Raw genomic sequence first — 114,203 nt, 5'->3', positions numbered from 1 at the left:
CGCTCTTTGGTAATGATCAGCCCGTTGTGCTGGAGATCGGCTTCGGCAATGGCGAGGCATTGCTGCACATGGCGGCCCGCTATCCCGAGCGCAACTATCTGGGACTCGAGGTTCATCGCCCCGGCATTGGGCACCTGTTGCTTGCGTTGGAAAGCGCGGGCCTGAACAATGTCCGCCTGTTGCGCGAGGATGCCTGCGCCCTGCTGGCGCGCGGACTGGCGCCGGCCAGCCTGGCCGGAGTGTGCCTGTTTTTCCCTGATCCCTGGCCAAAAAAGCGCCATCACAAGCGCCGCATCGTGCAGCCGGGCTTTATCGACGATCTGGCGCGGGTACTGGTCGGAGGCGGCTTTTTCCATGCCGCGACCGACTGGGCGCCTTATGCCGACTGGATGCTCGAGCATCTGCGCGCGGCCTCGGATCGGTTCGAGAATCTCTCCACCAGCGGAGATTTCGTGCCGCGCCCGCCGGATCGTCCCCAGACCCGTTTCGAACGCCGTGGCGAGCGCTTGGGGCAGCCGGCGCGCGATCTGCTGTTTCGGCGGCGGCAGGGGCGTTGAAGAGTGAGCAAAGACAAAGACAAAGACAAAGACAAAGACAAAGACAAAGACAAAGGCATTCCATCGACTGAAACGCATCGATTAAAAACCATCCAGGAGCCGCTTGCCGCGGAACAATAAGGGGGCAACAATGACATTGATCGAAGCCACCATGGTGCGCGTGTATCTGTCGGAATCGGATCGCGAACTCAAACCCCTGCTTAAATGCCTGCACGATGAGTTGCATGTCTGCGGAGCGACCGTGATGCGGGGGGTGGCCGGTTTTGGCGCCTCGGGCGTGGTCCACAGCGCCAGCCTGCTCGATTTGTCCGCTGATCTGCCCTTGGTGCTGGAGTTCTTCGACCGGCCCGAGCGCGCGCGCGCGGCCATCGAGCGGATTCGCGATTTTGTCGATACAGGGCACCTGGTATCCTGGAACGTGCTGGTGGAGCCAGCCCAATTGGACCAACAGGCTTAAAGACTCATGCTAGACCCCCGATTGTTACGCGCGGAACTCGACCAAGTCGCCGCCCTCCTGGCGCGCCGTGGCTTCGCGCTCGACACCCAGGCCATCCGGGCGCTCGAAGACCGGCGCAAACAGCTGCAGGTGCGGGTGCAGGAGCTGCAAAACCTGCGCAACACCCGCTCCAAGGCCATCGGCAAGGCGCGCGCGGCGGGTGAGGATATCGAACCGCTCAAGGTCGAGGTCAGCGCCTTTGGCGAGGAACTCAAGCAACTCGATGCCGAGCTTGGTGATATTCAGAACCAACAGCGCGCCATCGCGCTCGGACTGCCCAATCTCCCCGCTGCCAGCGTCCCCGATGGCAAGGACGAAAGCGCCAACCGCGAGGAGCGCCGCTGGGGCGAGCCGCCGGTGTTTGATTTTGAACCGCGCGACCACGTAGACCTGGGCGCCGCCGGGGGGTGGATCGACTTCGAGCGCGCCGCCGACATCGCCGCCGCCCGCTTCGTGGTGCTCCATGGTCCCATGGCCCGGCTGCAACGCGCGCTGGTGCAGTTCATGCTCGATGTTCACACCCAGGAGCATGGCTATCAGGAGGTCTATGTGCCCTACCTGGTCAACGCCACCAGCCTGGAAGGCACCGGACAGTTGCCCAAGTTCGAGCAGGATTTGTTCAAAATCCCCGGCGAGCGGGACTTTTATCTCATCCCCACCGCCGAGGTGCCGGTGACCAACCTGCTGCGCGACAGCATTCAGGAGGTCGACAGCCTGCCGCGCCGCTTCGTCGCCCACACCCCTTGTTTTCGCAGCGAGGCCGGTTCCCATGGCAAGGACACCCGCGGCATGATCCGCCAGCACCAGTTCGAGAAGGTCGAGCTGGTTCAGGCGGTGCGCCCCGAGGATTCCATGGCCGCGCTCGAACAACTCACCGGCCATGCCGAGGCCATTTTGCAGAAGCTGGAACTGCCCTATCGGGTGGTGACACTCTGCGCCGGCGATCTCGGTTTCTCCGCCACCAAGACCTACGATCTCGAAGTCTGGCTGCCCGGCCAGCAGTGCTATCGCGAGATTTCCTCCTGCAGCAACTTCGCCGACTTCCAGGCCCGCCGTCTACTTGCCCGCTACCGCAACCCCGAGACCGGCAAGCCCGAACTGCTGCACACCTTGAATGGCTCCGGCCTCGCCGTTGGGCGCACCTTGGTCGCGCTGATCGAAAACGGCCAGCAGGCTGATGGCGGGATTCGTATTCCCCAAGCCCTCCAACCCTATCTGGCTGGGCAAGAACGCCTGCATTGAGGCCCTGGTTCCGAGAATTGCTCTCTCTGTCTTTGTGCGAATCGGACACGAGAGCAGTTTTCGCGCATCTGTGCCTGCTTGGTCACTGAGAGTTTTACTCTAACCTCTATAGTGAAAATCCCTTGCGAAATAGCGATGTATCGCTTATTCTTGGCGTAATGCCTAAGCCGTGCCGTGGGCTCAAGACAAAATGCGCCGGAGCGCATCGCCGTCGCCACGCAAAGCGCTGAATCCGTCGATGCAAGGAGGTGCTCTTGGGAATGCTTCTTCACGGAGCCCGTCTGCTCGGGCATCCACATCCGCTCGGGCGTCCAATGGCAGGGTACCAAGGGGCCTGGGTGGCGCGAGTGGTCTTGTTGGTGCTTCTTGTCGCCCTGCTTGCGGGCTGCGCCATTAAACGGCCGCGCTACGACACGCCGGATATCCCGCTCTCCGATGGCTACACCAACCCGCTGTTCAGCGCGGGCACCGCCTGGGATCCAAAGCCCAAGACAGCCGCGCTGGCGTTCTGGTGGCGGCTGTTCGACAACGAGGATCTCAACCGTCTCATCGACCGCGCCATCGCCAACGATCCTGACCTGCGCATCGCATCCCAGCGCGTGATGCAGGCTCTGGCGCGATCCTCCCAGGCCAAGGGCGGGCGCCTGCCCGAGGTCTCCCTGCCCGCGCGTTATGAATATGAATCCCCCGATGGCGGGGCGGGCTCGCGCGCTCGCGGAGAGGATCTGGTCACCCGCGAGACCTATCAAATCGGACTGCGCGGCGACTGGCGCGTGGATCTTTGGGGTGAGCTGGAATCTCTGGCCGACTCCGCTGACTACGCCCTATGGCGCGCGGTCTTCGATTACGACGAACGCCTGCGCCAGCTGAGCAGCGACGTGGTCAGGGCCTTTGTCGACTATCTGGTGCTCAATGACCGCATGCGGGTCGCCGCCGAGACCGAGAAGGTGCTCGACAACATGCTGGCTGGCATGCTCAAGCGCCTGGAATCGGGCGATGCGACAGTCATTGATGTCGACCAGCAGCGCACGGCGGTGAAAGGTGTGCAAACCGACATGCCAGCCATCGCCCTGGAGCAGGTCCGGGTCAAGAACCGGCTGGTGGCCCTGGTGGGCGCGCTGCCGGCGAGCGTCAGTCTGCCGAGCTACGGGCTATCACTGCTCGACAAGCCGCGCGTGAAGCCGGGCATTCCGGCCGCCCTGTTGTTGCAGAGGCCCGATGTTCGCGCGGTCGAGGCGGGCCTGCTGGCGGCGGACGCGGATATCGACGTGGCGCGCGCGCGCGTGCTCCCGCCCCTGGACCTGACGGCCGAGGCCGGTTTCGGCAGCGAATTCATCGAAGAAGTCTTTATGCCGCATACGGTGTTTTATCGCTTCATCGGCAACCTTTCAGCGACCGTGTTTGACGCGGGGCGGCGCAAGCGCGAGGTCGATTACTCCCGCGCCGTCTACGAGGAACTCCTCGAGACCTATGTGAAAGTCATCTATGGCGCCGGTATCGAGGTGGAGAACGCCCTGGCCACCATCGAGCAGACGCGGCAGCGCTTCAAACTCCAGCAGGAGGCCACCAACGCGGCACGCCGGGCTTGGACCAACAGCCAGGAAGCCTATCTTGGCGGGGCCATCGATTACCTGACCTGGTTGGACACGGCGCGCACCTATCACCGCAACCTCGACAATCTGCACATCTTCAGCGGCGATAATTATCGCGGCTATGCCGATCTGTTCTCCTCCCTGGGTGGTGGTGCTCCGCTGCGCGCGCCCCTGCCGGGCGACGGGCGCCGCCCGACGCTCGAGCTGGCCAGTATCCTAAGCGGCGACACGCCACCCTTGACCACGACGATTCTCTGGCCACCCAGCGACGGCTGGTATGAAAACAAACCCTCGCGCGCGCAAGCCGGCACCGGACGCACGGCTGGACGCACAGAGGTGCGGGAATGGCTGGTGCACCTGTCGGGCATTCACACCCGCGAGGGACTCGAGGCCACCTGGCGCGACCTGCTCACCCGCTTCCCCGAACTGGTCGATGGCAAGGCGCTGCTGGCGCTGAACCCCATCCCAACGCTCAAGCCCGAGGGACGCGCCGCGACCTGGTATCGGCTCGCGGTCGAGGTCTTCCCTGCCCAACAACAGGCGGAATCCTGGTGTCTTAGGTTGCGCGGGGAGCAGACGCGTTGCGATGTACGGGCCTATGACCAGAGCGATGTCGTGGTCGGACGCTTCCCCTGGCCCGATCCTCTTCTGCTCCCAAGCGCGGACGATCAAAACACGAAATAGCCGATCAGGGGTTGATCAACGGATGACTGGATGAACGGATGAACGGATCACCGGCTCCAAAAGGGGCGAAGGGGGCGCCACGCCAGCTTGAGCTAACGCCGCGGCAGCGGCAAATCCTGAGTCTGATCTGCAAGGGCAAGGCGAACAAGGAAATTGCCCGCGACCTGGATATCAGTCTAGGCACCGTCAAACAGCACATTGCCGCGCTTTTTAAGCGCATGAATGTGCAAAACCGCAGCATGGCCGTCGCTCAAGGCAAGGGGTTGTTCGACCAGCCGTCATCCGGCCCCGGCGCCGTCACCCCGCCAAGGATTGTCGGGGGGGATGCAACAGACGAGGTGCTGCTGATCCGCCGCCCCTGCATTGTGCTGGCTCTGACAGTTGCGTCCTCTTTCGACGCGGCCAGTTGTCAAGCCTTCCAGGCCCGGCTTGCGACCTTGGGGCCCGCGATGGGCGCGGTGCATTTGTCCCGAGGAGCGGCCGGGGCGGTCCTGCTGTTTGGTGTGCGCAAAGCCTCGGTCTGGGATTCGATCAAGGCACTGCTGCTGCTGCGGCAACTGCGCGATTGGGTTGCCGAGCGCGGCGCGAGCAAGGATCAGCCCCTGAGCGCCGCGCTCGATGCCGGTATCGCGGTGATCAGCATTAATCCCCAAGGCAGCTGGTCTGGAGACACGGTGGCGACCCCGGTGATTTCCGTCACCCGTCGGCTGCTGGCGACCTTGTCCGCCGGCACCCTGGGTATTGGTAAGCAGGCCCTGCATCTGCTCGCGGCCTTTCACGCCGGTGAGGCCTTATCCTCGCGCAACCTCTCCGGTGACCATGGGCTGGCGCTGCGCGATCTCGAACGGTTGTTCAAGCTCGACTTTGAACGCAACACCAGCGATCAGTCCGCCCGGTCGCACTGGCAAGGGCTCGGCGCTATCCTGGACGCCCGGCGCGGGCAACGCCTGCAGCTGCTCGGGCCTCAGGGAAGCGGCAAAACGCATCTGTGCCGCGCGCTTCTCGCGCGGGCGCGCGCCCTGGGCCGGGAGGCGCGCTATCTGCGGGTGCTGCCAGAGACGCCCGCGGCGCCCATGCTCGCCGATGCCGATAGCGGCACCAGGGTGACGGACGAAGCCCTGGCCGCCCTGGTCGCCACAGTCGCCGCGGCCGAGGGCGGGCTCTTGATCATCGACGATTTCGATCTGCTGGCGCCGAGCGCGCGCTCGGCCTTGGCGCTGCAACTGCAGCCGGTGCCAGCCGCCACAGGACTGCTGGTGCTCACCGCTCGGGAGCAGGCCATCGCCGGAGGCGACACCCTGATGCTCGCGGGGCTGGATGCGCCCGAACTGGAGCGGCTCCTGGCGGGCAAGGGGGGGGCAGGGGCCGATGACCGGAATCTGGATCCCTCGGCCTTGCTTGCCTGGATCCAGGGTCGACCGCTCTTTGCCCTGGAGCTGGCGGCCCAGGAATGGATCGCCGATGCGCCGCGGGGCCTGCCCCTGCCGGTGCTGCTTGCCATGGCCAGTGAGTTTGACCAGCATCGGCTCGATTGGCGACTCTTGCGCGCCCTGAATGAAGGGATGCTTGAACCCACCGCGGAGCGCATCCATGCATTGACCGCCATGCCCATCGCGGAGATCGAGGCAGGCATCACCGCGGCGGTCGCGGCTGGTTTGCTGATGAGGGCGGGGCCGAATGGGCATCCGCGGTTCACGAGCGCGCTGATGCAGCGGGCGGTGGAGGCAATCCTGGTATGAACGCCGAGGTCCAGACATGCAAGCTGTCGGCAGAGCAAAACAACACGAAAAGGACTTATTGAAAACGGATATGGCAACCAGGAAGCATCGACTCGCGGCGATTGGGCGTCTGTTCGGCAACGCTGAACTGCGTACTGTCTTGCCTGGCCTCATGGTCAGCGCCTTTCTCTCCAATCTGCTCGCGCTTGCCCTCCCTCTGGCGATTTTGCAGATTCTTGATCGTGTCGTGGTCAATCAGGCCCTGTCGACTCTCGCTTTCCTGGCACTGGGGTTGATGGTCGCCATCCTGCTCGAGCAGACGCTGCGCCTGACCAATAGCATCATCACCGGCTGGCTAACGGCGCGCCAGGAGCATCGCCTGACGGTGGCCATTGCCGAGCATCTGTTTCAGGTGCCGCTGCGGCGCTATCAGCGCGAGGAACCCAGCGCCTATTCGGAGAAGTTGCGCAACGCCAATCGCATCGCTCGCTTCCATTCGGGCGAGGCTGTCCTGGGGCTGCTCGACATGCCCTTTGTGATTTTGTTTTTGCTGCTCATTGGCTTCATCGGCGGCTATCTGGTGATTTATCCGCTGCTGCTGATCCTCATCTTTCTGCTCATCATGGCCGGCTATGCGCGCCATGGCGGTCAGGTGCATGCTGGGCAAATCGGGCAGCAGGAGCGTCGCTTTGGCTTTTTGTTCGAGGTGTTCGCCGGCATCCACTCGGTCAAGGCCATGATGATGGAGAGCCTGATGCTGCGCCGCTACGAGCGCTTGCAGCGCGCCAGTTCCGAAGCCGGCGAGCAAGCCGCCGATCTCAACAATCGGCTTGATCGCATTGGGCATTATTTTTCCCAACTCATGGTGGTGGGGGTGATTTTCCTTGGCTCCTGGTTCGTCATCCAAGGGGAGATGACCCCGGGTGGACTGGCCGCCAGCCTGATTCTGTCGGTGCGGCTGATGCGCCCGCTGCGCCGCGTGCTGAGCGTGCGCAACCAGATCGATGACTTCGAGCGCGCCGATGCGCGCTTGCAATCCTTGCTCGATCTGCCCGTGATCGAGGACGCCGGCAAACCACCGCTGCCGCCCATCGGCCAGGGAATCGAGCTGCGCGATCTCAGCCTGCGCTATCGCGAGGAGCCGCTGTTCAGCGGCCTTTCGCTCAGTTTGCCCAAGGGCGCCTGCATTGCCATTCAAAGCGAGAGCGGCACTGGCAAAACGGCCCTGCTCAATGTGCTCAGCGGGGCCGAGCAGCCCGATGGCGGCGAGGTGCTGGTGGACGGCCATCCGCTCTCGGATTTCGCGGTCAGCTCGCTGCCGGGCCGAATCGGACTGCTGCCACAGTCCGGCACCCTGATCGCGGGGACCATCCTCGAAAATCTGACCATGTTCGATGACAGCCTCAATGACCGTGCGCTGGCCGTCGCGCGCGACCTGGGGCTGGATCATTTTGTCGCCGGGATGAAATTCGGCTACGAGACCCGCTTGGGTGAGAACGCCATTGAGATGCTCGCCGGTGGCACCCGCCAGCTCATCGGCATCGTGCGCGCGCTGGCGCGCGAGCCGGACGTGATTTTGTTCGACGAGGCCAATCTCTCGCTCGACATGGACAGCGACCAAACCGTGCGCCGCTATCTGGAGCGGCAACGCGGCCAGCGCACCATCGTTCTGGTCACCCATCGCCCGTCCTACCAGGCGCTGGCCGATCAGCTTTACCACCTCGCCGACGGCACCCTGGTCGCGGGGCCGGCACCGGAGAACCCGCTGCCCGAAGGCCCGGCGGAGCAGGCACCGCGCCCGGCGCCGGCCGAGGATCCCGCCGTCATCGTGAACCAGCGCTTTAGCGAACAAAACGATCTGTCGCGCTCCCTGCTGCCTCTGCTCGGCGCCCTCGGTTGGCATGGGCGCCAGCGCGAATTGGCCGAGGCGCTGCCACATTTCGACAATCACATCGATTTGTCCGGCTTTTTCTCCGTCCTGGTGGAGTTGGGCTACCGACCGGCGGCGCTGGGGCCATCGCGGCAGGCGCCGGATGATCGGCTGCTGCCCTGTTTGTTTCTGCCTGAAAAAGGGCCCGCTTGCGTGCTGCTGGGGCGCGAGGCCGACGGACGCCCGCGGATTTTCCACGGCGAGAGCGGCACCGAGACCAGTACCAAAACTGGGACCAAAACTGGCGAGGACGTGTTGCAAGGCGACGGCGAGTATTACGCCTTCCTGGCGGAAGCAGGGGAGGCGGGCGAGAGCGGCGCGCGGCCATGGATTACCAAGATTGCCGATCGCTTCAAGCGTCATCGGCGGATTATTCTGGTGGTGACCCTGCTCACCACGGTGCTCAGCCTGTCGCCGCCGCTCTTTGTGCGCGCCACCTGGGACGCCGTGATTCCGACGCGGGATTTTTCTGTCGCCATCAGCCTACTCATCGGCGTGCTCATCGCCATCGCGCTTGGCTGGATGCTCAGCCTGACGCGCGGGCGGCTGCTGGCCTACATCGGTGGCCGGGCCGACTATATCCTGGGTGTGAACCTCGCCCAGCAGCTCATGCGGCTGCCCTCCGCCGCGCTCGACAAGGTGCCGGTGACGCGCCAGGTGCGGCGCATTCGCGGTCTGAGTCGGCTGCGGGACTATTTTGTCGGCCCCTTGGCGCGGCTGATGTTCGACCTGCCCGCCACCGGGATTTTGGTGCTCGCGCTGGTGCTCATCAACCCTTGGATGAGTATCGTCTTGCTGGTCTCGGTGCTGAGCTTCGCGCTGGCGGCCTGGGTGGTCGTTGGCCAGAGTCGCTCCCTGCTGGGCAACACCTCTAAACGGGTGGCGGCGCGCGCGGAGTTTCTCGATGAAATGCTCACGGCCATGCGGGTGATTCGCCAAACCGGCGCGCAAGACATTTGGCTCCGACGCTTGCGCAAGCTGAGCGCCGGCGCCGCCTTTGCCGGCAGTCAGGAAAGCCGCTTCAACCAATACGTGCGGATCACCGGGCAGGTGATCGCGAATTTAACCGGTCTGGCCGCCCTGATTGTCTCGGCGTTGCTCGCCATCCGTGGCGAGATTACTAACGGCACCCTGATTGCCACCCAGATTTTGACCTGGCGCATTACCGGTCCGCTGCAAAATATCTTCGTCTCCGCCACCGCCGCGACCCGCATCCGGGAAAATGTCAAACAGCTCGACAGCCTGATGCGCCTGCCCACCGAGGCCGATCGCGGCGTGCACCAGACCCTGCGTCCGGAAAGCCCCGGTGCCTTGGATGTCTCGCGGGTGTCCTTTCGCTATTCCAATGACGCCGACCCGTCCCTGCTCGGGGTGAATTTCCAGATCAAGCCCAAGCAATTTGTCGCCATCAGCGGCGCCAGCGGGTCGGGCAAATCAACCCTGCTGAAACTGTTTCTCGGCATGTACTCACCGCAGGCCGGAAGTATTTTTCTCGATGGCGTGGATATTCGCCAGTTGACCGTCGCCGACCTGCGCGGGCGCATCAGCTACATGCCGCAGTTTTGCGACATCTTCTACGGCACAGTGGCGCAGAATCTGATGCTGTCGCATCCCACGGCCACCCGTGAGGAGGTCACCTGGGCCGCGGACATGGGCGGTATTCTGGCCGATTTGGAGGCCTTCCCCGAGGGCCTGGATACGCGCATTTCCGGCAGCCGCCTGAACGAGCTGCCCGGCGGTTTCCGCCAACGGCTGTCGCTCGCGCGCGCCATGCTCAAACCCGCGCCCATCGTGCTGATGGACGAGCCGGGCAATGGCATGGACACCGAGGGCGAGCAGGCGCTACTTCGCTGTCTGCAATGGCTGCGCGGGCGCGTGACCCTGGTGGTGGTCACGCCCAGGCCCGGTCATTTGCGCCTGGCCGATGTGGTGGTGTCCATGCGCAACGCGCGCGTCGAGGCCATCGGACCCTATGAAACCCTGCAAAAAGGCGACAAGCGAGGAGCGCGCTGATGACAAAGGGGCTGAAGAACGGATCAATCGCCGAACCCAAACACGGCCTGAAACAGCTCAACGCCGAGCCGGCCCGGGCGAAAAACCGCCTCAGCAGCCGCCAGCGTCGGCTGCTCTCGGAGACCGTTCGGCTGGAGGAAGAGCTGGTCCCGGCCTTTTTCCGCCCGGTGCTCTATCTCATCTCGGCGGTGGTCATCGCCTTTTTGGTCTGGGCTGGCACCACGGAACTGAGCGAAGTGGCCATCGCTCCGGGACGCGTCATCCCGGCTGGCAAAATCAAGGTTGTCCAGCATCTCGATGGCGGTGTCGTTGAAAGCATCCATGTCGAGGAGCGCGAACTGGTGGCCGCGGGCGATGTGCTTTTGCAAATCGACGGCTCCCAGGCCGAGGCCGATCAACTGCAAATGCGCGCGCGGCTGGCGGCGCTGCGGCTCAAGGGCGACCGCCTGCAAGCCTTCATGAACGGACGCGAGCCGGATTTTTCCGCCTACGAGGACAGTTATCCCAGCCTGGTTGCCGATCAACGGGCCATTTTCCTCAATCAAACCGCCACGCGCGACTCCACCCTCGAGATCCTCAGCCGCCAGATCGAACAGCGTGAGCGCCGCATCGATCAGCTCAAGGACGCACTCGCCACCGCCAAGGAGCACCAGGAACTCACCGGCGAACTCATCGCCATGCGCGAGCAACTCGGCCAACGCAAACTGGTGGATCGCTCCACCGTGCTCGAAACCCGCCGCGCCCAGGTCACCGCCATCGGCGAGGTTGCGCGCCTGAGCGAGGAAATCGACCTGGTCATGCAGGAGCTGGCGGAAAGCGAAACCCGCCTGCTCGACACCGCCAATCAGCTCAAACGCGACGCCGCCAGTGAGCTGGGCAATGTTCGCGCCGAAATTGCCGAGGTGCAGGAAACTCTCCAGCGGCTGGACGCGCGGGTCCGGCGCCTGGACGTGATCGCGCCCATCAGCGGCTATGTGCTCGATCTTAAGGTGCAGACCATCGGCCAGGTGGTTCAGCCCGGCGAAGTCCTTATGCAAATCGTCCCCGACAACACTCCGCTCGAAGCCGAAGTGCGCATCCAGCCACGCGACATCGGCTACGTCGAGCCCGGGCAGCCGGTCAACCTGCGGGTCAGCGCCTACGACTATTCCCGCTACGGTTTCGCCAAGGGCGCCCTGAGACGCATCTCCGCCTCCAGTGTCGTCGCCGACGACGGCGGCGCCTACTTCCTCGGCTGGGTCGCCTTGGATACGCCCTACGTAGGCGACGACGCCGATGTCAATCCGCTGCGGGTCGGCATGGCCGTGGACGCGGAAATCATCACCGGCAAGAAAACCCTGCTCGGCTACCTCGCTCAACCCGTGGTGGACGGCATGTCGCGCGCCTTCAGGGAGCGATAGGCCAGGAGAAGCAACCCGTCAGCCGTCCCGACTATTTTCCAGTCACAAGCAAAATAGTCTTGACTATCTTCCAGAGCATGGAAAGATAGTCAGATGAAACGACTGCTTCAGCCCATGGTGCAGCGCGATCTGGCGCGGAAAATGGTCTTTCTCACCGGTCCGCGCCAGGCTGGCAAGACCACCCTGGCACAGATGATTGCCCGCCAGATTCCCAATGCACAAGTCTTTAACTGGGATGTGCTGGCTGACCGTCGCGTCATGCTGGCGCAAAGCTGGGTGCCCACCGCGCCCTTGCTGGTGTTTGATGAACTGCACAAGATGAAAGACTGGCGCGCCTGGCTCAAAGGTGTGTACGATGGTCGCGTCGCTGGCCAATCCATTCTGGTCACAGGTAGCGCGCGACTGGACGCCTTCCGCCAAGCCGGCGAGTCGCTGGCCGGACGTTATTTTTCCTGGCATCTGCTGCCCGTGACGGTGCGCGAGTTTGTGACAGCGACTGACATCACGCCTGAGAACGCGCTCGACAGGCTGCTGGTGCGCGGCGGATTTCCCGAACCCCTACTGGCCGAAACCGATGCCGATGCGCGGCGCTGGCGCCAGCTGTATCTGGAAGGCCTGATCCGTGATGACATCCTTGAATTCTCTCGCATCGGCGAGGTACGAGCCATGCGGCTGTTTGTGGAAATGCTGCGCGAACGTGTCGGTTCACCTGTCTCCTTGGCCTCCATGGCGCGCGATCTTCAAATCTCTCCCACCACCCTGGGCCGCTATCTGGACATCCTAGAAACCTTGCATATTGTGTTCATCATTCGACCCTTTCACCGCAATATCGCGCGCGCCCTGCTCAAGGAACCCAAGGTGTATTTTTACGACACGGGCCTGGTCAAGGGCGATGACGGCGCCCGGTTCGAGAATGCCTGTGCCAACATGTTGCAGGCCGAGGTGCAGTGGCAGCGTGACGCCGAGGGGCGCGAGACGCGTCTTGGCTACATTCGTGACAAGGAGGGTCGAGAAATCGACTTTGTCCTCTGCGACTCCGGCCAGCCAACCCACCTGATCGAATGCAAATGGTCGAATCCCGCCGTGCCCGGCTATCTAACAGCCACCGCCGCGTGCTTTCCCCAGGCTCAAGCAACCCTGCTGGTGCGACACCCGCGCCAGCGCGAGCAGCGTGGATCGGTATCAGTCGCACCCGCCGCCGAGTGGCTGGCCAGTCTCGGCAGCTCGAAACCCTTCTGACGCTCAGTCTCAGCCGTGAGAGCATCCGCAACCGCCAGAGCGAGCAACGCGAGAGCCGCATCGGCCAACTTCAGGACAGACTCGCCCGCGCCTTCAGGAACCACGAGGCAAAGCCTTCGACTTCGCCGAGAGACCCTATAACCTATGGCCAGCTAGTCGCGAGCGCCCGGCGGACTTACCCTTAACCCTAAGAAAGACTCTTTCACTCGAGTCTCCGTCTCTGAAAGGTTTCCCTGAAGGTTAAGCACAGCCATGGCCGAGAACACCACATCCTCCTCCGATCCGGCACCGGAAAACACTCCGGACAACGCACCGGCGAACGAACAGCAAGTCGTCTTCGACGAGATGACCGCGCTGCGGGATGTTGGTGACTACGACCCTGACAACCCCGAGGAACTGGCGGCCCTCCCCGACCGCGCCATGGGCGAGGGGAACGAAAACGTCCTCGTCGGCACCCGAGAAGGCGAAGACCCCAGCGACGAAGAACTTGGCGGCCTAGGAACAGCCACCGAGGTTCCAAGCTCCCCAGCTCCAAGCGCCGAGCCACCGGCAGATGCGCCCACCACCTCCACCGGCACCCAAGACCCCGTTCCCCCAGTCGACGAGCCCCTCCCAGCTGGCGGCGTCAGCTTCGCATCAACCGAGCCCACCCCGGAACCCGAACCCGAACCACGCGACTTCCCCGTCGTCGAACCGCTAGGCGGCACCGCAGAGGATCCCGCCGAGCCGACGGATGTTGGCGATTCCGATACCGACACCGATACCGACACGGATACGGATACGGACACCGATACCGACACGGATACGGATACCGACACGGACACCGATACGGACACCGACACCGACACGGATACCGATACCGACACCGACACCGATACCGACACCGATACCGATACCGACACCGATACCGACACCGACACCGACACCGACACCGATACCGATACCGATACCGATACCGATACCGATACCGATACGGACACTGATACCGACACCGATACCGACACGGATACGGATACGGATACGGATACGGATACCGACACCGACACCGACACGGATACCGATACCGATACTGACACGGATACCGATACGGACACCGATACCGACACCGATACCGATACCGATACCGACACCGATACGGATACCGACACCGATACGGATACGGACACCGATACCGATACCGACACCGATACGGATACCGACACCGATACGGATACCGACACCGATACGGATACCGACACCGATACGGATACCGACACCGATACGGATAACGACACGGATACCGACACGGATACCGACACGGATACCGACACCGATACGGATACCGATACGGATACCGATACGGATACCGACACCGATACCGACACCGACACCGACACCGATACCGATACCGATACCGATACCGATACCGATACGGATACGGATACGGATACGGATACGGATACGGACACCGATACCGACACCGACACCGATACGGATACCGACACTGATACCGACACGGACACCGATACCGACACGGATACCGATACCGACACCGATACCGATACCGATACCGATACCGATACCGATACCGATACGGACACTGATACCGATACGGACACCGACACCGACACCGATACCGATACCGACACGGACACCGATACCGACACCGACACGGATACCGATACGGATACGGACACCGACACGGATACCGATACGGATACCGATACCGATACCGATACCGATACCGACACAGACACAGACACGGATACCGACACGGATACCGACACGGATACGGATACGGACACCGACACCGACACCGACACCGACACCGATACCGACACCGACACCGATACCGATACCGATACCGATACTGATACCGATACCGATACCGACACCGATACGGATACCGACACGGATACGGATACGGATACCGATACCGACACGGATACAGATACGGACACCGATACCGATACCGACACGGATACAGATACGGACACCGATACCGATACCGATACCGATACCGATACCGATACCGATACCGATACCGATACCGATACCGACACGGATACCGATACCGATACCGACACGGATACCGATACCGACACGGATACCGATACCGATACCGATACCGACACGGATACGGATACGGATACCGACGCCGATACCGATACGGATACCGATACCGACACCGATACGGATACCGACACGGATACGGATACGGATACCGATACCGACACGGATACAGATACGGACACCGATACGGATACGGATACGGATACGGATACCGATACCGATACCGATACCGACACGGATACGGATACGGATACCGACACCGATACGGATACGGATACGGATACGGATACGGATACCGACACGGATACGGATACCGACACGGATACGGATACGGATACGGATACGGATACGGATACGGATACGGATACGGATACGGATACCGACACGGATACCGATACCGATACCGATACCGATACCGATACGGATACCGATACCGATACGGATACCGATACCGATACGGATACCGATACGGATACCGATACGGATACCGATACGGATACCGATACCGACACGGATACGGATACGGATACGGATACCGATACCGATACCGATACCGATACCGATACGGATACGGATACCGATACGGATACCGATACGGATACCGATACCGATACCGATACCGACACGGATACCGATACGGATACCGATACCGATACCGATACCGACACGGATACCGATACCGACACCGACACGGATACGGATACTGACACGGATACCGATACCGACACGGATACCGACACGGATACCGACACGGATACCGACACGGATACCGACACGGATACGGATACGGATACGGATACCGATACGGATACCGATACGGATACCGATACGGATACCGATACGGATACCGATACGGACACCGATACCGACACCGATACCGACACCGATACCGATACCGACACCGATACCGACACCGATACCGATACCGATACGGACACCGATACCGACACCGATACCGACACCGATACCGATACCGATACCGATACGGATACCGACACGGATACCGATACCGACACGGATACCGACACGGATACGGATACGGACACCGATACCGATACGGACACCGACACCGACACGGATACCGATACCGACACCGACACGGATACCGATACCGACACCGACACCGATACCGACACCGATACCGACACCGATACCGACACCGATACCGACACCGATACCGACACCGATACCGACACCGATACGGATACCGACACGGATACCGACACGGATACCGACACGGATACCGACACCGACACCGACACCGACACCGACACCGACACCGATACCGATACCGATACGGACACTGATACCGATACGGACACCGACACGGATACGGATACTGACACGGATACGGATACGGATACCGATACCGACACGGATACCGATACCGACACGGATACCGACACGGATACCGACACGGATACCGATACCGACACGGATACGGATACGGATACCGACACCGATACGGACACTGATACCGACACCGACACCGATACCGACACCGATACCGATACCGATACCGATACCGATACGGACACTGATACCGATACGGACACCGATACCGACACGGACACCGACACCGACACGGATACCGATACGGATACGGACACCGACACGGATACCGATACCGATACCGATACGGATACCGATACGGATACCGATACGGATACCGATACGGATACGGATACCGATACGGATACGGATACCGATACGGATACCGATACGGATACCGATACCGATACCGACACGGATACCGATACCGACACGGATACCGATACGGACACCGATACCGATACCGATACCGATACCGATACCGATACTGATACCGATACCGACACGGATACGGATACCGATACCGATACCGATACCGACACGGATACAGATACCGACACCGACACCGACACCGACACCGACACCGACACCGACACCGACACCGATACGGATACGGATACGGATACCGATACGGATACGGATACCGATACGGACACTGACACCGATACGGATACCGATACCGATACCGATACGGACACCGATACCGACACGGATACGGATACGGACACCGATACCGACACCGATACGGACACCGACACCGACACGGATACCGACACCGACACGGATACCGACACCGACACGGACACGGACACCGACACCGATACCGACACGGATACCGACACCGACACCGACACGGATACCGATACGGACACCGATACGGATACCGACACCGATACCGACACCGATACCGACACGGATACGGACACCGACACCGATACCGACACGGATACGGACACCGATACCGATACGGACACTGATACGGATACCGATACGGACACCGATACCGACACGGATACGGATACCGACACGGATACCGATACGGATACCGATACCGATACGGACACCGATACGGACACCGATACGGATACCGATACGGATACCGATACGGATACCGACACGGATACCGATACCGATACCGATACCGATACCGACACGGATACCGACACGGATACCGACACGGATACCGATACGGATACCGATACGGATACCGACACGGATACCGATACGGATACCGATACGGATACCGATACCGACACGGATACCGATACGGACACCGACACGGATACGGATACGGATACCGACACCGACACGGATACCGATACCGACACGGATACCGATACCGATACCGACATGGACACCGATACCGATACCGACACCGACACGGATACCGACACCGACACGGATACCGATACCGACACGGATACCGATACGGATACCGATACCGACACGGACACCGATACCGATACCGATACCGACACCGATACCGATACGGACACTGATACCGATACCGATACCGACACGGATACGGATACCGATACCGATACCGATACGGATACCGACACGGATACCGACACGGATACCGATGGCGACGACGATGCAGACGGTGATATTGATTCCGACACGGACGTCGACACCGACACCGACTCGGATTCCGATGATGACTCAAGCTACCCGGCGATCTCTTATATCGCTATTGCGCTGAATAACAGGATGGTCGTCAAACTAGAGTTTGCGAGCGGTGAAGAACATACAATCGACGACCAAGCCTACGTTGAAGCACTGGCTACCGCTTTCGCAGCCTCATCCGGGGGCTGGACAGCGATTTACGTCAAGGGTGGGAGCGCCAATTCTTCGCACGATGGTTCTGTAATGGAATACGGAGCGCAGGTAGTATGGCCGACCAATCCGGGCGGGCAGATCATTAACGGCGAATGGACTTTAATAGACTCCGGCACGGAGACTGATACAGAGAACGCTGGAGATACCGAAACCGAGACCGAAACCGAGACCGAAGCCGAGACCGACAAAGAGACAGAGACAGAGACAGAGACAAAGTCAGAGACAGAGTCAGAGTCAGAGTCAGAGTCAGAGTCAGGGTCAGGGTCAGAGTCAGAGTCAGAGTCAGAGTCAGAGTCAGAGTCAGAGTCAGAGACAGAGTCAGAGTCAGGGTCAGGGTCAGGGTCAGAGTCAGAGTCAGAGTCAGAGACAGAGTCAGAGACAGAGACAGAGACAGAGACAGAGACAGAGACAGAGACAGAGACAGAGACAGAGACAGAGACAGAGACAGAGTCAGAGACAGAGACCGAGACCGAGACCGAAGCCGAAGCCGAAGCCGAGACCGACAAAGAGACAGAGTCAGAGACCGAAGAGGAGGGAGAGGGAGATGGACCAGGCCAGGGGCAAGGACAAGGCCAGGGCCAAGCAGCTCGTTCAGTCGTGAAGCAATCCGATCCTGATAAGCAAGAATCCTTGCAGGACGACGGCTATGATGATGCAGCACAGTTAGCGGATATTACCAACTCCTATGATCCTGACTCGGAAACGACGGACCCTTTCAATCAGGACCCAGAATTTTCTGACATGGAGGCACTTGACCTGTCCGATTACTCGGATGATGGTCCGGATGAAGTCTAAGGTGGCAGCAGGGTTGCCAGATATCGGATTCTGGTTTGGGCGCCGTCTAATTCCAGCAACATGGCTGGAATTAGGTTGCGGGGCGTCGGCCAGATGTTGGTTCGCTGACAGCCCGGCCTGACAGACAGGCTGACAAAAAACGCCATAACGGGCGTCTGGCAGCCATGGTGCGGAAATGATCCCTTGCAGGGACAGCGCTTGGCTTTCGATTATGCGTATTGGCCTTTTTTTTGCATGAAACGGCAAGTACGGCAGATCGCTGCCGCCTCATATCCGCGCCACCCCGAGCGATTACACGAAGGAGAGATAGACGAGGCCTTATCAATGATGAGTCATTCCAATATTAGAAACAAAAACGCCCTCGGAGGACGGAATCTCTGCCTGGCTTTGATTTTTCTCTCGCTCACCACGGCGGGCTCTGCGGCGCTAGCTGGTCCGGTTTCCAACTGGAATTATGTGATGAACGCGGCCTTCACAAGCGCGGTTTTCACCGGCAGCGCGTCCGACCCCGGACTCGAGATATTCGATCCGGACGGAGATGGCAAGGGGTATGAGATCTCTTGGGGAGCAGAATACGACGACGTCTCGTCTTTTTCGATTCAGAATACGGTCTATCTTTCCTGTAGCAGCCCTAACTGCGACCAGAGACAGGAAGGTGAGTTTCTGACGGTGTCAAATGACTGGCTCGATAATCGCAGCGCGCTAACAATCGGTAGCGGGACAGATCAAAGAGACGAGAACCGCATCGGCGGTGGAGAATCGAGTGGCGATTTAGCGCTCGACGGAGCCTATGGCCAGGGAAGCAACATCACTCATTGGAACAATCCGATATGGCGACAATATCGCGACTTGATGCGCGGCTCCATCCTGATCGACCTGTCACTGACCCCTGATGGGAGCAATCAGAGCTTTGACTTTGATTTGAGCTTCAGTTTCGACTTTGTCGAGTCAGCCAACGCTGGCATCAAAGGCGTTTGCTACGATGGAAGTCCCGGTGGCGCATGTCCGGATTTATTCCAGATTGCTGAAAGCGATGCTCTGAGCCTGCTTAATAACTCATTTGTGTATGACAATAATCGCTATTACGTTAGCATTCTGGTGACCGATGGCAATGGCGGTGCCTCGCCAATCGGTCACCTGGCGGATGGGGAATGCGGTTTGCGCGCCAGTGGACCACAAGATGGCTGCCGGGGCTGGAGAACGGCGGAAGAAGAAGCCACCACCGTTCAATTCGCGGTTAGCATCACCACAACTCCAGTACCGTCCCCCGCGCCAATCGCACTGCTTGCACTCGGTTTTGTGGCCATGGGTTTCGCGCGACAAGCGAGCGTTCGTATCTAGCGCGGTCTCTTTATGTCGAAGCTACGCAATCAAGATGGCAGCACGGTCGCTTTCCGATGTTTGGCCCGCGATGCGTAGATAGTTGCGCCATGACGATACCTGATTCGTGTCTAGCAGGATAAGCAAAGATGGAGGCGAAAATGACGGGGTTGCTGATATAGCTTTCGCATTGGAATCTGTGTTGGCGGCTTGGAACTCTTCCGGGGCGCAAGAAAGTACATTGTTACGCGACGCGCTGTTTTTTCTTCGGCGGACAGTTTCAACAACATCCGGTGCACGCTTACTGGTCGGTAAATTTTACTCCCAAGCGAAACGGGAAACGGCTTTTCACCGGGCGCTTCTCCGCGCCCTAGCTGACGTCGAATGGGGGCATGGAGATCCAGTCGGGTCACCTGCCAGCAGTCATTCCGAACCGGCAATCGCCGATCCCGCCACTCGGTGGGAAAATTTGGGCTTCGCTCTGGTGGCCGAGGATCGCCTCGATGACGCGCTTTGGGCCCTGCGGCAAAGCTTCGACCATGGTGCGGACGGCCCGCGCCTTTGGCGGGTGTTCGGAAATGTTCTCAGGCTCAAGGGCGAGATTGATGCCGCGATTTCGGCTTACCGCGAGGCGCTGAGGCGGCAGCCCGACCGGCTAACCCATAGTCGGCTTTTGTTGGCAGTGAATTCTTCTTGCACTCTGACCCCGGCGGAGGTCGCCCAAGAGCATCGCCATTGGGCGAGTCTGTACGCGGCGCCGGCTTGCGTTCCCGTTAGCGCCCCGCGCGCCGTGCATGGTCATAAGACGCCCTTGGTCGTTGGCTATGTGTCGCCGGATTTCAGGTCGCACCCTGTTGCCTATTTTTTTCTTCCCTTGGTTGAAGGACATCATCGGGAGAATGTACAGGTCGTCTGCTACGCGAGCACGTCCGCCAACGACGGGGTGCGGCGAAGAATTGCCGCGGCCGCTGACCTGTGGCGCGAGGTGGCCGGTTGGTCGACGCAACGGGTTGTCGAGCAAATCCGCGCCGATGGCGTTGATCTCTTGGTTGACCTGGCCGGTCATACCACGGGAAATCGCCTGGATGTTTTTGCCTGCCGCGCTGCTCCCGTGCAGCTGACCTACCTGGGTTATCCGAATACCACCGGCTTGGACAGCATCGACTATCGCTTGGTTGATGCCGTGACTGATCCTCCCGGACCTGCCGATGAGTTGGCAAGCGAGACGCTGATCCGCTTGGAACCGGGTTTTTTGGTGTTTGATCCGCCCGCCGACGCCCCGCCGGTTGCGCAGAGTCCTATGCTGTCGAACGGATATGTGACCTTCGGTTCGTTCAACAAGGTCGCAAAGCTTTCGCCCGAGACCCTGGAAACCTGGTCCGCCTTGCTGAACAAGCTACCCACAGCGCGCTTGTTGTTGAAAAGTGGCGGCCTGACCACCGATGAGAGCCGTAATCAGCTATGCGAGGCTTTCGCGAAAGCGGGTTTGTCGGACGTGAGCCGGCTCGAACTCAGGGATCTCGAACCAAGTCGCCGCGCCCATTTGGCCATGTATGGCGAGATTGACATCGCCCTGGACCCCTTTCCGTACAATGGCACAACAACCACTTGCCAGGCGTTGTGGATGGGAGTGCCCATGATCACGCTTGCGGGGCGCAGTCATGCGGGACGGGTGGGTGCGAGCTTGTTCAGCCAGATGCAGCTGCAGGCGTTGGTGGCACCGGATCGCGAATCCTACCTGCGCATCGCTGTCGGGCTTGCCGCGAGTCCTGAAAAACTGGCCGATCTGCGCCGGGGTCTGAGAGACCGCATGGCCGCGTCGCCATTGCTCGATCACGTCGGCTTTGTCGCGCGGCTTGAAGCCCTGTATCGGCGCCTTTGGCAGCGTGCTTGTCAGGCGGGTGCTTGATGAGCGCGAGTTTCGATTACCGTCAGGTGCTATCGCCAAGTTTCGTGGAAACGGGAAGTTACCGAGGCGACGGCATCGCCCAAGCGCTAGGCGCGGGATTCGAGACGGTTCACAGCATTGAGATTGCCGATCATTGGATCAACCATTGCCGCCAGCGCTTCGCCAGGGAAATCGCCGACGGCCGCTTGGTGCTGTGGCAGGGAGATACGCTGGATGTCTTGCCTCGGGTGATCGCGCATTTGTCTCGTCCAGCCACTTTTTGGCTCGACGCGCACAGTCATCCCCATAACACCGGCACCGAGAAGAGCGCCGTGAACTGCCCGCTGTATCATGAGCTTGGAGCAATTGCCGCAAGCCCAATCCGCAGTCACAGGGTTTTGATTGATGACTTGCGTCTGATCACCGATCCGAGAAGCTGGGGCGGCCATGATGTCACTTTCAGTGGCATGCTGGAGCGGCTGCGTGCTATCAATTCCAATTACGCTTTTGCTTTTTTGGATGGGCTGATCGAAAAGGATGTCTTAGTCGCGCGCGTTGAGACAGGGATGCGGACGGATCAGGCAACACTGGACGCCTTCCTGTCCGATCCATTAAGCCAGAGTATTCGGTCAGCGAGAAGCGCCTTGGCCTGTGAGGTGGACCCCATGTCAAGGACAGTTTTCCCCCGAATTTAAGTTAGCGCGCCCAGTTCAGTCGCAGCGGATTGGCGCTGCCCCAGTTCTTCGCCAGCGGAGTCGTCGGCGGAGCGTAGCGGAGCCGACGACTCCGCTGGCGGGCGATCGCCAAAGTGATCAGCAACCACGACACCACCTCCTTTGCCGCTCACATGCACATCGTCCGGCGTTCGGTAGCCAAGCCCCTGGTGAGGGCGTTCACCGTTGTAGAAGGGGAAATACGCCGAGAGGCCCATGAACAGCTCTGTGAGCGTCTCATAGCCCTTGGGGTAAATGTCCTCCCATTTGACGCTGCGCCACAGACGCTCGACGAAGACGTTGTCCAGGGCTCTGCCGCGCCCATCCATGCTGATGGCCACCTCGGCGTCACGCAACACCTGGGTGAAGGCGAGGCTGGTAAACTGCGCGCCCTGGTCGGTGTTGAAGATCTCCGGGCGCCCATAGTGGCGCAGCGCATCCTCCAAGCAATCGATGCAAAAGCCCGTGTCCATTGTGTTCGACAATCTCCAAGAAAGGACTCGTCGTGAGTACCAGTCGATGATGGCCACCAGGTAGGCAAATCCATGCGCGAGTCGCACATAGGTGATGTCACTGCTCCAGACGTGGTTGGGCCGTACAATGGCCAGCCCACGCAACAAGTAGGGGTAGATTTTGTGCTCAGGATGCGGCTTGCTTGTATGAGGCCCAGGCAACATGCCGGCTAAACCTAAAACGCCCATGAGACGCTGAACGCGTTTGCGACTGACCGCATAGCCTTGTGCGCGCAGCATCACAACCATGCGTCGACTCCCATAAAATGGTCTCTTGGTGTATTCCGCATCAATCAGCCGCAACAACTTTTGATCCAGTTCGCTCGGCTCGGCAATACGATCATGGCGGTGTGCATACACTCCAGAGCGATGTACGCCAAGCAGCGCACATTGGCGACTGACCGCTAACCCGCCATCATCAAGGCCGCCCATGTCGATCCACCCGCGACGCACGCTCACAGGCTCACCCCGGACTTTTTTTTCAGCCAGTCCAGCTCCATTTTCAACCGCCCGATCTCGCTGTAGAGTCGCTCTTCGTCGCCACTGTCGTCCACTTTCTTGCGCCCGCGCCGGCCTTCGAACAGCTTGCCGGCGTCCGCCACGATGGCTTTCTTCCACTGGCCTACTTGGACCGGATGAACCCCGTGATCCTGCGCAATCTCGTTAGTCGTCTTCACTCCGCGTACCGCTTCCAAGCCTACTTTGGCCTTGAAAGCGGCACTGAAGGTCTTGCGTTGTCTCTCACTCATCTGCTCTCTCCAAGTCTTTACAAGTCTCTTCAGATGAGGCAAAACTAACTTAATTTAGTGTCCTAAAATTGGGGTCCACTATACTGGGAGCCAGCGCGGTTCATGCGCTACCGTTTTTTGGTGACGCGGCTGCTGTACCGTGCGAATCCAGCCAGCACGGATTTCGCGGAGGCGTTCGCGGTGGCGCGTGAGGCAACCGAGCACTTTCCTCAGCATGCCCCGGCTTGGGATTTGGTTGCCCGAGCCGGGCTAGCCTTGGCCCGACAAGCGCTTACAGAGGGGCGTCACGCGGCCGAAGCCGCGCGCCGGCTGGAACCAAATGACCGGAAAATCAGTCAGCGGTTAATGCAGTTCCGGGAGTCGTTTGATCCTAAGCGCTCCTGAGCATGCTATCTCTGTGGCCCGTTGAGTCTCCGACCAAAATTCCCAAGTAATAGTAGACCGCCTAGTAGCAACGGAAGGGTTGCGGGCGCCGGTACATCGACCGGATCCGCAATCAGGTCTTGTCCGTCTGAGCTATGAAATAACAGAACTTTATCGTTGGCCAGCGCGACATTGTTGCTGTCATCCATTCGATTAAACACACTGTCAAGCAGAGTTTGGTTATCATTCAAACCATCTACATTAGCTAAATGCGTGACTTTGAAATTGCCACCCGCGATGTCCATACCAGAGCTAGAATCGTATAGACTCTCCCAGATTCCCACTTGGATTGCGGCACTCATGTTTCCACTTGACGGATTGAGCCAGTTTTGATCCTCAAATTTAAATCCGTATTGGTCTCGACTCAGAACCCAGTTGAGGGCTCCAAGAAAGCTGAGCAGGTTGCCGAAATCACGGCTGACCGCTTTGCCGTTCACATTAGTATCGAGCGGAGCGCCATCTTCTATCGGGAGGACAGTATAGGTGCTTTTATGCGTCTTCAAATTTGCGAAGAGATCAACGCAATAAAAGATAACGTCATCATCACTTCGATAAAGGTCTTTCGGATCGAAAGGATCGGTGTCGCCCGGAGTGACCGCACCACCGAAGGCACCAGCTTTTACCCAAGCTTCCTTGTCGGTATCCCCGTCATTAAAAATAATCTTAAGCGTGTCAGATCCATTCGAAAAAATCCCGTCGACAATGTCGATATCGACAGTGCCAAGTGATTCGTCTTCAACATAATTGACGGTATCAGACGTATCAGGATCATAGATGGGGCTAGCGAGTGTCACCGTCGCGTTTAATAAAAGCGCAAGTGTAGCAGCGCTAGCTGTTGATATCGGCGAATACCAAGGTGTTGAGCCGTTTTTGTCAGCTTTTTTGATGGCGATGTCTTTGAAAGCAGTCATCTGAGTGTTTCCCTGAAAGTTGAAAATACCGAGAAATAGAAGCTTTTTTCTTTGACCCTGGGCGCGGCTCTTCCGGATCCTATAGGGAGTCTTGCATCCTCGCCTAGACCGGAAGCCAACTTCGGAGTGTTTGAAATTTCCCATCTAGTAAGCAAAAGGCATGCCGAATTCGAGTTGGTGGTGTCAGAGCGGAGATTGGCTTGTGACTGCCATCATAAAATGACTTCATCCGGCACCGGATAGCGGCTCAAATGGCAGGATCTGTCACTTGATCCTGACGCATACTGCCAAACTAAAGTTGCGTGTCGTCGATTCTATGGCGCTGTTCAGAATTCTAGGGCTGACAGGGCTAGGTGTGTAAAACCACCAGCGATATGATGCGATGTTTAAGGCTCCCTTGCCCGGCCAGCAGCGCCGCCGTTCTGTCGCGAGTTTATAGGGGTAGGGTAAAATTGTTTCCAGGCATCCTTAGTTCTACTTTGTTAACTTTATCTTCTTGATTTATTTAGGGTTACACTATGTGACTTAGTCTTTTGCCGGCCATCAATGCCGTCATGGCTTTTCCAACCCTCAACCGACTGGACACGATTCTAATACGGGTTTCTAAATCAATAGCATCCGAGAACTCGAATTTAACAAAGTAGAATTAGGCAATGCAGAGATCGACTCCGTTTTGATCAAGGGATATGACCACCACCCCCACGCCGCATGATTGCTTTTTCCGCGAGAACTTCGTGCGACCGGTCATCGCGCGTGACTTCCTTGGGCAGACGCTGCCGCCGGCCTTGCTCGTCGATCTCGACCTGGAGCGGTTGGTCATCTCACCTGACACCTTTGTGACCGAGGCACTGCGCAAGATCTACTCGGACCTGATCTACCAGATTCCCTATCGCGGTAGTACCACCTTGTCGGTGTATCTGCTGTTTGAGCACAAAAGTCAGCCAGAGCATTGGGTACTGCTGCAACTGCTGCGCTACATGGTCGCCAGCGGCGAGCTGTATCGCGACCAGAACCCCAAGGCCAAACGCCTGCCGCCCATTTATCCCTTGGTGCTGTATCACGGCCAAAAACAATGGCGTGCCCCGGCGCATTTCCACGACCTAATCGACCCGTTACCCGAGTCCATCAAACCCTATGTGCCGCAATTTGGCTATGCGCTGCACGACATCTCAGCCAGAAGCGCCACCGATATCAAGGGCGGGGTGTTGTCCCGGCTGGTTCAACTCGCGCTGCGCCATATTTACAATGACCAGCCCGAAGAACGCTTGCGGGAACTGCTCGGGCTGATCGCCAAAGTCAGGCGCGACGCCACCGCGCTGGACATCCTCGAATCCTTGCTGCGTTACTATGTCCAAGGCACCGGCCGCCTTGATGAGCGCCAGGCGCGCACCCTGATTGAACAGACTTTCCCCGGAGAGCCGTTGATGGAAACCTTTATTGATCGATACATTGCCCAAGGTGAACAGCGCGGTGAGAAGCGCGGTGAGAAGCGTGGTGAGAAGCGTGGTGAGAAGCGCGGCGAACAGCGCGGGCAAGCGCGGTCGCTGCTGCGTCTGATCGAGCGCAAATTCGGCCCGCCCAGCGAGCCCATCCTGACCCGAATCACCGAAGCCGATTCAAACACCCTGCTCATCTGGTTTGATCGAGCCATTGATGCGCGCAGTCTCGACGAGGTGTTGCATTGATGTACCAGAGCTATGTCGAGGATCGGCTCAAGTGGCTGGTCCCCGGGGATCGGCTCGGCTCAAATGGCTTGATCTCAAGGAGGTGCTCGGGAGTAATAATCTCGCGACTATTGAAGCCTGGCGCTGGCTAAACAGTTGCGCAGGCCTGGGTGGACTGCGCTTCGCTTGTCCACCCATGCTACCGCCACGATGCCCCGCTCTTTCTTTCAGGATGGCCCGGGTTATGATCAAGCCCAAATTGTTTCCAGGCATCCTTAGGCAATGCAGAGATCGACTCCGTTTTGATCAAGGGATATGACCACCACCCCCACGCCGCATGATTGCTTTTTCCGCGAGAACTTCGTGCGACCGGTCATCGCGCGTGACTTCCTTGGGCAGACGCTGCCGCCGGCCTTGCTCGCCGATCTCGACCTGGAGCGGTTGGTCATCTCCCCTGACACCTTTGTGACCGAGGCACTGCGCAAGATCTACTCGGACCTGATCTACCAGATTCCCTATCGCGGTAGTACCACCTTGTCGGTGTATCTGCTGTTTGAGCACAAAAGTCAGCCAGAGCATTGGGTACTGCTGCAACTGCTGCGCTACATGGTCGCCAGCGGCGAGCTGTATCGCGACCAGAACCCCAAGGCCAAGCGCCTGCCGCCCATTTATCCCTTGGTGCTGTATCACGGCCAAAAACAATGGCGTGCCCCGGCGCATTTCCACGACCTAATCGACCCGTTACCCGAGTCCATCAAACCCTATGTGCCGCAATTTGGCTACGCGCTGCACGACATCTCAGCCAGAAGCGCCACCGATATCAAGGGCGGGGTGTTGTCCCGGCTGGTTCAACTCGCGCTGCGCCATATTTACAATGACCAGCCCGAAGAGCGCTTGCGGGAACTGCTCGGGCTGATCGCCAAAGTCAGGCGCGACGCCACCGCGCTAGACATCCTCGAATCCTTGCTGCGTTACTATGTCCAAGGAACCGGTCGCCTTGATGAGCGCCAAGCGCGCACCCTGATTGAACAGACTTTTCCTGGAGAGCCGCTGATGGAAACCTTTATTGATCGATACATTGCCCAAGGTGAACAGCGCGGAGAGAAGCGCGGTGAGAAGCGTGGTGAGAAGCGCGGCGAGAAGCGCGGTGAGAAGCGCGGCGAACAGCGCGGGCAAGCGCGGTCGCTGCTGCGTCTGATCGAGCGCAAATTCGGCCCGCCCAGCGAGCCCATCCTGACCCGAATCACCGAAGCCGATTCAAACACCCTGCTCATTTGGTTTGATCGAGCCATTGATGCGCGCAGTCTCGACGAGGTGTTGCATTGATGTACCAGAGCTATGTCGAGGATCGGCTCAAGTGGCTGGTCCCCGGGGATCGGCTCGGCTCAAATGGCTTGATCTCAAGGAGCTGCTCGGGAGTAATAACCTCGCGACTATCGAAGCCTGGCGCTGGCTAAACAGTTGCGCAGGCCTGGGTGGACTGCGCTTCGCTTGTCCACCCTACCGCCACGATGCCCCGCTCTTTCTTTCAGGATGGCCCGGGTTATGATCAAGCCCAAATTGTTTCCAGGCATCCTTAGGCAATGCAGAGATCGACTCCGTTTTGATCAAGGGATATGACCACCACCCCCACGCCGCATGATTGCTTTTTCCGCGAGAACTTCGTGCGACCGGTCATCGCGCGTGACTTCCTTGGGCAGACGCTGCCGCCGGCCTTGCTCGCCGATCTCGACCTGGAGCGATTGGTCATCTCCCCTGACACCTTTGTGACCGAGGCACTGCGCAAGATCTACTCGGACCTGATCTACCAGATTCCCTATCGCGGTAGTACCACCTTGTCGGTGTATCTGCTGTTTGAGCACAAAAGTCAGCCAGAGCATTGGGTACTGCTGCAACTGCTGCGCTACATGGTCGCCAGCGGCGAGCTGTATCGCGACCAGAACCCCAAGGCCAAGCGCCTGCCGCCCATTTATCCCTTGGTGCTGTATCACGGCCAGCAACAATGGCGTGCCCCGGCGCATTTCCACGACCTAATCGACCCGTTACCCGAGTCCATCAAGCCCTATGTGCCGCAATTTGGCTATGCGCTGCACGACATCTCAGCCAGAAGCGCCACCGATATCAAGGGCGGGGTGTTGTCCCGGCTGGTTCAACTCGCGCTGCGCCATATCTACTCTGACCAGCCCGAGGAGCGCTTGCGGGAACTGCTTGGGCTGATCGCCAAAGTTGGGCGCGACGCCACCGCGCTAGACATCCTCGAATCCTTGCTGCGTTACTATGTCCAAGGAACCGGTCGCCTTGATGAGCGCCAAGCGCGCACCCTGATTGAACAGACTTTTCCTGGAGAGCCGCTGATGGAAACCTTTATTGATCGCTACATTGCCCAAGGTGAACAGCGCGGAGAGGAGCGCGGGCAAGCGCGGTCGCTGCTGCGTCTGATCGAGCGCAAATTCGGCCCGCCCAGCGAGCCCATCCTGACCCGAATCACCGAAGCCGATTCAAACACCCTGCTCATTTGGTTTGATCGAGCCATTGATGCGCGCAGTCTCGACGAGGTTTTGCATTGATGTAACAAAGCTATTTCGCGAGCTTGATGATGATGCGGCACTGGTTATTGTTATTGGGTCGATAGGTTGTCAATATTTCGGATCGAGCCCGGCTTGCTTGCACAGCTCGTTTGCCGTGATTCGATCGAGTTGCCGATGTCTCTTCACCGGGATTACTCTGACGCCATCTGAATAGATGGAATGATTGGCACCTTCACGCAAAAGATAGAAACCCTTGGACTCTAAATACCGAACAAGGTCACGCCGCTTCACCGACATCAACGATCTCCACGGGAACTTGTTCCAGTAAGCTGTTGCTGCTGGGCGTCTCCTTGCCGAGTGCTTGATAAGCCAAAACCATCTCGTTTAGCGCATCTCGAAGCAATTGACGGCACTCCTCCAAGCTGGCGCCTTCGGTCAGAACCTCGGGCCACTCGATGAGTTGGCCAAGGTATCCAGAAGCGATTTTGGTGTATCTCGCCGTGTAGCTTTGAGTCATATCGAGCCTCTGCGTTCTGTCAGGCAAGGGTTTGAGTTTTTTGAAAGGCTAGCATGATTTTGTGATAAGCGGTGGGGACATGCTGGGGGATTTTGCATATTTTGGCCGATCTCGACCTGGAGCGGATGGTCATCTCCCCCGACACCTTTGTGACCGAAGCACTGCGCAAGATCTACTCGGACCTTATCTATGGCGGTCAGGAGGCCATGGAAGGTCTGGGGGTGCGTATTCGCGGTTGGAATCGATTGCCTGCGCTTTTCTAGGTGATTTTTGGCCAAGTCAGCATCTAATCGAGTTTGGCTCGGCCGGCCAATGTCGCAGCATCTTGGCGTAAAAGCAGGCTACGTGCTGGATGGTGTCGATGCGGAACCATTGTCTGGTGTATTTAAAGCGGATACCGCCAAGGGCTAGCTTTGGGTTGGGGGCGGCGTAGATGGCGTCCTTGGTGTTGACCAGGTGCATGACCGACCAGGCGGCGAGTTGGATGGCGCTCCAGAGGTCGCTGGCGAGTGTGTCCTCGCCCATTTTGACGGCGAGTTCGTAAGCGCCAAGCAGCCCTTCGCAGCGGGCGCCATCGGCATAGGGATAATCGCCGAATCTGTAGTAAAAGGCGCCGGCGTAGTCGGGGTAGGGCGCATCTTTGACAGTGTAGAGCTGACCTATCATTTTGCGTGCGTCGGCAAAGACAAAGTCGGCATAGGCGGCATTGCGCAGTTGCGGGAAATCCCACAGCTCCATAATGCCCATCATCAGCCAGGAATCAGATGGGACGAGGGTGTATTCCTTGGCGCGCTCGTGCGGGCGGACCATCAGCAGGTAGTGCAAGGCCTTGCGTAGCCCGTTAAAAAACGATTCGCGCTGATCCGGCGCGGCTAGGTGCAGATACTTGGCCAGACCACAGACGGCCTCGCCCGGATAATAGAAGGAAAAGTACTTGTGGTTTTCCTCGGGCGTGATGGGGCGGTCGAGATAGATGTTGTAGTAAATGAACTCGCCAGTCTCAGTGATTTGGTGCAGCAGGTGCCAGGCGAGTTGATGGCACCAGTGTTCATAACGAGTATCGCCGGTGAGCAGTTGGTATTCGCTGGCAAGATAGAGCGCGACGCCGGTACCGCCGAGCTTGGCCTTTTTTTCGCTATAGATAAAAGCGCCGGTTTGGCCTTTGTACTCGGCAAACTTTGTGCTGGCGACCAGGAAGTCGAGCGCGCGCGCAATGTTGGGCAGGGTGTCGCCGGTTTTGTTGTACTTCTCGTGATAAATGCAGGTGAGTCCGCCGCCGGCGTGTCTGAGGATATTGTAGAAAGGGTTTTTATCCGGGTCGCGTTTGGGGTGTTCATGATCGCGGCGGGAATCACGTGCCGCGTCGTAATAATAAAGAAAACGTCCGTCGGGCTGTTGCGTGTGTTTGATGTGATCAATGGCCAGGCTCAGCGCGTGCGCGACCTTGTCTTTGGTGAGGGGGCCGACCAGAGGGTATCCGCGATAGAGTCGCAGCCAGCGCTCGCCCGAGGCCAGATAGCTTTGGGTTTGAAAGCACGCGAACTGGGTGCCGCGCAGATGTTCCTCGCTGTGCGTCAGGCGCAGATAATCGCGTAGTTGGCCCATGCCCATGATGGAGCGAACGTAAGCGTCTCCGGGCAGGAAGATCTGCGCCTTACCCTGACTGTCTTTGAACAGCAAGCCGTCCAGGCCAATCTCGAAATGACGCTCGCCTTGTTGGGCCATGCCGACGCGGTAGATGTCGACAGGGCGCGACGCCGAGGTTGTGAAGTCGATTTGCAGCCGAAAATCCAGGGCCGCCAGCGCCGGGACTCGGGGATGTCGCAGGAGTCGCCCAAAGGCTTCGGCAAAGGACGGTGCCCCGTTTTTGCTGGGACCACGGCTGACAATAATGCGGCTGTGACCGGGCGCGTAGAGCACCAGGGTGAGCCGGCCATGGCCTTTGGGAAAGCTTGAGTTGGCAAAGAGCGCATCCAGCTCATCTGGGGGGGCGACTGCTTTAGGTGCTGGGTCCGGCGAGCCTGTCGTCTGGCGGATGGAACTCATGAGCGCTCGCAGCAGTGCCGCGTCGTCCGCGGTGGGGTCGAATCGCGGCATCCGTTGCTCGGGAGCCAGAAACCGCGAGGCGTTGAGTGTCATCTGTCTCCCGTCAGGCCGATGGCGGGCGCGGCTCAGTGCTCGTGCGGCGCGGCGGGTGGCAGGGTCTTACCAGCGGCTAGCGCATTGAGTGCTTTATCGATCTCGGGCTCGCTGGTCTGTATGACCTCAATCCCCCGGGCGGCCATGCGCTCGATGAAGCGTTCGCCGGCGCCGCCGGTGAGTAGGTGGGTGAGGCCGCGCTCGAACAGCGGGTGATCTGGCCCCTGGGTGTCGTGCAGGCTTTGGCCTTTGGGCAGATCTAGGCGCTCACGCTCGGTGATGCCGCTGTCGGGGCCGATGTCGAACAGCATAAAGCGGCGGCTTTTGCCGGCGTGGCTGGTGATGGTGCGGAAGTTCTGGCTGCTGACGGCGATGCGCATCAGGCGGCCTGCTGGCTGTTGGCGCTGCTGTTGTCGGACTGGGTATGGCGCAGTCCTTCTGCCCAGTCTTCCATGGCGGTGTTGGCGATGGGCATGGGGGTTTCCATGAAGCTGATCATAAAGCCGCGCGAGGTTTCGGCCACGCCGATGGAGCGCGGGCGCACGGCCAGGGCCTCGGGGCAGGGGAGGGCGATGCCAAAGCAAAAGATCACGTTCTTGGCGGCCCTGATGTCGTCATCGACATGGCCTTCCGGCAGGGCGCAAGTGTGGGCGTAGTGATCGAACACAGCGATGAATTGGGCGCAGCGGTGTGCGTCGATGCGCTCGCGCAGGTGGTCGCAGATGGCGTCGACCGAGTCGAAGTCAGTCTCATCGCGGCCGATTTCCATGACGAACAGCGGATATTTCTCGAATAATAGCTGATGTTTCATCGCATGTATGCGTCCTGCTGCCGGCAGAAGGTCGCGGCAGCCCGTGGCTATTTGAGTGGTTGTAAGTTGAAAGCCGTTACAGGGGTGTTCAGACGTGCGGCATGCAGATCTGCTTGGCGCCAATGGCCTGCGCGGTGCGAAATAGCAAAAAAAGCACCACCAGTGTGACAGCCGCGAGCAAAATCCAGCCAATGATGGCAAAGGCCCGCAGTCCGGTGAGTTCGTACATCATTAAGGTGGCAATGGTGATGGCCGCGAGTGGGAAGGAGTAGGCCCACCAGGACAGGTAGAACTGAATGCGCAGGAAGCGCCCGATTTGGGTCGCCAGCAGCAGAGTGAGGAAGAGCCCGCTGTAGTAGAGGATGCGCGCGAAGGCATCCGGGCCGGCCATGTCCGTGACCATTGTTGGGCCCATTGCCATGAGGCCGCTCAGGCGCGCGTAGGCGATGAAGCCGACCGCCGGTGGCGCGATCAGGATGAAGAAGGTCGGCATCAGGCGTTCTGGCAGCGGGTGATGAAAGAGCATGCGGTAGATGATGATGGTCAGCATCACCAGCCAGAACAGCAGGCCGATGCTGAAAAAGAACCAGGACAGCTCGCCATACCCCAGAGGGACGCCAGCGATGGGGACCAGCACATTGCCGACAATGGGAATAAACCAGGCCGGGTTGATGTGATGAATCTCGAAATGGTCGTGGTGCATCCACACGCTCATCACATAAATGGTGAGCAGCAGATGCAGGGCCGTGCCGAGCATCCACAGCACTTCGGCCACCGCGGGAGCCGTGGTCAGCAAGGCGATGCCGAGCAGCAGCAGGCTGATGGAGATGGTCGGGAAAAAATTGAGCTGCACCGGATTGCCGATTTCCTTGATCACGGCCTGGGGGAAGCGCGCCAGCTTGGTCAGATACAGCGCCACTGCCAGGGCGAAGACGCCGATGGCGACCCACAGCAGGCCGCCGGCCATGTCGATGGTGATGCCAAAGGTGCTCTGCGCCTTGTGCCAGGCAATGGAGACGCCGGTCAGGCCCATGACGATGGCGAAGAAGGCGACCGGGAAGTGTTTGAGGCGGGGTTCGGGCGCGGCGGTTGTAGCGGCAGGCGTGGTCATGGAATCATCGACGCTGGATGCGGAGGGAGCTGGGATGCGCGAGCATCAAGGTTGGCGGCAGGGTAATCTCCGAATCCGGTGGTCGCATTGAAAAGGCGCAATACTTCAGGTGGTGATTCAATCCTCGGCAATGCGGCGCAGATTGGCGATGTCGAGCAGGAAGTTGTTGGGACGCGACTCGACGATCAGGCTTTCGCGCTTGAAGCCGGCAATGGTGCGGCTGGCGGTCTCGGTGGTGATGCCGAGCATGGCGCCCATGTCCTCCCGGCTAAAGAGCTGGCACTCGCTCGATTCGCGATCACGCACCAGACGTAGCAGCAGGCGGGCGACGCGCTGCCGCGCGGAGCCGGTGGAGAGTTCTGTCAGCCAGGCGTCGGCTTCATTCAGGGCATGCTGCCAGCGCGCCATGAGTTCACGATGCAGGCTGGGGTTGTCCTGTGCGAGTTGCTGCACCGTGCGGGTCGGGAAGCGGCAGAGTTCGGTCGGCTGCAAGGCGATGGCGTCGTGCTGGTAGCCCTCGCCGAGCAGTGCCTCCAGCCCAAGGACATCGGTGGCGCGCACGATGCGCACAATGCGCTGGCTGCCGTCGGGCAGATACTGGACCAGCTTGAGCGCACCCGAGCGCACGGTGAACATGAATTCGCCCTGGTCATTGGTCTGGTAGAGGGTGGTGCCGGGTTTGAGGCTGGACTGCTCAATCGGCTCGTGAATGGTCTCGAAATCTTTTTCCTGCAGGCCGGCGAAGAGGACCGACTGGCGCAGGGCGCAGTTGCGGCAGTCGGCCTCGCCGGTCCAGGCTTCGTGAAAGGTGATGGGCTTGCTCATGCGGATCACGGCCCCTGTGGTGATAGTGAATGCGGGTGTTTGGATGCTGATGCTGGATCAGGTGCCAGGGCGAGACTGGCAATGCGTCCTGTCATTGCAATTTGGCGATGGCTGTCTGGCCTGCCGGGCGCTTGTGCGGAAGTGTACCGGATTTTCGCCCCCGCTGTAGTCGGGCATGGGCGTCATCCTGCGCTATCATGACGGATTGTCCCGAATGCGCGGAAGCCGCCGCCCAAGACTGCTCTGACCGACGCTTATGCCCATTTTATCCCTGCGTGCCCTGTCCCTGGCCTATGGCGCCGAGCCGTTGCTCGCTGGTGTCGATCTCGATATCGACAAGGCTGAGCGCGTTTGCTTGCTCGGACGCAATGGCGCGGGCAAATCCACCCTCATGCGTATTATCGCCGGCGACATCCAGCCCGATGGCGGCGAGATGCGCCTGGCACCCGGGCAGCGGGTCGCGCGCCTGGCGCAGGAGGCACCGCCCGGCGGGGCTGAAACCGTGCTGGAGTTAGTCGCCGCCGGCTTGGGCGATTTGGGTACTCTGGCCGGGGAATACCATCGCCTCAGCCAGCGGGTTGGCCATGGCGCGAGCAGTGGCGAGATGGAACGCCTGGCGGCCATTCAACAGCGGCTGGAGGCCGAAGGTGGCTGGGAGCTGGAGCAGCGCGCCGAGCGGGTCATCACCCGTCTGGGGCTGGATGCCGAGGCGCGCTACGGCGACCTCTCCGGAGGTTGGCGGCGGCGGGTGCTGCTGGCCCAGGCGCTGGTGCGCGAGCCGGACCTGCTGTTGCTCGACGAGCCCACCAATCATCTGGATATCGAGGCCATCGAATGGCTGGAAGACTTCCTGCTGAGCTATCGCGGCGCGCTTTTGTTCATCACCCATGACCGGCGTTTTCTCAGGCGACTGGCCACGCGCATTCTGGAACTCGACCGTGGTCGACTGACCGATTGGCCGGGCGATTACGCCAACTATCTGCGCCGACGCGAGGAGCGCTGGCACGCCGAGGATCTGGAACGCGCGCGTTTTGATAAAAAGCTTGCCGCCGAGGAAGTCTGGATTCGCCAGGGCGTGCAAGCGCGACGCACCCGTAACGAAGGCCGGGTTCGGGCGCTGGAAGCCCTGCGTCAGGAGCGCCAGCAAAGACGCGAGCGCGGCGGCCAGGCGCGCCTGCGCATCGACAGCGGCGAGCGCAGTGGGCGTCTGGTGGTCGAGACCCAGGATCTATGCTTCGCCTTTGGGGACCGGCCCATCGTCACCGGGCTGGATACCACCATTTTGCGCGGCGACCGCGTTGGTCTGATCGGCCCCAATGGCGTCGGCAAGACCACCTTGCTGAAATTGCTGCTTGGCGAGCTGGAACCCGACAGCGGGACCATTCGTCGCGGCACGCGGCTGCAGGTAGCTTATTTCGACCAACTGCGCGCCCAGCTCGATCCGAATTTAAGCGTCTGCGACAACCTTGCCGGCGGGCGCGAGCGCATCGAGATTGCCGGCGGCAGCCAGCATGTGCTCGGTTACCTCAAGGATTTTTTGTTCGAGCCCGAGCGCGCCCGTCAGCCGGTGTCAGCCTTGTCCGGCGGCGAGCGCAACCGCCTACTGCTGGCCAAGCTCTTTACCTTGCCGGCCAATCTGCTGGTGCTCGACGAGCCAACCAACGATCTGGACGCCGAAACCCTGGAGCTGCTTGAGGAACGTCTGTATGCCTTCGACGGCACCCTGCTGATCGTCAGTCACGACCGCGAGCTGCTCGACAATCTGGTCACCTCCAGCCTGGTGTTCGAGGCCCCAGGGCGGGTGGTCGAGTACGTCGGCGGCTATCAGGACTGGCTGCGCCAACGTCCGGCGCCGCCCGCGGCGGCCACGGGGCAATCGGCGGACAAGCCCGCGGCCGCGTCCAAGGCCCCGGGCAAGGAACCGGCCAAGCGCGCGCCAACCAAACTGGGCTATAAGGATCAGCGTGAACTTGACGCCCTGCCAGCCCAAATCGAGGCACTGGAGCAGGAGCAGCAGGCGCTGGAACAAGCGCTCGCCGATCCGGCGCTCTATCAGCGCGGTGATGCCCAGACCCTCGCCGCCGAAGCCAGCGCGCGCCTGGATGCCGTCGCCCAGGAGCTAACCCGATGCTACGAACGCTGGGCGCTGCTGGAAGAAAAACAGACCGCCCGCAACCCGGACTGACCCCTGACCCCTGACCCCTGACCCCTGACCCCTGACCCCTGACCCCTGACCACTCTCTTCCACCGAGACTCTCGACGTGAAATTTACCCCGGAATCCTTCCGCCAATGGCCCAACCGGCGGGTGACCCTGCTCGGCATGTCCGGCGTTGGCAAGACCTATCTCTCCGCCCTGCTGCGCCGCAATGACTGGTTTCACTACTCGGGCGACTACCGCATCGGCACGCGCTATCTCGACGAGCCCATTCTGGATCTGATCAAAAGCCAGGCCATGCAGGTGCCCTTTTTGCGCGATCTGCTGCGGCGCGACTGGATCGCGATCAAGAACAACATCAAGATCACCGATCTGGGGCCGGTGCTAAGCTTCGTTGGCCAGCTAGGCGATCCAGAAAAAGGCGGCATGGGGCTGAAGGAATTCACCCGTCGTCAGGCGCTTTATCGCGCGGCCGAAATCCAAGCCATGCAGGATGTGCCTAGCTTTATCGACAAGGCGCGGGAAATCTACGGCTATCAGCACTTCGTCAACGATGTCGGCGGCAGCCTGTGTGAACTCGACGAGCCCGAGATCATTGAGTTGCTGGCGCGTCATACGCTGATTCTCTACATTCAGGTGCCACGGGAAGACGAGATCAAGCTGATCGAACGCGCCCAGGCCGATCCCAAGCCGCTGTATTTTCGCCCGGATTTCCTACTCTCGGCGGTCAAGGACTATCTCGCCGAGCATGGCCTCGAGTATGTCGCCGATATCGACCCCAATGACTTCACCCGCTGGGTCTTCCCGCGGCTGTTCCACTCGCGGGTGCCGCGCTACGAGGCCATCGCCCGGCCGCATGGCTATAGCGTGAGTTCCAAGGAGGTCGCTCAGGTGCGCGATGAGCCCGACTTTATCGAGCTGCTCGCCACCGCCATTGCCCGCAAGCCGGTCCAGCCGCCGGTCCAGCCGGATACCGACCCCGAACCACTCGACAACTGAGGTGCCCGCCCATGCCCCTGGTTGCCCACAACGATCTGCCGGCCTTCGAGCGCCTGCGCGAAGAAGGCCAGAACATCCTGCCAGCCGAACATGCTGTCGTGCAGGATATTCGCGAGCTGCACATCGGCCTGCTCAACATGATGCCGGACGCCGCCCTGCGCGCGACCGAACGCCAGTTTCTGCGCCTGATTGGCCAGAGCAATCAGATCGCGCAGTTCTATGTCCACCCCTTCACGCTCGACGGACTCAAGCGCTCCAGCGAGGCGGCGGCCTACATTGAACGCTACTACGAGCCCTTCAGTCAGCTGAAAACAGAGGGCCTTGATGCCCTGATTGTCACCGGCGCCAATGTCACCGGGCCCAACCTGGCCGACGAGCCCTTCTGGGGGCCCCTGATCGAGGTGATGGACTGGGCGGGCGCGCATGTGACCTCCAGCCTCTGCTCCTGCCTGGCGACCCATGCGGTGATGCAATTCCGCCACGGTCAGCGCCGTCAGCGTCTGCCGGAGAAATGCTGGGGTGTCTATGCGCACCGGGTGGTCGAGCGCGCCCACCCGCTGGTCAGCTCGGTCAATACGCTGTTTGACGTGCCGCATTCCCGCTTTAATGAGATCAGCCGCGCGCAGTTCGAGGCCGCCGGCTGCCGGGTGTTGGTCGAAAGTCCGGAGGCCGGCGTGCATCTGGCTGTGAGCGAGGATGGCTTCCGGCTGGTGATGTTCCAGGGCCACCCGGAATACGATCTTATCTCCCTGCTCAAGGAATACAAACGCGAGGTGGGGCGTTACATCAGTGGCGCGCGCAAGGACTATCCGCCTTTCCCCGAGCATTTTTTCAACCTCAAGGCCAAGGCTATCCTGCGCGAGCAGCGCGATCTGGTTGATCGTTATCTGGATCGTGGCCGCTCGCCACCTGAGTTTCCAGAGGCGCGCATCGCGGCCGGACTTGACAACACTTGGCACGACAGCGCCGAGGGCGTGGTCGGCAACTGGATGGGACTGATCTACCGGGTGACACACAACGACAGACGTATCCCGTTCATGGAAGGCGTGGACCCCGGTGATCCGCTCAAGCTGGTCCGCTGATCATCGCCGCGTATGCGGCGGGTCGGAGGCATTGACTGGAGTGGTGGCGCCCGTGCCAGCTGACTGTCGCTTTTTAGCAAAAAGCTGTCACTTTTTTCCCGCGGCTGTCAGTTTTTGTCTGAGCTGGTCATCGGCTAGCGTCCTGACTGAGATTTTCTTCGCAGTTCGATCTTTTTCCCGGTTGTCAAGCTTGCTGATCCGGTCTAAACTGAAGGCATGAGATCGAGATGTTACCTCGATGCAACATTGTCGGTTTCGCCACTTGGGGCTTGCCCGAATCGGGTTTTCCCTAGATCGCCAAATGACTTTGATGGAAACAATCTGACGCTAATGCTGCTTGTGTTCGATTGGGTCTGTGTATTAGGCGCGTCAAACTGCATCATTTAGAGCGCGGGTTTTCGCGACTGACCTCAGGCAGTCCATTCGGGAGCCGTTCGGGAAAAAAGTACAAGGCAATCCTCAAGTGCCCACCAAGCATCACGCCACTGACCGAATTCAAGAGATCAACATGTACGACGAACAAAACGAAGTGATCCGCTACAAGTGGAACCAACCCGCGGGCTCCGGATTCCGCCTGCGTTACGACGCCGTCGATCCCGAGCACTGCTATCACGTCGAGGATTGCGACAATCATGTCGTCATGGACGACTGGGGCTGCTCCGACCTTGACGAGGCGTTGGATGTTCTCAACCAGCATTTCGACATTGATGTGAGCGAAGAGCGCGCTCGCGTTTCAGCCTGGCTGCCGGCTGACATGCGCTAACGCATTCTCACCACACTCCCGCACAAAAAAGGGCCGCAAGGCCCTTTTTTGTGCGCCCCATTTTTTGTGCGCCCATGACACGGTTGTATCGACCATAAGGAGATCGATCAATCGCGGATTCATTGATCTAGTCGCGGCGTCTTTCAGATGCAGACGGCTTGGCTGAATGACCTCGGGCCGAAGCCCCAATCAAAAAACCCTAGGAGATTGCGGTTTGTAACCAGTCGCCTGGGCCGAGTAGAATGTCAGGCTTTGCTAATTTACCCGGCAGCCGCCTTCAGGGGTTCCCTCCATGCACGATCCCGCCTCTCGTTCCGATCAGTCCATCGGCCACCACGAAGTCAAGGAAACCACCTGCTACATGTGTGCCTGCCGTTGTGGTATTCGCGTTCATCTGCGCGATGGCGAGGTGCGCTACATTGAGGGCAATCCGGATCATCCGCTGAACCAAGGCATTCTCTGTGCCAAGGGCTCCTCGGGCATCATGAAGCAGGTCTCCCCGGCGCGTCTGACCAAGCCGCTGCGGCGCAAGGCCAATGCCAAGCGTGGCGAGTCCCAGTTCGAGGAAATCTCCTGGGACCAGGCCATGAGCATGCTGACCGAGCGCCTCGGGCGACTGCGCGCGGAAGACCCCAAGCAGTTCGCGCTTTTCACCGGGCGCGATCAGATGCAGGCGCTCACCGGCATGTTCGCCAAGCAGTTTGGCACGCCGAATTATGCCGCCCACGGCGGCTTCTGCTCGGTCAACATGGCCACCGGCATGATCTACTCCATCGGCGGCTCCTTCTGGGAGTTCGGCGGGCCGGATCTTGATCACGCCAAGCTGTTTGTCATGATCGGCACGGCCGAGGATCATCACTCCAACCCGCTCAAAAAGGAGCTGTCCAAGTTCAAACGCCAGGGCGGGCGCTTTATCGCCATCAACCCGGTGCGCTCCGGCTACGCGGCCATCGCCGACGAGTGGGTGCCAATCAAACCCGGCACCGACGGCGCGCTCTTTCTGGCGCTGATCAACGAGATTCTCAAGACCGGCCTGTTCGACCGGGATTTCCTCATCCAATACACCAACGCCGCCGAGCTGGTGATTGATGATCCCGAGCGTGACGATCACGCCATGTTCTACCGCGATACCTCCATTGATGTCACCCGCGGCTGTACCGATCCGCAGGACAAGTTCTGGTGGGATCGCAACAGCGGCGAGGTGCTCTCTCACACCAAGGGCGCCGACCCGCGCCTGCTCGGTGCCTTCACCATGAAGGACGGCACTCCAGTCAAGACCTCCTTTCAGTTGCTCAAGGAGCGGGTTGAGCCGCACACGGTGGAATGGGCCTCTGGCATTACCGGCATCCCGGCCGAGACCATTCGTCGCCTGTCCCATGAAATGGGCATCATGGCGCGCGACCACAAAATCGAGCTGCCGATCAGCTGGACCGATGCCTGGGACAACGAGCATGCCTCGGTCACCGGCAACCCTGTGGCCTTCCACGCCATGCGCGGCCTGGCGGCGCACTCGAATGGCTTCCAGACCATCCGCGCGCTGAGCATTCTCATGACGGTGCTGGGCACCATCGACCGCCCGGGCGGCTTTCGCCACAAGGCGCCTTTTCCCAAACCGATTCCGCCCTGCCCCAAGCCACCGAACAGCCCGGACGCCGTGCAGCCGAATACCCCGCTCGACGGCCTGCCGCTCGGCTGGCCAGCCAAGCCGGAGGATTTGTTCGTCGATGCCGAGGGCGAGCCGGTGCGACTCGACAAAGCCTTCTCCTGGGAATACCCGCTGGCGGCGCATGGCTTGATGCACAATGTCATCACCAACGCCTGGCGCGGCGACCCCTATCCCATCGACACCCTCTTCCTCTTCATGGCCAACATGGCGTGGAACTCGTCGATGAACACGGTCGAAGCGCGCAAGATGCTGGTCGACCGGCATGAGAACGGCGAGTACAAAATCCCCTTCCTGGTGGTGTGCGACACCTATTCATCCGAGACGGTCGCCTTTGCCGATCTGGTGCTGCCCGATACTACCTATCTGGAGCGCCACGATGTGCTCTCTATGCTCGACCGGCCGATCTCCGAGTTTGACGGCCCGGTCGATGCCGTGCGCCTGCCCGTGCTGCCGCCCAAGGGCGAGTGCCGGCCCTTCCAGGATGTGCTCATTGAACTGGGCGCGCGCCTTGGCTTGCCGGCCTTCACCAACGACGACGGGACGCCCAAGTTCCGCAACTACCCGGATTTCGTGGTCAATTATGAGACCTCGCCGGGTTCCGGCATTGGGTTTCTGGCTGGTTTCCGTGGCAAGTTTGGCGACAAGGCGATGAAAGGCGAGCCCAATCCCAACCAGTGGGAGCAGTATGCCGCCAATCACTGCTTTTTCCACTACGAGTTACCGCGCAGTTACCAGTACATGCGCAACTGGAACAAGGGCTATCTGCACTGGGCGCGTGCTCATGGCATGACCAAGTGGGCCGAGCCGATTCTGATTCATATCCATTCCGAGGTTCTGCAACGTTTCCGCGCCGCGGCTCAGGGGAAATGGCCCGGACGCCGCCCGCCAGAGCGCTATCGCGAGCGCATCGAGACCTTTTTTGACCCCTTGCCCTTCTACTATGAGCCCTTGGAGGCGCAGCGAGTGGATAAAAACCGCTATCCGCTCACGGCCCTGACCCAGCGACCGATGGCCATGTATCACAGTTGGGACAGCCAGAACGCCTGGTTGCGGCAAATTCACAGCCACAATTATCTGTTCGTGAATCCCAAGGTGGCCATTGCCCAGGGCATCAAGGACGGCGACTGGATCTGGGTCGAGTCCCATCTCAACCGCGTCAAGTGCATGTGCCGCTATTCCGAGGCCGTCGAGCCGGGCACCGTCTGGACCTGGAACGCCATCGGCAAGGGTGCCGGGGCCTGGGGGCTGAGCGCCAATGCCGATGAGTCCAAGAAGGGGTTCCTGCTCAATCATGTCATTGGCGAGGAGCTGCCGGTGGTGTCCCAGGATGGCGGTCAGGTGCTGTCAAACTCCGATCCGCTCACCGGGCAAGCGGCCTGGTTCGACACCCGGGTGCGTATCTACCCGGCGGAACCGACCAGCAAAAAGATCACCGAGCCGCAGTTCACGCCGATGAAAGCCCTGCCCGGGCAGTTGACCCGCCCGCGCGGGCGCTGGCAGGCCTATGTGGCTGGCGTCTTCGGCAAGAAATAGCCACACGCGCTCGCGATGCCGATCCATCATGATTTGGCGCCAAGGGGGTGTTGGCCCCCGGGGTGCTTCCGTGTCAGGTACGCCGCTTTAGGCGTGCTGCATCTTAGGGTACAGCGATGACTCAACTCGCCCTGGTAATCGATCTGAATGTCTGTGTGGGCTGTCATGCCTGCGTGACCTCGTGCAAGCAGTGGAACACCTCGGGCTGGGCCGGGCCCATGGTGGATGAGAATCCCTATGACGCCGATCCCACCGGCACCTTTTTCAACCGGGTGCAGACCTTCGAGGTGGGCAGCTATCCCAATACCGAGACTGTCCATTTTCCCAAGAGCTGCCTGCATTGCGAGGATCCGCCCTGCGTGCCGGTGTGCCCAACAGGTGCGTCCTACAAGCGCGAGGACAACGGCGTGGTGCTGGTCGATTACGACAAATGCATCGGCTGTAAATACTGCTCCTGGGCCTGTCCTTATGGCGTGCGAGAACTCGATGCCCAGCAGAAGGTGATGAAAAAATGCACTCTGTGCATTGATCGCATCACCGACCAATCCCTGCCAGAAGCCGAGCGCAAGCCCGCTTGCGTGCTGGCTTGTCCGACCAGCGCGCGCCTCTATGGCGATGTGCATGATCCGGATTCCGAGGTGTCAATCGCCATTCGCGAGCGCGGCGGCTATGCGCTGATGCCGGAGTGGGGGACGCAGCCGGCGAACCACTATCTGCCGCGACAGAAGAACCGCATGCACATCACCGAGGATGACCTCCAGCGCGTCGATAATCCGCTGAAGAAGGAAGACCTAACCGTTTACCACGGCGAGGAAACCCTCGAGGATGTGACCTGGTAGCGCGTATGCGCCAGGCCACCGATCACCGCTCACCGACCACCGATTACAAGAGTTCGTGAAAGACCATGCATCCTGCCTTTTCCGTGATTTTTCTCACTACCCTGCTCGGTGCCGGTCAGGGGTTGTTTTTGGCGCTCGTCACCGGACAGGTGTATTCGCGCATTCATCTGATCGAGGCACAGAGTTCCGACTATTATCTCTTTGGTAGCCTGATTGCTTTCGCCCTGTTGCTGACTGGGCTTGTTTCCTCCTTCTTCCACCTCGGGCGACCGGAGCGGGCCTGGCGCACGGCGACTAAATGGCGCACCTCCTGGTTGTCGCGCGAGGTCATAGTGCTGCCCTTGCTCATGGTGCTGGTGGCGACCTTTGGTCTGATCCACTGGATGGGCTGGACCCAACCCTTTGTGGTGGCCGGCGAGGATGCGCTGCCGGTCGATGCCAGCCTGCTGGTTGGTGTCTTCGGTGCCTTGGTGGCCTTCGCGCTTTTTGTCGCTACCGCCATGATTTACGCCAGCGTGAAATTCCTGCAGGAATGGGCCTCGCCGCTGACGGTGTTTAACTTTACCTTCTTTGGCCTGGCCTCTGGCTTCATGCTGGCGGCGGCTTACTCGGCCTTCCTTGGCAATGACCTGGTCACCTTCTTTGGCACCTGGGCGGTGATTTTCACCGCCATTGCCTTCCTGTCGCGCGGCGCCTCCCTGCTGCGCAATCGTCGGATTAAATACCGCAGCAACCTCAAAACCGCCATCGGCGTGCGTCATCAAGGTATTGCCCAGACATCCCAGGGCTTCTCAGCTGGCTCTTTCAACACGCGGGAGTTCTTTCATCACAGGGGGCCGCGAACCCTGACAATGGTCCGGTCGCTGTTCATGGTGCTGGTCTTTCCCGTGCCTGTGTTGCTGATTGGTCTGGCCTATGTCACCAAATCGCCCAACCTGCCTATTCTGGCGTTCCTGATTCAATATCTCGGCCTGGTTGCCGAGCGCTGGTACTTCTTCGCCGAGGCTCAGCACCCGCAAAATCTCTACTATCAGAGGGTTTCCTGATAACGCCTGGGCGCGCCTAATGTATCAGGCGTTTTAACCAGCTTGGGTATTGCCAGGTGCTGGATTAGAAAAAGTCCACGCCTCCACCGTTGGCGCGCGTTTTGGTGTCAATGAGTCCTGAGTTGATCAGGTCCGAGTAAAAGCGCACCTGGTCGCGGCCGTGTTCCTTGGCGTAGTAGAGCGCTTTGTCGGCTTCGTCGATGACCATGGAAACACCGTCCTGATCGCGGATTTCGGTGGCCCCGATGCTGACAGTGACCGAGCCGACGGTAGGAAAGATGTGCTCCGCGATGGTCTTGCGCGCGCGTTCGCAGATGCTCTGGGCAATGTCCGGCCCAGGCGCCTGGAAGAGGACGACGAACTCCTCGCCGCCATAGCGGAAGAGCAGATCCTCTTGGCGGAAGATTTTCTCGAGCAGGCGCGCGAGCAGGATCAAGACCTCGTCGCCGTAGAGATGGCCCCAGCCGTCGTTGATGCGCTTGAAGTAATCGATGTCCACCAGGGTCAGCCAGGCGCGGGTCTTGTCCGCGTTGCGGCGCTTGGCGTGCTCGGGCCCCCTGCTGCCGGCATGGGCAATAATGCGTTTGGTGATTTCGGTGTCGAGCGTCTCGCGATTGAGCAGATTGGTCAGGCGGTCGCGGTGGCTGTCGTCGAGCAGGGCAAGATAGTTTGAGTAGATGCGCAACAGCCCGTAAGTCAGGCGTTGGTTGTTGAAGCCGGGCTCGGGGGTGAGCTGGAGCAAGACACCGTAGACATCGTCGCGTTTGTCGTACAGCGGGTAAACAATCTGGGTGATGCCGGCACGCTGGTCGGGTAGCTCAACCACTGTGCGGCTGTCGATGGCCTCGGCAACGGCTTCCAGCAGGGGCTCGGAGAGCTGGCACTGATCCTGATTCAACTCGGAGACGATGACGCCATCTCGGGCATAGGCGACCAGGGCGGCCTTGATTCTGTCCTCGACCATGACGATCTGGAACAGCCGAAAGGTCTCCGACGGGAACAGCTCCGAGAGGGTGATGGCCAGGCTGCGTTCGAGCAGTTCCCTGTCCTGGTAGCGGGTGATCTCGGCGAGTGAATCGACAATGGTGATGGTTGAAAGGGCGCGGGTGCCTTTCGGATTCGTCGGTCGTTTGGGTAGATCCACGATTGATCCTGGTGATGTTGCCGCGGCAAGACTGACTGGTATTGAATGACGAAACTGGTTTTTTCTAACTAATAGGAATCCCGGATGCGCTCAGTCGGGATTCGGCGAAGCTTTGTCAGAAGCGCAATGACCTGATGGGTGTTTGTCCGCTGTTAGCCGGGTTGATTTGGGCTTCGAGCTGATAATGGCTTAAACTCACAGCCGGCTGATGCGCTCACGTTGGTCGCTGAGTTGTTCCAACGCGGCTTGCTGCTCGTCATGGCGCTTGCGCTCCTTTTCCACCACGGCGGCCGGGGCCTTGTCGCGAAAGCTGGGATTGTCCAATTTGGCGCCGACGCGCTTGAGATCGGCCTCCAAACGTGCAATGTCCTTCTCCAATCTTGCCAGCTCGGCGTCCTTGTCGATGAGTCCGGCCATGGGGATGAGGATTTTCATCTCACCGACCAGCGCCATGGCAGCCTCGGGCGCCTGGCGTTCATCATCGAGTAGGGTAATGGACTCAGTCCTGGCAAGAAAGTCCAGATAGGCCCGGGTGGAGTCAATGCGCGCGCGATCCTGGGCGCTGGCATTGGCAATGAGAACCGGCAGTGGCTTGCCCGGTGGAATATTCATCTCGCCCTTGATGCGGCGCATGCCGAGGATGAAGGCCTGTAACCAGTCGACCTCGGAATCGGCGTCCGCGTCGGCCAGGCTGGAGTCCGCGACGGGGCAGGGCGCAAGCATGATGGTGTCGCCTGGCTGGCCAGCGGACTCATGGACCTTCTGCCAGATTTCCTCGGTGATGAAGGGCATGATGGGGTGCATCAGCCGCAGTAGCGCCTCCAGGGTGCGCACCAGCGTCTGACGGGTGCCGCGCAGGCTCTCCGGGCTTGCCTCGGGGTTGTTCAACACCGGCTTGCAGAGTTCCAGATACCAGTCGCAGAAATGATTCCAGGTAAACTCATAAAGCGCCTGGGCGGCTAGATCGAGCCGATAATGGTCCAGCGCCTCGCGCACCTGTCCGATGGTGGTATTGAGCCGCGCGCGAATCCAGCGGTCGGCGGCGCTCAGTTCGACGGCTTCGTTGGCGGTGCCGCAGTCCTGCCCGTCAGTGTTCATCAGAATGAAGCGCGCGGCATTCCATAGCTTGTTGCAGAAGTTGCGATAGCCCTCGATGCGCCCGAGGTCGAACTTAATATCCCGCCCGGTCGAGGCCAGCACGGCGAAGGTGAAGCGCAGCGCATCGGTGCCGAAGCTGGGAATGCCCTGGGGATAGTCCTTGCGGGTTTGCTTGGCGATCTTCTCGGCGATGTGGGTCTGCATCAGCCCACGGGTGCGTTTCGCGACTAGGGGCTCAAGCTCAATGCCGTCAATCAGGTCAATGGGGTCCAGTACATTGCCTTTGGACTTGGACATCTTGTGGCCATGGGCGTCGCGCACCAGGCCATGGATATAAACATCGCGGAAGGGCACGGCGTCCATGAATTTCAGCCCCATCATGATCATCCGCGCCACCCAGAAGAAAATGATGTCGAAGCCGGTGATCAGCACCGCCGTGGGGTAGAAGGTGCGCAGTCGCTCGGTTTGCTCCGGCCAACCCAGGGTCGAGAAGGGCCAGAGCGCGGAGCTGAACCAGGTATCGAGCACGTCCGGATCCTGGGTCAGTTGCAAATCGGCGGGGAGTTGGTGGCGCGCGCGCACCTCGGCCTCATCGCGGCCGACGTAAATATTGCCCTCGGCGTCGTACCAGGCCGGGATGCGGTGACCCCACCAGATCTGGCGGCTGATACACCAGTCCTGGATGTTGCGCATCCAGTCAAAATAGGTGTTCTTCCAGTTGTCTGGATAAAAACGGATGTCTCCAACCTCGACCGCGCGAATGGCTGGCTCGGCCAGCGGAGCAACGCGCACATACCATTGGTCAGTCAGGAAGGGTTCGATCACCGCGCTTGAGCGATCACCGCGTGGAACCATGAGCTTGTGCTCATGGGTGGCGGCGAGCAGACCGGCCGCCTCGAGATCGGCGAGAATCCGCTTGCGCGCCGCGTAGCGATCAAGGCCGACGTAGGCGTCTGGAATCAGCGCGCCTTCCTCGGGCGTGTTGGCGCGAATGGCGGCGCTGGCGGTCAGCACATTGATCAGGCCGCCGTGAGGTTGGTCAGCGATGGCGCTCTCGTCGCGATGGCGCAGCCAGACCTCGTGGTCGTTGAAGTCGTGTGCCGGGGTAATCTTGACACATCCTGTACCCATTTCCGGATCGGCGTGCGGATCGGCGATGACTGGAATGCGCCGCCCGGTCAGCGGCAGCTCGACGAACTCGCCGATCAGATGCCGGTAGCGCTCGTCCTCGGGATTAACCGCCACCGCGCAGTCACCCAGCAGCGTCTCCGGACGGGTGGTGGACACCGTCAGACTGCCGGTGCCATTGGTCATTGGGTAGCGGATATCCCATAGATGCCCGGATTCCTCCTCCGACAGCACCTCCAAGTCGGACACCGCCGTGTGCAGGATGGGATCCCAGTTGACCAGCCGCTTGCCGCGATAAATCAGGCCTTCCTCGAACAGACGCACGAACACCTCGCGCACGGCTGTCGACAGGCCCTCGTCCATGGTGAAGCGCTCATGCGCCCAATCAAGCGAGGAACCGAGCCGGCGCAGTTGCCGTGTAATCTGCCCGCCGGACTCAGCCTTCCAGTCCCACACCCGCTGAATGAAGGCCTCGCGCCCCAGGTGATGCCGCGTCTTGCCCTCGGCCTCGAGCTGGCGCTCGACCACCATCTGGGTCGCGATACCCGCGTGATCCGTGCCTGGCTGCCACAGGGTTTGTTCACCTGTCATGCGCCGATAGCGAATCAAGGTGTCCATCACGGTGTTATTGAACCCATGTCCCATGTGCAAACTGCCGGTGACATTGGGCGGCGGGATCATGATGCAGTAGGGCGCATTAGTTGCGGTCTCGCGTGCCGCGCCCGCTGCGGAATGAGGTTTGCGGCGAGGGGCGAAATAGCCGGCGGTCTCCCAGCGCTGATACCAAGATTGTTCGATCTGCAGGGGATTGTAGTTTTTCTCGAGCATGCTGAATGGGAAAGGGATCCGGAGATGAAGGGTGACTGATGGGGCAGAGTATAACCGACCCGTCCCAGGCTTGAGATGGGTGGGGGAGCCCTTGCTGGTCCTGGCTGATAGGACAGCATGGATAAAGATCGCTAGGGGAGCTGGATTGGCTTCATGCCGGAAGCCGCTGGAGTATTGTTTTGCGAGCCACCCTAGGTTGGCTTAGACTGCAGCAATGTTTTTTACTGTTACGCCAGAAACATGACTATCAATATTAAGGTTGCTTGCCAGCAACAGGACTTGGATCACATCCTCTGGCTACGGGAAAAGGTCTATGTCGAGGAGGAAGGGCGCTATCGGGGGCATTTGTTACCGGGTGAACGCATTATGGACCGCTACGACTGGATTCCCAAGGTCGCGCATATTCTTGTCCAGGATGATGCCGAGCCCGTGGGCTGTATCCGCGTGAATGCCGACACTGGTTTTGGTCTGCCGCTTGATCAGCATTTTGTCTATCAGCCGTATCTGGAAGGCTTGCTCTTGCCGTCTTCCGTCGCACTTGGACAAGCGCCGATTGTAGGGGCGGCGGGCATGTTGGCGGTGCGGAGAGAATGGCGTCATAAGCGGCAGGTGACGCGCGAGTTGTACCGAGCCACGGCTGCGGTGTTGCGATCATGGGGGGTCAGTCACATCACGGCCCTGGTGAGTTTGCAGACCCTATCCCTTTATGGCCGAATGGGATTTCTCCCCATTGCCGGTCGCATCTGGCTGCCGGAGGTGCGGGATTATGTGATCCCGGTCATGGCCTATGCAAGGGACTGTTATCGCTGGGCCTTTGGCAAAAATGCCAGGTTGGCGTCCATGCCGGTTTCCGCGCCGCGCCGACATTGCGTTGCGAGCCCGCGGCCAGCGGGCTCGAAAGCGCCAAAGGTGGGGGTGGGTTGAGGAATACGATTGATTTAAACGGCCGGGCAGTCAGCACGGCCGTGTCATCCTGATCCTGTTTTTGGCCTGTCCAGACTAGGGCTCAGGCTCTGGCTTGCTCGCGTTCAGGTAGGATCTGGCTCTGGTGTTTTCAGCGTCACCAATTCTTCAGCGCTGACCGGGTGGATGGCCACTGTGTTGTCGAAGTCGGCCTTGGTCGCGCCCATTTTGAGTGCCACGGCGAAGCCCTGGAGCATTTCATCGACGCCGTCGCCAACCATGTGGATGCCGAGGATGCGTTCATCCTTGCCGGCGCAGACCAGTTTCATCGCCGTGCGGGGGCCTGCTTTGTTCAGGGCGTAGCGCATGGGGGTGAATTCAGTCTTGTAAATGGTGATTTTCTCGTCCGTGCTCTCGCGGGCGGCGGCCTCGGTCAGGCCGACGCTGCCGACCGGGGGATGGGCGAAGACGACCGTGGGGATATTGCTGTAGTCGAGATGCCGATCCGGCATGCCGCCAAACAGTCGATCAGCCAGACGACGGCCGGCGGCGATGGCGACCGGCGTGAGTGGCGCGCGACCGGTGATGTCGCCGAGCGCGTAAATGCCATCGATTTTGGTGTTCTGGTAGATGTCGGTGGCGATGATGCCGCCTTTTTCCAGTTCGATGCCCACGGCTTCGAGGTTCAAGTCGCGGGTGTTGGGGGTGCGCCCGATGGCCCAGATGATGGTGTCGAAGCCCGCGAGCACTTGATCATCGCGATTGCGGATGGCCAGGCTGTCGCCTTGTTGCTCGAGCGACGCGACGGCGAAGGGCAAATGCGTCTTGATGCCAGAGAGTGCCATGTTATGCGCCAGCGTCTCGCTGATCATGGGGTCGAAGACTTCCAGCACGCGGCTTTCGAGTGCGACCACTGTCACGTCCGAACCCATGGCGCTCAGCATGCCGGCGAATTCGATGCCAATGTAGCCGGCGCCGATGATGCAGACCTTTTTCGGCTGTTCTTTCAGCTTGAAGAAGCCATCGGAGGTGATGCCCAACTCCTTGCCTGGCACCGGTGGCACCATCGGCTGGCTGCCGGTGGCGATGGCGATATGATCGGCGCTGTAGGTGGTGTCACCCACGCGGATGTGACGGCTGTCGACAAAGGTCGCAAAGCCGTCGATGACAGTGATGCCCTGCTCTTTGGCATAACCGTCCCAGTAATTGTTGATGCCGGAAATCACCCGGTCGCGACCGCCGGTCAGGGTGGTCCAGTCAATCTTGCCGCTGCTGCCTTCGACACCCATTTCCGTTGCGTGCCTCACCTCCTCGGCCAGATTGGCGGCGTACCACATGAGCTTTTTCGGTACACAACCCTGGTTGACGCAGGTGCCGCCGAGCTTGGCTGGTTCGACCAGGGCGACTTTTTTGCCATGCTGCGCGGCACGCTCGGCCACGGCCAGGCCGCCGCTGCCGCCACCAATGGCGATGAGATCGAAATGCTGTTCCATGGCTGACTCCTTCAGATCGAAAGCAGGGGAGAATGGAAAGGGAGAATCGACTCGTGACCTATTTCAGGCCGATGGTCGGCTGTGTGAGGGGGGAGGTCACAATCGCGAACGGCCAGGTCATGAGCATCTTGCCCGATTCCTGGCCGGTTGTGCATTGACGGATGCGGCGACCCGGAAGGAGGCAGCCCCCGGATCGCGCGTCACCTGGTCAGTGGCGTTTAGCGCTTGGCCAGCCAGGCTTCAAGATCGTCGGAGCCGCCGATTTTCTGCCCGTCGATAAACACCTGGGGCACCATGGTGCCGTTGGTCACTGCGCGCAAGGTTTGCTCGGTGTAGTCGCGGTTTAGCACCAGCTCTTCATAGGGCAGGCCTTCCTCGGTCAGGGCCTCTTTGGCCTTGGCGCAGAAGGGGCAGCCGGGGCGGGTGAAGACGGTGATATTCAGCGGCTTGGGCTCGCTTGGGGCCATGTAGGCCAGCATGGTGTCGGCATCGGAGACCTCGAAGGGGTCGCCAGGCTTTTCTGGCTCAATGAACATCTTCTCGACCACGCCGTTCTTCACTAGCATGGAATAACGCCAGGAACGCTTGCCGAAGCCCAGGTCGTCCTTGTCGACCAACAGACCCATTTTCTCGGTAAACTCGCCGTTACCATCGGGAACGAAGGTCAGATTGTGTGCCTGCTCGTCTTCCTTCCAGGCATTCATGACGAATCCGTCGTTGACCGACATGCAGATGATGTCATCCACACCTAGCTTCTTGAAGGTTGGCGCGAGCTGGTTAAAGCGCGGCACATGGGTGGAGGAGCAGGTCGGGGTGAAGGCGCCGGGCAGGGAGAAGACAATGACCGTCTTGTTGGCAAAGAGATCATCGGTAGTGACATCGGCCCAGTCGTGATCGGTACGGGTGCGGAAGGTGACTTTCGGGACTGGTTTGCCAGTGTGATCTGCAAACATGATGTTCTCCTGAGTTGGGGTGAAAGACAGAGATGTAAAACGGGTTCGGGAAACGCTTGGCGTGAGTAATACCCCACGCCTGGCGGCTATATTGGGCCAAATGCGCGAATCGCAAAAATCGGTTGTTCGGATGATGGCGATTGCCTGCGCCGATGATAGGAGTCTGGCAGGTCGGGGGGCTGACCATGAATCAGCAGTTTATTGGTCTGAGGTGGTGCCGCGGGATGAGCTTTAGCTTTCAACAGGCATCAGACCGCGCCAGCTTCCGCGCGAGGTCTTCCGGGAAGTCAACCTCGCGACAGTGCAAATCGCCGACATCGACCAGGCGGATGCGCAATCTTCCAATTTCTCATGTTTTAGCAAAGGGATCCCGCCGGGGCGCTGCCATCGACTGACTCCTATCAGCTGGTCACGATTACGCGATCACCCAGCTGCATGCGGTCGAAAACAAACTTGGCATCCTCATAGCGCAGCCGCACACAACCGTGCGATGCCGGCTTGTCTGGCAGGTAGCCCTCGTGAATGAAATAGGGCCCATGAAATTGGAGCGAGTAGGGCATGGGTGTGGGGCGGTTGAAAGAATTGGTATAGCTGCCCGAGCGTTTGTCGATGTCCTTGCTCTGTACCCGAAAGCGACCCTTGGGCGTGGGGTGTTGGCGGGTACCGGATGAAATCGGTCCTGACCAGACCAGTTGGTCGTCCTCGAAATAAAGAAAGCGCTGGTCCTTGAGTTGAATTTCGATGCGGCGCTGCTTGGCCGGCGGCAGGCTGGCCGGATCGGGCGGGTCTGGCAATTTGGCTTTGGGTCTGACGTGCTCGCCATCCTCGGCAGCCAAGGGTGGCTCCGAGGTGGGGACAGCATGGGTTTCAGCAGGGCTTGTGCTGCCTGACAATGCCTGACGCGAATGCTCCCACGAGCCCACGGATATCTGATCTTCCCTCCGCGGCAAATCTTGCGCCAAGGGATCCGGTGCATTGAGATCCGGGTACCTTTGGGAGGCGCAGCCGCTAGCGAGCAGAGCAGCGACCAACCCCAAGCTCAAAGCCGAGGGTATTTGAGTGAGCTTCTGTCGGCGGGAACCGCTCGGCGCTGGTCCAAAGAATGGCGTCTGGCGAGAAGCTTCGCTGGCGCGCATAATCGGTCTATGAAGACGCAGAGCCACAGGCAACAAATCGGCGAGCAGCCTGGACAGTCCGGTCGGGCTGATCAATCGGGCGGAAATCAGCCCGATGGCGGCCGCGCCCACCTGGCCAAGTTGTCTCAGCGCGGCAAGGGGCGTCATCGACCAAAAAACCAGGGCCCGCGCATCGGTCGTGAGAAGCGCGCCATTGCGGCGATGACCGCGCTTTACTGTCGCGATCATCACCAGGGCAGGATGCCTGGCAATGGTCTCTGTGCCGAGTGTTCGGATTTTCTCGGCGATGTCCAGAGTCGCCTCGATCACTGCCCCTTTGGCGAGTCGAAATACGCCTGTATCGACTGCCGCATTGGCTGCTACAGCGAGACACTGGCAAGGGCGACGCGCGAAGTGACCCGCTATGCCGAGCCGCGCCTGTGGTGGCGGCATCCGATGCTGGCTCTGCTTCATTTTCTCGATGGACATCTCTTGCACCGCGCTCCTGGTCGTTCGGCGGCGGCAACGCGCCCACGTCGTGGCAAAAACGCCGGTCAAGGGCGAAAGGCCTGAGTCTGCAGCTGGCCGGCAAGCCCTTTGTCACAATGGTGGCGGCGCTTTATCAGAAGGGCGGATCACCAAAACCGTCATCAGCAAAGGGCGGTGGCTCTTCGATGCCGAGTGGTGGTGGGCCATCCTCTGTCTGTTGTAAGGGCGAAACCCGCCAAGCTTTCACATCCGTGTACCAGCGGCCATTGTACTCGCGGCTTTCGAGGTCCACCTCGACGCGCAACTGCTGGCCCTGGCGGATGGCGAACTCGTCGATCTTATCGCCCCACAGCATGAAGCAGATTTTCTTCGGGAACTCGGCCTGGGTCTCGAGCACATATTCCTGCTTGCGCCAGGGGCCGCGCGCCGAGGTGCCGGACTTTTCCGGAATGACTTGAATAATTGTTCCGCTAATCTCCATCGCATGATCCTGTCGCATGATTTCTTGATCCGTGGTGCCAAGCCTATAGTGCCCTGTCGCGCTTTTTGAGTCCAGAGAGCGGTGTGCTTGATAACCGGCAATGTGAGTCGGCGCCCCTTTCGGCTTTAATGTCGGCAGCCTTTGCGAACCTGGGCCAGCAGGCCAGCCTTGGCGCTGCGTTCTATTTCACAATACCTGAGGATAAGCTGAATGAAGACCATTGCCGTGACGGCGAACGACGACCGCGGGCTAGCTGGAGAAATGTCGATGCACTTTGGCCATTGCAGCCATTTTGTGTTGGCCACCCTGGACGAAAAAAGCCAGGTCAAGTCAACGGACATCTGCGTCAACCCCTATGCCGAGCAGCATCAGCCGGGGCAGATTCCAGATTTTATCAAGTCTCTTGGGGCCAACGTGGTGCTGTCCGGCGGCATGGGTGGACGGGCCATCGAGTTCTTCGAACAACTCGGTATCGAGGTCGCCACCGGGCATCATCCAAGCGTGGGCGAGGCCATTGACGCCTATGTTGCTGGCGAGCTGAGCGGCGCGGCCGAATGCGCGCATGATCATCACTGAGCCGTCTCATCACTGAGCAAGAGGGCCGAGCGATGCAATTGCCGGGTGTCGAAACCCAAGTTTTGGCCGATGCCGATGCGGTGGCCGCCGCGGCGGCTGACTGGATTCTGGAGCAGGGCAGGGCGGCGGTGGCCGAGCGCGGTCGGTTTCATTTGGTGCTAGCCGGCGGCACCACGCCGGAGGCGGCCTATCGGCGATTGGCCGAGAGGCCGGAGGACTGGACCGGCTGGCGTTTTTTCATCGGCGACGAGCGTTGTCTGCCAGTGGAGGCTGTCGAGCGCAATAGCCGCATGGCGCTTAGCTTGTGGTTGCAGCCAGCCGGCATCGCGCCAGACCAGCTTGCCGCCATGCCGGCCGAACTCGGGCCGGACGCGGCAGCGCTGGCTTATACCCCGGTGGTGGCCGAGGCGGTGCCTTTCGATCTGGTGCTGCTTGGCATGGGCGAGGACGGGCATACCGCCAGCCTTTTCCCAGGAAAGAGCCTACCCGACAATGTACTGGTCATGCCGGTGCATGGGGCGCCCAAGCCACCGCCCGAGCGCGTCTCACTGACGCCGCTGGCATTGGCGTCCTGCCGGCGGATGCTACTGTTGGTAACAGGCGCCGGCAAGCACCAGGCGCTGCGCCAATGGCAGCAGGGAGAGGATCTGCCCGTGGCCCAGGTCGCCGCGGCCGGGCGGGCACTGGTCTTGCTGGATCGGGCCGCGGCTGGTGCTGACTGAGTGAAGTTCTTTGGCGTGCCGAACCTGGCCCATTGCTTCAGGCCCGGCTTCAGCGCGAGCGCCGCGCGACATACTGCTGATGATAGTCTTCGGCATAATAGAATGGCGGTGCGGCGCGGACCTCCGTGGTGATGGTGCCACCGCCCCGGGCAGCGAGCCTTTGTTGTTCGGCGGCTAGGCTCTCCTGGGCCAGAGCGAGATGATCATCCCCATCGGTGAAGATGACCGAGCGGTACTGAGTGCCAATATCCACCCCCTGGCGCATGCCAGAGGTGGGATCATGGCTGCTCCAGAAGGCATCCAGGCAGGCGGTGAAGGGCAAACGAACGGGGTCGAACACCAGCAGCACGACCTCGGCGTGGCCAGTCTGGCCGCTGCAGACGTCCTCGTAACTCGGGTTGGGCGTGAGTCCGCCGGCATAGCCGACCGCCGTGGTATGGACGCCATCGAGTTGCCATAGGCGCTGTTCGGCACCCCAGAAGCAGCCCATTCCAAACATGGCCTGGCGCATGCCATCCGGGAAGGGCGGGCGCATCGCCGTTCCCAGCACCAGATGCTGGCCGCCGATCACCATGGGCTGGCTGCGCCCCGGCAGGGCATCGCCCGGGCCTGGGAGTGTGAGTTTCTTGCCGAATGGAAACATGATGGCCGCCTCCGTGAAGGGTTGTCGCGAGCTTGACGATGGCCCCCTCAGCGGGCGCCTGATGGCTAAAGATCAGGCCGGCCGTGGCGATTGGCAAGTCGGGTCAAATGGCTGTGTTCAGGAATCCGCTCTCGGGTTTGTGAGGTTCTCTTTAATAGGTCGAGGGATCGGGAGGAAGGAGTTTGACATCAACCTATCGCCTGCTGACACTGGATCTCGACGATACCCTCTGGCCCTGTCAGCCGACCATCGACCGTGCCGAGGCGCGGTTTCACGCCTGGCTCGATGAGCGAGTCCCCAGGTTGGCCGCCGCGCACGATCTCGCCAGTCTGCGCCGGCATCGGCGCGAACTCTATGTCGCCCGCCCGGAGATTGCCCACGATATGACTGCGCTGCGGCAAGTCTCCCTGGAGTTGTTGCTGACGGAATTCGACTACGCCCCGAGCCTGGCCGCCGAGGCCGTGGCCCTGTTTTGCGCGCATCGCAATCTGGTCGCGCCTTATGCCGAGGTGCCCGGGGTGCTGGCCGTGCTTGGGCGGGACTACCGGCTGGTCTCGGTGACCAATGGCAATGCCGATGTTGCCCTGACGCCGCTCAAGGATTGCTTTCATCACTCCCTGACCGCCGCTGGCGTGGGTGCCGCCAAGCCGGACCCAGCCATCTTCGAGGCCGCGATGCGCTGGGCCGGGGTGAGTCCGGCGGAGACTCTGCATGTCGGCGATGATCCCCTGCGTGATATCCAGGCCGCGCGCCACTGCGGGCTCGATGCCATCTGGGTCAACCGTCATGATTTGTCCTGGCCCGAAGACCTGGAGCCGCCCATGGCGGAAGTGGCTGATTTGCATGGACTCAGTGCCTGGCTCGAGGAGGCCGGTCAGAGGAGTGGACGCGATGAAGTTTGAGGTCCTGCATCGCGATGGCCTTGCGCGACGTGGCCAGCTCAGGCTGCCGCGCGCGAGCATCGATACCCCGGCCTTCATGCCCGTGGGTACCTATGGCACCGTCAAGGGCCTGACGCCAGAAGAAGTCCAGGCGTTGGGTGCCCAGATCATTCTCGGCAACAGTTTTCATCTCATGGTGCGCCCCGGCACTGAGATTATCGCGGCCCATGGTGACTTGCATGATTTCATGCACTGGGACGGTCCCATTCTGACCGACTCCGGCGGTTTTCAAGTATTCAGCCTGGGCGATCTGCGCAAGATCACCGAGCAGGGGGTGCATTTTCGCTCCCCGGTCGACGGCGCCAAGCTTTTCATGGGGCCGGAGGAATCCATGGCGGTGCAGCGCGCGCTCGGTGCCGACATTGTGATGATTTTCGATGACTGCACCCCCTATCCGGCGACCCGCGAGCAGGCGCGCACCTCCATGGAGCTTTCGCTGCGCTGGGCCGCGCGCAGCCAGGCCGCGCATGCGGACAATCCGGCGGCCCTGTTCGGCATCGTGCAGGGGGGCATGTTCACCGATCTGCGCGGCGCCTCGCTTGAGGGCTTGCGGGAGATCGGCTTCGACGGTTACGCCGTCGGCGGCCTGTCCGTCGGTGAACCAGCGGATGAGCGCGAACAGGTGCTCGATCATCTCGCCTCGCGCCTGCCGGACGACAAACCCCATTATCTAATGGGAGTTGGCACGCCTTTGGACATGATCGCCGCCGTGCAGCGCGGCATTGACCTATTTGACTGCGTGATGCCCACGCGCAATGCCCGCAACGGCCATCTGTTCACCAGTCAGGGTGTGGTGCGCATTCGCAATGCCGTGCATAAAACCGACACCGGCCCATTGGACCCGGACTGCGACTGCGCCACCTGTCGCCACTACAGCCGCGCCTATCTGCATCATCTGGATAAATGCAACGAAATGCTCGGCGCCCGGCTCAACACCCTGCATAATCTGACCTACTATCAGCGTCTGATGCGCGAGTTGCGCGCGGCGATCGAGCAGGGGCGGCTGGCGGCGCTGGCGCAATCCATCGCCGATGCTTATTCGGACGCGCGAGGTTGAAGCTTTTCGCGCCGACTGACTTTTACATAACGATCTCCTGATCCACGCCGGTCTTCGCGATGCGGCTTGAGTAACGCCCATGGCCATTGAAATCGAACGCAAATTCCTGATCAAGGATGACAGTTGGCGCGCGCGGGTGGAGTCCGAGTCGCACATTCGCCAGGGCTATCTGAGCGGCGATGCGCGTCTGACGCTGCGCGTGCGGGTGCGCGATGATCAGGCCTTCTTGACGCTGAAGGGCGCTACCAAAGGGATTGCGCGCTCGGAATTTGAGTACGGAATACCACCTGCCGATGCCGAGGCCATGCTCGCGGAGTTCGCCCAGGGGCCGCTGATCGACAAGCGCCGTTATCTGGTGCGCGAGGGCGGCTGGCTGTGGGAGGTCGATGAGTTCGCGGGCGAAAACCAGGGTTTGGTGCTGGCCGAGATCGAACTGCCCAGCGCCGAACAGAGCTTTCCGCGCCCCGACTGGCTGGGCGCCGAGGTGTCGGATGATCCGCGCTACTTCAATGCCAGCCTGGCGCGCCATCCGTTCCGCCGCTGGTAATTGGGCGCGCCCCGGGCGACGGCTTCGCACTCGGACTCCAATCGGTGTCTAACAGCCAGCGACCACTTAAGACCCGCCTGCTTGGCCTTGGCGCCTGTCTGCTGCTTGCCGCCTGCGGCGCGCCAAATGAGTCCGAGGGCGTGATCAGATTTTGCATCGCTAATTCCGCGCGCAATCTCGATCCGCGCCATGCAACGGATGCCACCTCGGAGCGCGTCAATCATTTGCTCTATCGTGGACTGGTCGATTTTGATGACAGCGGCCGGGTGGTACCTGGCCTGGCGAACTGGGAGCAAGTCTCCCCCCAGCGCTACCGCTTTGTGCTGGGGCAGCACGGGCGCCGTTTCTCCGATGGCAGTTGGTTGACAGCAGCGGATGTCGCGGCGACCTACCAATCCCTGCTTGATCCGGTCACGGGTTCCCCTCATGGCTCCCAGCTGGATCTGATCGACCAGATTCGGGTGCTGGATGATGATCGCCTGGAGTTTGTTCTGAGCCGCGCGGACCCGCTGTTTCCGTCCTACCTTGGTCTGGGAATCTTGCCAGCGGCCGCAATCATGGCCGGTCGGGATTTCGCGCGCGCGCCTCTGGGGAGCGGTCCTTTCGTGGTTCGTGACTGGCCTGAATCCGGCCGCCTGCTGCTGGAGCGCCGTCGCGATGGTCAGCGCATTGAGCTGGTCACGGTCAAGGATCCGAACGTGCGTGTGATGAAACTTCTGCGCGGCGAGGTCCAGTTGCTGCAGAACGATCTTGCCCCTGAGCTGGTGGATTATCTGCGCGCGCAGCCCGCGGTGGTGGTGGAAACCCGCCCGGGGGTGAATTTCTCCTATCTGGGCTTTAATCTTGAAGACCCGCTGCTTGGCCAACGCGAGCTGCGCCTGGCCATTGCTCACGCTATTGATCGCGAGGCCATTCTCAAGTACCTCTTTCATGGCCTGGGGCGCCCGGCGCAGGCGTTGCTGCCGCCAGAGCACTGGGCCGGCGCGCCCGAACTCGAGCCTCATGCCCATGACCGGCAGCGCGCGCGGGAACTCCTTGCCGGGCTCGGCTACGGACCCGAGCGCCCGCTGCGGCTGAGTTACAAGACCTCAAGCGATCCCTTTCGGCTGCGCGTGGCCAGTGTGATCCAAGCCCAGCTCCAAGAGGTGGGCATTGAGCTTCGCATCCGCAGCTATGATTGGGGCACCTTTTTTGGTGACATCAAGGCCGGGCGCTTCCAAGTCTACAGCCTGACTTGGGTCGGGGTGCAGGGACCGGATATTTTTCGCTATGTGTTTCATAGCGCGTCGGCGCCACCTCATGGTGCCAATCGCGGGCGCTTTCGCGATGCCCGGGTCGATGACTTGATTGAACGCGCGGGAGTCACCGAGGCTGTGGCGGAACAGGCCGCGCTGTATCGCGAGCTGCAGACGCGACTGCTGAGCGAACTGCCTTATGTGCCCCTGTGGTATGAGAACCAGATTCTTGCCAGAAGCAGGCACCTGAGCGGTTATCGGCTTGCTCCCGACGGTGATTACGATGGTCTTGAACGGGTGGTCTTCAACAGCCAGCCGGAGGACCGCGATGGCGCCAGTCCCCGCCTTTTCAGAGGTGCCGCAGCCAGTCGGCAATGACCGCTCGGACCAGGTCCGGACATTCTTCGTGCGGCACATGCCCGCACTCGGGCAAGACCGCGAACTCGGCGTTGGGCAGGGCATTGGCGGCGCGGGCGCTGTCGGCCATCTCGACGATCCGGTCGCGCGCGCCCGCGATGACCAGGGTCGGTTGGGTAATGTCCGCCAATGACTCGCTAACGGTCACGGCATCGATGAGGGAGCGATTCATCAACGCGCCCCAGGCCAGATCCCAACCGGGCGTCCAGCTGTGGCTGGCGGCGAGTTCCCGCCGGGTATCGCTGATGCGCTCAGGGTCGGCATAGGAGAGATCGAGCAGTGGCATGCCCTCGCCCAGATAGCGCCCGAGCAGCAGGCTGATGCGTTTCATTTGTGGTGTGCTGACCAGCCAGGCGGGGAAGGTCGGGCGGGTGGCGTAAACCCAGGGGCTGATGAGCACCAGGGCGCTGACGCGATCAGGCGCGCTTCGGGCCACTTCAAGCGCCAGGGTGCCGCCGGCGGAGTTACCCACCAATACTGCCTCCGGTATCTCGAGCGCATCCATCAGAGCGAGGAGTTGTTCGACGGCGGATGCCTTGGCGTAGGGGTTGTCGCCCTTGAGTCCCGCCGGCAAGGGTTTTTCGCTCAGGCCATAGGGAAGTTGGTCATAGGCGATGGTGCGTCCTTCCCGGGCGAAGAAGGGGAACATTGGATCCCAGGTGGACAGGTTGAAGGTAAAGCCATGCAGCAGCAGAAAAATCCGCTGCCCGAGCGGGTCGAAATCATCGCGCCGCGGATCGGTGGAGTCGCGATAATGCGCGCGCAGGCCCGGAGTGCCGCTGACGGGGATTGTGACGAAAGCGTAAGTGGCCGCGGAGGGTTCGATCCGCGCCGGCGACTGCTCCTTGGCCGGATTGGGGTCAATGAGCAAGGGGCCGACAAGGGCTAGGAGAATCAGCGCGAACACCAGGACCAGGAGCGCGCGTAGCAAAAAACGCCACATAACCAAGATTGCCTTCGTTGAGATGCGCGCATTCTAGCGCGTTTGCGCAGAGGATTTCTGCTCGGGTAGCATTTTTTGGTGGCGGTGTCGATCCCGGGCGAGAATGCGGGAGCGATGAGAAGTGTGACTGCTCAGGCGGTCAGCCGTCGCTCGGCCTCGGCATACTTGGCGGCGGTCTGGGTGATGATCTCCGCCGGTAGTTCAGGCGCGGGCGGACGTTTGTCCCAGTGAATGGATTCTAGGTAATCGCGCACGAATTGCTTGTCAAAGCTCGGCGGGCTGCCCCCGGGTTGGTAGGCATCGGCAGGCCAGAAGCGCGATGAATCCGGCGTGAGCACCTCGTCGATGAGATGCAGGCGGTCCTGATCATCAAGGCCGAATTCAAACTTGGTATCGGCGATGATGATTCCGCGCGTCGCGGCATAGGCGGCAGCCTCCTGATAAAGCCGCAGGCTGATGTCGCGCACTTTGGCGGCCAGCTCGCGCCCGAGCAGCTCTTGGGTCTGCTCGAAGCTGATATTCTCATCATGTGCGCCGGCCTCGGCCTTGGTGGCCGGGGTATAAATCGGCTCCGGTAGTCGCGCCGCCTGCACCAGGCCTGGCGGCAGCGCGATGCCGCAGACCGCGCCCTGTTGTTGATAATCCTTCCAACCGGAGCCAATCAGGTAGCCGCGCACCACGGCCTCAACCGGCAGCGGGCGCAGGCGCCGCACCAGCATGGCCCGCTCGCCAATGCGCGCCCGCTGCTCGGGCTCGGGAAGCAGCGCTTCCAGTGTCGGGGCCTGGTCGTCCGGTCGCGGCAACTGGTTGGGAATCAAATGCGCGGTGCGTGCGAGCCAAAAGCGCGTGACCCGGGTCAGCACCTCGCCCTTGCCGGGAATGGGCTGGGGCAGCACCAGGTCGAAGGCCGACAGTCGGTCGCTGGTCAGGATCAGCAGCCACTGATCATCGACAGCGTAAATGTCGCGTACCTTGCCTTGACCGAGGAGGGGGAGATGGTCAATCTTTGCAGCATACAGGCCCATCATGACGGCATGATCCTCAAGCATCTGTGCGGAACAACGACCTGTCCTGAACAGCAATCAGTGCCGAGCAGCAAGGTCTTTAGGACAGGCGTGGCAGACTATCACAGCAGCGCGGAACGCGAATGACCACCGAAACGCCAAGCGATGATCCCTATCTGGCCGCATTTCGCGGCAGCTTTACCTCGGCCTTGCGCTGGCCGCGGCTTGACGCACTCTGGCAGGTGCTGCGCGAGCGCGCCGACCAGGGCTGGTATCTCTACGCCCTTGGCGAGCCGCCCCCAGTGGCACCCCGTGGAGCGGAGCAGATCAGACACTTTATCGATGAAATCGATCTGCTGCTCAAACGCGAGCACGACGAGGATTTTTGTGGCATCGTTTATGCCGATTCCCTCAGCGAGCCGCGCTTCGTGAAGATTTACGATCCGAACAATCTCGGTGTTGTCTGTGGTTTCAGCGACAATCCGCCGCTGCCGGGCTGGACCCTGTCCTTGCTGGCCCCGGTGGATTTGCCCAAGGCGACTGCGCCGACACGGGGGCGGCGGCGCTGGTGGCAGCGGTTGTTCACGCCACACTGAAGGTGACGCGGGCGGGACGCGCGAATTTGGTGTCCACCAAAGATGTCTTAAGCACAAGGGACATCTCAAGCATAAGCGGAATTTCAAGCATGACCAGAACCCCGATTCACACCGACCAGGCACCGCGGGCCATTGGTACCTACTCCCAGGCAGTGCGGGCCGGCAATACTGTCTATCTCTCGGGCCAGATTCCGCTCGATCCCGCGACCATGGAACTGGTTGGTGGCGACATGGAAGCGCAGATTCGTCGCGTGTTTGATAACCTGCTCGCGGTCGCCCAAGCGGCCGGTGGCGGGTTTCAGGATTTGGTCAAGTTGCATGTCTTTTTGACCGACCTCAGCCATTTTCCGCTGGTGAATCAAGTCATGGCGGACTATTTCCAGGAGCCCTACCCGGCGCGCGCGGCCATTGGCGTTGCCGCCTTACCTAAAGGCGCGGGGGTGGAGATGGATGCCATCCTGGTCCTGGACGAATGATTGGCCCAGGCAAAATCGGCGCAATCAATCCCAACAGCCGATGGCGAAGGATGAAGTGTCAATCGTCCGGTGCCCGGCGCGACGACATCGAGGACATCTAGGGTATGATCAAGCTGCAAGTGCGATTCCTACTGCCACTGGCCTGCGCGGCCGTGGCGCTCGGTGGTTGCTCAACCCAGCAGACCAGGGCCTCCGATACAGCGGATGGCGCCCCGCTCTGGTTCGCCGAAGCGCCACGAGGCAGCGCGGCCGGTACTTCGCTCGCGCGGCCCGCGGCTGGCAGCGTGGGCGGAGACTATGCCGGTTATCCGGGGCTTGAGCGGTTCATGGCTCGCATGGAGGCAGAGGGCTTCGATACCGCCGAACTCGCGCGGCTATTCTCCCAGGTCAAGCGTCAGCAGTGGATCATTGAGCAAATGGACCGAGCCGGACCGCGCGCCAGCAAGCCGACCCAGCCAACCGGGGCCTGGTTGCGCTATCGCGCCAAGTTCCTGCAAGAATCCAACATCGCTGCCGGAACCGACTTTTGGCGCCGTCACGCAGCGACCCTGGCGCGGGCCGAGCAGCAGTATGGAGTGCCGGCTGAGTATCTGGTCGCCATCATCGGCGTGGAAACCCGCTGGGGCGGTTATCTGGGATCGCACCGCATCATCGATGCCCTGGCGACTCTGGCGTTCGATTATCCGCGGCGCTCGGAGTTCTTCACCGGCGAGTTGGCGCATTACCTGATCATGGCGCGTGATGAGAAGTTCGACCCCTTGCTCCCGGTTGGCTCCTTCGCCGGTGCCATGGGGCTGGGGCAGTTCATGCCCTCAAGCTTCCGTCGCTATGCTGTCGACTTCGACGGCGACGGTCGGCGCGACCTGTGGAATTCCGAGGATGCCATCGGCAGTGTCGCCAATTATTTCATCGGGCATGGTTGGCGTACCGGTCAGCCGGTGGCCGAGCGGGTGCGTGTTGCCAAGGCCGTGCCAGCGAGTCTCGAGACCGGGTTTCCGAGCAACTACCGCACGCAGGAGCTGGCCGCGCTCGGGATCGAGGTGGCGCGGCTGCCTGCTGGTCAGCAGCGGCTGAGCCTGCTGCGGCTTGATATCGGCAGTGGTTACGAGTATTGGGTGGGCTTTGATAATTTTTACGTCATTACCCGCTATAACCACAGCTCTTACTACGCCATGGCCGTGCATCAGCTTGCCCAGGCGCTAAAAGCCCGCCGGGGCGGAGCCTCGCGAACCCTGATGACCGAAGAGAAGCCCACTTCCGCCGCCCGCGGTTGACATGGGCCGCAATGGGCGAGCGAGGCGTCATTGTCCGGCCTGCCCGTGATCACCAACCCCGGGAGCATGAACCCCGGACACATCAAACCCGTTATCCTGACACTTGTTCGGCGGCGCCTTGCCTGCTTGTGGGGCCAGGGCAAGCATGAAAACACCAGCATTGCCAAGCGCGTCTTTGGCCGGTCTGGCAGCCTTGCCGGTGGAACAGCTGCGTGGCGCGGGCCCGCGAATGACCGAACGCCTCGCGCACCTGGGTATTCGCAGTGTCGCCGATCTGCTGCTGCATTTGCCGCTGCGCTATCAGGATCGTACCCGCGCCTGCCTGATTACCCAGTTGCGGCCCAGGCAGGAAGCCCTGGTGCGGGGGCGAATTCTAACGGCTGACATTCATCAGGGTCGGCGGCGCGCACTCTTGGTCCAGCTCGCCGATAGTGCCCAGAAGACCGGTGGGCGCCTGTGGCTGAGGTTTTTCCACTTTGGTCAGCCGCTAATGCGCCGGTTTCAGCCGGGCGCGGTGGTGTGCGTGTTCGGTGAGGTGCGCGAAGGGCCAAAAGGCCTCGAGATGATTCACCCGGAGCTGGAATTTCTCGCCGAGGAGCCGGCTGATGGCGAATCCAGCACGGGCTCCAACCCAGACTCCAGCTGGGACTCCAGCTGGGACTCTGGCGCTGGACCGCCACCAACAACGCCATCAACAACAGCGCAGGCCGGGAATGGGCAGGATGCCTCGGTGCCCGCGCTGACCCCGGTCTACCCCACGACCGAGGGGCTGAGTCAGACCCTTTGGCGTTCCCTGACCGAGCAGAGCCTGGCGCTGCTGCGGGAGCGATCCGAACAGCTGCCGGCGCTGCTGCCAGAATCCCTGCTGCACCCGCTCAAGTTGCCCAGGTTCAACGATGCGCTGCGCATCCTCCATCGACCGCCGCCGGACACCGCCATCGAGGCACTGCTGGAGCGCCGCCATCCGGCTTTTCAGCGCCTGGCACTGGAGGAGCTGGTCGCGCAGCAGCTGGCGCTGCGGGTGTTTCGCGAGCAGCTGCGAGCCTCGGGCGCGCCGGCTTTGCCGGGAACGGGTCAGTTGGTTGCGGCTCTGCGCGGACTAATTGGCTTTGAACTCACGGGCGCGCAAACCCGAGTGCTGGCCGAGCTGACCGCCGATCTCGCTGATGCGCGCCCCATGCTGCGCCTGTTGCAAGGCGATGTGGGTTCGGGCAAAACCATTGTCGCCGCTCTGGCGGCCGCCCAGGCGTTGGAGTCCGACGCTCAGGTCGCGCTCATGGCGCCGACTGAGCTGCTGGCCGAGCAGCATCTGCGCAGCTTCAGACGCTGGTTCGCGCCGCTCGGCATTGAGCCGCTGTGGTTGGCTGGTCGTCACAAGGGCGCCGAGCGCGCAAGCATTGTGCATGCGCTCGCAACTGGTGCGGCGCCGCTGGTCATCGGCACCCATGCGCTCTTCCAAGAGGATGTGCGCTTCGACCGGCTGGGCCTGGTCATCATCGACGAGCAGCATCGCTTCGGCGTGCATCAGCGCCTTCGATTGCGCGACAAGGGCCAAAGAGACGGGCGCCTGCCGCACCAACTCATCATGACAGCGACCCCCATTCCGCGTTCGCTCGCCATGACCGCCTATGCCGATCTGGATCTTTCCGTGATCGACGAACTGCCGCCAGGACGCCAGCCGATACAGACTATCGCCGTGCCCGATACCCGTCGTGGCGAGGTCATGGCGCGCTTGCGCGCGGCCTGCGAGAGCGGTCGCCAGGCCTACTGGGTCTGCACCCTGGTCGAGGAATCCGAGGCACTGCAATGCCAGGCCGCCGAGGATGCCGCGGCCGAACTGGCCCAGGAGTTGCCCGGCCAGGGCATCGGGCTGGTGCATGGGCGCATGAAACCCACTGAGCGCGAGCCGGTCATGCGCGCCTTTGCCGCCGGGGAACTCCAGGTGCTGGTGGCCACCACGGTGATTGAGGTTGGCGTTGACGTGCCCAACGCCAGTTTGATGATTATCGAAAATCCCGAGCGCCTGGGGCTCGCGCAACTGCACCAGCTGCGCGGCCGGGTCGGGCGCGGATCAGTCGCGAGCGTGTGTCTGTTGCTCTACCATCCACCGCTCACCGGTCAGGCCTTCGAGCGACTGAAAATGCTGCGCGAGGAATCCAGCGGCTTCAACATCGCCGATGCTGACTTGCGCCTGCGCGGCGCGGGTGAAGTGCTCGGCACCCGTCAGTCCGGCCACGCCCGCCTGCGCCTGGCCGACCCACTGCGCGACCAGGAGTTGGTCCAGCGCGCACGGGAACTCGCTGCCGTGCTTTATCGCCAATATCCAGAGCTGATTGAACCGCTGATCAATCGCTGGGTGTTTTCACCGTCGGTGATCTGAGCATCCGATGTCTGGCTTTCTAGTCCATCAAAGCGACCGCCTTGACTTGCGCGAATACTGGCTGGCCCTGATGCAATCGCAGGCGGTCACGCGAGTGGCGGGTGATGCGCGCCAGCAGCGGGGTTTGCTCGCCGGCGCCGGTGCAAAGCTTGACCAGCACCTGTGCTTGTTCAATCTCACGCAGTTCCAGAATATGGGCTGGCAGGATATTCACGATGCTGGAGGTGCCGGGTTCATCCAGCGCCAGGCTGACATCGCGGGCATGGACGCGCACCCGAACCTGGTCGTGAATCTTGCGCTCTAACCGCGCGACGGTCAGATGACCACCAGGAATCTCCAGGCGGGTCAGGGCATAGCGATCATCGTGACTGAGCACTCGGCCCTGAATAATGGCGCTGGCGTCTTGATCCTGGGCAATGGGCAGATCCAGGCGACTGAAGACCTCGCTGACGCGGCCGCTGGCGCGCACCCGACCCTGCTCCAGCAGTACCACCGTATCAGCCAGGCGCGCGACCTCATCGGGTGAATGGGTCACATAGAGCACTGGAATCTCCAGCGTATCGTGCAGCCGCTCCAGATAGGGCAGAATCTCCTGCTTGCGCTTGAGATCCAGCGCCGCCAGTGGTTCATCCATCAGTAGCAATCGCGGCTGTACCGCCAGGGCGCGGGCGATAGCGATGCGCTGGCGCTCGCCGCCGGAGAGCTGCGGCGGACGGCGCTCCAGCAAATGGCCGATGCCGAGCAACGCGACGGCCTGATCGAGCGCCTCCTGCCCCATGGCCGCCGCGCCGGCGCGCTTCATCCCATAGGCGAGATTGGCGCGCGCGCTCAGATGCGGAAACAGGCTGGCCTCCTGGAAGACATAGCCGAGCGGACGGCGATGGGTGGGCAGGAACTGCCGCCCATCCTGCCAGACCGCGCCATTAACCTGGAGATACCCTTCGCGCACCCGGTTCAGCCCGGCGATCAGTCGCAACAGGGTGGTTTTGCCGGAGCCGGAATGGCCAAACAGCGCGGTGACGCCGCGCCCCGGCAGGTCGAGATCCACATCAAGCGAAAAATCGGGATAGTCGAGATGGAAACGCGCTTGAATCTTGGTTTGTGACATAGTGGCGTGTTAGAAGCGACGGGCTTGGGGATTGAGGGTATAGAGCGCGAGCAGGATCAGGAAGGAAAAGATCACCATGCTGCCGGCCAGCCAAAAGGCTTGGTCGTAGTCCATCACCTCGACATAGTCGTAAATCTGCACTGAGACCACCCGGGTGGCGCCGGGAATGTTGCCGCCGATCATCAGCACCACGCCGAATTCGCCCACGGTATGGGCAAAGCTCAGAATGGCAGCCGTCAGAAAGCCAGGCTTGGCCAGCGGCACCACCACGGTGAAAAAGCGATCCCAGGGCCCGGCGCCCAGGGTGGCAGCCACTTCCAGTGGCCGTTCGCCGAGCGCCTCAATGGCGTTCTGGATCGGCTGCACCACAAAGGGCATGGAGGAGAGCACCGAAGCCACCAGCAGTCCCCAAAAGGTGAAGGGCAGCAAGCCGATGCCGAGCGCTTGGGTGAACTGGCCAACGGGGCCGTGCGGCCCCATTGCCAGCAGCAGATAAAAGCCTAGCACCGTGGGTGGCAACACTAAAGGCAGGGCGACCACGGCGCCGACCGGGCCTTGCAAGCGTGAACGGGTGCGCGCCAGCCACCAGGCGATCGGGGTGCCGATGATCAGCAGCAGCACGGTGGATGAGCTGGCCAGACGCACGGTCAGCCAGATGGCTTGCAGGTCGGCATCGCTGAAACCCATGCTCGTCGTGCCTCAGTGCGCCAGGTCGTAGCCATAGGCGCGGATGATCACCCGCGCCCGCTCGCCCTGGAGATAGTCGATCAGCGCCTGGGCGGCGGGGTTGTCCGCACCGCGTTTCAGGATCACGGCATCCTGGCGGATGGGTTCATGCAGGTCGCCCGGCACCAACCAGCCCGAGCCTGAACCGATCTCGCCATCCTGGACCACCTGCGACAGGGCGACAAAGCCAAGCTCGGCATTGCCGGTGCTGATGAATTGATAGGTCTGGGCGATGTTCTCGCCCTGAACGAACTTGGGCGTAATGGCGTCCTCAACACCGAGCGCCCGCATGGTCGCCATGGCCGCCGCGCCATAGGGCGCGGTCTTGGGGTTGGCAATGGCCAGCTTGCGGAACTTCCCGTTTTGCAGCACGGCGGCGCCCTCGCCAGCGGGGATGAAATCGGCATCGGCACTCCAGAGTACTAGGGTGCCCAAGGCGTAGGTAAAGTCGCTACCGGGCACGGTCAGGCCGTCCTGGGCGAGTCGTGCCGGAGTGGCCGCGTCGGCGGACAGAAACACATCGAAAGGCGCGCCGTTGCTGATCTGGGCGTAGAACTTGCCAGACGAACCAAAGGCGGTCTTGGCCTGGTGGCCGGTGTCCTCGGCAAAGGCGGCGGTGATCTCTTTCATCGGCCCGGTGAAGTTAGCCGCGACCGCGACACTAACCTCCTCGGCCTGGGCGATGTTGGTCAGGCCGAGCGTGATGGCGAGCAGGGTAGTGGTAGGGAATGAACGCATGGAATGGCTCCCTTTGGGTGTGAAGGTAGAAAGAATCACGATTCGGTTTCGTTATATCGAAAATCAATAACGATAAACATTAAGCAAACGGTGTGCCAGCGCTTTGGTCAAGTCCATTCAGTCAGTTAGCCCAGTGGTTGGTTCCTTGGCTGAGGTAAAGCCGACGAAGGCGAGCGCGTTGTCGCAATCCTGATCCTGTCTGGAGGGACGCAAATCCGTAATCCCGTTGCAATGAGGCTGCCCGCGTTTCAGTCCCGCACGGCGAGAATCACATGCGGTGCCTTGATCAAGGCGCAGGCGCGGGCGCCATCGGCCAGCTCCAGCTCGCGCGCGCTTTCGTTGGTGATCATGGCGGTGAGACGGCTGCCGCCGTCCATGGCCAGCACCACCTCGGTGTTGACCGCGCCGGTGGTGAGGCGCTCAATGGCGCCGCACAGCCGGTTGCGCGCCGAGGTGCGCAGACCGCCATCCTCGGTGGCAAGCATGACGAAGGAGGCCTTGATCAGCGCAAAGGCCTCACGGCCCACCGCCAAACCCAGGGTGGTCACACTTTCGTTGGTGATGATGGCAACCAGCGGGGTGCCCTTGATATCCAGGGTGACTTCACTGTTGACCGCGCCCGATTTGATCTCCGAGACGATACCGCGCAGATTATTGCGTGCACTGACTTTCATGTTCATGGCTCCTAGCAGGTTGTGGAAGTGATCAAAATCCTGAACGCTCTGGCTCAGGCGTTCGAGAAAGCGGCGGTGTTCGCGCTCAGCGGCCTCAAAGACCTGGATCAAGCGTCGGCCCGCGTCCGTCAGTTCGGTGCCGCCGCCGTGCCGCCCGCCGGCCTGGCGTCGCACCAAGGGATGTTCGGCCAGATTATTCATGGCATCGACCGCGTCCCAGGCTTGTTTGTAGGACATACCCATGGCTTTCGCGGCACGCGAGATGGATCCCGTCTCACCGATGCGGCGCAGCAGATCAATGCGGCCATGGCCGGCAAAGCGGCGCTGACCGATCTCCAACCGCAGGGGGCCGCTGGTGTTCAGGCTGGTTTCGATTTGGCCGGATGGGCTGGTGTTCGCATCCTTTGGGGCGGCTTGTTTACTGTCACTCAAGGTATTTGTGCTGCGACTTGCTATGGATGGCGTTATGTTCTTGATGATATTGCGCTTTTTGGATGAGAGCAACGAGGATTCGCCGCGGCGCGCGCTTGCGGGCGGTGGTCGCTGGGTCTTAGTATCGCGGTGGTCAGGGTTGTTCGGGTCAAGGGGCTTGGCCAACAGCTTGCTCGCTTGTCATCGAATTGGTTCTGGTCAAATTGGTTCTGTTCGTATTGGTTTCGAGAGGTTGTCTCATGGTCGCTGTGCTGGCGCTGCCGCAGTCCTTGGTCACAAAAGTCTGGCTGGTCGCTGGGCTGTTAATTGGGCTCGCACTGGCCGCTTGTACCGAGCCGCCGCGGCCGACGATCAATCTCTATCGCGCGGTGCACTCAGGCGATCTCGATCAGATCAAGCGGCACTTGTATTGGGGGACCGATGTCAATCAGCCTGGGCCCGATGGGCGCTACCCCTTGCAGGTCGCAGTGGCAGACGGGCAGGTGGTGATTGCGCGTGAATTGCTCGATCATGGGGCGAGCATGGAAGTACGCGACCCACTGGGGCACACACCGCTCTATGTCGCCCTGGCCAGCGGTCGGGTGCCCGCGGCGGAATTGCTCATTGAGAAGGGCGCCGGGGATGATCCGCAAGTGCTGCTGAGACAGCTGGTGAGCGGGGACCAACTCGACCGCGATAGCCTGGAGCTGCTGCTGCGTCGTGGGGTAGATCTCAACGCTCTCGGGCCCGAGGGAAGGGCGCCACTGCATCAGGCAGTGGTCAATGATAATCTGAAGATCACCAAATGGCTGCTACAGGCAGAGGCCGATGTGAATCTGGTGACGAATTCCGGGGCCACCGCGCTCGATTTGGCCCACGCCGCCGGTGCCGACCCCAATCTGATCCAAATCCTCGAACAATACGGTGCCCAGCCCTGACCTTCACCTGTGAAATTGAGCGGCATAATCCACCAGTGAACTCCACCAGTGAACTCCACCAGTGAAATCACAAAAATCCACGATAAGGACAAGAAGAAATGGCTGAAACGGTCGACGAACTCACTGTGACCTATGTCGAGGACGGCATTGAAACCACCAAGGAACTCGATAAGGTCATTCTGTCCAAGGGCAGCTGGGCGACCCTGCTGTTCCGCTACCAAGACTGGGATAAGGCGAAAGGCGAGTACGGGCCGGAGAAATATACGATTCGGCGCTACCAGAAGCGCGGCGGCGAGTATCGTCAGCAGTCCAAGTTTAATATTTCCAGTGCTGCCCAGGCCAAGGCCCTGATCGACGCCCTGCAAGGCTGGCTCAAGGCCGGTGGCTGACGTGCTCCCGCGCAGAGGCGAATGCATTCGCCTAGTCCCATCGCGTCGCGCGCGACTGGCGGCCAGTCTGCTGTTACTGACGACTGGGGCGCTGGCCGCCTCTCCGCCAAGTAGCCCGGAGCACCCCAGCACCAAGGTCCAGGAGGCCAGCGGCTGGCGGCTCGAGACTGTTGCCGAGGGGCTTGAGCATCCCTGGTCTATCGCCTGGCTGCCAAATGGGCAGGCAGTAATCAGTGAGCGGCCGGGGCGGCTGCGACTCCTTGCCGAGGGGCGCCTGCAAGAGCGGCCAATCAGCGGCCTGCCCAGGATCCTGGCCCTGGGGCAGGGCGGTTTGCTGGATCTTGCCCCGCATCCAAACTTTGCCGAGAACCGCTGGCTGTATCTCAGCTATTCCGTGGGCAGCGAGGATGCCAATCGCGTCCGCATCGGGCGCGGGCGTTTTGAAGACGGCCAACTGCACGATTTCGAAGTCATCTATCAGAACCCAGAGACCAAGTCGGGCGGTCAGCATTTCGGCTCGCGCCTGTTGTGGCTCCCCGATGGCAGCCTGCTGGTCAGCCTTGGCGACGGCGGCAATCCGCCCATCAGCTTCAACGGTGAGCCTATCCGCAATCAGGCCCAGGCGTTGGGCACCGTCTTCGGCAAGGTGCTGCGGCTGAACGCCGATGGTAGTCCCCATCCGGAAAATCCTTTTGTCGATGAGCCTGACGCGCGGGCCGAGATTTTCACCTTTGGCCACCGCAACATTCAGGGGCTGGCACTCAATCCGGCCGATGCCAGCCTTTGGGCCAGCGAGCACGGTGCTCGCGGCGGCGATGAAATCAACCGTTTGAGCGCCGGTGGTGATTATGGTTGGCCACGGGTTACCTACAGTCGCGAATACTGGGGGCCGCGTATCTCCGAGAGCGAAAGCAGCCCGGGTGTGATCGCCCCGCTGGTGGTCTGGACGCCATCTATCGCGCCGAGCGGACTGACCTTCTATACCGGTCAGGAATTCCCTGACTGGCAGGGCGATCTGTTCGCCGGTGCGCTCAAATTCCGCGAGTTGCGGCGGATCGACCTTGAAGACGGCCGCCCGGTGGCCGAGGAAAAATTCACTATCGGCAGGCGGGTGCGCGATGTGCGCCAGGGTCCGGATGCTGGGCTCTATCTGCTGACGGACGAAAACCCGGGGCAACTGCTGCGTTTGCGCCCGACTGGCGACTGACGGCATAGCCTAGTGCGGCTTGGTATAGTTAACGCCTTCCTTGCCGCGCGATCCACAAGTTCCAGCAATTCCAAATTTGGGTCTTCCATCTGGTGTAGAAGCGGCTTCCAGCCGCTTCATGACGCGCCAAGATGGCGTGTCTACTGATCACCGGGCCAACAACCGGGCGCTGGAAAACGACATTTGGAATTGCTGCCGAGGTTCATCCTCAATTGACGCGGGAGCCGGAGTATGCTCTTCATCTTCTGCGCCTTACCACAAGGCTGAGTAACGACATGAAAGAATGGGTGTCGCTTCGGTTGGCGTCAGAAACCCTGAATCGTCTGCAGCTGCTCGCCCAAGCGGCTTTAGTTTGTTGCATGAATCGGAACATGGTGATGAATCTATCGCTTTTTAATCAATCCCGATATCCATCCATGTCTATCGGCTGTTGTTGCGCCGCCCCAGCCCTGGCTGCGGCGGCCTTGCTTACAATGCTGCTCGGCGCCTGCGCCAGCCCGGTGCATCTGTCCCAGCAGGTTAGCCCGGCGGCGGTGGGGCAGGCAGAGCGGGAAATTCGTGCCATGCCGCCGCCGCGCCCCAAGCGCGTCGGCGACCGCGCGGCCGAGGCCAGGGTGCGCGCCATTTTTCATCGGCTGGAACCCGGCGCGCGTCGCATCTGCCATCAGCTTGGCGAGCACAGCTGCCAGTGGGATCTGCGTTATTCAAACAACCCTGAGTTGAATGCTTTTGCCGCCGGCACCGGCACCATCGTCATCCAGAAAGGGGTGCTCAGTTATGCCGAGAACGATGAGGAAATCGCCATGGTGATCGCCCATGAGATGGCCCACCATGCGGCCAACCATATCGCCGAGACCAAAGCCAATGCCATGAGCGGTGCTTTGGTCGGTGGTCTGGTGATGGGCGCCCTGGGCGCGGCGGCCACCTCCGGTGGCGGCTATGACAGCGGACAGCGCTCCGCGCGCATCACCGATTCCGCCCTGCTCGGCGCTGGCGTGGGCGCCCTGGTCGGGCAACTCAGATACTCCAAGGATCAGGAAAACGAGGCGGACTACCTCGCTGCCTACATCCTCGAAAGTGGCGGCTATGATCCGCGCAAGGCGCGCACCATGTGGGCCAAGCTTGGCCGTGCCGGGCGCACCGAGCACGGCGAGCGCCATTCCTTCGACACTCATCCGGACCCGGCCGAGCGCCTGGCGCGCTGGGATGTGACAGTGCGTGAGATGCAAGTCCATGGGGGCAACCTCATGATTGGCGAGCCACAAGGGGACTGAGGGGACCGAGGGAGTTCTGGACAAGATTGCAAATTCAATACTGGAAGACCCCTCTGTTGCGGCAGAGCTTGAAACTGCATAAAGTGCTCTTGGCGGCGAGGTTGAAGTGGCAGGTTAACTCCCTGATCGTGTGTTTCGATGAACTCGAACCCTTGCCAGTGCTCGACGGCTTGGCGCGCTCGGGGGAAACTGGCTGAATGAATCCGCGTCTGCTCCTGTTGATTGGCCTGCTTGCGGTCGTCCTGCCCGGTCTGCCGGACTTCACCCGCGCACAAACGTCGGAGATTCCAAACACGGCAGAGCCGTCGCCCGGTGCCGTCGATCATCCCACGCCCGTGCAAAAAAGCCTCAGGCTCGGGGTTTTTGCCTTTCGCAAACCGGAGATCATGCGCGCGCGCTTTGAGCCGCTGGCGGACTACTTAAGCCGGTCCCTGGGTGATACCGAGGTCAAGCTGAAAATTCTGGGTTTGGATGCGCTACAAGATGCGCTCAGCCAGGGTGAGGTCGATTTTGTCCTGACCAATCCCATCCATTATCAGTTGCTGCGCAGCCGCGGTGCCCTAAGCGGTGCCATCGCGACTTTGATCAGCCGTCAGGACGGACAATCGACAGCGGCGCTCGGTGGCGTGATCTTCACCCGGGCTGACCGCGATGACATCAATTCGTTGGGTGATCTGGCCAAGCGTCGTGTGGCCACGCCTGGCCAGCGGTTTCTCGGCGGCTATCAGACTCAGGCCTACGAACTGCGTCAAGCCGGCGTTCGCTTCCCCGAGGTGGCGGCCGAGGTGATAGAAACCGGCAGTCATGCCGATACCCTCTGGGCCGTGCTCAAAGGTGAGGCGGATGTTGGTTTTGTGCGCACCGGCATCCTCGAGAGCCTGGCCCAAGACCCGAACCCGAACCAAGATCCAAACCATGACCAGCGGCTGGATCTCGGCGAGATCAAGCTTCTCAACCCTCGGCAGCCGCCCGGTTTTCCCTATCTGGTCTCGACCCGACTTTATCCGGAATGGCCTTTCCTGGCGCTGCCCCGGGTCGACGGCCGGCAGGTGCGACGGGTGGCCAGTGCTCTTTTCGCGCTCGAGCCGGATGATCCCGCGGCCCAGGCCGCGCGCATCGAGGGCTTTGCTCCACCGGCGGATTATCTGCCGGTCGAGCAACTCGCGCGCGAACTGCGCTTGCCGCCCTATGACGCCAGTCCCAATTTCACCTGGCAGGACGTCTGGTCGCGCTACTGGATTCTGCTCAGTGGGGCGCTGCTGGCAGGTGCTCTCCTGGCGCTGCTTGCCTCGCGCCTGGCCGTCTCGCGCGCCGCGCTGCGTGAGAGCGAATCGCGTTTTCGCAATTTGTTCGATTACGGCCCCGTGGCCTATCAGTCACTTGATCAGGACGGACGCTACATCGATCTGAACGACCGTCTGTGCGCCCTGCTTGGCTATCAGGCCGACGAACTGCTTGGCCACGGTTTTGGCGATTATTGGACTCCAGCCACTCGTGAGAAATTTCCGCGAAAGTTTTGCGATTTTAAAGAAGCCGGCACGGTGCAGGCCGAGCTGGAATTGCGCTGCAAGGACGGACAGAGGGTCACTGTGCTGCTGGTCGGTCAGATCCAATTTGACCACAAAGGCGGGTTTCTTCGTACACATTGTATTTTGCATGATGTGAGCGCGCGCAAGGCGGCCGAGGATGCTCTGCGCGAGAGCAACCGCCAGTTGGCCGAAGCCAACGCCCAAGCGCGGCGTCTGGCCGAGGAGGCGCAGGCCGCCAGTCGCGCCAAGAGCGAGTTTCTGGCCAACATGAGCCACGAAATCCGCACCCCCATGAACGGCGTCATTGGCATGACCTGCCTGTTGCTCGAGACCGACTTAAACGAACAGCAGCGCCACTTCGCCGAGACCGCGCGCGTTAGCGGCGAAGCGCTGCTAGGGCTGATCAATGACATTCTCGACTTCTCCAAGATCGAAGCCGGCAAGCTGCGGCTCGAACAGCTGTCTTTCGACCTCAATGAGCTGCTTGATGATTTGTCGCTCAGTCTGGCCCACCAGGCGCAGCAAAAAGGCCTGGAGCTGGTGTGCGCCGCCGATCCCCAGTTGCCCACGCGCCTGATTGGCGACCCCGGGCGGCTGCGCCAGATTCTGATCAATCTTGCCGGAAACGCAATCAAATTCACCGCCGCCGGCTGGGTCGAGATCCTGGTGAGCATGGAGTCAGACCAAGGCGAAGCGCGCGGTCAATGTGGCAGCGAGTTCGCTGTGTATCTGCGCTTTGATGTGGTGGATACCGGCATTGGCATTCCGGCGGACAAGCTCAAGCTGCTGTTTCACAAGTTCAGTCAGGTGGATGGTTCCACCACGCGCGAGTTCGGCGGGACCGGCCTGGGACTTGCCATCGCCCGCCAGCTCAGTGAACTCATGGGTGGGCGCATCGGTGTGGAGAGTCATTTTGGCCAAGGCTCACGGTTTTTCTTTACCGCCTGTTTGGAGTGCCAGCCGCCAGCCGATCTGCCGGTGGCGGCGGACCGGTCCGCCTTGCCAGCGGCCGCGCTGGGGAGTCGGGTACTGGTGATCGATGACAACCGCGCGGCACGCGAGACACTGTGCGCGCGCTTGCTCCACTGGGGTCTGGACGTTCGGGCGGCAAGCGATGGACCAGGCGGTCTTGCGGTGCTGCATGCGGCTAGCGCGGCAGGGAGACCCGTGACGCTGGCGCTGATCGACCAACAAATGCCGAGCCTCGACGGCCAGCAGCTCGGGCGCATGATTCGCGCCGATGACAAACTCGGCGACACCCGGCTGGTTCTACTGACCAGTGCCAGTTCGCCCGCAATTGGCGCCCAAGGGTTGGATTCGGCCTTTGACGCCGAGCTGCCCAAGCCGGTGCGGCTCAAGCTGCTTCATAAGCTGCTTGCGCGGCTGTTGAACGCGGAGGTCGCGACCCAGGTACCAGGCCAGATCCCAAGTCAGATCCCAAGTCAGATCCCAAGTCAGATCGAAGTCCAGGCCGGAGCTGGGCAGCCGAGCGCGCCCCCGCGGTTCGCGCCCGGCATCGCGCCCCTGTTGCTGGTGGAAGACAACCGCACCAACCAGCAAGTGGCCTGCGCGCTGCTCGAGCGCCTTGGACTCGGGATCGAGCTTGCCAATGATGGCCAGCAGGCCATTGAGCGGCTCAAGCACAGCCACTACGCATTGGTGGTGATGGATGTGCAAATGCCGGTGATGGATGGGCTCGAGGCCACCCGGCGCATCCGCGATCCCGCCACCGGAGTGCTGGATCCGCAAGTGCCAATTGTTGCCATGACCGCCCATGCCATGCAGGGCGACCGCGACAAATGCTTGGCCGCCGGCATGAACGACTATGTCTCCAAGCCGCTGATCCCGGGTGCCGTCGCCGAGACCCTGGCGCGCTGGCTGCCGGTGTGCATCGGAACATCAGCCCCCGACAGTACAGCTGCGCTCGCAACCGAGGCACAGCCGCCGACGGCGTCGTCTGTGAGCGCCGAACGAGATGAAGAAAGCATCGACTGGGCAGCTTTGCTCGAACGACTGGGTGGCGACAAGGCCTTTGCTCAAGACATTCTCAAGGAGTTTATTCTTGGTCTGCCCGCTGAAGTCGAAAAGCTGACGGCCGCGGTCAGCGCCGCGGACCCCGACGCCATCCGCGCCGAAGCCCATGGTCTGCGCGGCGCGGCAATCAACATGGGCGCGAATCGACTTGCCGCCGTCGCGGACCAGATCGAGACGCAAGCACTCTCTGGACCGACTGGCGGACCAGGTTTGGCTGTGTTGCTCGAGACGCTGGTTGCGGAGACCCTGGTGCTGCGAGACAAGTGTGAGGATTTCTGCCCGCTGGGGTGATACTGAACGACAAGCCTTTGGACAGCGCCCCTTGTCGCGGCGGAATACTGGATCCCAGTGCGGTATCCTCCAATGCTGTATCCTAAATGTCGAATGAGCGATTGACGTTATTCACCCAAATCTCTGCGCGACCCCTGATGACTCAGACCAATTACGGCTCGACTGTTGAAAGCAACCGCGCGGCTGGCACCCGCCTGGAGCTGTTGCTATTTCGGCTTGACCATCCGCAGCTCTATGGTATTAATGTGTTCAAGGTGCAGGAGGTAGTGCCCTGGCAACCGCTGACTAAAATGGCCGGTTCCCACCCCTTGGTGCTGGGTGTGGCAACTCTGCGCGGGCGCACCATGCCGGTGCTTGACCTGTCGCTGGCGATGAAGCTTCCTCCGCTGCAAGAGCCGCGAAAAGGCCACATCATTATCACGGAATACAATCGCTCGGTGCATGGGTTTCTGATTCGCCGGGTTGAGCGCATCATTCATACCAAGTGGGATCAGGTCCAGCAAATGCCGAGCAAACTCGGGCGCGAAACCTATGCCACGGCTGTGACGCTGGTTGAGAAAGAGCTCATTCAGATTCTCGATGTGGAAAAGGTCCTCGACCAGGTTGTGCATGCAAGCACCGATGTTTCGGCGCGGCTGACGGCGGATAAAGCTGCCCAAGGTCGGCGGGTGCTGGTGATTGACGACTCATCCGTGGCGCGCCATCAGATCCAGCGCGCGCTTGAGCAGCTTGGTATCGAGTGTACGCTGGTGAACGACGGTCGTCAGGCGTTGGAGCTGATCGAGCAACTGGTGGCTGATGGAGTTGATATTGCAAGCCATTTCTTGATGGTGATTTCCGATATTGAAATGCCGGAGATGGACGGCTACGAACTCACCACCAGAATTCGCGCCAATCCCGGCACCAACAATATTTATATTCTGCTGCACTCATCCATCAGCGGGGTGTTCAATATCGACATGGTCAAACGTACCGGGGCGAATAAATTCATCCAGAAATACCATCCCGACGACCTAGCCCGCGCGGTGCTCGATCATCTGGAGGCAAGGGAAGGAGGCCATTCGCGTTAAACATCCCCTTTGTTCTTGGGGGCGTGATGGACCATTGGAGCCTCAGCTCGCCGCCGCCGAGACAGTCGGCTGTGCTTTGGGGGGCGTGGGCGGCGCCGAGGGTGAACTGGGAGAATCCCGGCGCAGTGTTTCGAGTAAGTCGGTATAGGCCGTGACCGCGCGTGAACGCGGATCATAAAAGGCTGGTGGCACCCCGGCGCGGCTGGCGTCGCGCAGACGGGTATCGACCGGCACATAGCCGTGCCAGAGGTGCTCGGCGTAATCCCGGCGCAGTTGTGCCAGACTCTCGATCGACGCACGGGTGCGTGGGTCGAAGTAGGTCGGCACAATGGTGTAGGCCAGTGGTCGCTGGCGAACCCGCAATACCATGTTCATGGTGCGTAGCATGCGCTCAAGCCCCTTCATCGCGAGAAATTCCGTTTGCACGGGAATAACGAGCTTGTCGCACACCGCGAGTGCGTTGATCAGCAGAATGCCCAAGACTGGCGGGCAATCAATCAGAATGTAATCATATTTGGCTGCTAGCGGCGGCAGTGCTCGCTTGAGCACCAGGCCAAGCCCATCAAGGCGCCCGGATTGCCGGTCCAGTCCCGCCAGCGCCGTGGTGGCCGGAATGAGATCCAAACGCTGGTTATCGGTTGAGAAAATGAGTTGGCGGATGTCAATGGTTCGACGCTCGGCAGTCGCCAAGAATAGATCATAGCTGCTGAACTCGAGTTCATCCGGATCATAGCCAAAGTACGCCGATAGCGACGCATGTGCATCGATATCGATCAGCAAAGTGCGAAATCCCCAGGCCGCCAGCAGTCCGCCGAGGGATACCGCTGTTGTGGTTTTGCCAACGCCCCCTTTGAGGTTGGCAATAGTCCAGATCTCCATGAAACCTCCAGAGATGTTGGCGTCTTGAGCAAAACGGGCAGCCAAGATGCGAGAACGCGGCGCGCGCGCCTCGCGCACGCTTGCCCAGGTCTCCAAACCCGCCCATCAAGTCTAGTCGAAAGCCCAGCGAGTGCTGGCAAGGAAGCGCTTTGTCATGGTTGGCGCGGAATTGGTCGGCGCGGAATCCACACTGTCAAAATATCGGCGCTTTTTGGCAGCCTCGGGGTAACTTATTCAAATTATGTGCCATGAGGCAGGACTGTAGATGTGCGCGTGACAGTGACGGCAGCAGCGACAGGGGCAGCCTAGATGCTATCCCTGTTGGGGCGGCGTGGCGCGACTGCAACAGGAGTCCAAGCGAGGCGCGATTCATGACTCGTATTCCGGGCCCACATTCCGGGCTCACCTTCCGTGGCAAGATGCCGGAGATGGATTAGTCACTGGCCGGGAAGATATCCCGATAGGCTGCGTACATGGAGGCGATCAGCATGGGGGATAAGATTAGCAGGCCCAGCCCAAAGGGGATGAGCGCAAGGAGCATCAGCACAGTGCAGACGAGGCCATAGACCAGAAAGGGCAGAAGATTTTTCAGACAGCCGAGGAAGCTCATTTTCATCGCGGCAAGGGCACCCAGGCCGTTGAGCATGACCAGGGCGGGAGCGAACCAGTACGCCATCACCAGCGGGATCACCAGGGCCAGGATGAGCAGAAACAGCAGGAGGAAATTTGTTCCGAGTGCTTCCACCAGCAGTTCTGGATTGTTTTCCAACGCTTGGGGGTCCATACCCCCGGCCAGGATGGGTCCAATCAGGATGACCACCACCAGAATGCCGAGGATGAAGGACCCCAGCATGTAGAGCCCGCCCACGCCAATGAGCGAGGCGGTGTGTTTGCTAAAGCCCGAGAACAGATGGTTGACGCGAAACTGACCACCGCTCGCCTGTTCATGGGCGCCGGCCATGAAGCCCGCCATCAGGACGGGGCCGATGAGGACCGAGACGATGCTGCCAATGATCGGCACCAAGGCGAGTGCGATATTGATGAGCAAAAGCAGTAGCAAGGCGCCGATCCAGGCAAGGGGAGCTTGCTTGAACAATCCCCAGCCAGTGCCGATCCAGCCGAGGCCCTGGCCCATGGGGACAGACTGGGGAGCGGGTGGCTGGCCCGGGAGTACCCCGGCCCTGTAAGCCGGCGGTAGCGTGGCCGCGCCCGGCCCGCCGTTTGGATAGGTTGGCGGTGCGGATGGACCCGAGCTTGGGGAGGCCGTCGAGTGGGTCGCCTGTGCCTTGCGCTCGGCAATCTGGTTGGCCAGGTAGGCTTCGACCAGAACACCGCAGCTCTTGCAGACCCCGTTTTCAATGCGGCTGGCGCCGCATTTTGGGCAGTTGTTTGGCAGCGATGGGGCAGGGCTGCCGTCGGCGGAGTCGATGCGGGTGACTAACCCGATGTCGTCAAGAATCTCTCGATAGTGGGCAGCGGCCGCGGGGTCAACGTCTTTCTTGAGCGCTTTTTCCTGGCCGTCGCGGATCAGCCTGAGCGCCTTGTCCTCCGGTACCTTGAACACGGACGCGAATTTTCTGGCTGCCTGTTCCGGGTCGCTGCCCGGCTGCAATTGGCCGGTGAAAACAACGGTGCAGAGTTTGCTCATGGTGGTCACCTGTGGCGGGGGTGGCTCAAGTCACATGGATCATGCGGTTTGTTTATTCATCCAGGCGAGCAGCCCAGGTTCCGAGACCCAGACATCGCGCATGGCCTCGCGGTACAGCCAGGCCTGGTCATCGCTGCCGGGGATGCCATGGCTGTGGTTGAGCGGTGGGCGCTTGATGCGTTTGCGCATCAGGTAGCGCGGCACGCGCGGCAGGCGCCCAAAGGCGTCGTGCAATATGGCCGCGGCGCGTTCGGTGTGGCCCAGGCGGTAGAGTGCAAGCACTTCGCCATAGGCCAGTTCGGCCATCACATCGGTCGGGAAGCGGCGTGCCAGGGCCACGGCCTTCTCGTCCTCGTGCTGGCGCAGATAGTGGTTCATGAGGTCGGCGCGAATGCCGTGCTCATCCTCGGGATTGAGGTTGATGAGTTGCTCGAGCAGGGCGCCGGCCGCATCGGGTGGGCCTTCCTCGGCGCTCTGCCGGGAAAATCTTAATAGCAGGCGCAGCAGTGGGCGGTTGTCAGGAAACGACCAGGGTAGTTGATGCCGACCATTAATCTCCATGCTGTGCTCTAAAATCGCTTGGGCGCGTAGAAATACAGGACGCAGCAGGCGGACGCGCAGCCAGGGCAGGCGGCTTTCGGGGTGTTCCTCGATGGCGGTGGTCAGGTCATCAAGGATGTCCAAGCTGTCGATGGCCTGCGGATGGTGGTTGAGAAAGTTCAGCCAGCCGTCGCTGTCCCAGATGTCGCCGTCGTCAAGGGAGCTGAGCTGGGTGGCCAGGGGTTTGGATGCGGTGAAGCTGCGATGCCAGGCACGCTCAATGCGTTTCAGGGCGGCAGGCGGTGTCAGGCTCGCGCTTGGGGCGTTGGGGGCGGTGCCAGGTGGTAGGGGCAAGTCCTGTTCGGCAAACAACGGCAGTTGCTCGTCGAAAAACAGATGGGCGTCGCCACGCGCGCGCTCGAAATCGTAGGTGGGTAGCGGGCGCCTGTGATGGGCCTCGATCCAGTCGCGCAGCTTGAGCAACATGGGATCCATGGCGTCGGCATGGGTGGCCGCCAGGGCATCCTGGGGATCGGTGATGGCGTGGGTGAGAAAATCGAGCGTGCGCTCACTGGCCTGACCATTGCGCCGGAGTTTGCCGCGCCAGAAGCGGGCACGCTCGCGCGCGAGCTGGTCGCGATGCTGCGCCACTAGCAGAGTGATTTCGAGCAGGGCGTTGGCGGGGCTATCCGGTGCGCTGCGCAGGGCCTGCTCGAAGGCGGCTTCTGCTTGGGTAAACTGGCCCTCGTCGATGTGGCTGGTGCTGATGCGCTGCCAGGCGGCGGCTTGCAATTCGCGCCCGGCGGTTTCAGTCACCCGGCGCAGAAAGCTCTGGCGTTTGTTGCGAAAATCCAGTGTCTCGTAGGCGTCGCACAGCGCATCGAGCGCGCCCTCATAGCGGCCGTCGAGTTCGCTGAGATCCCGGTCAAACAGGGGTTCGAGCAGATGCGCGGCGCGGCCGGGACGGTCATCATCGAGCCAGCGATCAGCAACCTGTGACAGCAGATGCTCGGGGATGGCCTGGTGGTTGACGGCGTCCTGGATGGCGCTGTCGTCGAGTTTATCGAGCAGCAGTTCCCAGACCAGGTCGGTTGGCATTTCCGGCAGGTCGCCGGCCCGGGCACAGCACTCGGCAAAGGCGCGGGAGGAGCCACACAGGCAAGGCTGCTCGGCGGATGGGGTGGGAACTGGCCGCACTTGGTAGCCCTGCGCGGGCAGGGGTGTTGCGTTCCAAATGGCGATCCCAAGCAGGGCGCCGAGACGATTGAGTTCTTCGGGCGTCAGCTCGGCTTCATCGACTTCAAGGAACCTGGGAATGGCATCGCGCGCCCAGTCAAGAAATCGCTGCAGGTCTTGATCGCGGAAGATTTCCTCAACCGCGGCTAGAATGAGTTCTTCCATGCGCTCGGCGTCCTGACTTTCGCGCTGAATCATGACAACCCCCGGTTGACTCCCTCAATTGGCTTATCCAGTTGGCCCCTAGTTGGTTCCCCAGTCCACTGCCGCCATCGCGTTGCTGTGGCATTCTAGCGCGAGATGCCAGCCGGGTGTCGACTTTGTCAGCTCGGATGAGGCGCTATTTCAGACCGCCGTGAGCAATTTTTACGAGCGCGCAGGTGCAACCCGATGAAAGACGATCAGGTACGCATTTTCGTATCCTCACCCGCCGATGTGGACCATGAGCGCGCCATTGTAAAAGACGTGGTCGAGCGCTTGGCACAGGAGTATTTGCCCTATTTTCCGCTGCGTGCGATTTTGTGGGAAGAAGAAGCCCTGACCGCGGATCGCACCTTTCAGGCTGGACTCACACGCCCTTCGGACTGCGAAATCGTTCTCGTGATCTTCTGGACGCGTCTGGGCTCGCCATTGCCTGACGACCCCTATCGCGGTATGACCGGGACCGAGTGGGAGTTCATCGATGCGGTGACCAACTCCAGCGACCGAGGTCTGCCGGAAGTGCTCGTCTACAAAAAAGCGACGCCCAAGTTGGTCGACATCACCGACGCCGAGACAGCGCAGGAGGCAATCACTGATCGGCGTCGGCTGGAGGACTTTTTTCGCAGCCATTTTTTCAACGCCGACAACACCTTCAAGCGCGCTTTCCGCACCTTCGACGGCGATGCCCGGTTTCGCGAACTGATCGAGGGACAGTTGCGTAAGCTGCTCAACCGGCGCGTGAGCGCGGAGCGGCGCGCGGCGGCCGGCGAGCGCCAGTGGCGTGGCAGCCCTTTTCGCGCCTGTCAGGCATTCGAGCCGGGCGATGAACGCGTGTTCACAGGCCGCGAAACCGAACTGCGGGAGCTGACCGAGCGGCTGCAGACGCGCGCCGAGGCTGGCGTCGGACTGGTCCTGCTCAGTGGGCCAAGTGGCAGCGGCAAGACCTCGCTACTGCGCGCTGGGATGGTGTCGCGGCTGACGCGTCCCTTCCGTCTGGAGAGCATCGCCACGGTGCGCTGCTGCCTGGTCAGTCTGCCAGCTTTGCCGCAAGAGCCCCTGAACGCCCTGGCGGAATCTTTGTGCGCCGAGACCTGCCTGGGCGATTCGCTGCGCGGCTTCGGACTGGACGCGCCAGCCATGGCCACCTTATTGGCCCAGGATCCGCGGGTTGCCGCGCGTCAGCTCGGTGCCGCGCTGCGGCAGTCGGCCCGGGGCCAGACGCTCGAGGGGCATGCGCGTCTGGCGGTCATTGTCGATCCACTGGATGCGCTCTTTGAGGCAGCAGAGGAAGCGCTCGGCACCGCTGTCTCGGAGCAAGACGGGGGCGAACAGGCGCTGCGGCGTTTTGCCCGGGCGCTCGCTGAGCTGGCGCGCAGCGGGGAGATTTGGGTGCTGGTCGGGATGCGCAGCGATGCCCTGCGCCACCTGCCGCGGCTCCCCGCGCTTGCCGCCATGCTTGATGCGACGGCCTGGCAGCGCCTTGAGCCACTGCCGAGTGCCCGTATCCGCCAGATTGTCGAAATTCCGGCGCGCATTGCCGGCATTGAGTTCGAGGCTCAGACTAGCGGACCCGGTCGCGGCTTGATCGAGCTGATCGAAGCCGAAGCCGGGCGTTTGCGCCATTGGGCGCCGCCGCTGCAGGCACTGCTGCACGCGGCCTATCTGAGCGCCCGTGATGCTGCTTGTGGAGACGAGGACGCCCTGCGTCTGAGTCTGGAGCACTGGCGCGAGCAGGGTGGACTGGCCGGACAGGTACTCACTCAGGCCGAGGCGCTTTGGCGCGACGCGCTTGATGATGGCGCGCACGCGGCCTTGCCGAGGCTGTGCCGAGCGCTCATCCTGCTCGACAACAATGGCCAACCGCAGCCGCGCATGGGCGATCTGACTGTGCTTGAGCAGGACACCCAAACCCGGCGCCTGCTCACGACCATGGTCGCCGCGCGCCTGCTGACCACCGAGGCTGAGTGCGATCCGAGTCTGACGGCGATCTGCGAGCACCCCAATTACTCCTTGATCAGCTCGCTGCGCGCGCTCTGGCGCCAGGGGCGCGACGCCAAGGCGCGGGACAGGGAAAAGAGCGCCCCAGAGCCTCCCGTGCCCGGCGCCGAGACGCTCGACTTCAGCCACTACACCGGCGTTGTCAGCGTCGCCCATCCGGTGCTGCTCAGCCGCTGGCAGCCCATGCGCGACTGGCTTAGCCATCCCGACAATCGCGCGCTGCTGCGCCTGCGCGAGCAACTGAGCCGACAGGCGCGGCTGTGGAAGCGCACCAGCTGCAATCGTGAATATCTCTTTGGTGAGGACGGATTCGCCGCCACGCGGCGTTTTGCCGAGGTCTTTCCCGATGAGCTGGAGCCCCTGGAGCGTGAATTTCTGCACCAGAACGCGGCCTATCTGTCCTTTGTGCGCCGGCGCAATCGTCTGGCGCGCGCCTTTGGGCTGTTGCTGGTCGTGCTGGTGGTCACGGCCAGCACCGCGGCCTGGATTGCTCAGCGCAAATCCGACAATGCCCGCCTGGCGATGCACCAGGTGCAGCTCAAGGAGGCCGATTTGCAGAGTCGTGGCGGCAACACGCCGCAAGCCGTGGCCAAGGCGCTAGCGGCTGGGGTCGATCTGCCGGCGGCGTCCGTGCGCACTCTCAGCGATGCCTTCAGCCGCAACCGGCTCATCGCCATGACCGCGGCGCCCTCGTCCTCGCTGAGTCAGCCCGCGCAACCAGCCGCCAATGAAGCGGGCGATCTGCTGGCGACCTTGGTGCCAGGACAGGGCGCGCGACGTTGGCGCTTAAGTGAAGGAAGCTTTGTCCCCGCCGAGCCGGCGGTGCTGAGCGACGGCAGCCTGGGGATTCACTCACTGGTGATGGCGCTGGAGACTGACGAGGTGTTTGGCATTGCCGCGGATGGCGTCTATCGACTGCCAGCCTTTGCCGGGGATGCGCCAGAGTATCCCTGCGGCGCCCTCGCGGGCGGTAGCCTGGCCTTGGACTCGGCGCGCGCTCGCCTGGCGCTGGCCATTCCGGGTGAGGGCGCGCATCAGAACCTCTGTGTGCTGGATCTGACCGAGCCCGGCAAAGTGCTGCTGACCCATGACTTGGACGAACAGGAATTGCGCGGGCTGAGCTTTTCGCCCGATGGCTCGGTTCTGCTCACGGCGTCCTCGATCGGGCGCGCGCATCTGCTCGACCTCGACCGGCCTGCTGGCGAGAACCCGTTGCGCCTGTCCCTGCCCCTTGCTGGTCCGCTTGGGCGCCCCTTCAATCGGGCGCTCTTTGATCCGGCGGGCGAGCGCATCGGCATTGCCGCCGCCGATGAACAAGTTCGATTGTTCGATCAGAAGGGGGAGCTGATCGCCGCGCTCAAAAGCGTGGAGATTGATGGCCGGCAGGTGCCTATTCATAACAGTGGTGTGCGCGACCTCGCCTTCGCTCCCGACGGGCGGTCGTTGGTCGCGGTCGATGACGAGGGACAGGTGGTGCGTTGGTCACTCAGCGATCCGCCGCGGGCGGTGGTGCTTGGACATCATGAGCTCAGCATTGTCAGCGTGGCCGTGGCGGAACCCTCATTGGCGCCGGGGGATGGTGCCGACCGCCAGGCTGTCGAAGCGAAGCCCACTCTGGTGCTCACCGCTTCGCTCGATGGCACCGCGCGGCTCTGGAGTCTGGCAACCGGCAAGCCGCTGGCGGTTTTTGGTCATGACGCGGCACTGAGCTGGGCGCGTTTCGCGGACTCCGCCGGGCGCGTGCTCAGTCATTCAGTGCGCGATGCGTCTTTGCGGTTATGGAATGTCGTGCCCGTGTCACGCCTTTCCTTCAATCTCCGGCATCCCGATCCGGCCAATCATGTGTGGCACTTGGACATGGCGCTGGTCCCGTCGCAACTGCTGGCGGAGGATGATGCGCCTGGCAGCGCCCTTGCTGCCCCAGTGTGGCTCGCGACTGCCGGCTATGATGGGCGGGTGCAAGTCTGGCGCTATGCGCGCGATGCCAGGCCGCCCGAGTTAAGTTACAGCTTCGCGCAGCATGACGCGGCCGCCGGGGCCTTGCCAACAGAGGCTATTCAGCCGGTGCGTCGGGTGCGTTTTTCGCCGAGCGCAAAGCGCCTGGCGGCAGCTCGTTTCGACGGCAGCGCGAGCCTCTATGATCTGCTGACCGGAGGTTCCTGTCGGCTCAAGGTTGCCGAGGGGGTGGAGGCCGGCGCTGAGGGGCGCGGTACTGGCAAGGTCTTTCAGGTCCTCTTCGCGCCGGATGAGCGCTGGCTCTTGACCACCTCCGATGATCCGCTGCGACCCCTGCGGCTGTTTGATGTCCACTCCTGCGAGCCCATCGCTGGGATCGAGGTATTGGAGCGGCCCGGCGCCGCGACTGAAGCCGCCGCCGTGCAACGCCTGGGTGTCGACACTCTGGTCGCCATTGGCGACGATGCCGGTCGGGTGCGCGTGTTGCGCGTCGATCAGGCCGGCAGTTGGCGGCAAGTCTGCGCGCGCGATGCCGACCTTGGCTCAATCAGCGATCTGGCCATCGCGCCCGATGGCCGCGCGCTGGCGATCGCTGGCGAATCCAATAACCTGGCGATTCTTGCCTTGGATGCGGGCGGCTGTGGTCAACTCGAGCAGGCCAGTGGTCATAGCGCGCGCCTCTATAGCGTCGCCTTCTCGCCGGATAGCGAGCGTATCCTTACGTCCTCGCTCGATAAAACGGCGCGCCTGTGGACGCGCGTCGGTCGGCCTCTGGCGGTGCTGGCGGGCCATCAGGATCGCGTCTACCATGCCGCCTTCAGCCCGGAGGATGGGCGTTGGTTACTGACTGCCGCGCGTGATGCTTCCCTGCGCGTGTGGCAGGCGCCAAGCGCCGACCAGGGCCTGGGGCAGGTCCTGCAACTCAATGATTTTCTGCCCCTGCAGGCAAATCAGGGTGGGGCCGCCTTTGCTGCTTTCAGCCCCGATGGCCGTTATGTGGCAGGGGCCTACTGGGATAATGCCGCGATCCTGTGGCGACTGTGGCGCGAGAGTGTTCCAGGAGAGGCTGAGTTAGCCGCCAAGCTGTTAACCCAGTGGGGGCCGGATCGCGCCCGTCTGGCCTTGCTGAAGGAGGCTTATCGCTTTAAGCATGACAACCAGGTGGATGGTGTGGAAGCCAAGGCCGCCAACCTGTCTGGCGCGGACGATTGAGATGGGCCTGAGACTGGGCCGGTGGCTGGATTTGGTTTGGGAATGCGCGAAACGAGACTGGTCAGCCCGTTACAAAAAGGTCAGCAACAGCAGTCCGATCAGCATGACCAGGGTGCCGGCAATTTTCGCCAGCAGGCGCTCTTCGCGATAAATCCAGCGCCCAAGTACCACGGCAAAGAGCCCCGCCGAGCGCTTCACCGCCATGGCATAGGAGGCGAGCGTCAGGCTGAGCGCGATCTGATCGGCGACCCGCATCAGGGCGAAAAGCAGGCCAAGCCCCAGCAGCGCCCGAGCATGTCGCGCTACCTGGGGCGAGAACACCTCGCGATAGAAGTCGCGCTGCCGCAGGCTAAAGATGGCAAACAGAATCAGCGGATTGATCAGCGCCACCATGACCGCGAACGACAGCGGATCGGATAACTGAATGGCCACGCGTCCAAAGGTCGAGGCGGCGGCGAAACAAAGTGCCGCCGCCAGGGTAAACAGGCTGCCCGGGTTGGTCACCAGTGCCACCATTGGCGCCGACCAGCCCCTTACTCCGGGCTCCAGGCTGAGCACATAGCTGCCGAGCATTAACAGACCGAGCCCGAAGGCGCCCGGAAAGCTCGGCAATTGCCCGGTCAGCAGCCACTCGATCACGACCACAAAGCCCGGTGTTAGCGTGAGAATGGGGCCGACCAGCGAGATTTCGCCGCGCTGGATGGCGATATTCAGCGCCCAGCCGCCAAAGCCAGACAGCAGGCCGCCAAGCAGCACAGCGCCAACATAGGTCGGCTGCTTGAGCGGAAAGTCGTGATACCAGACAATGAGTGGCAGCGTCACGACCAGGCTGGCCAGGTTGACGTAGAGCGTGAGCGCCCGCGCCGAGAAGCTAAAGCTCAGATGCTTGGTGACCGCGAGTCGGGATGCGTGAAAAAACGCCGACAGCAGCGAAAACAGAATCCAGAAGTGTGCGTAGCCGGCGAATTCCACGGTCTTTGTCTTGGTTGGGTCTTTGCAGCAAGTCCAGCGACCTTAGCACCACCCGCGGGTGAAGTCGCGCAGTCGTCTCGGCGGGGCAATGTGCAGCCCTGTTTGATCCACGAGCGCCTGGCGTAAATGGCCGGCAAAGGCCTGTTGCCAGGCGGCGCGCGTCTGCCAGTCCTCGGTGTTGAACGCGCCCGCGCCGCGCATTACTCGCACACTTGGCACCGCGCCAATGGGCAGGAGGCCGGCGCAGCCTATACCAGAAAAGAGCTTCGCCGACAGCAGCAGATACACCGGGCGGCTGGCCATGACGGGATTGTTTGCCGTGTTGGGCTGGGGAGCGTAAAGGTTGATCCCATAACAGGGCTGGTTCAAGCTCATGCAATGCTTACGTGTTGCCGGGCTGGCGTGCTGGAGCCGGGCCGCGGTGGCTGGCGATAGATCGCGCAGGGCGTTGGTCAGGGTGTCGAGCGCTGCCGTCACCGGCTCCGGCAGGCCCAGCGCCCGCAGAGCGACATGGCGCTGGTGCGCTGGGCTCAGTCGATGGCGGTGCCACGGGGGCGGCGGCCCGTCCTGGCCAACAACCGCTTGGTAAATCCGCGCGGAGAGCCGCGCGAGGCGCTGGTGAATGCTCCGCATCAGGGGCTCGAAGCTCGGCGCGCCGAGTCGGTTCCAGTTTGGTAGCTCAATCAGGCAACCCGGCGGGCGTTCGCCGCGCACCATGGCTTGCGTGTCCGTTGCCAGCAGACGCCCACCAACCGCGGAGAAATCAACATCCTTGAGCGCGGCGGCGATCAGTGCCCCGCCAAGAAAGCTCAAGGGGTCGAGCAGTTGGCGCCGCTCGCGAGGATTGGTGGTGGCGCCAAGTGGCTGTGGTGTGGCGATGGCGTCGAGCTCGCGGGTGCGCCAGTAGAGCAAGTGCAAATGGAATTGCTTGGCCGCCTGCACGCTTTCACGATCACTGGTGCAGGGGTCGCAATTCAAGGCCAGAGCCAGGCGCCCGCCATCGAGTTGGAATGCGTCGCGCACGTCGGGTTGCGACATGAAGCGCACAAACTCAAGCGCGCTGAGCCACAGCAGGCGCCCGGTGATCGGTCGCACCGCTGTCGCCGTGGGTTTGGCTGTTGCCGAGACTTCGCTCAGCATCAGGTCGAACTGGGCGTGGGGCAATGCTTTGTCGATCAGTGCCAGTTGATCCTGAGCCTGAGCCTGATCCTGATGGTTCTCCTGTCTGGCTTGGGACGGATCCCGGCAGTCCCAGGCAAGAATGGTGCGCCGGCGAAAGCGTTGCTTGGGCGGGCCCTGGGTTTCATCCGCGCGCAGCTGAAAGGCTGCTGGCGCGCCAGGCACACGCAGATGATGCCAAGCGGTTGGCATTTGCTCCACCTTGGGAGGAAAGAGCGCGGCGAATGGGTCAGGGCGATGGCAGGCCATCATCCGAGACGCGAATGCCGGTTGCTCGAGCGAAGGTCAGCCACTTGCGCGGGCTTGATGCGAGCATGGTGCGGGTGGATGTTCATGCTCAGAGCTTAGCCCGCTGGGTATGGTTTACTCAAGAAGTCTGTGCGAATTGTGTCGCAAGGATGCGGAGGCATTGGTTTTTAGTTGTTCACTGAGAAGGCGAGGGGACGGGGGCGTGCTAGACTTTCGCCAGAAGGCCGTGGCGACGGCGCTGCTTGGGCTTGGGTAAAGACAATCATGCTGGCAGCCTGGACTGGCAACCGATGGAAGCTTGGAAGACGCGGGCGGGACGTCTCCACAGCTGTCCAATCCAACCCCATGCCGGGGGGCAAGAAGCAACTGGAGCTCCAAGCCTGGGCCGGGGCGGCGGTGAATCGCGTCATTCCCAACCTGCTTGAGGTGCGCGAGGGGCAGCTGGATCTGGCGGTGATTGGGACACTCGAGGCCTGTGTCGCGCTGCTGCACCGCATCGGGCGGATGATCGGGCGCCCCTTCGATGCGCCCCTGCCCTTGGTGCTGTCGGTCTTGGATTCACCGCCGGCGGCCGAGCGCGCGGCTTGCCTTGAGGTGTTTGGGTCGCTATTCGCCGAGCGCGATGGGCTGGCGCCGGCGCGACGCATGCTCTTGTTCCTGGCGTTATCCCCTGGGGAGCTCGGCGCGGGGCGTATTGAATTACTGTTGTCGGGATTTGCGGGCGCGTCCGGGCTGCTCCTGATGCCCGCGCCGGCAACGCCCGAACAACAAGAGCAGATCGCCGGGCGACTCGTGGCGCTCGGCTGGCTGCCTTTGTTCGTGGCGGTGCCTGACGGGCTCTCGGGGCGACGGGCCGCGCGCGCGGTGGACACCGCTCAGCTCGACAGTGAACGACTCGGGCGCATTATTCATGAAATGTTCCTTGAGAATGCCTGGACGCGCGGAGAGCGACGCGGCGCGAGCCCGGCCTTGCATCCCTGGCGGCGGCTGGATGAGACCTATCGCATCGCGAATCGCTCCCAGGCCGAGCATATCGCGTTCAAGCTCGCCAGCGGCGGGCTGATCGCCACCTCCGAGCCGGTCATGGCCGATGGCAGTCAGGCGCCGCTGTGGTCGCGGCCGGAGTTTCTCGAGCCCTTGTCGCGCATGGAGCATGACCGCTGGGCCAGTGATCGTTTGCTCGATGGCTGGGTCCATGGTCCGACGCGCGACAATGCCGCGCGGCTGCATCCGGACCTCATCCCCTACGAAGATCTGTCCGAGGATCTGCGCGAGAAAGATCGGGTTGCGGTGGCAACCATTCCCTTTATTCTGCAGCTCGGAGGCTTCGGCTGGCGCCCGCTTGCCCAGGTGCGACTGGTGGGGGATTGGCCTGAACTTGGCGACCATGGCGCCCTGAAGCGGCGCTGGCGGCGCGATCTGGCGCGCGCGGCCGAGGAACGCGCGCCAGCGGTGCTGGAGTTCCTGCTTGATCCGGCCGAGCCCCGCCAGTGCCAGGTCGGCAGCATGCTGGCCAACTTTGGCTTTCCGGTCTCGCTGTGGTTGTCCAGGCAGCAAGAGGTTGCGTCCCTGGGGGCGGATCCGGTGCGTCGCGCGGCACTCTTGCCATGTCTGACGCGATGCCGTCAGGTCACCTGGGATGAGGATGTCCCGCTCGCGCCCACGACGCCCTCGGCGCTCGAAGCCATGGTGGCCGAGCGCGGTGGCCTGCGCATTGAGCGCCATCTGGCCGGTCACGCATGATTGTGCGCTCCTCCCTGGCCGTCAGTGCCCTGGGCCGGCGCAAGTCATCCGGCGTGCGCGGGCGCCTGCTGCGGCTGATCGACAGACTCGGTCGCATGGCGCTCTCCCCCATCGAACTCATTGGCATGGCGGTGATGCTGCTCGCGCGCATGGCCGAGTTCATTGCCCTGGCACCCTTCGCGCGTCATCCTTTCGCCTTTCATTGGCTGATGCTGGGACGCGATCTTGCCGATCTGCTCATGGGGCCCGCGCTGCGGGTGGTGGCGCTGTCCGTCGTGCTGGGGGTGACAGTGTCGCTGGTGCTTGAGAGTTTTGCCTCTGGCCTGCTGTCGCAGACGGGCACGGCCAATCTGGTCATTGTCGCCACGGTGCAGCAAATTCCCCCCTTTGTCGCCAGTGGCGTGTTGGCCGCGCGCGGTGCGCTGCCGCTGTCGATACGCCTGGCGGAAATGGTCGATCGCGGCCAGATCGACTCCATGGCCATCATGGGCGTCGATCTGGTCATGCTGCACGCGGTGCCGCGCTGTCTTGCCGTCATTCTGGCCTCGATGGTGCATGCGCTGCTGGCCATGACCGTCTTTGGCCTGACCACGGGGCTGACCCTGTCCTGGCTTGGTATTGTGCCGACCGAGACCTTTTTTGGCGCGCTCAGGTTGTTGCCGGTGTTCGAGAAGCTCGGGCTAATCGGGCTGCAACTGCTTAGCGCCTCGGTACTGGTGGTGGCCGTGGCCGTGGTCCAGGGCATTCAGGACAGTGGTGATGAACGCGTCGACCTGGCCCAGGTCAGCGTGGTCTGCATTCTCAAGGCGGCCACCGTGGTGCTGGTGGTCAACGCGTCCTTCGCGCTCACGCGCCTGCCGGAACTGCCGGTGCTGGTGTGGCGATGAACCTGGCGCCAGCATCCACCGCGCCTGAGTCGGTGGTCAGTGGCCTGGGTGTGGAGGTCAAGGGTCTGGTGGTGCGCCGGGGAGCGCGCCGGGTACTGGATAACCTGTCGTTTCAACTTGCCGCTGCTGAACTGCTGCTGATCACCGGCCCGGCGGGCTGCGGCAAGAGTACCCTGTTGCAAACACTGGCCGGTGTGCTGAGTGTCGATGCCGGCCAGATTCTGGTCGGTGGTCGATCCGCCGCCGAGGCGCTGGCGGCGGGGCAGGTCGGCGCGGTTTTTCAGCGCGACTCGCTGCTGCCCGAACTCACGGTGCTGGAGAATCTACTGCTGCCACTGATGGTTGGGCGGCGCTTGTCGCGGCGCGTGGCCATGATTCGCGCCCAGGTGCTGCTCGCGCAGTTTGGCCTGGTCGACATCATGCACGCCTGGCCGGGGCGCCTGTCGGACGCCTTGCGCCGACGCGCGCTGCTGGCGCGGGTGATGGCGGTGCAGCCGGAGCTGTTGCTGCTCGACGATATTCTGGCCGGCCTGGATGCCGCCGGGCGGGCGTTGATCGTGCGTATTTTGTCGCCGCCAACTGGGCGTGTTGCGACCATCATCGCCACCACCAGTCGACCGGAGGATTTCGCGCGCGATGCCGGGGCAATGCTGCTGCTGCCCCAGGGGACGGCAATTCGGTATGATCAGCGCGGAACCGACAACGGGGCGCCTTAGGAGGAGCATCGATTGCGGCACAATACGCTGACTTTGCAAAATCGCGTGGTGGGAAGCGCCGTGGTTGTGCTCGTTATTTGGGCGGTCGTGATGGTGATCGGCCAGTTGCGCGAGCGCCATGCTGGTGCCTCTTACTTCACCCTGACCACGGACATGATGGGGGTGCAAGTGGGCAGCCTTGCCACCCTGAATGGCTTCGAGATCGGTCAGGTCACATCGGTGTCGCTTGAGTCCGACGACGGCCAAGTCAAAACCGCGGCCGAGCTGTTGTTTCGGGTTGATTTTCAAATCGTCGCCCCGGTGGTCTTCCCGGCGCAAGAGACGTTTCTCAGTATTGAGGAGGTCAATCCGGTCGCGCCGGCGCGACTGGTGATCAAGCAACTCCCCAGCCCTTTAGTGGACGACAAGGCAGAAGTATCCGGTGACCGGCGCTCGGCCAAGGTCATCTACCCTTGTCCCGCTTTGCAGCCTTCCGCTGGTGAGTTAATTGCTGCTGGTGGTTGCATCCCCACGCTGGCCGTTGAAGAGGACGTACGTCCCGGTCTCAGCGGACTCATTGCCGCTGGAACCGACACTCTAACCACCGCCACCAAGACCCTGGGCATACTGGAGCTGACCATCGCGGAATTTGCGATTTTGGGCCAGGAGCTTAGGGAGAATAACGAGCGTTTGGCGGAAATGCTCAGCGATAAGCCCGGCAGTCTGTATCGTTTGCCCGCGGCGCTCGAGGATTCCGCCACCCGCATGGCCGATGTCACCGAACAGTTGCGCGGCGATATGGTCGAGCGGGTTGATCGCATGATCACGCCGGAGACCATTGCCTCCCTGGCGCGCTCAATCACGCAGCTTGAGGAGTTGATCGCCACCACCGGGCATGGCAGCCAGGAAACACTCGAAAATCTCGCTGCCATTACCCGTGGCCTCAATCGCATTACCTGGGAGCTGGAGCGGGATCCCGTGGGTTTCCTGCGCGGCTCTGGCGGAGGAACAAGATGATAACAGCGCGTCATTTCGGGCGCCTTGCCTTGGTGCTGGTCGCGGCCAGCCTGATCGGCGGCTGCGCTTTTCAGGCGACCGAGCCGGCACTCATGTATCGGCTTGTAGTGACACCAGAGGCTGGCATGGACAGGATGCGCGCCGCATCTCCTCTCGAACTGATGCCGCTGCGTTCCAATCGCCCCCAGGGCGGTTCCCTTGGGATCATGGTCGCCGAGGTTGGCGCGGTGGTCCGGGTGGATGAATTTAGCGCCGGGCGTTGGGAAGAATCGCCCGAGACAGTCATCGAGCGCGCTTTGATTGCCGCACTCAATTCGCGCGCTGCCAGCACCGCGGGCGAACCAGATCCTTCCGAAGAACTCCTGGCTCGCCCGCGTTTGCGTGTTTCACTGGAGCAATTCGAGATGGTTGAGCCGCAATCAGGCGGCGAGCCCCATGCCGCTGTCGCGCTTGGCTTCCAACTCCTGTCCTCAAGAAACCGCCTGGTCTTGAAAACCGGCGAGATCCAGGAACGTCAAACACTGCCCCCCAATCCGTCCCTGGAACAGGTGGTACTGGCATTCAACCGCGCAAGTTCGCGCGCGGTATCGCGCTTTGTCGCCGAGGTGTTAGCCTTGCGCTAGGGCTCGCGGTAACCCCGCCAAGCGCTTGAGCAGGCGCGTGGTGGAATGATCGGCCAACGACGCATACAGCTCATCGATCAGATCCTGGGCATTGTAAAACCGCCCGCGGTAACCATTGACCAAGGCCTCGCGCAGCAGCCCGATGGCCAGCCCGGTTTTGCCCGTCCCAGGCGGCCCGATGAAGACCAGATTCTCCGCGCGTTGGAGAAAGCCCAAACCCGCCAGCGCCCGCACATGGGCGGCATCGACACTGGGCTGGCGCTCAAAGGGGAAGCTCGCCAGCGACCACTCCCAGGGCATGCGTGCCTGATGCAAGCGATACGCCAGGCTACGCTCCTGGCGGTAGCGGTGTTCTTCGCGCAACAACGCCAGCAGCACCGCCGTTGGGGGATCGCCCGCGCGCTCCGCGGCATCAAGCACCTCCTCCAGGCAGGCGCGCATCCCGCTCAGGCGCAACTCGGCCAATACTGTCAGCAAGGTCTCGCGCATCAGTCCTCTCCCAGTAAGAAAAACTCACCGCGCACCTGCTTGAGGATCAGCGCCTCCAAGCGGTTGATGTCATACAGGCCATAGGCATGGGCATGGGCCACGGCGGCCAGAAAGGGCTCAGGCGGATAGGTGCGCTGCAACGCCAACAACCGCTTCAGCCGCGCCACGCCGCGACGTGGGGCATGGGTGCTGAGCGCCTCGACATAGGCGGTCAAACGCGCATCGGCGTGCTCCAGCAGCGCCTGCTGCGCTGGCGGTGGTTGCGTGCGACGTCGGCGCAGCGGTGCATGATGGCCCGGCGCGACCAGGCGTTGATGGCGTTGCCCAATCGCCCGGTCATGGCGCGCGACCTCGCGGCCCCGGGAGAAGACCCGCAGGGTCTCGAAGCCCTGGTGAATCTCCACCGCTTGACCGATCAAGCGCTCGGGGACTGAGTAGCGGTTAGTCTCCAGATGCACAAAGGCGGCCGTATCGACCACCCGATGCTGGATCAGACACACCTCGGGCTGATGCAGCGGCAAGGGCCGCAGAGCCGGTTGCTCTTGTTCAAAGGCCGCGCGTGGGGCGGTGCCCAGCGAGCGCTTGAGCTTTTGGTTGGCCACCGTCTCGCACCAAGCCCGCGCCTGGGCATTCAGATCGCGCCAATCGCCAAAGGTCCGACCCGGTAGAAAATTGTGTTCGACGTAGTGAAATAGTCGTTCCACATAGGCTTTGCGATCGGCATGGCGAATGGCATGGGGAACGAACTGCACGCCAAAACGTTCGCCGAATGCCACCACCGGCGCGGCGATGCTCGCCCCGGGCCCGCTTCCGGCGCCCACCAGCACACTGGTGTTATCGATGGTGCAGCGCCGGCAGGTTCCACCAAGAAAGCGAAACGCGGTATCGAGAAAGACCTCGGCTTCAAAGCGCGTAAAACACGGATAATATTGAACAAAAAAATAGCGACTGAAGCCGAGGATCAGCGCCGCGCACTGGGCCACCAGCCTCTGCCCGCCCAGGGTGAGCCGGTGCGGGGAGGTGTCATGCTGCATTTCTTGGCCAGGTGCAAATTCATAGTGACCGACCCGCACCGGCGCCGGCTCGCGCAAGCCCAACGCCCGCACCCACGAGGTCAGGGTGCTGTAGGGAATGTCCTGGCCCAGCTCCTCACGCAGCAGCTCCTGCAGACGCACCACATTCCCCCGTGCCTTGGAGTAAAGCGCGGGCAGTTGCGAGGTGAGCCGTGGCGATCGCGTCGCTGTCGGGGCCGCGCGGCGCGCCGGACGCTGGACACCCTGGGCTAGCACCTGGCGTACGGTCGCGCGACTGTGTCCGAGCAGGCGGCTGATCTGGCGCACGCTCGCTCCCTTTTCGTGGAGTGTGAGAATGCTCTGGCGTTGCGGCTCGGAAAGCATCGGCCATCTCGCTAAAGGCTTTGGTGGTCTTGGACACGGCCTCGCGCAACGCGGCGAGCGTGGCGGCATCGGGGCTGGGATCAAGTCATACGGGGAGGCTGCGCATCAGCGCCTGCAGTTCCCGGCGGATCTGCGCGAGGCGAGCGTGGAACTGCGCCTCGGGGTCGGTGCTTTTTGGGAGGTTGGCACTCTCTTTGGCCTGAATAAACAACCGCGGTTGGGCCAGAAGGCGCGCGCGCACCGTGCGATTGGCCTGGAGATAGTGCTGATACCAGGCGTTGAGCTCGCGCGTCGACAGCGGCTCGCGTTGCAGGGAGGCCAGGAGAGTCTCGGCGTCGGTGGGGGCAAGCGCGCGCCAATGGCGCCAGGATGCGACTGGCGGCCCAACTCGACAGTACCCCGCTGCGCACAGCCTCCTGCAGCGGTTCACCCAGTTGCGTGAGCAGCGCCAGGCGGCGGTTGACCCAGCTGGGATCCTTGCCCACGGCATGAGCCAGTTCATGCTGGCTGGCGCCTTCGGCAACGGCCGCCGAGAGCATCCAGGCTTGTTCAATCGGCTCGAAGGAACGCCCTTGATGGCGCGCGAGCACCTGGATCAAGGCGCCCGCGAGCGGTTCGTGCCAGACTTCAACCACGGCGGTGTCGCGCCCCAGGCGTTGTAGGGCTTCCCAGCGGCTATAGCCGTCGACCAGGATGAACTGCTCCGAGCCGGTGACCACCGCCAGCGGCACACGCTGACCGTCGGCGTCGATGGATTGCATCAGACGGCGAATCTGCGCCGGGCGCTGCACGCGCGTGTGACGAAAGGGTGCCTGCAGCTGGTGCAGGTCGAGGGCGCGGGGTTGGCATACGCGGCTGTCCATGCGTCATACCCTAGACGCTCCGCAGGCGCGATGGCACTGAGCCAAAACAGGTTTTCCGCGCTGACAGGTCCTCTTTTGCAATCCTCCCCGGTCCAGGGCTCGATGCGGTAAACCCCTGTCGCTAGGACTGTTTCACGCGTCTTCACGTCCTCTTTTGCAATCACCGCGACGCGTCGCCGGGCGTTGCGCGCGACATACTCGGGATGCGATTCGCGCCAGGCACGCCAGTACTCCGGATGCGCCTGTGCCCAGGCGCGTTGCGCGGCCTGGTCATTCGCGCGGTAGTCCGGATCACTGCCGCGCTTGGCTCGCTGCCAGGCGCGCTTGCGCGCGCGCTGGCAGGCGTGATCCGAACAGTAGGTCTGGCTGGGATTCTGCGGACGCGGCTCGAACAGCTCGCCGCAACAACAACATCTCCGGGTCTCGCTCATCATTTGGTACCGATCCGCTCAAGGCTTCTCGGTCTAAATGAGACCCAAGGCCCGCTCACGGCGGGTGATCAGGTGGGTGGGGCAGTTTCGGCTAGCGCTTGTCGCTCGCGCAGCACGGGTGGGTCAGTTTTTGTTAGCAAGGGTGGGTCAATTTCAAATAGCGGCAAGGTGGTAAGATGTCCATGCTTGTCGCGTGCTAACCTAAGGCACTTTTTCAATTTGCTGATAAAGTAGCGAGCAGGTTGTCAGAAATAAATTCGACCCAGGCCCCATTTTTTGATGACTCAGCACGACAGAGCCCAGGAAGTAGTGGCCGTAGTTCTCGACCTGCGCGCGGACGTGACCGGATTCGTAATAGTCCAGAAACTTTCCTGTCAGATCATCAATCAACTCACGGACCTGTCGTTCTTGCCAACCGTACTCGCGTTGATAAAAATCGATGGCATACTTGGCCTTATCGAGCAGTTCTCGCACCGTGCGGGCACGGGCTTCAATGGATTTTAGCTGGTCAAAATCAGTCATCGTGTGTTCCGGAGACAATATGGACCTCAGTCCTATCAGGTCTCGACTGGCTGCCAACTCAGACACCGAGTGCAGGGAGTGCCTTGGGGTTTATCGGCTGGGAACGATTTATTTTTGGTTTCGCAAAAACAAGCCGAGCCAGGCCCTTTTAATTATCCCTGCCCCCTTTAATTAATATCAAGCCAGCGGCTCATGGTCAATTTCGTAGGCTTCAATAAGATCACCAATCACGGCGACCAACGAATACAGTGGATGCGTTGCGTCGTCACGCACAATGTCGAGCAGACTGTTGAGCAGGGCGATAGTTTGCTCATAGTCGAGCATCGAATCAATATGGTGAACCGGAGCCAGAGATTGGAGCGATTGCCAAGCCGGGACTAATTGCTGCACATCAATCGCTGGATTCATGATGTTCTCCAAGCATTTCTGTCGTATTCAGCGTGGGTCATAACATGGCGCACATAAAGCCTTTGCTTGTCGTAATGAATGACGGCCACTAAACGATAGCGATTACCGCCTACATCAAAAATTGTCATCCCATCGACATAATCCGCCGATGCAAAGGTCTGCCGCAACTGCGGAAAAGAAACGGCAGTGCAGTTCGATGCTTTTTTGAACCATGCCTCTAAGAGTGTTCTTGACTCAGGGTGTCGCAGCCAGAATTCTCGCAGAGGTTTTTTGGAAATCACGCGCATCAGCTTTCTTTATTCAGTAGTAATAGAAATTAAATCGCACCTGACCCCTTTGATTCCTTTGATTCTTGATTTGTTCGAAAATTAAATCGACCCTGACCCCTTTGATTCCCTCCAAGTCTTTACAAGTCTCTTCAGATGAGGCAAAACTAACTTAATTTAGTGTCCTAAAATTGGGGTCCACTATATTTATTGGAGTTGATCTGGCAAATCTGGCAAATTAAAATCGAACCTGACCCCTTTAATTCCCCCTTTAATTCCCCAGAATTGCAGAATTGGGAATTGGACCTTTGATGTTGCCAGCGTGGCCCGTAAGCCTCAGTGGAAGATGGTCTCTGGGCTGTCGGCGCTGAGGATGCGCTCTGACCATGCCTCAAGCTGCTCCGGCTCGGCGGATTCAATGCGCGGGCGGTAGGTCTCGGCTGAATCAGTGCCGAATTTCCGCGCGAACTGGCGCATCAAGATCGCGGCCTCACCCTTCTGAATCCCCGCTCGCTCAACAGTCGTCACGTATGGCATTTGGTATTGCTCCTCGTAGGCGTAGAGTTCTTGGCGAAACTCCGCTTCCAGCTCTTCAGGCAGACGGATCATCCAATCGATCAGGCGGAAGAGTTCTTCAATCAGCGTGCGCTCATAGCCGCGCTCGTACATCAGGCGCATCAAGCGGAATTTCCAGCGTTTCAGGGTCTCGGCATCGTCGGTCACCTTGGCCCGGATTTGGGCCATCACCACCAAGGCAAAAACATTGTCGCTCGCTTCCAGCTCGGCCCAGCGCTCGGGGGTGGCGTAGTCGAGCAGTTTGACCATCGGAAAGTCGAATTGCACCCGACAGTCCCACAGCGCCGTGCTGTAGCTGTTGGGGCGGAAACTGCGCTTGGTATCAGCCAGCACCGCCAGGCTCGCGACCGGCACTTGGTAGGCATCGCGGATTTTGTAATTGTAGGTGAACATCCGCTCGGCAAAGTCGCTTTGCGGATCACCTTGCACTTCAACATGGGCCAGCACCCACACCGGCGTGTCATCGCGGCGGGTGACGCCGACGAGCTTATCCGCATAGCGCCGGGTGGTCTTGGCCTCGCACACGATCTTCTGGAATTCCTTGTCGAGAAACTGCACGCCCTTTGACCAGTCGATCTCGGCATGGATGGCCGGAAACAGCAGCGCGAGAAACTCCGGAAAGAACCGCTCCAGCGCCTCTTTCCAGGGGCTGTCGTAGTCGGGTTTGTCGCTGGTGTCTGTGGCTTGGGTGTCGGCTGTCATGGGGTGATTTTAGCCGATTTGGGGCGGGGTGGGAGCGTTGGGGGCAGCCCGAAAGGAATTAAGTATACTGTCCCCAGAATTCCGGTTTCATCGGCCTGCTTTTCAACACTCAGGTGATCGGGGGCGGGCGATGATTGTAACAATCATCGGCCAACTGGCGCTGCCATTCTAACAACACCGCGCGGCATTGCAGGCAGTCGAGTGCGTCGAGCCGTTGCGTCACGCCGGGCGCGGTGGCGGGGCGCGGTGGCCGATGTGCTGTCGCCGAAGCAGCATCAGTTAGCCTTGGACGGCGGGATATGCCGCACCAGGTCCATGCTGTCATGAAGGATACGCAGCACTTCAATGAGACGCGCGCGCTCGTTAACTCGAAAAACGACCTCATGCCGCCCTTTGCGTCCATTGCGCGCGACATGCAAGATTGCCACATTTTTACCCAATTCCACCGGCCATCGCACACCCAGGCTTTCAGGCCCTTCGGCTAAGTCTTCAAGCGCATCGTTAATGACATCGGTGTAAATATCGACTTGCAACGGCCCAAACTGTTCGAGCGTCCACTCGAGAATCGCCTCAACATCTTGAGCGGCCTGATCGGTCAGACGCACCGTCCAACTGTTCATCCCTGCTTCGCCAGAACACGCCGACCGATGCTCTTGATGTGCGCGCGCAGCGAGGTGACATCTTGAAAGTCGGTGTAGCGCCCCGCCTCGATATCGGCGATACCCACCGCCACTGCCTCGCGCAAGGCCGCGAGTTTCGCTGTTTGTTCCGCCTCGCGGGCCTGCACCAGGCGCAAGCCCTCACGCAGGACTTCGCTGGCGTTTTGGTACTGCCCGCTGACGACCATTTGTTCGACGAACTTGGCTTGAACATCGGTCAGCACGACATTGCGGGTAGGCATGACATGACTCCTTGGCGACATAAATGGCATATTCTGCCAATCTGTCTTGAATCGTGCAAGCTGCCTCGCGTATCCACCGCCGCTTTTTGCTGATCGGAGGAATCACGATGCCTTGATGGATGCAGCCGATCTTGCCGGATCTGACCGACAACACGGCGGCGAAGGATTCTGCCACCGCTTGCCGTCAGTTTTCCGGCCAACGACAAAGCGCCCCGTCCGGCTCCGCTCCATGGGCCAACTGGCGCTGCCATTCTAACAACACCGCGCGGCATTGTAGGCAGTCGAGTGCGTCGAGCAGTTGCGCCACACCCGGCGCGGTGGCGGGGGCGGTTTGGCCGATGTGTTGTTGCGGGATGGTGCAGTCGGGGTCGATGTCGGCGACCAGACCCCACAGGCCCTGGTTGGAGAAGGCGCTGTTGATCATCCAGGGTTGCTGGTTCAGGGCGGTGATCTGGCTGATGGCCGTCGCGGGTACGCCAAGCTCGCGCTCGAGCAGAAAGGGCACGATGTCGAGTGGCTGCTTGCCGGCCGGGAGACGTCCTCCGGGAAAATCCAAGGTTTCGCGCTGGATGCCGGGGCGGAAGGTGGGACTCACACAGACCAAGCGCCCGCTGTGCACCGGCAAGACGATGACGGAATCGACTTTCTCCACCCGCCAGTATTCCAGCTCCTGGCCTTTGTCGCATCGCCAACGCTCACCAATCAGGCTCACCCACTGGGAGTCGAGTCGAACGATTTCACTCAGGCGTGTCCAGGCGCTCATCACTGACATCGCTCCTCACCGGGCGGCACCGGGGTCTGCCTGCTGCAGGCCGCAGTAGTCGCCGATTAAACACTCACCGCGCTGATCGCGGCCTTTGGTCGGGTCCCAATGATCATGGTTCATCGGTAGCCCATGCTGCGAGAGATAGCCTAGGGCATCGATTTTCGGCCAGTCCAGAATGGGGTGTACCTGGTAGACCCCGTTTTTGAACTGAATCGGCTCCGCCGCCCGGCGCTCCGGGGTCTCATAACGCATGATGCCGCGCAGCCAGTGGCTGGGGCGCAGCTCGGCGAAGGCGCGATTGAGCGGCTCGTGCTTGATCTTGCGCACCACCAGGGAGAAATGCGGCGAGCTGGGATCGCGCCAGCCACCGTAGTGGCGTTCGATGTCGCCTGGGGTCAGGGGGCTGCGATAGACGCGCAGGTCATCGCCCTGGACGGGAAAGTCGGTGACCATGGCGGCGGGGGTCTGGTGCCATGACCTTTAGGGGCAGATAGGTGGCGACTGATTGGTTATATCGCCATCATTGCTAAAAAATAATTCAACCCAGGCCCCTTTGATTGTTAATTATTAATCCTAATGATGTATTGGCTTCTCGGCAAAATTGCGTCATGACATGCCAAAACGATTGCAACGCTTATTGCTGTTGCAGGTAATTAAGTATCCTGTCCCCGGAATTCCTTCTGGAATTCCTTGTCGAGAAACTGCACGCCCTTTGACCAGTCGATCTCGGCATGGATGGCCGGAAACAGCAGCGCGAGAAACTCCGGAAAGAACTGCTCCAGCGCCTCTTTCCAGGGGCTGTCGTAGTCGGGTTTGTCGCTGGTGTCTGTGGCTTGGGTGTCGGCTGTCATGGGGTGATTTTAGCCGATTTGGGGCGGGGTGGGAGCGTTGGGGGCAGCCCGAAAGGAATTAAGTATACTGTCCCCAGAATTCCCCTGTCGGGTTGATCGCTGGAAGCAGCAGCCTCTGGCTCCAATGCGGCTTTTCTCGCAGCCTCTTCGGAAATCGATGGATCTGCCGGCACGACCTGGCGCTCTGGGAACAAATAGCGTGTACCAACGCCCTGGAAGGCCAACCCACCCGCTGTTGCCAGCACGACGAGGAGCGTCAGCAAGATGGCCAGGACGTTCAACTTGGAAGCGGCAGTGCGCAGCTTCTCATCGATTTGCCGCCGAAGCGCACGGTTTTCCTTCGCCAACTCCGCCCGCTCCTGGACGATCTCCAGGGTCACCCCGGCAGCCGCCATGGCCTGGTTGACCTTCGCAATCACCGCCAGGCCAGCACTCAAGTCGCCCTGAATCTCGGCATAGTAGTCGATTCGCGTCTGCGCATTGAGTCGTGCGCCATTGATCCGATCGAGAAAGGTCGCCAGCTCGCGTGACAGGGCCGTTGCTGTAGCCAGGTCAGGCAAAAACGCCAGCTTGTCCCTGTGCGCTTCGGCCATGTGATAGACATACAGATCGAGCGCGTCGTAATACGCGCGCTTGCAGTGCTTAAACGCCTCAACCACATTGGCCCGATAGGAGGCGTGCTGTTCTGATGCAGTCACCGCTTTCAGCACATGGTGCCCGGCATAACGCAACTGGTTAATCGGCTGCGCCATCGTCGAGGGCAAGATATTGGCCAGCACGCGCACGAGTTTTTCCGTCTCTCGGTACCAGACCCAAACCTGCTTCAATTGAATCTGGTCTTCCTGCTCCGGTGGTATGTCGATTGCTCGAACATCCGCACTGGCCTCCTCTTCAAGCAGTGCAATCAACCGCCGCGCCTCAAGTCTGAGCTCATCTTCCACGATGTGGCAGCCTCAGCGCGCCAAAGCCCGAATATCCTGTAGCGCTTGCTGTGCCCGTGCATGCAACTCCTCGCTGCTCAAGCCGTCGGTCGCGACCGCACGCCCAGCGGCGACCACCACCTGCCCCCTGCTGAGGTGATCAGTCGGCCTCAGCCCATAGCGGGCATCAACGGCTGCGGGGATGTCGCTTGATTCAACCGCGTGGCCGATGGTGTTCAGACCGGATAACTCCGCGATAACGCGCCGGAAGAAAGACATTGTTGTTCCCGTTGGTGATGTGGCGGACAGTGGCACCCCGAGTGGTGCCTGTTCAACGGTGATGTTACCGTCAAATCAGTCAGACGATCCAGCCCTCTTTATCGTGCGGCGCGGACCTCGTCCAGCTTCAGGCACGGGCTAACGGCGAGGATGCGGGGCTTGAAGCGCCCGGCGCTGTCGCGCAGAAAGCGCTCGACGTTGGCCTGCGCGTCCAGGTTGAACTGGGCTTGTCGCGGAGTGAGCAGTTCGGTTCAGCCACAGCATCTCAGCCGTTGCCATTCCAACAACACCGCGCGGCATTGCAGGCAGTCGAGCGCCTCCAGCAGCTGCTCGACCCCCTGCGCGGTGGCGGGGGCGGTTTGGCCGATGTGTTGTTGCGGGATGGTGCAGTCGGCGTCGATGTCGGCGACCAGACCCCACAGGCCCTGGTTGGAGAAGGCGCTGTTGATCATCCAGGGTTGCTGGTTCAGGGCGGTGATCTGGCTGATGGCCGTCGCGGGTACGCCAAGCTCGCGCTCGAGCAGAAAGGGCACGATGTCGAGTGGCTGCTTGCCGGCCGGGAGACGTCCTCCGGGAAAATCCAAGGTTTCGCGCTGGATGCCGGGGCGGAAGGTGGGACTCACACAGATCAAGCGCCCGTTGTGCACCGGCAAGACGATAACGGAATCGACTTTCTCCACCCGCCAGTAGTCCAGCTCCTTGCCTTTGTCGCATCGCCAACGCTCACCAATCAGGCTTACCCACTGGGAGTCGAGCCGAACGATTTCACTCAGGCGTTTCCAGGCGCTCATCACTTAAACCGCTCCTCACCGGGCGGCACCGGGGTCTGCCCGATGCAGGCCGCAGTAGTCGCCGATTAAACACTCACCGCGCTGATCGCGGCCTTTGGTCGGGTCCCAATGATCATGGTTCATCGGTAGCCCATGCTGCGAGAGATAGCCTAGGGCATCGATTTTCGGCCAGTCCAGAATGGGGTGTACCTGGTAGACCCCGTTTTTGAACTGAATCGGCTCCGCCGCCCGGCGTTCCGGGGTCTCATAACGCATGATGCCGCGCAGCCAGTGGCTGGGGCGCAGTTCGGCGAAGGCGCGATTGAGCGGCTCGTGCTTGATCTTGCGCACCACCAGGGAGAAATGCGGCGAGCTGGGATCGCGCCAGCCACCGTAGTGGCGTTCGATGTCGCCTGGGGTCAGGGGGCTGCGATAGACGCGCAGGTCATCGCCCTGGACGGGAAAGTCGGTGACCATGGCGGCGGGGGTCTGGTGCCATGACCTTTAGGGGCAGATAGGTGGCGACTGATTGGTTATATCGCCATCATTGCTAAAAAATAATTCAACCCAGGCCCCTTTGATTGTTAATTATTAATCCTAATGATGTATTGGCTTCTCGGCAAAATTGCGTCATGACATGCCAAAACGATTGCAACGCTTATTGCTGTTGCAGGTAATTAAGTATCCTGTCCCCGGAATTCCTTCTGGAATTCCTTGTCGAGAAACTGCACGCCCTTTGACCAGTCGATCTCGGCATGGATGGCCGGAAACAGCAGCGCGAGAAACTCCGGAAAGAACCGCTCCAGCGCCTCTTTCCAGGGGCTGTCGTAGTCGGGTTTGTCGCTGGTGTCTGTGGCTTGGGTGTCGGCTGTCATGGGGTGATTTTAGCCGATTTGGGGCGGGGTGGGAGCGTTGGGGGCAGCCCGAAAGGAATTAAGTATACTGTCCCCAGAATTCCGCGCTGCCGGGTGAAAAACGTAGTTCATCCCGTCAGCAGCTTTGCTTTTTCCCTAACCTCTTCAGCCGGAACCGGCTTAACGAGCCCGGCATCAAGCTCTCGAGCTCTGCGGTTCGCCTCGGTCAGCCACGCTTCATCCTTGTCTTCCTCAGATGAAGAAGCACGAAGACTGAGTAGCAGGCGCTGCGCGAGCGCCGCTCGCTGGCTTTCGGATAATTCCAGTGCCGCATGCTCAAGCTGTTGAAAACTCGTCATAGCAGATTGTCCTTACAATTGATCGAAGTCCTGACTCTCTAAAACCCCAACTCCATCTGCCCCGGCAACACCGTCGGCCCATCTGGCTCCAGGCGCGGTCGCCCACGTGGGCGCGCCTCGCGCCGCTGACCGGTCATTTGCTCGATCTGCTGCAAAAACCGCTCACTGCCGATGGGCTGGGATTGTTGAATCGCCAGGCGCAACTCCGAGAGCGCGGCGCCATCGAGTCCGGTGCGAAACAGCTCCCGATAGGCTGCTTGTCTGGCCTCGGGCGCGTCGCCCAGCGCCAGATACAGCGCATGTGGCGAGAGCAGCGAATCGCTGGCGCCCAGGCCGTTGGCCCGGTAGCTGCTCCAAGGATACTCCCCTGGGTCGCGCACCATGTCGGCGCGTACCGGATTCAGCTCAATGTAGCGCTGGCAGCGCAGCAGATAGGTGTCGGTTTGGATCAGCGAGGACTTGTAGCGACTGTCCCACAGGGTGCCGGTGCGGCGGTAGGTCTTGTTGATGGTCTGAACGTAGCGCCGACCGATGGCCATGACCAGCCGGGGAATATCCTCAGCCGCCTTGGGCGTGACCAGCAGATGGACATGATTGGTCATCAGCACATAGGCATGCAAAGCCGCGCCGGTGTTCGCCAGCGCCTCGCCCAGCCAGTGCCGATAGGTCTGATAGTCTTCCTCGGCAAAAAAGCAGGCCGCACGGTTATGACCGCGCTGGACGATGTGATGCGGGTAGTCGGCGATGTGCAGGCGGGGGCGTCGTGGCATGCCATGAGTATAGCAGAAAAATCGAACCTGACCCCTTTAATTCTTCTTTAATTCTTTAATTCCGCTAATTTGTTGAGCACTTGAAATGTGTTAGTCGTTCTGTTTGTTTTGCAAACGCTAACATGGAACGCAGTGCGCTGTTAACCGCCTCAGCATTCTGGAAGGCTGCCGCGATATCAGGATCAAGGACAACGATGTTGCTGCTTTGAGTGTATTCCTTATAGAATTTTCCGCGGACAGCTTTGGAAAAATCAAACTCGTATTCGGGAAGCAAGTCATCTTCAAGATCGTCAGGATTCATAGCGTTTGCGCTCGTGCGGTGTGGCAGATCGGGCACTAATGATGCGAATGATTCCGCGATTTTCGGTGTGAGAAACGACCAGCAATCGACCGGTGAAGCCAGTCCAACCGTGATATATCGCTGTTCCCCAATAGAATGGCGCTCATCGCGAAAAGTTCCAGCGAAAGGATCACCAAAAACTGTCGTGGCTTCCTCGAAGCTCACCGCGTGCTTGCGCGCATTCACTTCGGCTTTTTCTTGATTCCATTCAAATTTCACGATGGCAACGCCGACAGATGTTCTGTGATTTTACCGCTGTCTCGTTATTTGACATTCATTCTGAATCCAGTCTCTGCACCAGCAAATCAGCGAGATGCGGCACGGTGCTGATGGCTTCTTGCGCGCACCACGCCTGCCAATCCTTGACTTCACTCCACCCGCTGACAAACACAAACTCCAGCCCGGCTTGGGTGGCGGCTTGGTGGTCGTAGCGGCTATCCCCCAGATACAGGGCGGGTTGTTGGATGTTGCCGTTAGCCCGTTCGCGGCTCAGGATGCTGTCTTTGGTGTCGGGGCTGCCGAAGATACCGCCATCGAAGAGCGGGGCTAAGCCGCGTTGGGTGAAACTTCCCGCAACTCGGTTTGATCGCCGCCGGAGACGATGAGCCAGCGGGCGTGGGCGGTCTGTTCGCGCAGGGCGGTTAAGCCCTCGGCGACTTCGCACTCCAGCAGGCCTTGGCGTGTTGAGGCAGCGAAGCGGGCGAGCAGTTCATCGCGTGATGGACCGGTGACGCCGGGTGGCACGATCTGTTCAAGGAAATCATCGAATTTTTGATAGCGGGAGAAGCCGCCGTGGGCGACATGATAGGCGACCAGGGCTTGGGCGGCGGCTGTCATGCTGGAAGTTTAGCCGATGCGGTGGCGAATTGTGGGAGCGGGAGTTAGGGCGCAGCACGGAGGGAATTAAGTATATGTCCCCAGAATTCCCCCCTGTTGGCCGCCGGCGATGATCTGCTCCTCGACGCCGTCGACGTCGAGCTTCACCAGATAGGAGAGGTCCGCCGGCGGCTGTTGCGCGAAGACGGTATCGAGGCGGCGGGTGGGTATCTCCTTGATGCCGACCAGGAAGGGCATGGCCTCGTCGCGTTCGGGGCGAATCTGGGTATGGGTGACGCGGCCCGAGCCATCGACCGAGGTCCCGTGCAGATGGAGGATGCCGTCGGCATCGGAGAGGGCGACCTTATGCAGGTTGTAGTCGATGCCCGCCGCGCGATCATTCTCCTCGCGCTGGGCCACTTTTATTAACAGTGTTACTCGACGGCTATGGTTGTCCTAACGCGGTGTTTCCCATGGATTGACCAGCTCGACGCCCAATCCTTTGAAGTCCGACACATTCCGGGTCACGAGCCTGAGCCGGTGCTCAATCGCCGTTGCCGCGATCATTGAATCACGAAAGCTGCGCGCGTCGGGCACATGCATCGGTGCACATAGCAGCGCCGTTTGTGGTGTAAAGGGCAGCACCTGATCCTGGAATTGTTGGATGACCGTTGTGGCCCATGCGCGCAAAATCGCTCCCTGCGGTGCGTCCTTACGCTCCATGCGCAGCACCCCCATCTCCAGCTCTAGCACCGACACGGCAGATAAGTAGAGCTGATGTGCAGATACGGTGTCGGCCCAGGCGCGAACGCTGGCCGATGGCCGTCGTTTGCCCCTGCGTAACTCGGAAATGACATTGGTATCGAGTAGGAACATACGGGCTCATCAGAAGTCCGCGGGTTTTAGGTCGTTTCCGGTGAGCGTTGGCGGATCAAAGTCGATATTCCCACCTGGTATTGCATCCATGATTGTCAGTAGGCTCTTCGGCGCCTTTCTGGCAAGTCTGTAGTAGTCGTCGATCTTCAGCAGCGCGTAAGCTGGTCGCCCCTCGTCGGTGACGATCACCGGGCCAGCACTGGCCGCTTTCTTTGCCTCATTTAGATCACGCGCAAAATCAGTGGAACTGACTGTGGTCATCTGCATGTCGAAGTCCTCCCGGATCGTCTCGACGTTGTAATGACGCAACGCCGAAGATGTTGGCAAGATGTCGCACCGCTAACCCTAGACAGCAGCCCGATCAGCGCGTGTGTCAAGGCTTTGCCAAGCAGCTCATGCCAGGGGTGCAGTCGGCGCGGCTCGTGCTTGCTGTCTAGCAGAATCATGCAGGCCGGTGGAGCAGCTGAACTGTCAAGTGTTCACGGAATCTTTGATGCCACAGCCTTTACAATGACAACTAGCCATTCATTTGGCTCAAAACTGACTATCCTGTCCCCACAACGCGCCTGGGGTGTCGGCTGTCATGGCGGGAGTGTAGCCGATTCGGACGCGGAGGTGGGCGGGGCTTGGCCGGCACCTTCTTGCTTCAGAGCGCATTTAAGGCTTGACTTCGGGAAATAAACCCGGCCCCTTTCTTCCTTTCTTCGAGCAGTTCATGCCAGGGGATGCGGGGATCGCGGCTCATGCCGAGAGTCTAGCCGATGCGCGTGCGCACCGTCTTCGCCGCCCCCACCAGTGCTGCAGCAATGGACGGCAATTTGCCGTACCCTTAGGGAATCGGGTACATCCATCGTGACGGGAGTCCATCATGCCATCCGCTTCGTCAACCGCTCGCCTTGAAGCACGGATCAGCACCGATCTCCATGCCTTACTCAAACGCGCCGCCGAAATCCAAGGTCGAACGATGACCGACTTTGTCGTCACCGCCGTCACCGAGGCCGCCCAACAGGCCATTGAGCAGGCCGAGGTCATCCGCCTGTCTCAGGCCGATTCCCAACGCTTTGCCGAAGCCCTGTTGTCGCCCCCACAGCAAACGCCGGCGATGGAGCGCGCCTTCGCGCGTCACCGAGCGCTGGTGGCGCCTGAGTGAGCGAGGCGACCTTCCGCATCGTTGCGCTCGCTGCCGACCATGACCGCCGCCCGTTCGACAGTGGCTGCGTAGCACTCGACCGCTATTTTCAACGCCAAGTCACGCAGGATATCCGCCGTCGAGTGACGGCTTGCTTTGTCGCGCTCACCCAGGAACAGCGGATTGCCGGATACTATACGCTCGCATCGGCAAGCCTCTGCTTATCCGAGCTTCCCGCGGAAACGGCCAAGAAACTGCCCCGCTACCCCTCAATACCAGCCGTACGTCTGGGGCGCTTGGCGGTGCATCGCGCGTTCCACGGGCAAGGCCTTGGCGGCGCCCTGCTCGCTGACGCGCTGAAACGAGCGGCCCGCGCCGAGATTGCCGCTTTTGCGCTGGTCGTCGAGGCAAAGGACGAACAGGCTGCGGCCTTCTACCACCACCATGGCTTCATCGCATTGTCCGACTCACCGCGCACCCTGTTTCTTCCCTTGTCCAAGGCCTGATCAACCGTGGCAACCTCAGCACCCGGAAGCCTCTACCCCCAACGCCGCCGTGGATAACCTGTTGAGCACTTCCAGCGCCCCGGCGCCATAGGGCGCGTCGGTGAGGGCTTTGCCGAGCAGTTCATGCCAAGGGATGCGGGTGTCGCGGCTCATCTCCACACTCTAGCCGATGCGCTGCTGGGGTGGGCTTGAGCTGCGTGCCTCAGGCTGTTCGGTATACTGTCACCGGATTTGCCAGCCCAAGTGAATTAAGTAACTGTCCCCAGAATTCCTCTTGGGTGTCGGCTGTCATGGGGTGATTTTAGCCGATTTGGGGCGGGGTGGGAGCGTTGGGGGCAGCCCGAAAGGAATTAAGTATACTGTCCCCAGAATTCCGCCACACCGGCGTCTCATCGCGGCGGGTGACGCCGACGAGCTTATCCGCATAGCGCCGGGTGGTCTTGGCCTCGCACACGATCTTCTGGAATTCCTTGTCGAGAAACTGCACGCCCTTTGACCAGTCGATCTCGGCATGGATGGCCGGAAACAACAACGCGAGAAACTCCGGAAAGAACCGCTCCAGCGCTTCTTTCCAGGGGCTGTCGTAGTCGGGTTTGTCGCTGGTGTCTGTGGCTTGGGTGTCGGCTGTCATGGGGTGATTTTAGCCGATTTGGGGCGGGGTGGGAGCGTTGGGGGCAGCCCGAAAGGAATTAAGTATACTGTCCCCAGAATTCGCCCCAGAATTCAGCACCCAAATTCTCGCCACGGAGCAATGTTGCCTGATACTCCACGAACAGAGGCACGGATACCGCTGGTTGAATTCGCCGGTCGGGAAGTAATAACATCAGAGCGTTAGAAGCCCCATGACGCGACCGTGCAGCCGCCACCAAAACGCAGGTGTCCAGCACGACACTCACGCTGACCGTACCTCAATGTTGAATACCGGCTGTACTCGCTCGATCTGCCAGGGCACCCCAGCAAAGACACCCGTCAGTGCAATGCCGAAGGCTCGGCGCCATTGGCGCAGCGCGGCTTTGTCTGATTTGTCGGGGGTCTCGGCTGTCATGGCGGGAGTTTAGCCGATTCGGTGGTGGGGGTGGGAGGTGAGGGCAGAAGAGGGAATTAAGTAAACTGTCCCCGGAATTCCCGCAAGCGCGCTTCGAGAGCCGATTTCGGGTGACGAACCGCTGTTCGGCCTGTCGCGATGGCCTAAAATACGCTTGACAACAAGGCTAAACTCCACAGTCCGATGGTCGTTGGGTTTTGTGACCATTACAGTTTCTTGACCATTACAGTTCGTCGCCGGGCACTGGCGGAGCGTCGGCAGCGGACTCCAGAAAGCGTAGATAGGCAGCGCGGTCGCCATGGCCACCACGCTCGCGCAGGTGCTCTACCGTCATGAGTGTACTTAACTTTTCGGCAGCGGCCGAGGAAAGTAGTTGATCTACGGTGATGCCTTGATCCACAGAAAACTGCTGAAGC

At 61.1% G+C, this 114,203-nt stretch carries 108 protein-coding genes and 1 pseudogene (2 of these 109 running past the window's edge); 52 read left to right on the top strand and 57 right to left on the bottom strand.

All coding sequences use genetic code 11. The features are described from left to right. From trmB to Thiowin_RS20705, 12 genes are all read left to right on the top strand, one after another. Positions 1-557, top strand: partial view of a tRNA (guanosine(46)-N7)-methyltransferase TrmB gene (gene trmB, locus Thiowin_RS20760; RefSeq protein WP_328984873.1) — the 3' portion only. Its footprint begins 118 nt before the window's first position; the window shows 557 of its 675 coding nt (coding positions 119-675); its start codon lies off the left edge, out of view; the stop codon is at positions 555-557. A gap of 130 nt (positions 558-687) precedes the next feature. Then, on the top strand, positions 688-1,014 hold the full coding sequence (locus Thiowin_RS20755) for a DUF190 domain-containing protein (protein WP_328984872.1): 327 nt from the start codon (positions 688-690) through the stop codon (positions 1,012-1,014). Positions 1,015-1,020: 6 nt separating this feature from the next. After that, positions 1,021-2,295 carry a serine--tRNA ligase gene (serS, locus tag Thiowin_RS20750; protein WP_328984871.1) on the top strand — a complete coding sequence of 425 codons (1,275 nt, stop codon included), beginning with the start codon at positions 1,021-1,023 and terminating at the stop codon, positions 2,293-2,295. 260 nt (positions 2,296-2,555) lie between these two features. Further along, positions 2,556-4,571, top strand: coding sequence for a TolC family protein (locus Thiowin_RS20745; RefSeq protein ID WP_328984870.1), 2,016 nt, complete (start codon positions 2,556-2,558; stop codon positions 4,569-4,571). Between the two features lie 38 nt (positions 4,572-4,609). Next, a complete protein-coding gene (locus tag Thiowin_RS20740) occupies positions 4,610-6,310 on the top strand; it encodes a helix-turn-helix domain-containing protein (protein ID WP_328984869.1) in 1,701 nt (566 codons plus the stop codon). A gap of 70 nt (positions 6,311-6,380) precedes the next feature. Beyond that, on the top strand, positions 6,381-10,232 hold the full coding sequence (locus Thiowin_RS20735) for a peptidase domain-containing ABC transporter (protein ID WP_328984868.1): 3,852 nt from the start codon (positions 6,381-6,383) through the stop codon (positions 10,230-10,232). Further along, positions 10,232-11,632: an HlyD family type I secretion periplasmic adaptor subunit gene (locus tag Thiowin_RS20730; RefSeq protein WP_328984867.1), complete on the top strand. Its 1,401-nt coding sequence runs from the start codon at positions 10,232-10,234 to the stop codon at positions 11,630-11,632. The genes Thiowin_RS20735 and Thiowin_RS20730 overlap by 1 nt, the downstream gene beginning before the upstream one ends. Before the next feature lie 93 nt (positions 11,633-11,725). After that, the gene (locus tag Thiowin_RS20725; protein WP_328984866.1) at positions 11,726-12,871 is read left to right on the top strand and encodes an ATP-binding protein; all 1,146 of its coding nucleotides are present in this window, start codon (positions 11,726-11,728) and stop codon (positions 12,869-12,871) included. Positions 12,872-13,123: 252 nt separating this feature from the next. Beyond that, positions 13,124-18,889 (top strand): hypothetical protein, encoded by a 5,766-nt coding sequence (locus Thiowin_RS20720; RefSeq protein ID WP_328984865.1) that lies wholly within the window; start codon positions 13,124-13,126, stop codon positions 18,887-18,889. Positions 18,890-19,087: 198 nt separating this feature from the next. Continuing rightward, complete coding sequence (locus Thiowin_RS20715) at positions 19,088-20,230, top strand: THxN family PEP-CTERM protein (RefSeq protein WP_328984864.1); 1,143 nt, start codon at positions 19,088-19,090, stop codon at positions 20,228-20,230. A gap of 463 nt (positions 20,231-20,693) precedes the next feature. Continuing rightward, positions 20,694-22,118 (top strand): O-linked N-acetylglucosamine transferase, SPINDLY family protein, encoded by a 1,425-nt coding sequence (locus tag Thiowin_RS20710; RefSeq protein WP_328984863.1) that lies wholly within the window; start codon positions 20,694-20,696, stop codon positions 22,116-22,118. Beyond that, positions 22,118-22,792: a hypothetical protein gene (locus Thiowin_RS20705; RefSeq protein WP_328984862.1), complete on the top strand. Its 675-nt coding sequence runs from the start codon at positions 22,118-22,120 to the stop codon at positions 22,790-22,792. The genes Thiowin_RS20710 and Thiowin_RS20705 overlap by 1 nt, the downstream gene beginning before the upstream one ends. Positions 22,793-22,899: 107 nt before the next feature. Here the strand turns inward: Thiowin_RS20705 and Thiowin_RS20700 are convergent. Continuing rightward, positions 22,900-24,071, bottom strand: a pseudogene (locus Thiowin_RS20700) (IS3 family transposase); the annotation flags it as partial. 102 nt (positions 24,072-24,173) lie between these two features. Here Thiowin_RS20700 and Thiowin_RS20695 point away from each other — a divergent pair. Then, on the top strand, positions 24,174-24,455 hold the full coding sequence (locus tag Thiowin_RS20695) for a hypothetical protein (protein ID WP_328984861.1): 282 nt from the start codon (positions 24,174-24,176) through the stop codon (positions 24,453-24,455). A 5-nt stretch (positions 24,456-24,460) separates the two neighbouring features. Here the strand turns inward: Thiowin_RS20695 and Thiowin_RS20690 are convergent, their stop codons facing one another. Beyond that, the gene (locus Thiowin_RS20690; protein WP_328984860.1) at positions 24,461-25,405 is read right to left on the bottom strand and encodes a hypothetical protein; all 945 of its coding nucleotides are present in this window, start codon (positions 25,403-25,405) and stop codon (positions 24,461-24,463) included. A gap of 686 nt (positions 25,406-26,091) precedes the next feature. On the opposite strand from Thiowin_RS20690, the gene Thiowin_RS20685 reads away from it, so the two are divergent. The 3 genes from Thiowin_RS20685 (at position 26,092) to Thiowin_RS20675 (ending at position 29,636) form a co-directional block, all read left to right on the top strand. Further along, positions 26,092-27,090: an Rpn family recombination-promoting nuclease/putative transposase gene (locus Thiowin_RS20685; protein ID WP_328984859.1), complete on the top strand. Its 999-nt coding sequence runs from the start codon at positions 26,092-26,094 to the stop codon at positions 27,088-27,090. Between the two features lie 294 nt (positions 27,091-27,384). Continuing rightward, complete coding sequence (locus Thiowin_RS20680; protein ID WP_328984858.1) at positions 27,385-28,395, top strand: Rpn family recombination-promoting nuclease/putative transposase; 1,011 nt, start codon at positions 27,385-27,387, stop codon at positions 28,393-28,395. Positions 28,396-28,685: 290 nt separating this feature from the next. After that, positions 28,686-29,636, top strand: coding sequence for an Rpn family recombination-promoting nuclease/putative transposase (locus Thiowin_RS20675; RefSeq protein WP_328984857.1), 951 nt, complete (start codon positions 28,686-28,688; stop codon positions 29,634-29,636). Between the two features lie 69 nt (positions 29,637-29,705). Here Thiowin_RS20675 and Thiowin_RS25480 read toward each other — a convergent pair whose 3' ends face one another. Then, complete coding sequence (locus Thiowin_RS25480; RefSeq protein ID WP_408034112.1) at positions 29,706-29,894, bottom strand: type II toxin-antitoxin system HicA family toxin; 189 nt, start codon at positions 29,892-29,894, stop codon at positions 29,706-29,708. Next, entirely contained in the window at positions 29,875-30,114 is a 240-nt protein-coding gene (locus Thiowin_RS20670; RefSeq protein ID WP_328984856.1) for a type II toxin-antitoxin system HicB family antitoxin, read from the bottom strand. Before Thiowin_RS20670 ends, Thiowin_RS25480 begins: the two co-directional genes overlap by 20 nt. Before the next feature lie 101 nt (positions 30,115-30,215). Between Thiowin_RS20670 and Thiowin_RS20665 the strand changes: the two genes are divergently transcribed. Next, positions 30,216-30,377, top strand: a complete 162-nt coding sequence (locus Thiowin_RS20665) for a hypothetical protein (RefSeq protein WP_328984855.1) — start codon at positions 30,216-30,218, stop codon at positions 30,375-30,377. Positions 30,378-30,393: 16 nt separating this feature from the next. Here Thiowin_RS20665 and Thiowin_RS20660 read toward each other — a convergent pair whose 3' ends face one another. From Thiowin_RS20660 to Thiowin_RS20640, 5 genes are all read right to left on the bottom strand, one after another. Beyond that, the gene (locus Thiowin_RS20660) at positions 30,394-32,253 is read right to left on the bottom strand and encodes a hypothetical protein (protein ID WP_328984854.1); all 1,860 of its coding nucleotides are present in this window, start codon (positions 32,251-32,253) and stop codon (positions 30,394-30,396) included. Between the two features lie 32 nt (positions 32,254-32,285). Next, on the bottom strand, positions 32,286-32,633 hold the full coding sequence (locus tag Thiowin_RS20655) for a NifB/NifX family molybdenum-iron cluster-binding protein (RefSeq protein ID WP_328984853.1): 348 nt from the start codon (positions 32,631-32,633) through the stop codon (positions 32,286-32,288). Further along, positions 32,633-33,064, bottom strand: a complete 432-nt coding sequence (locus Thiowin_RS20650) for a DUF6858 family protein (protein WP_328984852.1) — start codon at positions 33,062-33,064, stop codon at positions 32,633-32,635. Before Thiowin_RS20650 ends, Thiowin_RS20655 begins: the two co-directional genes overlap by 1 nt. 88 nt (positions 33,065-33,152) lie before the next feature. Beyond that, on the bottom strand, positions 33,153-34,175 hold the full coding sequence (locus tag Thiowin_RS20645) for an SLAC1 anion channel family protein (RefSeq protein WP_328984851.1): 1,023 nt from the start codon (positions 34,173-34,175) through the stop codon (positions 33,153-33,155). Positions 34,176-34,292: 117 nt separating this feature from the next. After that, a complete protein-coding gene (locus tag Thiowin_RS20640; protein ID WP_328984850.1) occupies positions 34,293-35,000 on the bottom strand; it encodes a Crp/Fnr family transcriptional regulator in 708 nt (235 codons plus the stop codon). Between the two features lie 256 nt (positions 35,001-35,256). On the opposite strand from Thiowin_RS20640, the gene Thiowin_RS20635 reads away from it, so the two are divergent. The 7 genes from Thiowin_RS20635 to Thiowin_RS20605 all read left to right on the top strand — a co-directional run bounded on the left by Thiowin_RS20635 (position 35,257) and on the right by Thiowin_RS20605 (position 45,084). Beyond that, the gene (locus Thiowin_RS20635; protein ID WP_328984849.1) at positions 35,257-37,185 is read left to right on the top strand and encodes an ATP-binding cassette domain-containing protein; all 1,929 of its coding nucleotides are present in this window, start codon (positions 35,257-35,259) and stop codon (positions 37,183-37,185) included. Between the two features lie 76 nt (positions 37,186-37,261). Continuing rightward, positions 37,262-38,155: an ATPase gene (locus tag Thiowin_RS20630; RefSeq protein ID WP_328984848.1), complete on the top strand. Its 894-nt coding sequence runs from the start codon at positions 37,262-37,264 to the stop codon at positions 38,153-38,155. A gap of 11 nt (positions 38,156-38,166) precedes the next feature. Next, positions 38,167-39,237 (top strand): homoserine O-succinyltransferase MetA, encoded by a 1,071-nt coding sequence (metA, locus tag Thiowin_RS20625; RefSeq protein WP_328984847.1) that lies wholly within the window; start codon positions 38,167-38,169, stop codon positions 39,235-39,237. A 508-nt stretch (positions 39,238-39,745) separates the two neighbouring features. Beyond that, positions 39,746-40,000: a hypothetical protein gene (locus tag Thiowin_RS20620; RefSeq protein WP_328984846.1), complete on the top strand. Its 255-nt coding sequence runs from the start codon at positions 39,746-39,748 to the stop codon at positions 39,998-40,000. A 292-nt stretch (positions 40,001-40,292) separates the two neighbouring features. Then, positions 40,293-43,199, top strand: a complete 2,907-nt coding sequence (gene soeA / locus Thiowin_RS20615; protein WP_328984845.1) for a sulfite dehydrogenase subunit SoeA — start codon at positions 40,293-40,295, stop codon at positions 43,197-43,199. Positions 43,200-43,315: 116 nt separating this feature from the next. Next, positions 43,316-44,038, top strand: coding sequence for a sulfite dehydrogenase subunit SoeB (gene soeB, locus Thiowin_RS20610; RefSeq protein WP_328984844.1), 723 nt, complete (start codon positions 43,316-43,318; stop codon positions 44,036-44,038). 65 nt (positions 44,039-44,103) lie between these two features. Further along, positions 44,104-45,084 carry a dimethyl sulfoxide reductase anchor subunit family protein gene (locus Thiowin_RS20605; protein WP_328984843.1) on the top strand — a complete coding sequence of 327 codons (981 nt, stop codon included), beginning with the start codon at positions 44,104-44,106 and terminating at the stop codon, positions 45,082-45,084. Between the two features lie 64 nt (positions 45,085-45,148). Here the strand turns inward: Thiowin_RS20605 and Thiowin_RS20600 are convergent, their stop codons facing one another. Together Thiowin_RS20600 and Thiowin_RS20595 are read right to left on the bottom strand one after the other, a co-directional pair. Then, positions 45,149-46,228: a GGDEF domain-containing protein gene (locus tag Thiowin_RS20600; protein WP_328984842.1), complete on the bottom strand. Its 1,080-nt coding sequence runs from the start codon at positions 46,226-46,228 to the stop codon at positions 45,149-45,151. A 195-nt stretch (positions 46,229-46,423) separates the two neighbouring features. After that, positions 46,424-49,282, bottom strand: coding sequence for a valine--tRNA ligase (locus tag Thiowin_RS20595; protein WP_328984841.1), 2,859 nt, complete (start codon positions 49,280-49,282; stop codon positions 46,424-46,426). Positions 49,283-49,522: 240 nt separating this feature from the next. Here Thiowin_RS20595 and Thiowin_RS20590 point away from each other — a divergent pair, with 240 nt between their 5' ends. Continuing rightward, positions 49,523-50,206 (top strand): GNAT family N-acetyltransferase, encoded by a 684-nt coding sequence (locus Thiowin_RS20590; protein ID WP_328984840.1) that lies wholly within the window; start codon positions 49,523-49,525, stop codon positions 50,204-50,206. A gap of 104 nt (positions 50,207-50,310) precedes the next feature. Here the strand turns inward: Thiowin_RS20590 and gorA are convergent, their stop codons facing one another. The 3 genes from gorA to Thiowin_RS20575 all read right to left on the bottom strand — a co-directional run bounded on the left by gorA (position 50,311) and on the right by Thiowin_RS20575 (position 53,467). Continuing rightward, a complete protein-coding gene (gorA, locus tag Thiowin_RS20585; RefSeq protein WP_328984839.1) occupies positions 50,311-51,678 on the bottom strand; it encodes a glutathione-disulfide reductase in 1,368 nt (455 codons plus the stop codon). A 218-nt stretch (positions 51,679-51,896) separates the two neighbouring features. Further along, positions 51,897-52,634 carry a glutathione peroxidase gene (locus Thiowin_RS20580; RefSeq protein ID WP_408034241.1) on the bottom strand — a complete coding sequence of 246 codons (738 nt, stop codon included), beginning with the start codon at positions 52,632-52,634 and terminating at the stop codon, positions 51,897-51,899. Between the two features lie 398 nt (positions 52,635-53,032). Beyond that, positions 53,033-53,467, bottom strand: a complete 435-nt coding sequence (locus Thiowin_RS20575) for a L,D-transpeptidase (RefSeq protein WP_328984837.1) — start codon at positions 53,465-53,467, stop codon at positions 53,033-53,035. Between the two features lie 309 nt (positions 53,468-53,776). On the opposite strand from Thiowin_RS20575, the gene Thiowin_RS20570 reads away from it, so the two are divergent. Continuing rightward, positions 53,777-54,319, top strand: a complete 543-nt coding sequence (locus Thiowin_RS20570; protein ID WP_328984836.1) for a nitrous oxide-stimulated promoter family protein — start codon at positions 53,777-53,779, stop codon at positions 54,317-54,319. A gap of 49 nt (positions 54,320-54,368) precedes the next feature. On the opposite strand, the gene Thiowin_RS20565 is transcribed toward Thiowin_RS20570, so the two are convergent. Next, positions 54,369-54,734: a DUF3127 domain-containing protein gene (locus tag Thiowin_RS20565; protein ID WP_328984835.1), complete on the bottom strand. Its 366-nt coding sequence runs from the start codon at positions 54,732-54,734 to the stop codon at positions 54,369-54,371. Positions 54,735-54,926: 192 nt separating this feature from the next. Between Thiowin_RS20565 and Thiowin_RS20560 the strand changes: the two genes are divergently transcribed. Next, positions 54,927-55,292 carry a NifB/NifX family molybdenum-iron cluster-binding protein gene (locus Thiowin_RS20560; RefSeq protein ID WP_328984834.1) on the top strand — a complete coding sequence of 122 codons (366 nt, stop codon included), beginning with the start codon at positions 54,927-54,929 and terminating at the stop codon, positions 55,290-55,292. Between the two features lie 32 nt (positions 55,293-55,324). Then, the gene (gene pgl, locus Thiowin_RS20555) at positions 55,325-56,014 is read left to right on the top strand and encodes a 6-phosphogluconolactonase (RefSeq protein WP_328984833.1); all 690 of its coding nucleotides are present in this window, start codon (positions 55,325-55,327) and stop codon (positions 56,012-56,014) included. Between the two features lie 49 nt (positions 56,015-56,063). Here the strand turns inward: pgl and msrA are convergent, their stop codons facing one another. Beyond that, on the bottom strand, positions 56,064-56,657 hold the full coding sequence (gene msrA, locus Thiowin_RS20550) for a peptide-methionine (S)-S-oxide reductase MsrA (protein WP_328984832.1): 594 nt from the start codon (positions 56,655-56,657) through the stop codon (positions 56,064-56,066). A gap of 182 nt (positions 56,658-56,839) precedes the next feature. Between msrA and Thiowin_RS20545 the strand changes: the two genes are divergently transcribed. The 4 genes from Thiowin_RS20545 (at position 56,840) to Thiowin_RS20530 (ending at position 60,815) form a co-directional block, all read left to right on the top strand. Continuing rightward, entirely contained in the window at positions 56,840-57,559 is a 720-nt protein-coding gene (locus Thiowin_RS20545; RefSeq protein ID WP_328984831.1) for an HAD family hydrolase, read from the top strand. Then, complete coding sequence (gene tgt / locus Thiowin_RS20540) at positions 57,549-58,655, top strand: tRNA guanosine(34) transglycosylase Tgt (protein ID WP_328984830.1); 1,107 nt, start codon at positions 57,549-57,551, stop codon at positions 58,653-58,655. Before Thiowin_RS20545 ends, tgt begins: the two co-directional genes overlap by 11 nt. A 79-nt stretch (positions 58,656-58,734) precedes the next feature. Continuing rightward, the gene (locus Thiowin_RS20535; protein ID WP_328984829.1) at positions 58,735-59,202 is read left to right on the top strand and encodes a CYTH domain-containing protein; all 468 of its coding nucleotides are present in this window, start codon (positions 58,735-58,737) and stop codon (positions 59,200-59,202) included. Between the two features lie 44 nt (positions 59,203-59,246). Further along, positions 59,247-60,815 (top strand): ABC transporter substrate-binding protein, encoded by a 1,569-nt coding sequence (locus Thiowin_RS20530; protein ID WP_328984828.1) that lies wholly within the window; start codon positions 59,247-59,249, stop codon positions 60,813-60,815. On the opposite strand, the gene Thiowin_RS20525 is transcribed toward Thiowin_RS20530, so the two are convergent. Both Thiowin_RS20525 and Thiowin_RS20520 read right to left on the bottom strand, forming a co-directional pair. Then, entirely contained in the window at positions 60,787-61,797 is a 1,011-nt protein-coding gene (locus tag Thiowin_RS20525; protein WP_328984827.1) for an alpha/beta fold hydrolase, read from the bottom strand. The two genes, Thiowin_RS20530 and Thiowin_RS20525, sit on opposite strands and share 29 nt — an antisense overlap. A 131-nt stretch (positions 61,798-61,928) precedes the next feature. After that, positions 61,929-62,825 carry a phosphoribosylaminoimidazolesuccinocarboxamide synthase gene (locus tag Thiowin_RS20520; RefSeq protein ID WP_328984826.1) on the bottom strand — a complete coding sequence of 299 codons (897 nt, stop codon included), beginning with the start codon at positions 62,823-62,825 and terminating at the stop codon, positions 61,929-61,931. Positions 62,826-62,944: 119 nt separating this feature from the next. Between Thiowin_RS20520 and Thiowin_RS20515 the strand changes: the two genes are divergently transcribed. The 4 genes from Thiowin_RS20515 (at position 62,945) to recG (ending at position 67,527) form a co-directional block, all read left to right on the top strand. Further along, positions 62,945-63,397 carry a hypothetical protein gene (locus Thiowin_RS20515; protein WP_328984825.1) on the top strand — a complete coding sequence of 151 codons (453 nt, stop codon included), beginning with the start codon at positions 62,945-62,947 and terminating at the stop codon, positions 63,395-63,397. Between the two features lie 89 nt (positions 63,398-63,486). Next, positions 63,487-63,873 (top strand): RidA family protein, encoded by a 387-nt coding sequence (locus Thiowin_RS20510; protein WP_328984824.1) that lies wholly within the window; start codon positions 63,487-63,489, stop codon positions 63,871-63,873. Between the two features lie 104 nt (positions 63,874-63,977). Further along, a complete protein-coding gene (mltB, locus tag Thiowin_RS20505; protein WP_328984823.1) occupies positions 63,978-65,147 on the top strand; it encodes a lytic murein transglycosylase B in 1,170 nt (389 codons plus the stop codon). Between the two features lie 145 nt (positions 65,148-65,292). After that, positions 65,293-67,527: an ATP-dependent DNA helicase RecG gene (recG, locus tag Thiowin_RS20500; protein ID WP_328984822.1), complete on the top strand. Its 2,235-nt coding sequence runs from the start codon at positions 65,293-65,295 to the stop codon at positions 67,525-67,527. A 19-nt stretch (positions 67,528-67,546) separates the two neighbouring features. On the opposite strand, the gene modC is transcribed toward recG, so the two are convergent. The 4 genes from modC to Thiowin_RS20480 all read right to left on the bottom strand — a co-directional run bounded on the left by modC (position 67,547) and on the right by Thiowin_RS20480 (position 71,205). Next, complete coding sequence (gene modC, locus Thiowin_RS20495) at positions 67,547-68,635, bottom strand: molybdenum ABC transporter ATP-binding protein (protein ID WP_328984821.1); 1,089 nt, start codon at positions 68,633-68,635, stop codon at positions 67,547-67,549. A gap of 9 nt (positions 68,636-68,644) precedes the next feature. Further along, a complete protein-coding gene (gene modB / locus Thiowin_RS20490) occupies positions 68,645-69,322 on the bottom strand; it encodes a molybdate ABC transporter permease subunit (RefSeq protein WP_328984820.1) in 678 nt (225 codons plus the stop codon). Positions 69,323-69,334: 12 nt separating this feature from the next. Continuing rightward, a complete protein-coding gene (modA, locus tag Thiowin_RS20485; protein WP_328984819.1) occupies positions 69,335-70,099 on the bottom strand; it encodes a molybdate ABC transporter substrate-binding protein in 765 nt (254 codons plus the stop codon). A 248-nt stretch (positions 70,100-70,347) separates the two neighbouring features. After that, entirely contained in the window at positions 70,348-71,205 is an 858-nt protein-coding gene (locus Thiowin_RS20480; protein WP_328984818.1) for a TOBE domain-containing protein, read from the bottom strand. 239 nt (positions 71,206-71,444) lie between these two features. On the opposite strand from Thiowin_RS20480, the gene Thiowin_RS20475 reads away from it, so the two are divergent. From Thiowin_RS20475 to Thiowin_RS20450, 6 genes are all read left to right on the top strand, one after another. Next, positions 71,445-72,122: an ankyrin repeat domain-containing protein gene (locus Thiowin_RS20475; protein WP_328984817.1), complete on the top strand. Its 678-nt coding sequence runs from the start codon at positions 71,445-71,447 to the stop codon at positions 72,120-72,122. A gap of 98 nt (positions 72,123-72,220) precedes the next feature. Continuing rightward, a complete protein-coding gene (locus Thiowin_RS20470) occupies positions 72,221-72,511 on the top strand; it encodes a hypothetical protein (protein ID WP_328984816.1) in 291 nt (96 codons plus the stop codon). A gap of 1 nt (position 72,512) precedes the next feature. Beyond that, positions 72,513-73,718, top strand: coding sequence for a PQQ-dependent sugar dehydrogenase (locus tag Thiowin_RS20465; protein WP_328984815.1), 1,206 nt, complete (start codon positions 72,513-72,515; stop codon positions 73,716-73,718). 416 nt (positions 73,719-74,134) lie between these two features. Further along, on the top strand, positions 74,135-74,992 hold the full coding sequence (locus Thiowin_RS20460; RefSeq protein WP_328984814.1) for a M48 family metallopeptidase: 858 nt from the start codon (positions 74,135-74,137) through the stop codon (positions 74,990-74,992). Positions 74,993-75,189: 197 nt separating this feature from the next. Next, positions 75,190-78,846 (top strand): PhnD/SsuA/transferrin family substrate-binding protein, encoded by a 3,657-nt coding sequence (locus tag Thiowin_RS20455; RefSeq protein WP_328984813.1) that lies wholly within the window; start codon positions 75,190-75,192, stop codon positions 78,844-78,846. A 137-nt stretch (positions 78,847-78,983) separates the two neighbouring features. After that, positions 78,984-79,916 (top strand): chemotaxis protein, encoded by a 933-nt coding sequence (locus Thiowin_RS20450; protein ID WP_328984812.1) that lies wholly within the window; start codon positions 78,984-78,986, stop codon positions 79,914-79,916. Between the two features lie 42 nt (positions 79,917-79,958). Here Thiowin_RS20450 and Thiowin_RS20445 read toward each other — a convergent pair whose 3' ends face one another. The 3 genes from Thiowin_RS20445 to Thiowin_RS20435 form a co-directional block, all read right to left on the bottom strand. Continuing rightward, positions 79,959-80,795 carry a ParA family protein gene (locus tag Thiowin_RS20445; RefSeq protein ID WP_328984811.1) on the bottom strand — a complete coding sequence of 279 codons (837 nt, stop codon included), beginning with the start codon at positions 80,793-80,795 and terminating at the stop codon, positions 79,959-79,961. A 433-nt stretch (positions 80,796-81,228) separates the two neighbouring features. Next, on the bottom strand, positions 81,229-82,443 hold the full coding sequence (locus Thiowin_RS20440) for a BPSS1780 family membrane protein (RefSeq protein WP_328984810.1): 1,215 nt from the start codon (positions 82,441-82,443) through the stop codon (positions 81,229-81,231). Positions 82,444-82,482: 39 nt separating this feature from the next. Next, positions 82,483-84,417 (bottom strand): hypothetical protein, encoded by a 1,935-nt coding sequence (locus tag Thiowin_RS20435; RefSeq protein WP_328984809.1) that lies wholly within the window; start codon positions 84,415-84,417, stop codon positions 82,483-82,485. Positions 84,418-84,609: 192 nt separating this feature from the next. Between Thiowin_RS20435 and Thiowin_RS20430 the strand changes: the two genes are divergently transcribed. Then, positions 84,610-89,586 (top strand): nSTAND1 domain-containing NTPase, encoded by a 4,977-nt coding sequence (locus Thiowin_RS20430; RefSeq protein ID WP_328984808.1) that lies wholly within the window; start codon positions 84,610-84,612, stop codon positions 89,584-89,586. Positions 89,587-89,655: 69 nt separating this feature from the next. On the opposite strand, the gene Thiowin_RS20425 is transcribed toward Thiowin_RS20430, so the two are convergent. Together Thiowin_RS20425 and Thiowin_RS20420 are read right to left on the bottom strand one after the other, a co-directional pair. Then, on the bottom strand, positions 89,656-90,558 hold the full coding sequence (locus tag Thiowin_RS20425; protein WP_328984807.1) for a DMT family transporter: 903 nt from the start codon (positions 90,556-90,558) through the stop codon (positions 89,656-89,658). A gap of 42 nt (positions 90,559-90,600) precedes the next feature. Continuing rightward, positions 90,601-91,929: a hypothetical protein gene (locus tag Thiowin_RS20420; RefSeq protein ID WP_328984806.1), complete on the bottom strand. Its 1,329-nt coding sequence runs from the start codon at positions 91,927-91,929 to the stop codon at positions 90,601-90,603. A 321-nt stretch (positions 91,930-92,250) separates the two neighbouring features. On the opposite strand from Thiowin_RS20420, the gene Thiowin_RS20415 reads away from it, so the two are divergent. From Thiowin_RS20415 to Thiowin_RS20395, 5 genes are read left to right on the top strand one after another with little or no spacing between them, the layout of a single operon-like run. After that, positions 92,251-93,729 (top strand): RyR domain-containing protein, encoded by a 1,479-nt coding sequence (locus tag Thiowin_RS20415; protein ID WP_328984805.1) that lies wholly within the window; start codon positions 92,251-92,253, stop codon positions 93,727-93,729. Next, complete coding sequence (locus tag Thiowin_RS20410) at positions 93,726-94,616, top strand: ABC transporter permease (RefSeq protein ID WP_328984804.1); 891 nt, start codon at positions 93,726-93,728, stop codon at positions 94,614-94,616. Before Thiowin_RS20415 ends, Thiowin_RS20410 begins: the two co-directional genes overlap by 4 nt. After that, positions 94,613-95,332, top strand: coding sequence for an ATP-binding cassette domain-containing protein (locus tag Thiowin_RS20405; RefSeq protein WP_328984803.1), 720 nt, complete (start codon positions 94,613-94,615; stop codon positions 95,330-95,332). The genes Thiowin_RS20410 and Thiowin_RS20405 overlap by 4 nt, the downstream gene beginning before the upstream one ends. A 12-nt stretch (positions 95,333-95,344) precedes the next feature. Continuing rightward, on the top strand, positions 95,345-96,328 hold the full coding sequence (locus tag Thiowin_RS20400) for an MlaD family protein (protein WP_328984802.1): 984 nt from the start codon (positions 95,345-95,347) through the stop codon (positions 96,326-96,328). Continuing rightward, positions 96,325-96,951, top strand: coding sequence for a hypothetical protein (locus Thiowin_RS20395; protein ID WP_328984801.1), 627 nt, complete (start codon positions 96,325-96,327; stop codon positions 96,949-96,951). Before Thiowin_RS20400 ends, Thiowin_RS20395 begins: the two co-directional genes overlap by 4 nt. On the opposite strand, the gene Thiowin_RS20390 is transcribed toward Thiowin_RS20395, so the two are convergent. The 3 genes from Thiowin_RS20390 to Thiowin_RS20380 all read right to left on the bottom strand — a co-directional run bounded on the left by Thiowin_RS20390 (position 96,937) and on the right by Thiowin_RS20380 (position 99,376). Then, positions 96,937-97,440, bottom strand: a complete 504-nt coding sequence (locus tag Thiowin_RS20390; protein ID WP_328984800.1) for an ATP-binding protein — start codon at positions 97,438-97,440, stop codon at positions 96,937-96,939. The genes Thiowin_RS20395 and Thiowin_RS20390 overlap by 15 nt on opposite strands. Beyond that, complete coding sequence (istA, locus tag Thiowin_RS20385) at positions 97,440-98,837, bottom strand: IS21 family transposase (protein WP_328984799.1); 1,398 nt, start codon at positions 98,835-98,837, stop codon at positions 97,440-97,442. Before istA ends, Thiowin_RS20390 begins: the two co-directional genes overlap by 1 nt. Positions 98,838-98,917: 80 nt before the next feature. Next, on the bottom strand, positions 98,918-99,376 hold the full coding sequence (locus Thiowin_RS20380; RefSeq protein WP_456243453.1) for a hypothetical protein: 459 nt from the start codon (positions 99,374-99,376) through the stop codon (positions 98,918-98,920). On the opposite strand from Thiowin_RS20380, the gene Thiowin_RS20375 reads away from it, so the two are divergent. Next, complete coding sequence (locus tag Thiowin_RS20375) at positions 99,326-99,499, top strand: hypothetical protein (protein WP_328984797.1); 174 nt, start codon at positions 99,326-99,328, stop codon at positions 99,497-99,499. The genes Thiowin_RS20380 and Thiowin_RS20375 overlap by 51 nt on opposite strands. 98 nt (positions 99,500-99,597) lie before the next feature. Here the strand turns inward: Thiowin_RS20375 and Thiowin_RS20370 are convergent, their stop codons facing one another. The 18 genes from Thiowin_RS20370 to Thiowin_RS20285 all read right to left on the bottom strand — a co-directional run bounded on the left by Thiowin_RS20370 (position 99,598) and on the right by Thiowin_RS20285 (position 109,634). Then, positions 99,598-100,134, bottom strand: coding sequence for a hypothetical protein (locus Thiowin_RS20370; RefSeq protein ID WP_328984796.1), 537 nt, complete (start codon positions 100,132-100,134; stop codon positions 99,598-99,600). Positions 100,135-100,332: 198 nt separating this feature from the next. Then, positions 100,333-100,653, bottom strand: coding sequence for a DUF262 domain-containing protein (locus Thiowin_RS20365; RefSeq protein ID WP_328984795.1), 321 nt, complete (start codon positions 100,651-100,653; stop codon positions 100,333-100,335). Positions 100,654-100,830: 177 nt separating this feature from the next. After that, positions 100,831-101,061 (bottom strand): transcriptional regulator, XRE family protein, encoded by a 231-nt coding sequence (locus tag Thiowin_RS20360; protein WP_328984794.1) that lies wholly within the window; start codon positions 101,059-101,061, stop codon positions 100,831-100,833. Beyond that, positions 101,058-101,348: a type II toxin-antitoxin system HigB family toxin gene (locus Thiowin_RS20355; protein ID WP_328984793.1), complete on the bottom strand. Its 291-nt coding sequence runs from the start codon at positions 101,346-101,348 to the stop codon at positions 101,058-101,060. Before Thiowin_RS20355 ends, Thiowin_RS20360 begins: the two co-directional genes overlap by 4 nt. 315 nt (positions 101,349-101,663) lie before the next feature. Then, on the bottom strand, positions 101,664-102,605 hold the full coding sequence (locus tag Thiowin_RS20350) for a DUF4351 domain-containing protein (protein ID WP_328984792.1): 942 nt from the start codon (positions 102,603-102,605) through the stop codon (positions 101,664-101,666). 275 nt (positions 102,606-102,880) lie between these two features. Further along, positions 102,881-103,225, bottom strand: a complete 345-nt coding sequence (locus tag Thiowin_RS20345) for a type II toxin-antitoxin system RelE/ParE family toxin (protein ID WP_328984791.1) — start codon at positions 103,223-103,225, stop codon at positions 102,881-102,883. Continuing rightward, positions 103,222-103,506: a type II toxin-antitoxin system ParD family antitoxin gene (locus Thiowin_RS20340; protein ID WP_328984790.1), complete on the bottom strand. Its 285-nt coding sequence runs from the start codon at positions 103,504-103,506 to the stop codon at positions 103,222-103,224. Before Thiowin_RS20340 ends, Thiowin_RS20345 begins: the two co-directional genes overlap by 4 nt. Before the next feature lie 184 nt (positions 103,507-103,690). Continuing rightward, complete coding sequence (locus Thiowin_RS20335) at positions 103,691-104,269, bottom strand: NUDIX hydrolase (RefSeq protein ID WP_328984789.1); 579 nt, start codon at positions 104,267-104,269, stop codon at positions 103,691-103,693. Positions 104,270-104,284: 15 nt separating this feature from the next. Then, entirely contained in the window at positions 104,285-104,725 is a 441-nt protein-coding gene (locus Thiowin_RS20330) for a phosphoadenosine phosphosulfate reductase domain-containing protein (RefSeq protein ID WP_328984788.1), read from the bottom strand. A 200-nt stretch (positions 104,726-104,925) separates the two neighbouring features. Beyond that, entirely contained in the window at positions 104,926-105,123 is a 198-nt protein-coding gene (locus tag Thiowin_RS20325; protein WP_328984787.1) for a hypothetical protein, read from the bottom strand. Further along, positions 105,120-106,064 (bottom strand): hypothetical protein, encoded by a 945-nt coding sequence (locus Thiowin_RS20320; protein ID WP_328984786.1) that lies wholly within the window; start codon positions 106,062-106,064, stop codon positions 105,120-105,122. Before Thiowin_RS20320 ends, Thiowin_RS20325 begins: the two co-directional genes overlap by 4 nt. A gap of 12 nt (positions 106,065-106,076) precedes the next feature. Further along, positions 106,077-106,322 carry a hypothetical protein gene (locus Thiowin_RS20315; RefSeq protein ID WP_328984784.1) on the bottom strand — a complete coding sequence of 82 codons (246 nt, stop codon included), beginning with the start codon at positions 106,320-106,322 and terminating at the stop codon, positions 106,077-106,079. Positions 106,323-106,573: 251 nt separating this feature from the next. Next, a complete protein-coding gene (locus tag Thiowin_RS20310) occupies positions 106,574-107,113 on the bottom strand; it encodes an NUDIX hydrolase (protein ID WP_328984783.1) in 540 nt (179 codons plus the stop codon). 15 nt (positions 107,114-107,128) lie between these two features. Further along, positions 107,129-107,569 (bottom strand): phosphoadenosine phosphosulfate reductase domain-containing protein, encoded by a 441-nt coding sequence (locus Thiowin_RS20305; protein WP_328984782.1) that lies wholly within the window; start codon positions 107,567-107,569, stop codon positions 107,129-107,131. A 200-nt stretch (positions 107,570-107,769) separates the two neighbouring features. Further along, positions 107,770-107,967 carry a hypothetical protein gene (locus Thiowin_RS20300; protein ID WP_328984781.1) on the bottom strand — a complete coding sequence of 66 codons (198 nt, stop codon included), beginning with the start codon at positions 107,965-107,967 and terminating at the stop codon, positions 107,770-107,772. Between the two features lie 107 nt (positions 107,968-108,074). Continuing rightward, positions 108,075-108,305 (bottom strand): addiction module protein, encoded by a 231-nt coding sequence (locus Thiowin_RS20295; protein WP_328984780.1) that lies wholly within the window; start codon positions 108,303-108,305, stop codon positions 108,075-108,077. A gap of 38 nt (positions 108,306-108,343) precedes the next feature. Continuing rightward, positions 108,344-109,075 carry a transposase gene (locus tag Thiowin_RS20290; RefSeq protein WP_328984779.1) on the bottom strand — a complete coding sequence of 244 codons (732 nt, stop codon included), beginning with the start codon at positions 109,073-109,075 and terminating at the stop codon, positions 108,344-108,346. Positions 109,076-109,139: 64 nt separating this feature from the next. Next, positions 109,140-109,634: a BrnT family toxin gene (locus tag Thiowin_RS20285; protein ID WP_328984777.1), complete on the bottom strand. Its 495-nt coding sequence runs from the start codon at positions 109,632-109,634 to the stop codon at positions 109,140-109,142. Between the two features lie 94 nt (positions 109,635-109,728). Between Thiowin_RS20285 and Thiowin_RS20280 the strand changes: the two genes are divergently transcribed. Next, on the top strand, positions 109,729-109,965 hold the full coding sequence (locus tag Thiowin_RS20280; RefSeq protein ID WP_328984776.1) for a hypothetical protein: 237 nt from the start codon (positions 109,729-109,731) through the stop codon (positions 109,963-109,965). Here the strand turns inward: Thiowin_RS20280 and Thiowin_RS20275 are convergent. From Thiowin_RS20275 to Thiowin_RS20260, 4 genes are all read right to left on the bottom strand, one after another. Next, positions 109,962-110,252: a hypothetical protein gene (locus Thiowin_RS20275; RefSeq protein ID WP_328984775.1), complete on the bottom strand. Its 291-nt coding sequence runs from the start codon at positions 110,250-110,252 to the stop codon at positions 109,962-109,964. The genes Thiowin_RS20280 and Thiowin_RS20275 overlap by 4 nt on opposite strands. A 66-nt stretch (positions 110,253-110,318) precedes the next feature. After that, positions 110,319-110,651, bottom strand: coding sequence for an FkbM family methyltransferase (locus Thiowin_RS20270; RefSeq protein WP_328984774.1), 333 nt, complete (start codon positions 110,649-110,651; stop codon positions 110,319-110,321). A gap of 36 nt (positions 110,652-110,687) precedes the next feature. Continuing rightward, positions 110,688-111,107 carry a type II toxin-antitoxin system VapC family toxin gene (locus Thiowin_RS20265; RefSeq protein ID WP_328984773.1) on the bottom strand — a complete coding sequence of 140 codons (420 nt, stop codon included), beginning with the start codon at positions 111,105-111,107 and terminating at the stop codon, positions 110,688-110,690. Positions 111,108-111,116: 9 nt separating this feature from the next. Next, the gene (locus Thiowin_RS20260; protein ID WP_328984772.1) at positions 111,117-111,434 is read right to left on the bottom strand and encodes a type II toxin-antitoxin system Phd/YefM family antitoxin; all 318 of its coding nucleotides are present in this window, start codon (positions 111,432-111,434) and stop codon (positions 111,117-111,119) included. Between the two features lie 541 nt (positions 111,435-111,975). Between Thiowin_RS20260 and Thiowin_RS20255 the strand changes: the two genes are divergently transcribed. Then, positions 111,976-112,257, top strand: a complete 282-nt coding sequence (locus tag Thiowin_RS20255; protein WP_328984771.1) for a type II toxin-antitoxin system TacA family antitoxin — start codon at positions 111,976-111,978, stop codon at positions 112,255-112,257. Continuing rightward, complete coding sequence (locus Thiowin_RS20250; protein ID WP_328984770.1) at positions 112,254-112,742, top strand: GNAT family N-acetyltransferase; 489 nt, start codon at positions 112,254-112,256, stop codon at positions 112,740-112,742. Before Thiowin_RS20255 ends, Thiowin_RS20250 begins: the two co-directional genes overlap by 4 nt. Before the next feature lie 15 nt (positions 112,743-112,757). Here the strand turns inward: Thiowin_RS20250 and Thiowin_RS20245 are convergent, their stop codons facing one another. The 5 genes from Thiowin_RS20245 to Thiowin_RS20230 all read right to left on the bottom strand — a co-directional run. Then, entirely contained in the window at positions 112,758-112,895 is a 138-nt protein-coding gene (locus Thiowin_RS20245; RefSeq protein ID WP_328984769.1) for a hypothetical protein, read from the bottom strand. A gap of 148 nt (positions 112,896-113,043) precedes the next feature. Next, positions 113,044-113,373, bottom strand: coding sequence for a hypothetical protein (locus Thiowin_RS20240; RefSeq protein ID WP_328984768.1), 330 nt, complete (start codon positions 113,371-113,373; stop codon positions 113,044-113,046). A 58-nt stretch (positions 113,374-113,431) separates the two neighbouring features. Then, the gene (locus tag Thiowin_RS25470; RefSeq protein WP_408034240.1) at positions 113,432-113,608 is read right to left on the bottom strand and encodes a hypothetical protein; all 177 of its coding nucleotides are present in this window, start codon (positions 113,606-113,608) and stop codon (positions 113,432-113,434) included. A 26-nt stretch (positions 113,609-113,634) separates the two neighbouring features. Beyond that, on the bottom strand, positions 113,635-113,787 hold the full coding sequence (locus Thiowin_RS20235; protein WP_328984765.1) for a hypothetical protein: 153 nt from the start codon (positions 113,785-113,787) through the stop codon (positions 113,635-113,637). 223 nt (positions 113,788-114,010) lie between these two features. Beyond that, on the bottom strand, positions 114,011-114,203 hold the 3' portion of the coding sequence (locus Thiowin_RS20230) for a toxin-antitoxin system HicB family antitoxin (protein ID WP_328984767.1). 44 nt of this gene lie beyond the right edge of the window; only the last 193 of its 237 coding nucleotides appear in the window; its start codon lies off the right edge, out of view; it ends in the stop codon at positions 114,011-114,013.

The organism is Thiorhodovibrio winogradskyi, from assembly GCF_036208045.1.
GTDB classification, from domain to species: Bacteria; Pseudomonadota; Gammaproteobacteria; order Chromatiales; family Chromatiaceae; genus Thiorhodovibrio; species Thiorhodovibrio winogradskyi.
This window is presented reverse-complemented; position numbering and strand designations above follow the sequence as displayed.

Bases quoted from the DNA above. Each gene is read 5' to 3' on its own strand.
- Thiowin_RS20755 (WP_328984872.1), top strand. From the start codon at position 688: ATGACATTGATCGAAGCCACCATGGTGCGCGTGTATCTGTCGGAATCG.
- serS (WP_328984871.1), top strand. From the start codon at position 1,021: ATGCTAGACCCCCGATTGTTACGCGCGGAACTCGACCAAGTCGCCGCC.
- Thiowin_RS20745 (WP_328984870.1), top strand. From the start codon at position 2,556: ATGCTTCTTCACGGAGCCCGTCTGCTCGGGCATCCACATCCGCTCGGG.
- Thiowin_RS20740 (WP_328984869.1), top strand. From the start codon at position 4,610: ATGAACGGATCACCGGCTCCAAAAGGGGCGAAGGGGGCGCCACGCCAG.
- Thiowin_RS20735 (WP_328984868.1), top strand. From the start codon at position 6,381: ATGGCAACCAGGAAGCATCGACTCGCGGCGATTGGGCGTCTGTTCGGC.
- Thiowin_RS20730 (WP_328984867.1), top strand. From the start codon at position 10,232: ATGACAAAGGGGCTGAAGAACGGATCAATCGCCGAACCCAAACACGGC.
- Thiowin_RS20725 (WP_328984866.1), top strand. From the start codon at position 11,726: ATGAAACGACTGCTTCAGCCCATGGTGCAGCGCGATCTGGCGCGGAAA.
- Thiowin_RS20720 (WP_328984865.1), top strand. From the start codon at position 13,124: ATGGCCGAGAACACCACATCCTCCTCCGATCCGGCACCGGAAAACACT.
- Thiowin_RS20705 (WP_328984862.1), top strand. From the start codon at position 22,118: ATGAGCGCGAGTTTCGATTACCGTCAGGTGCTATCGCCAAGTTTCGTG.
- Thiowin_RS20695 (WP_328984861.1), top strand. From the start codon at position 24,174: ATGCGCTACCGTTTTTTGGTGACGCGGCTGCTGTACCGTGCGAATCCA.
- Thiowin_RS20690 (WP_328984860.1), bottom strand. From the start codon at position 25,405: ATGACTGCTTTCAAAGACATCGCCATCAAAAAAGCTGACAAAAACGGC.
- Thiowin_RS20685 (WP_328984859.1), top strand. From the start codon at position 26,092: ATGACCACCACCCCCACGCCGCATGATTGCTTTTTCCGCGAGAACTTC.
- Thiowin_RS20680 (WP_328984858.1), top strand. From the start codon at position 27,385: ATGACCACCACCCCCACGCCGCATGATTGCTTTTTCCGCGAGAACTTC.
- Thiowin_RS20675 (WP_328984857.1), top strand. From the start codon at position 28,686: ATGACCACCACCCCCACGCCGCATGATTGCTTTTTCCGCGAGAACTTC.
- Thiowin_RS25480 (WP_408034112.1), bottom strand. From the start codon at position 29,894: ATGTCGGTGAAGCGGCGTGACCTTGTTCGGTATTTAGAGTCCAAGGGT.
- Thiowin_RS20670 (WP_328984856.1), bottom strand. From the start codon at position 30,114: ATGACTCAAAGCTACACGGCGAGATACACCAAAATCGCTTCTGGATAC.
- Thiowin_RS20660 (WP_328984854.1), bottom strand. From the start codon at position 32,253: ATGACACTCAACGCCTCGCGGTTTCTGGCTCCCGAGCAACGGATGCCG.
- Thiowin_RS20655 (WP_328984853.1), bottom strand. From the start codon at position 32,633: ATGCGCATCGCCGTCAGCAGCCAGAACTTCCGCACCATCACCAGCCAC.
- Thiowin_RS20650 (WP_328984852.1), bottom strand. From the start codon at position 33,064: ATGAAACATCAGCTATTATTCGAGAAATATCCGCTGTTCGTCATGGAA.
- Thiowin_RS20645 (WP_328984851.1), bottom strand. From the start codon at position 34,175: ATGACCACGCCTGCCGCTACAACCGCCGCGCCCGAACCCCGCCTCAAA.
- Thiowin_RS20640 (WP_328984850.1), bottom strand. From the start codon at position 35,000: ATGAGCAAGCCCATCACCTTTCACGAAGCCTGGACCGGCGAGGCCGAC.
- Thiowin_RS20635 (WP_328984849.1), top strand. From the start codon at position 35,257: ATGCCCATTTTATCCCTGCGTGCCCTGTCCCTGGCCTATGGCGCCGAG.
- metA (WP_328984847.1), top strand. From the start codon at position 38,167: ATGCCCCTGGTTGCCCACAACGATCTGCCGGCCTTCGAGCGCCTGCGC.
- Thiowin_RS20620 (WP_328984846.1), top strand. From the start codon at position 39,746: ATGTACGACGAACAAAACGAAGTGATCCGCTACAAGTGGAACCAACCC.
- soeA (WP_328984845.1), top strand. From the start codon at position 40,293: ATGCACGATCCCGCCTCTCGTTCCGATCAGTCCATCGGCCACCACGAA.
- soeB (WP_328984844.1), top strand. From the start codon at position 43,316: ATGACTCAACTCGCCCTGGTAATCGATCTGAATGTCTGTGTGGGCTGT.
- Thiowin_RS20605 (WP_328984843.1), top strand. From the start codon at position 44,104: ATGCATCCTGCCTTTTCCGTGATTTTTCTCACTACCCTGCTCGGTGCC.
- Thiowin_RS20595 (WP_328984841.1), bottom strand. From the start codon at position 49,282: ATGCTCGAGAAAAACTACAATCCCCTGCAGATCGAACAATCTTGGTAT.
- Thiowin_RS20590 (WP_328984840.1), top strand. From the start codon at position 49,523: ATGACTATCAATATTAAGGTTGCTTGCCAGCAACAGGACTTGGATCAC.
- gorA (WP_328984839.1), bottom strand. From the start codon at position 51,678: ATGGAACAGCATTTCGATCTCATCGCCATTGGTGGCGGCAGCGGCGGC.
- Thiowin_RS20570 (WP_328984836.1), top strand. From the start codon at position 53,777: ATGAAGACGCAGAGCCACAGGCAACAAATCGGCGAGCAGCCTGGACAG.
- Thiowin_RS20565 (WP_328984835.1), bottom strand. From the start codon at position 54,734: ATGCGACAGGATCATGCGATGGAGATTAGCGGAACAATTATTCAAGTC.
- Thiowin_RS20560 (WP_328984834.1), top strand. From the start codon at position 54,927: ATGAAGACCATTGCCGTGACGGCGAACGACGACCGCGGGCTAGCTGGA.
- pgl (WP_328984833.1), top strand. From the start codon at position 55,325: ATGCAATTGCCGGGTGTCGAAACCCAAGTTTTGGCCGATGCCGATGCG.
- msrA (WP_328984832.1), bottom strand. From the start codon at position 56,657: ATGTTTCCATTCGGCAAGAAACTCACACTCCCAGGCCCGGGCGATGCC.
- tgt (WP_328984830.1), top strand. From the start codon at position 57,549: ATGAAGTTTGAGGTCCTGCATCGCGATGGCCTTGCGCGACGTGGCCAG.
- Thiowin_RS20535 (WP_328984829.1), top strand. From the start codon at position 58,735: ATGGCCATTGAAATCGAACGCAAATTCCTGATCAAGGATGACAGTTGG.
- Thiowin_RS20525 (WP_328984827.1), bottom strand. From the start codon at position 61,797: ATGTGGCGTTTTTTGCTACGCGCGCTCCTGGTCCTGGTGTTCGCGCTG.
- Thiowin_RS20520 (WP_328984826.1), bottom strand. From the start codon at position 62,825: ATGATGGGCCTGTATGCTGCAAAGATTGACCATCTCCCCCTCCTCGGT.
- Thiowin_RS20515 (WP_328984825.1), top strand. From the start codon at position 62,945: ATGACCACCGAAACGCCAAGCGATGATCCCTATCTGGCCGCATTTCGC.
- Thiowin_RS20510 (WP_328984824.1), top strand. From the start codon at position 63,487: ATGACCAGAACCCCGATTCACACCGACCAGGCACCGCGGGCCATTGGT.
- mltB (WP_328984823.1), top strand. From the start codon at position 63,978: ATGATCAAGCTGCAAGTGCGATTCCTACTGCCACTGGCCTGCGCGGCC.
- recG (WP_328984822.1), top strand. From the start codon at position 65,293: ATGAAAACACCAGCATTGCCAAGCGCGTCTTTGGCCGGTCTGGCAGCC.
- modC (WP_328984821.1), bottom strand. From the start codon at position 68,635: ATGTCACAAACCAAGATTCAAGCGCGTTTCCATCTCGACTATCCCGAT.
- modB (WP_328984820.1), bottom strand. From the start codon at position 69,322: ATGGGTTTCAGCGATGCCGACCTGCAAGCCATCTGGCTGACCGTGCGT.
- modA (WP_328984819.1), bottom strand. From the start codon at position 70,099: ATGCGTTCATTCCCTACCACTACCCTGCTCGCCATCACGCTCGGCCTG.
- Thiowin_RS20475 (WP_328984817.1), top strand. From the start codon at position 71,445: ATGGTCGCTGTGCTGGCGCTGCCGCAGTCCTTGGTCACAAAAGTCTGG.
- Thiowin_RS20470 (WP_328984816.1), top strand. From the start codon at position 72,221: ATGGCTGAAACGGTCGACGAACTCACTGTGACCTATGTCGAGGACGGC.
- Thiowin_RS20460 (WP_328984814.1), top strand. From the start codon at position 74,135: ATGTCTATCGGCTGTTGTTGCGCCGCCCCAGCCCTGGCTGCGGCGGCC.
- Thiowin_RS20455 (WP_328984813.1), top strand. From the start codon at position 75,190: ATGAATCCGCGTCTGCTCCTGTTGATTGGCCTGCTTGCGGTCGTCCTG.
- Thiowin_RS20450 (WP_328984812.1), top strand. From the start codon at position 78,984: ATGACTCAGACCAATTACGGCTCGACTGTTGAAAGCAACCGCGCGGCT.
- Thiowin_RS20445 (WP_328984811.1), bottom strand. From the start codon at position 80,795: ATGGAGATCTGGACTATTGCCAACCTCAAAGGGGGCGTTGGCAAAACC.
- Thiowin_RS20440 (WP_328984810.1), bottom strand. From the start codon at position 82,443: ATGAGCAAACTCTGCACCGTTGTTTTCACCGGCCAATTGCAGCCGGGC.
- Thiowin_RS20435 (WP_328984809.1), bottom strand. From the start codon at position 84,417: ATGATTCAGCGCGAAAGTCAGGACGCCGAGCGCATGGAAGAACTCATT.
- Thiowin_RS20430 (WP_328984808.1), top strand. From the start codon at position 84,610: ATGAAAGACGATCAGGTACGCATTTTCGTATCCTCACCCGCCGATGTG.
- Thiowin_RS20420 (WP_328984806.1), bottom strand. From the start codon at position 91,929: ATGCCAACCGCTTGGCATCATCTGCGTGTGCCTGGCGCGCCAGCAGCC.
- Thiowin_RS20415 (WP_328984805.1), top strand. From the start codon at position 92,251: ATGCTGGCAGCCTGGACTGGCAACCGATGGAAGCTTGGAAGACGCGGG.
- Thiowin_RS20410 (WP_328984804.1), top strand. From the start codon at position 93,726: ATGATTGTGCGCTCCTCCCTGGCCGTCAGTGCCCTGGGCCGGCGCAAG.
- Thiowin_RS20405 (WP_328984803.1), top strand. From the start codon at position 94,613: ATGAACCTGGCGCCAGCATCCACCGCGCCTGAGTCGGTGGTCAGTGGC.
- Thiowin_RS20395 (WP_328984801.1), top strand. From the start codon at position 96,325: ATGATAACAGCGCGTCATTTCGGGCGCCTTGCCTTGGTGCTGGTCGCG.
- Thiowin_RS20390 (WP_328984800.1), bottom strand. From the start codon at position 97,440: ATGCGCGAGACCTTGCTGACAGTATTGGCCGAGTTGCGCCTGAGCGGG.
- istA (WP_328984799.1), bottom strand. From the start codon at position 98,837: ATGCTTTCCGAGCCGCAACGCCAGAGCATTCTCACACTCCACGAAAAG.
- Thiowin_RS20375 (WP_328984797.1), top strand. From the start codon at position 99,326: ATGAGCCAGTTCATGCTGGCTGGCGCCTTCGGCAACGGCCGCCGAGAG.
- Thiowin_RS20380 (WP_456243453.1), bottom strand. From the start codon at position 99,376: ATGCTCTCGGCGGCCGTTGCCGAAGGCGCCAGCCAGCATGAACTGGCT.
- Thiowin_RS20370 (WP_328984796.1), bottom strand. From the start codon at position 100,134: ATGATGAGCGAGACCCGGAGATGTTGTTGTTGCGGCGAGCTGTTCGAG.
- Thiowin_RS20365 (WP_328984795.1), bottom strand. From the start codon at position 100,653: ATGACTGATTTTGACCAGCTAAAATCCATTGAAGCCCGTGCCCGCACG.
- Thiowin_RS20360 (WP_328984794.1), bottom strand. From the start codon at position 101,061: ATGAATCCAGCGATTGATGTGCAGCAATTAGTCCCGGCTTGGCAATCG.
- Thiowin_RS20355 (WP_328984793.1), bottom strand. From the start codon at position 101,348: ATGCGCGTGATTTCCAAAAAACCTCTGCGAGAATTCTGGCTGCGACAC.
- Thiowin_RS20350 (WP_328984792.1), bottom strand. From the start codon at position 102,605: ATGACAGCCGACACCCAAGCCACAGACACCAGCGACAAACCCGACTAC.
- Thiowin_RS20345 (WP_328984791.1), bottom strand. From the start codon at position 103,225: ATGAACAGTTGGACGGTGCGTCTGACCGATCAGGCCGCTCAAGATGTT.
- Thiowin_RS20340 (WP_328984790.1), bottom strand. From the start codon at position 103,506: ATGCCTACCCGCAATGTCGTGCTGACCGATGTTCAAGCCAAGTTCGTC.
- Thiowin_RS20335 (WP_328984789.1), bottom strand. From the start codon at position 104,269: ATGAGCGCCTGGACACGCCTGAGTGAAATCGTTCGACTCGACTCCCAG.
- Thiowin_RS20330 (WP_328984788.1), bottom strand. From the start codon at position 104,725: ATGGTCACCGACTTTCCCGTCCAGGGCGATGACCTGCGCGTCTATCGC.
- Thiowin_RS20325 (WP_328984787.1), bottom strand. From the start codon at position 105,123: ATGACAGCCGACACCCAAGCCACAGACACCAGCGACAAACCCGACTAC.
- Thiowin_RS20315 (WP_328984784.1), bottom strand. From the start codon at position 106,322: ATGTCTTTCTTCCGGCGCGTTATCGCGGAGTTATCCGGTCTGAACACC.
- Thiowin_RS20310 (WP_328984783.1), bottom strand. From the start codon at position 107,113: ATGAGCGCCTGGAAACGCCTGAGTGAAATCGTTCGGCTCGACTCCCAG.
- Thiowin_RS20305 (WP_328984782.1), bottom strand. From the start codon at position 107,569: ATGGTCACCGACTTTCCCGTCCAGGGCGATGACCTGCGCGTCTATCGC.
- Thiowin_RS20300 (WP_328984781.1), bottom strand. From the start codon at position 107,967: ATGACAGCCGACACCCAAGCCACAGACACCAGCGACAAACCCGACTAC.
- Thiowin_RS20295 (WP_328984780.1), bottom strand. From the start codon at position 108,305: ATGACGAGTTTTCAACAGCTTGAGCATGCGGCACTGGAATTATCCGAA.
- Thiowin_RS20290 (WP_328984779.1), bottom strand. From the start codon at position 109,075: ATGCCACGACGCCCCCGCCTGCACATCGCCGACTACCCGCATCACATC.
- Thiowin_RS20280 (WP_328984776.1), top strand. From the start codon at position 109,729: ATGCGGCACGGTGCTGATGGCTTCTTGCGCGCACCACGCCTGCCAATC.
- Thiowin_RS20275 (WP_328984775.1), bottom strand. From the start codon at position 110,252: ATGACAGCCGCCGCCCAAGCCCTGGTCGCCTATCATGTCGCCCACGGC.
- Thiowin_RS20265 (WP_328984773.1), bottom strand. From the start codon at position 111,107: ATGTTCCTACTCGATACCAATGTCATTTCCGAGTTACGCAGGGGCAAA.
- Thiowin_RS20255 (WP_328984771.1), top strand. From the start codon at position 111,976: ATGCCATCCGCTTCGTCAACCGCTCGCCTTGAAGCACGGATCAGCACC.
- Thiowin_RS20245 (WP_328984769.1), bottom strand. From the start codon at position 112,895: ATGAGCCGCGACACCCGCATCCCTTGGCATGAACTGCTCGGCAAAGCC.
- Thiowin_RS20240 (WP_328984768.1), bottom strand. From the start codon at position 113,373: ATGACAGCCGACACCCAAGCCACAGACACCAGCGACAAACCCGACTAC.
- Thiowin_RS20235 (WP_328984765.1), bottom strand. From the start codon at position 113,787: ATGACAGCCGAGACCCCCGACAAATCAGACAAAGCCGCGCTGCGCCAA.